Annotated in this window: 104 protein-coding genes, 6 pseudogenes, 2 riboswitches and 1 other annotated feature (2 of these 113 cut by a window edge); of the genes and pseudogenes, 67 read left to right on the top strand and 43 right to left on the bottom strand. The window is 42.4% G+C overall.

Annotated elements, in window-relative coordinates; genetic code table 11:
• From AC6CIB_RS06640 to AC6CIB_RS06630, 3 genes are all read left to right on the top strand, one after another.
• Positions 1–577, top strand: partial view of a PLL family lectin gene (locus AC6CIB_RS06640; RefSeq protein ID WP_498278984.1) — the 3' portion only. Its footprint begins 527 nt before the window's first position; 577 of the gene's 1,104 nt are visible here — the last part of the coding sequence; its start codon lies beyond the left edge, outside the window; its stop codon occupies positions 575–577.
• An 87-nt stretch (positions 578–664) separates the two neighbouring features.
• On the top strand, positions 665–892 hold the full coding sequence (locus AC6CIB_RS06635; protein ID WP_498278982.1) for a hypothetical protein: 228 nt from the start codon (positions 665–667) through the stop codon (positions 890–892).
• A 29-nt stretch (positions 893–921) separates the two neighbouring features.
• Positions 922–1,203, top strand: coding sequence for a GNAT family N-acetyltransferase (locus AC6CIB_RS06630; protein ID WP_498278980.1), 282 nt, complete (start codon positions 922–924; stop codon positions 1,201–1,203).
• Positions 1,204–1,231: 28 nt separating this feature from the next.
• Here the strand turns inward: AC6CIB_RS06630 and AC6CIB_RS06625 are convergent, their stop codons facing one another.
• The 3 genes from AC6CIB_RS06625 to AC6CIB_RS06615 form a co-directional block, all read right to left on the bottom strand.
• Entirely contained in the window at positions 1,232–2,650 is a 1,419-nt protein-coding gene (locus AC6CIB_RS06625) for an alanine/glycine:cation symporter family protein (protein WP_498278978.1), read from the bottom strand.
• A 267-nt stretch (positions 2,651–2,917) separates the two neighbouring features.
• Entirely contained in the window at positions 2,918–4,021 is a 1,104-nt protein-coding gene (locus AC6CIB_RS06620) for a DUF1648 domain-containing protein (RefSeq protein WP_498278976.1), read from the bottom strand.
• A gap of 3 nt (positions 4,022–4,024) precedes the next feature.
• Positions 4,025–4,408: a GntR family transcriptional regulator gene (locus AC6CIB_RS06615; protein WP_498278974.1), complete on the bottom strand. Its 384-nt coding sequence runs from the start codon at positions 4,406–4,408 to the stop codon at positions 4,025–4,027.
• A 327-nt stretch (positions 4,409–4,735) separates the two neighbouring features.
• Here AC6CIB_RS06615 and AC6CIB_RS06610 point away from each other — a divergent pair, with 327 nt between their 5' ends.
• From AC6CIB_RS06610 to AC6CIB_RS06580, 7 genes are all read left to right on the top strand, one after another.
• Positions 4,736–5,245, top strand: a complete 510-nt coding sequence (locus AC6CIB_RS06610) for a GNAT family N-acetyltransferase (protein WP_498278972.1) — start codon at positions 4,736–4,738, stop codon at positions 5,243–5,245.
• A 180-nt stretch (positions 5,246–5,425) separates the two neighbouring features.
• Positions 5,426–7,126: a transglutaminase domain-containing protein gene (locus tag AC6CIB_RS06605; protein ID WP_498278970.1), complete on the top strand. Its 1,701-nt coding sequence runs from the start codon at positions 5,426–5,428 to the stop codon at positions 7,124–7,126.
• Positions 7,127–7,284: 158 nt separating this feature from the next.
• Positions 7,285–9,516: a sensor domain-containing protein gene (locus tag AC6CIB_RS06600; RefSeq protein ID WP_498278968.1), complete on the top strand. Its 2,232-nt coding sequence runs from the start codon at positions 7,285–7,287 to the stop codon at positions 9,514–9,516.
• A 137-nt stretch (positions 9,517–9,653) separates the two neighbouring features.
• Entirely contained in the window at positions 9,654–9,995 is a 342-nt protein-coding gene (locus AC6CIB_RS06595; RefSeq protein WP_498278966.1) for a zinc ribbon domain-containing protein YjdM, read from the top strand.
• A 157-nt stretch (positions 9,996–10,152) separates the two neighbouring features.
• Positions 10,153–10,731 carry a DUF402 domain-containing protein gene (locus tag AC6CIB_RS06590; protein ID WP_498280485.1) on the top strand — a complete coding sequence of 193 codons (579 nt, stop codon included), beginning with the start codon at positions 10,153–10,155 and terminating at the stop codon, positions 10,729–10,731.
• Positions 10,721–11,758, top strand: a complete 1,038-nt coding sequence (locus AC6CIB_RS06585; RefSeq protein WP_498278964.1) for a TDT family transporter — start codon at positions 10,721–10,723, stop codon at positions 11,756–11,758. The genes AC6CIB_RS06590 and AC6CIB_RS06585 overlap by 11 nt, the downstream gene beginning before the upstream one ends.
• A complete protein-coding gene (locus AC6CIB_RS06580) occupies positions 11,755–12,471 on the top strand; it encodes a sulfite exporter TauE/SafE family protein (RefSeq protein ID WP_498278962.1) in 717 nt (238 codons plus the stop codon). The genes AC6CIB_RS06585 and AC6CIB_RS06580 overlap by 4 nt, the downstream gene beginning before the upstream one ends.
• Before the next feature lie 71 nt (positions 12,472–12,542).
• Here AC6CIB_RS06580 and AC6CIB_RS06575 read toward each other — a convergent pair whose 3' ends face one another.
• Positions 12,543–12,899 carry a DUF488 domain-containing protein gene (locus tag AC6CIB_RS06575; protein ID WP_498278960.1) on the bottom strand — a complete coding sequence of 119 codons (357 nt, stop codon included), beginning with the start codon at positions 12,897–12,899 and terminating at the stop codon, positions 12,543–12,545.
• Between the two features lie 255 nt (positions 12,900–13,154).
• On the opposite strand from AC6CIB_RS06575, the pseudogene AC6CIB_RS06570 reads away from it, so the two are divergent.
• The 4 genes and pseudogenes from AC6CIB_RS06570 to AC6CIB_RS06555 all read left to right on the top strand — a co-directional run.
• Positions 13,155–13,337: pseudogene (locus AC6CIB_RS06570) on the top strand (Lrp/AsnC ligand binding domain-containing protein); the annotation flags it as partial.
• Positions 13,338–13,347: 10 nt separating this feature from the next.
• A complete protein-coding gene (locus AC6CIB_RS06565; RefSeq protein WP_498278958.1) occupies positions 13,348–13,968 on the top strand; it encodes a LysE family translocator in 621 nt (206 codons plus the stop codon).
• A 111-nt stretch (positions 13,969–14,079) separates the two neighbouring features.
• A pseudogene (locus tag AC6CIB_RS06560) lies at positions 14,080–14,389 on the top strand (VOC family protein); the annotation flags it as partial.
• A gap of 143 nt (positions 14,390–14,532) precedes the next feature.
• A complete protein-coding gene (locus AC6CIB_RS06555) occupies positions 14,533–14,997 on the top strand; it encodes a GNAT family N-acetyltransferase (RefSeq protein WP_498278956.1) in 465 nt (154 codons plus the stop codon).
• An 82-nt stretch (positions 14,998–15,079) separates the two neighbouring features.
• Here AC6CIB_RS06555 and brnQ read toward each other — a convergent pair whose 3' ends face one another.
• The 6 genes from brnQ to AC6CIB_RS06525 all read right to left on the bottom strand — a co-directional run bounded on the left by brnQ (position 15,080) and on the right by AC6CIB_RS06525 (position 23,730).
• Positions 15,080–16,399 (bottom strand): branched-chain amino acid transport system II carrier protein, encoded by a 1,320-nt coding sequence (gene brnQ / locus AC6CIB_RS06550; RefSeq protein WP_498278954.1) that lies wholly within the window; start codon positions 16,397–16,399, stop codon positions 15,080–15,082.
• An 84-nt stretch (positions 16,400–16,483) separates the two neighbouring features.
• Positions 16,484–16,736, bottom strand: a binding site (T-box leader).
• A gap of 240 nt (positions 16,737–16,976) precedes the next feature.
• Positions 16,977–18,395: an NAD-dependent succinate-semialdehyde dehydrogenase gene (locus tag AC6CIB_RS06545; RefSeq protein WP_498278952.1), complete on the bottom strand. Its 1,419-nt coding sequence runs from the start codon at positions 18,393–18,395 to the stop codon at positions 16,977–16,979.
• A 21-nt stretch (positions 18,396–18,416) separates the two neighbouring features.
• Positions 18,417–19,805, bottom strand: coding sequence for a hypothetical protein (locus AC6CIB_RS06540; RefSeq protein ID WP_498278950.1), 1,389 nt, complete (start codon positions 19,803–19,805; stop codon positions 18,417–18,419).
• Between the two features lie 51 nt (positions 19,806–19,856).
• Positions 19,857–21,005 carry an iron-containing alcohol dehydrogenase gene (locus AC6CIB_RS06535; RefSeq protein WP_498278948.1) on the bottom strand — a complete coding sequence of 383 codons (1,149 nt, stop codon included), beginning with the start codon at positions 21,003–21,005 and terminating at the stop codon, positions 19,857–19,859.
• A gap of 162 nt (positions 21,006–21,167) precedes the next feature.
• Positions 21,168–22,760: a sigma 54-interacting transcriptional regulator gene (locus AC6CIB_RS06530; protein ID WP_498278946.1), complete on the bottom strand. Its 1,593-nt coding sequence runs from the start codon at positions 22,758–22,760 to the stop codon at positions 21,168–21,170.
• A 202-nt stretch (positions 22,761–22,962) separates the two neighbouring features.
• Positions 22,963–23,730 (bottom strand): DeoR/GlpR family DNA-binding transcription regulator, encoded by a 768-nt coding sequence (locus AC6CIB_RS06525; protein WP_498280483.1) that lies wholly within the window; start codon positions 23,728–23,730, stop codon positions 22,963–22,965.
• 374 nt (positions 23,731–24,104) lie between these two features.
• Here AC6CIB_RS06525 and AC6CIB_RS06520 point away from each other — a divergent pair, with 374 nt between their 5' ends.
• From AC6CIB_RS06520 to AC6CIB_RS06475, 10 genes and pseudogenes are all read left to right on the top strand, one after another.
• Positions 24,105–25,310: a metallophosphoesterase family protein gene (locus AC6CIB_RS06520; RefSeq protein WP_498278944.1), complete on the top strand. Its 1,206-nt coding sequence runs from the start codon at positions 24,105–24,107 to the stop codon at positions 25,308–25,310.
• Between the two features lie 31 nt (positions 25,311–25,341).
• Positions 25,342–25,518: a twin-arginine translocase TatA/TatE family subunit gene (locus tag AC6CIB_RS06515; RefSeq protein WP_149157532.1), complete on the top strand. Its 177-nt coding sequence runs from the start codon at positions 25,342–25,344 to the stop codon at positions 25,516–25,518.
• Positions 25,519–25,603: 85 nt separating this feature from the next.
• Positions 25,604–26,356 (top strand): twin-arginine translocase subunit TatC, encoded by a 753-nt coding sequence (gene tatC, locus AC6CIB_RS06510; RefSeq protein WP_498278942.1) that lies wholly within the window; start codon positions 25,604–25,606, stop codon positions 26,354–26,356.
• A 117-nt stretch (positions 26,357–26,473) separates the two neighbouring features.
• The gene (locus AC6CIB_RS06505; protein ID WP_498278940.1) at positions 26,474–27,481 is read left to right on the top strand and encodes a histidinol phosphate phosphatase domain-containing protein; all 1,008 of its coding nucleotides are present in this window, start codon (positions 26,474–26,476) and stop codon (positions 27,479–27,481) included.
• Positions 27,482–27,685: 204 nt separating this feature from the next.
• Positions 27,686–28,753 (top strand): putative 2-aminoethylphosphonate ABC transporter substrate-binding protein, encoded by a 1,068-nt coding sequence (locus AC6CIB_RS06500; protein WP_498278938.1) that lies wholly within the window; start codon positions 27,686–27,688, stop codon positions 28,751–28,753.
• 76 nt (positions 28,754–28,829) lie between these two features.
• Positions 28,830–29,840, top strand: a complete 1,011-nt coding sequence (locus AC6CIB_RS06495) for an ATP-binding cassette domain-containing protein (protein WP_498278936.1) — start codon at positions 28,830–28,832, stop codon at positions 29,838–29,840.
• On the top strand, positions 29,841–31,595 hold the full coding sequence (locus tag AC6CIB_RS06490) for a putative 2-aminoethylphosphonate ABC transporter permease subunit (RefSeq protein ID WP_498278934.1): 1,755 nt from the start codon (positions 29,841–29,843) through the stop codon (positions 31,593–31,595).
• Between the two features lie 20 nt (positions 31,596–31,615).
• Positions 31,616–31,717: pseudogene (locus tag AC6CIB_RS06485) on the top strand (phosphonoacetaldehyde hydrolase); the annotation flags it as partial.
• Between the two features lie 65 nt (positions 31,718–31,782).
• Entirely contained in the window at positions 31,783–32,964 is a 1,182-nt protein-coding gene (locus AC6CIB_RS06480; RefSeq protein WP_498278932.1) for a saccharopine dehydrogenase family protein, read from the top strand.
• A 20-nt stretch (positions 32,965–32,984) separates the two neighbouring features.
• Positions 32,985–33,761 carry a DeoR/GlpR family DNA-binding transcription regulator gene (locus tag AC6CIB_RS06475; RefSeq protein ID WP_498278930.1) on the top strand — a complete coding sequence of 259 codons (777 nt, stop codon included), beginning with the start codon at positions 32,985–32,987 and terminating at the stop codon, positions 33,759–33,761.
• A 68-nt stretch (positions 33,762–33,829) separates the two neighbouring features.
• Here AC6CIB_RS06475 and AC6CIB_RS06470 read toward each other — a convergent pair whose 3' ends face one another.
• The 5 genes and pseudogenes from AC6CIB_RS06470 to AC6CIB_RS06450 all read right to left on the bottom strand — a co-directional run bounded on the left by AC6CIB_RS06470 (position 33,830) and on the right by AC6CIB_RS06450 (position 35,661).
• Entirely contained in the window at positions 33,830–34,063 is a 234-nt protein-coding gene (locus tag AC6CIB_RS06470) for a sigma 54-interacting transcriptional regulator (RefSeq protein ID WP_498278928.1), read from the bottom strand.
• On the bottom strand, positions 34,060–34,230 hold the full coding sequence (locus tag AC6CIB_RS06465; RefSeq protein WP_498278926.1) for a hypothetical protein: 171 nt from the start codon (positions 34,228–34,230) through the stop codon (positions 34,060–34,062). Before AC6CIB_RS06465 ends, AC6CIB_RS06470 begins: the two co-directional genes overlap by 4 nt.
• A gap of 6 nt (positions 34,231–34,236) precedes the next feature.
• Positions 34,237–34,407, bottom strand: a complete 171-nt coding sequence (locus tag AC6CIB_RS06460) for a hypothetical protein (protein WP_498278924.1) — start codon at positions 34,405–34,407, stop codon at positions 34,237–34,239.
• A gap of 78 nt (positions 34,408–34,485) precedes the next feature.
• A pseudogene (locus AC6CIB_RS06455) lies at positions 34,486–34,668 on the bottom strand (DUF3951 domain-containing protein); the annotation flags it as partial.
• 15 nt (positions 34,669–34,683) lie between these two features.
• Positions 34,684–35,661, bottom strand: coding sequence for a DUF4003 family protein (locus tag AC6CIB_RS06450; RefSeq protein ID WP_498278922.1), 978 nt, complete (start codon positions 35,659–35,661; stop codon positions 34,684–34,686).
• A 139-nt stretch (positions 35,662–35,800) separates the two neighbouring features.
• Between AC6CIB_RS06450 and AC6CIB_RS06445 the strand changes: the two genes are divergently transcribed.
• Positions 35,801–36,010, top strand: a complete 210-nt coding sequence (locus AC6CIB_RS06445) for a helix-turn-helix transcriptional regulator (protein ID WP_498278920.1) — start codon at positions 35,801–35,803, stop codon at positions 36,008–36,010.
• Complete coding sequence (locus AC6CIB_RS06440; RefSeq protein WP_498278918.1) at positions 36,010–36,378, top strand: permease; 369 nt, start codon at positions 36,010–36,012, stop codon at positions 36,376–36,378. Before AC6CIB_RS06445 ends, AC6CIB_RS06440 begins: the two co-directional genes overlap by 1 nt.
• Positions 36,379–36,420: 42 nt before the next feature.
• Here the strand turns inward: AC6CIB_RS06440 and AC6CIB_RS06435 are convergent, their stop codons facing one another.
• On the bottom strand, positions 36,421–36,777 hold the full coding sequence (locus AC6CIB_RS06435) for an ArsR/SmtB family transcription factor (RefSeq protein WP_498278916.1): 357 nt from the start codon (positions 36,775–36,777) through the stop codon (positions 36,421–36,423).
• Positions 36,778–37,203 (bottom strand): SRPBCC family protein, encoded by a 426-nt coding sequence (locus tag AC6CIB_RS06430; protein WP_498278914.1) that lies wholly within the window; start codon positions 37,201–37,203, stop codon positions 36,778–36,780. It abuts the gene before it with no gap.
• A gap of 306 nt (positions 37,204–37,509) precedes the next feature.
• On the opposite strand from AC6CIB_RS06430, the gene AC6CIB_RS06425 reads away from it, so the two are divergent.
• From AC6CIB_RS06425 to AC6CIB_RS06385, 9 genes are all read left to right on the top strand, one after another.
• Positions 37,510–38,367 carry an AraC family transcriptional regulator gene (locus AC6CIB_RS06425; RefSeq protein ID WP_498278912.1) on the top strand — a complete coding sequence of 286 codons (858 nt, stop codon included), beginning with the start codon at positions 37,510–37,512 and terminating at the stop codon, positions 38,365–38,367.
• Between the two features lie 265 nt (positions 38,368–38,632).
• Positions 38,633–39,352 (top strand): FadR/GntR family transcriptional regulator, encoded by a 720-nt coding sequence (locus AC6CIB_RS06420; protein WP_498278910.1) that lies wholly within the window; start codon positions 38,633–38,635, stop codon positions 39,350–39,352.
• Between the two features lie 225 nt (positions 39,353–39,577).
• Positions 39,578–41,362, top strand: coding sequence for an L-lactate permease (locus AC6CIB_RS06415; RefSeq protein ID WP_498278908.1), 1,785 nt, complete (start codon positions 39,578–39,580; stop codon positions 41,360–41,362).
• 324 nt (positions 41,363–41,686) lie between these two features.
• Positions 41,687–42,400 carry a (Fe-S)-binding protein gene (locus AC6CIB_RS06410; protein ID WP_498278906.1) on the top strand — a complete coding sequence of 238 codons (714 nt, stop codon included), beginning with the start codon at positions 41,687–41,689 and terminating at the stop codon, positions 42,398–42,400.
• A gap of 19 nt (positions 42,401–42,419) precedes the next feature.
• On the top strand, positions 42,420–43,859 hold the full coding sequence (locus AC6CIB_RS06405; protein WP_498278904.1) for a LutB/LldF family L-lactate oxidation iron-sulfur protein: 1,440 nt from the start codon (positions 42,420–42,422) through the stop codon (positions 43,857–43,859).
• Positions 43,846–44,550 (top strand): LutC/YkgG family protein, encoded by a 705-nt coding sequence (locus AC6CIB_RS06400; RefSeq protein WP_498278902.1) that lies wholly within the window; start codon positions 43,846–43,848, stop codon positions 44,548–44,550. The genes AC6CIB_RS06405 and AC6CIB_RS06400 overlap by 14 nt, the downstream gene beginning before the upstream one ends.
• Positions 44,551–44,778: 228 nt before the next feature.
• A complete protein-coding gene (locus tag AC6CIB_RS06395) occupies positions 44,779–45,210 on the top strand; it encodes an ArsR/SmtB family transcription factor (RefSeq protein WP_498278900.1) in 432 nt (143 codons plus the stop codon).
• Position 45,211: 1 nt separating this feature from the next.
• A complete protein-coding gene (locus AC6CIB_RS06390) occupies positions 45,212–45,544 on the top strand; it encodes an SRPBCC family protein (protein WP_498278898.1) in 333 nt (110 codons plus the stop codon).
• Between the two features lie 39 nt (positions 45,545–45,583).
• Complete coding sequence (locus tag AC6CIB_RS06385) at positions 45,584–46,018, top strand: SRPBCC family protein (protein WP_498278896.1); 435 nt, start codon at positions 45,584–45,586, stop codon at positions 46,016–46,018.
• A gap of 122 nt (positions 46,019–46,140) precedes the next feature.
• On the opposite strand, the gene AC6CIB_RS06380 is transcribed toward AC6CIB_RS06385, so the two are convergent.
• Entirely contained in the window at positions 46,141–46,584 is a 444-nt protein-coding gene (locus AC6CIB_RS06380) for a CHRD domain-containing protein (protein ID WP_498278894.1), read from the bottom strand.
• Positions 46,585–46,944: 360 nt separating this feature from the next.
• Here AC6CIB_RS06380 and AC6CIB_RS06375 point away from each other — a divergent pair, with 360 nt between their 5' ends.
• A complete protein-coding gene (locus tag AC6CIB_RS06375; protein WP_498278892.1) occupies positions 46,945–47,811 on the top strand; it encodes a DMT family transporter in 867 nt (288 codons plus the stop codon).
• Positions 47,812–48,457: 646 nt separating this feature from the next.
• Here AC6CIB_RS06375 and AC6CIB_RS06370 read toward each other — a convergent pair.
• A pseudogene (locus AC6CIB_RS06370) lies at positions 48,458–48,735 on the bottom strand (hypothetical protein).
• A 45-nt stretch (positions 48,736–48,780) separates the two neighbouring features.
• A pseudogene (locus tag AC6CIB_RS06365) lies at positions 48,781–49,449 on the bottom strand (response regulator transcription factor).
• 184 nt (positions 49,450–49,633) lie between these two features.
• Between AC6CIB_RS06365 and AC6CIB_RS06360 the strand changes: the two are divergent.
• The 3 genes from AC6CIB_RS06360 to AC6CIB_RS06350 all read left to right on the top strand — a co-directional run bounded on the left by AC6CIB_RS06360 (position 49,634) and on the right by AC6CIB_RS06350 (position 52,320).
• Positions 49,634–50,323: a sigma factor-like helix-turn-helix DNA-binding protein gene (locus tag AC6CIB_RS06360; RefSeq protein WP_498278890.1), complete on the top strand. Its 690-nt coding sequence runs from the start codon at positions 49,634–49,636 to the stop codon at positions 50,321–50,323.
• Between the two features lie 21 nt (positions 50,324–50,344).
• Positions 50,345–50,929, top strand: coding sequence for an ATP-dependent Clp endopeptidase proteolytic subunit ClpP (clpP, locus tag AC6CIB_RS06355; protein WP_498278888.1), 585 nt, complete (start codon positions 50,345–50,347; stop codon positions 50,927–50,929).
• A gap of 332 nt (positions 50,930–51,261) precedes the next feature.
• Entirely contained in the window at positions 51,262–52,320 is a 1,059-nt protein-coding gene (locus tag AC6CIB_RS06350) for a C45 family autoproteolytic acyltransferase/hydrolase (protein ID WP_498278886.1), read from the top strand.
• Between the two features lie 48 nt (positions 52,321–52,368).
• Here AC6CIB_RS06350 and AC6CIB_RS06345 read toward each other — a convergent pair whose 3' ends face one another.
• Positions 52,369–53,043, bottom strand: a complete 675-nt coding sequence (locus AC6CIB_RS06345; RefSeq protein WP_498278884.1) for an NAD(P)H-dependent oxidoreductase — start codon at positions 53,041–53,043, stop codon at positions 52,369–52,371.
• A gap of 238 nt (positions 53,044–53,281) precedes the next feature.
• Between AC6CIB_RS06345 and AC6CIB_RS06340 the strand changes: the two genes are divergently transcribed.
• Positions 53,282–53,506 carry a hypothetical protein gene (locus AC6CIB_RS06340; RefSeq protein ID WP_498278882.1) on the top strand — a complete coding sequence of 75 codons (225 nt, stop codon included), beginning with the start codon at positions 53,282–53,284 and terminating at the stop codon, positions 53,504–53,506.
• Between the two features lie 33 nt (positions 53,507–53,539).
• On the opposite strand, the gene AC6CIB_RS06335 is transcribed toward AC6CIB_RS06340, so the two are convergent.
• Positions 53,540–54,499 carry a sodium:calcium antiporter gene (locus AC6CIB_RS06335; protein WP_498278880.1) on the bottom strand — a complete coding sequence of 320 codons (960 nt, stop codon included), beginning with the start codon at positions 54,497–54,499 and terminating at the stop codon, positions 53,540–53,542.
• A 309-nt stretch (positions 54,500–54,808) separates the two neighbouring features.
• On the opposite strand from AC6CIB_RS06335, the gene AC6CIB_RS06330 reads away from it, so the two are divergent.
• Both AC6CIB_RS06330 and AC6CIB_RS06325 read left to right on the top strand, forming a co-directional pair.
• Positions 54,809–55,417 (top strand): methyltransferase, encoded by a 609-nt coding sequence (locus AC6CIB_RS06330; RefSeq protein WP_498278878.1) that lies wholly within the window; start codon positions 54,809–54,811, stop codon positions 55,415–55,417.
• Between the two features lie 126 nt (positions 55,418–55,543).
• Complete coding sequence (locus AC6CIB_RS06325; RefSeq protein ID WP_498278876.1) at positions 55,544–56,461, top strand: ketopantoate reductase family protein; 918 nt, start codon at positions 55,544–55,546, stop codon at positions 56,459–56,461.
• Between the two features lie 170 nt (positions 56,462–56,631).
• Here AC6CIB_RS06325 and AC6CIB_RS06320 read toward each other — a convergent pair whose 3' ends face one another.
• The gene (locus tag AC6CIB_RS06320; RefSeq protein WP_498278874.1) at positions 56,632–57,204 is read right to left on the bottom strand and encodes a biotin transporter BioY; all 573 of its coding nucleotides are present in this window, start codon (positions 57,202–57,204) and stop codon (positions 56,632–56,634) included.
• Positions 57,205–57,299: 95 nt separating this feature from the next.
• Here AC6CIB_RS06320 and bioD point away from each other — a divergent pair, with 95 nt between their 5' ends.
• From bioD to AC6CIB_RS06305, 3 genes are all read left to right on the top strand, one after another.
• Positions 57,300–58,025, top strand: coding sequence for a dethiobiotin synthase (gene bioD / locus AC6CIB_RS06315; RefSeq protein WP_498278872.1), 726 nt, complete (start codon positions 57,300–57,302; stop codon positions 58,023–58,025).
• A gap of 16 nt (positions 58,026–58,041) precedes the next feature.
• On the top strand, positions 58,042–59,361 hold the full coding sequence (gene bioA, locus AC6CIB_RS06310) for an adenosylmethionine--8-amino-7-oxononanoate transaminase (RefSeq protein WP_498280481.1): 1,320 nt from the start codon (positions 58,042–58,044) through the stop codon (positions 59,359–59,361).
• 507 nt (positions 59,362–59,868) lie between these two features.
• Positions 59,869–60,027 (top strand): hypothetical protein, encoded by a 159-nt coding sequence (locus tag AC6CIB_RS06305; RefSeq protein ID WP_498278870.1) that lies wholly within the window; start codon positions 59,869–59,871, stop codon positions 60,025–60,027.
• Between the two features lie 89 nt (positions 60,028–60,116).
• Here AC6CIB_RS06305 and AC6CIB_RS06300 read toward each other — a convergent pair whose 3' ends face one another.
• From AC6CIB_RS06300 to AC6CIB_RS06270, 7 genes are all read right to left on the bottom strand, one after another.
• A complete protein-coding gene (locus AC6CIB_RS06300) occupies positions 60,117–61,436 on the bottom strand; it encodes a (Fe-S)-binding protein (protein ID WP_498278868.1) in 1,320 nt (439 codons plus the stop codon).
• Positions 61,433–62,845, bottom strand: a complete 1,413-nt coding sequence (glcD, locus tag AC6CIB_RS06295; RefSeq protein ID WP_498278866.1) for a glycolate oxidase subunit GlcD — start codon at positions 62,843–62,845, stop codon at positions 61,433–61,435. Before glcD ends, AC6CIB_RS06300 begins: the two co-directional genes overlap by 4 nt.
• 99 nt (positions 62,846–62,944) lie before the next feature.
• On the bottom strand, positions 62,945–63,844 hold the full coding sequence (gene murQ, locus AC6CIB_RS06290) for an N-acetylmuramic acid 6-phosphate etherase (protein ID WP_498278864.1): 900 nt from the start codon (positions 63,842–63,844) through the stop codon (positions 62,945–62,947).
• Between the two features lie 17 nt (positions 63,845–63,861).
• Positions 63,862–65,028, bottom strand: coding sequence for an anhydro-N-acetylmuramic acid kinase AnmK (gene anmK / locus AC6CIB_RS06285; RefSeq protein WP_498278862.1), 1,167 nt, complete (start codon positions 65,026–65,028; stop codon positions 63,862–63,864).
• On the bottom strand, positions 65,021–65,935 hold the full coding sequence (locus AC6CIB_RS06280; RefSeq protein WP_498278860.1) for a BadF/BadG/BcrA/BcrD ATPase family protein: 915 nt from the start codon (positions 65,933–65,935) through the stop codon (positions 65,021–65,023). Before AC6CIB_RS06280 ends, anmK begins: the two co-directional genes overlap by 8 nt.
• Before the next feature lie 17 nt (positions 65,936–65,952).
• On the bottom strand, positions 65,953–67,041 hold the full coding sequence (locus AC6CIB_RS06275) for a DUF871 domain-containing protein (RefSeq protein ID WP_498278858.1): 1,089 nt from the start codon (positions 67,039–67,041) through the stop codon (positions 65,953–65,955).
• Positions 67,042–67,059: 18 nt separating this feature from the next.
• Positions 67,060–67,392 carry a PTS lactose/cellobiose transporter subunit IIA gene (locus AC6CIB_RS06270; protein WP_498278856.1) on the bottom strand — a complete coding sequence of 111 codons (333 nt, stop codon included), beginning with the start codon at positions 67,390–67,392 and terminating at the stop codon, positions 67,060–67,062.
• Positions 67,393–67,552: 160 nt separating this feature from the next.
• Between AC6CIB_RS06270 and AC6CIB_RS06265 the strand changes: the two genes are divergently transcribed.
• The 7 genes from AC6CIB_RS06265 to AC6CIB_RS06235 all read left to right on the top strand — a co-directional run bounded on the left by AC6CIB_RS06265 (position 67,553) and on the right by AC6CIB_RS06235 (position 73,984).
• Complete coding sequence (locus AC6CIB_RS06265) at positions 67,553–68,419, top strand: MurR/RpiR family transcriptional regulator (RefSeq protein ID WP_498278854.1); 867 nt, start codon at positions 67,553–67,555, stop codon at positions 68,417–68,419.
• A 2-nt stretch (positions 68,420–68,421) separates the two neighbouring features.
• Positions 68,422–68,727 carry a PTS sugar transporter subunit IIB gene (locus tag AC6CIB_RS06260; RefSeq protein WP_044339788.1) on the top strand — a complete coding sequence of 102 codons (306 nt, stop codon included), beginning with the start codon at positions 68,422–68,424 and terminating at the stop codon, positions 68,725–68,727.
• A 28-nt stretch (positions 68,728–68,755) separates the two neighbouring features.
• Positions 68,756–70,036: a PTS sugar transporter subunit IIC gene (locus AC6CIB_RS06255; protein ID WP_498278852.1), complete on the top strand. Its 1,281-nt coding sequence runs from the start codon at positions 68,756–68,758 to the stop codon at positions 70,034–70,036.
• A gap of 359 nt (positions 70,037–70,395) precedes the next feature.
• Entirely contained in the window at positions 70,396–70,686 is a 291-nt protein-coding gene (locus AC6CIB_RS06250; RefSeq protein ID WP_498278850.1) for a hypothetical protein, read from the top strand.
• 22 nt (positions 70,687–70,708) lie between these two features.
• Positions 70,709–72,040, top strand: coding sequence for a 6-phospho-beta-glucosidase (locus AC6CIB_RS06245; RefSeq protein ID WP_498278848.1), 1,332 nt, complete (start codon positions 70,709–70,711; stop codon positions 72,038–72,040).
• Between the two features lie 451 nt (positions 72,041–72,491).
• Entirely contained in the window at positions 72,492–73,415 is a 924-nt protein-coding gene (locus tag AC6CIB_RS06240) for a DMT family transporter (protein WP_498278846.1), read from the top strand.
• Between the two features lie 17 nt (positions 73,416–73,432).
• Complete coding sequence (locus AC6CIB_RS06235) at positions 73,433–73,984, top strand: cysteine dioxygenase (protein WP_498278844.1); 552 nt, start codon at positions 73,433–73,435, stop codon at positions 73,982–73,984.
• Positions 73,985–74,025: 41 nt separating this feature from the next.
• Here the strand turns inward: AC6CIB_RS06235 and AC6CIB_RS06230 are convergent, their stop codons facing one another.
• Entirely contained in the window at positions 74,026–75,576 is a 1,551-nt protein-coding gene (locus tag AC6CIB_RS06230; RefSeq protein WP_498278842.1) for a glycoside hydrolase family 10-like protein, read from the bottom strand.
• 312 nt (positions 75,577–75,888) lie between these two features.
• Between AC6CIB_RS06230 and mnmH the strand changes: the two genes are divergently transcribed.
• From mnmH to AC6CIB_RS06190, 8 genes are all read left to right on the top strand, one after another.
• Entirely contained in the window at positions 75,889–76,653 is a 765-nt protein-coding gene (mnmH, locus tag AC6CIB_RS06225) for a tRNA 2-selenouridine(34) synthase MnmH (protein WP_498278840.1), read from the top strand.
• 552 nt (positions 76,654–77,205) lie between these two features.
• Positions 77,206–81,804: a glutamate synthase large subunit gene (gltB, locus tag AC6CIB_RS06220; protein ID WP_498278838.1), complete on the top strand. Its 4,599-nt coding sequence runs from the start codon at positions 77,206–77,208 to the stop codon at positions 81,802–81,804.
• A 17-nt stretch (positions 81,805–81,821) separates the two neighbouring features.
• A complete protein-coding gene (locus tag AC6CIB_RS06215) occupies positions 81,822–83,309 on the top strand; it encodes a glutamate synthase subunit beta (RefSeq protein WP_498278836.1) in 1,488 nt (495 codons plus the stop codon).
• 223 nt (positions 83,310–83,532) lie between these two features.
• Positions 83,533–84,981 (top strand): N-acetylglucosamine-specific PTS transporter subunit IIBC, encoded by a 1,449-nt coding sequence (nagE, locus tag AC6CIB_RS06210; RefSeq protein WP_498278834.1) that lies wholly within the window; start codon positions 83,533–83,535, stop codon positions 84,979–84,981.
• 272 nt (positions 84,982–85,253) lie between these two features.
• A complete protein-coding gene (locus AC6CIB_RS06205; RefSeq protein WP_498278832.1) occupies positions 85,254–85,967 on the top strand; it encodes a DUF2161 domain-containing phosphodiesterase in 714 nt (237 codons plus the stop codon).
• 111 nt (positions 85,968–86,078) lie between these two features.
• The gene (gene shc, locus AC6CIB_RS06200; protein WP_498278830.1) at positions 86,079–87,944 is read left to right on the top strand and encodes a squalene--hopene cyclase; all 1,866 of its coding nucleotides are present in this window, start codon (positions 86,079–86,081) and stop codon (positions 87,942–87,944) included.
• A 392-nt stretch (positions 87,945–88,336) separates the two neighbouring features.
• Positions 88,337–88,696, top strand: a complete 360-nt coding sequence (locus AC6CIB_RS06195; protein ID WP_498278828.1) for a ferredoxin reductase domain-containing protein — start codon at positions 88,337–88,339, stop codon at positions 88,694–88,696.
• 65 nt (positions 88,697–88,761) lie between these two features.
• On the top strand, positions 88,762–89,562 hold the full coding sequence (locus tag AC6CIB_RS06190) for an arylamine N-acetyltransferase family protein (protein ID WP_498280479.1): 801 nt from the start codon (positions 88,762–88,764) through the stop codon (positions 89,560–89,562).
• 16 nt (positions 89,563–89,578) lie between these two features.
• On the opposite strand, the gene AC6CIB_RS06185 is transcribed toward AC6CIB_RS06190, so the two are convergent.
• From AC6CIB_RS06185 to AC6CIB_RS06170, 4 genes are all read right to left on the bottom strand, one after another.
• Positions 89,579–89,764 carry a hypothetical protein gene (locus tag AC6CIB_RS06185; protein WP_148968056.1) on the bottom strand — a complete coding sequence of 62 codons (186 nt, stop codon included), beginning with the start codon at positions 89,762–89,764 and terminating at the stop codon, positions 89,579–89,581.
• Between the two features lie 133 nt (positions 89,765–89,897).
• Positions 89,898–93,968 (bottom strand): S8 family serine peptidase, encoded by a 4,071-nt coding sequence (locus AC6CIB_RS06180; protein WP_498278826.1) that lies wholly within the window; start codon positions 93,966–93,968, stop codon positions 89,898–89,900.
• A 358-nt stretch (positions 93,969–94,326) separates the two neighbouring features.
• Complete coding sequence (locus AC6CIB_RS06175; protein WP_498278824.1) at positions 94,327–95,577, bottom strand: helix-turn-helix domain-containing protein; 1,251 nt, start codon at positions 95,575–95,577, stop codon at positions 94,327–94,329.
• A gap of 315 nt (positions 95,578–95,892) precedes the next feature.
• On the bottom strand, positions 95,893–96,366 hold the full coding sequence (locus AC6CIB_RS06170) for an acyl-CoA thioesterase (protein WP_498278822.1): 474 nt from the start codon (positions 96,364–96,366) through the stop codon (positions 95,893–95,895).
• A 147-nt stretch (positions 96,367–96,513) separates the two neighbouring features.
• Positions 96,514–96,703, bottom strand: a riboswitch (cobalamin riboswitch).
• Positions 96,704–96,962: 259 nt separating this feature from the next.
• On the opposite strand from AC6CIB_RS06170, the gene AC6CIB_RS06165 reads away from it, so the two are divergent.
• Together AC6CIB_RS06165 and AC6CIB_RS06160 are read left to right on the top strand one after the other, a co-directional pair.
• Complete coding sequence (locus AC6CIB_RS06165; RefSeq protein ID WP_498278820.1) at positions 96,963–97,151, top strand: hypothetical protein; 189 nt, start codon at positions 96,963–96,965, stop codon at positions 97,149–97,151.
• 178 nt (positions 97,152–97,329) lie between these two features.
• Positions 97,330–98,835 carry a flotillin family protein gene (locus AC6CIB_RS06160; RefSeq protein ID WP_498278818.1) on the top strand — a complete coding sequence of 502 codons (1,506 nt, stop codon included), beginning with the start codon at positions 97,330–97,332 and terminating at the stop codon, positions 98,833–98,835.
• Between the two features lie 363 nt (positions 98,836–99,198).
• On the opposite strand, the gene ade is transcribed toward AC6CIB_RS06160, so the two are convergent.
• The gene (gene ade, locus AC6CIB_RS06155; RefSeq protein WP_498278816.1) at positions 99,199–100,944 is read right to left on the bottom strand and encodes an adenine deaminase; all 1,746 of its coding nucleotides are present in this window, start codon (positions 100,942–100,944) and stop codon (positions 99,199–99,201) included.
• A gap of 75 nt (positions 100,945–101,019) precedes the next feature.
• Positions 101,020–101,121, bottom strand: a riboswitch (purine riboswitch).
• Between the two features lie 273 nt (positions 101,122–101,394).
• Here ade and AC6CIB_RS06150 point away from each other — a divergent pair.
• The 4 genes from AC6CIB_RS06150 (at position 101,395) to AC6CIB_RS06135 (ending at position 106,804) form a co-directional block, all read left to right on the top strand.
• Complete coding sequence (locus AC6CIB_RS06150) at positions 101,395–102,783, top strand: bifunctional metallophosphatase/5'-nucleotidase (protein WP_498278814.1); 1,389 nt, start codon at positions 101,395–101,397, stop codon at positions 102,781–102,783.
• Positions 102,784–103,100: 317 nt separating this feature from the next.
• Positions 103,101–104,198 (top strand): threonine aldolase family protein, encoded by a 1,098-nt coding sequence (locus AC6CIB_RS06145; protein ID WP_498278812.1) that lies wholly within the window; start codon positions 103,101–103,103, stop codon positions 104,196–104,198.
• A 231-nt stretch (positions 104,199–104,429) separates the two neighbouring features.
• Positions 104,430–105,827, top strand: a complete 1,398-nt coding sequence (locus AC6CIB_RS06140; protein WP_498278810.1) for an FAD-binding oxidoreductase — start codon at positions 104,430–104,432, stop codon at positions 105,825–105,827.
• The gene (locus AC6CIB_RS06135; RefSeq protein WP_498278808.1) at positions 105,824–106,804 is read left to right on the top strand and encodes a bile acid:sodium symporter family protein; all 981 of its coding nucleotides are present in this window, start codon (positions 105,824–105,826) and stop codon (positions 106,802–106,804) included. The genes AC6CIB_RS06140 and AC6CIB_RS06135 overlap by 4 nt, the downstream gene beginning before the upstream one ends.
• Before the next feature lie 167 nt (positions 106,805–106,971).
• On the opposite strand, the gene AC6CIB_RS06130 is transcribed toward AC6CIB_RS06135, so the two are convergent.
• From AC6CIB_RS06130 to AC6CIB_RS06110, 5 genes are all read right to left on the bottom strand, one after another.
• Positions 106,972–108,285 carry a short-chain fatty acid transporter gene (locus AC6CIB_RS06130; RefSeq protein WP_498278806.1) on the bottom strand — a complete coding sequence of 438 codons (1,314 nt, stop codon included), beginning with the start codon at positions 108,283–108,285 and terminating at the stop codon, positions 106,972–106,974.
• 503 nt (positions 108,286–108,788) lie between these two features.
• Entirely contained in the window at positions 108,789–109,796 is a 1,008-nt protein-coding gene (locus AC6CIB_RS06125) for a FecCD family ABC transporter permease (RefSeq protein ID WP_498278804.1), read from the bottom strand.
• Positions 109,796–110,800: a FecCD family ABC transporter permease gene (locus AC6CIB_RS06120; protein WP_498278802.1), complete on the bottom strand. Its 1,005-nt coding sequence runs from the start codon at positions 110,798–110,800 to the stop codon at positions 109,796–109,798. The genes AC6CIB_RS06125 and AC6CIB_RS06120 overlap by 1 nt, the downstream gene beginning before the upstream one ends.
• Before the next feature lie 69 nt (positions 110,801–110,869).
• Entirely contained in the window at positions 110,870–111,799 is a 930-nt protein-coding gene (locus tag AC6CIB_RS06115; protein ID WP_498278800.1) for an iron-hydroxamate ABC transporter substrate-binding protein, read from the bottom strand.
• Entirely contained in the window at positions 111,750–112,595 is an 846-nt protein-coding gene (locus AC6CIB_RS06110) for an ABC transporter ATP-binding protein (RefSeq protein ID WP_498278798.1), read from the bottom strand. Before AC6CIB_RS06110 ends, AC6CIB_RS06115 begins: the two co-directional genes overlap by 50 nt.
• 184 nt (positions 112,596–112,779) lie before the next feature.
• Between AC6CIB_RS06110 and AC6CIB_RS06105 the strand changes: the two genes are divergently transcribed.
• Positions 112,780–113,829, top strand: a complete 1,050-nt coding sequence (locus tag AC6CIB_RS06105; protein ID WP_498278796.1) for an NAD(P)/FAD-dependent oxidoreductase — start codon at positions 112,780–112,782, stop codon at positions 113,827–113,829.
• Positions 113,830–113,861: 32 nt separating this feature from the next.
• On the opposite strand, the gene AC6CIB_RS06100 is transcribed toward AC6CIB_RS06105, so the two are convergent.
• Together AC6CIB_RS06100 and AC6CIB_RS06095 are read right to left on the bottom strand one after the other, a co-directional pair.
• Positions 113,862–114,566 (bottom strand): DUF421 domain-containing protein, encoded by a 705-nt coding sequence (locus tag AC6CIB_RS06100; protein WP_498278794.1) that lies wholly within the window; start codon positions 114,564–114,566, stop codon positions 113,862–113,864.
• Positions 114,567–114,676: 110 nt separating this feature from the next.
• A protein-coding gene (locus tag AC6CIB_RS06095) for a TerC family protein (RefSeq protein WP_498278792.1) crosses the window boundary here: on the bottom strand, positions 114,677–115,343 show its 3' portion. The gene runs 59 nt beyond the window's last position; the window shows 667 of its 726 coding nt (coding positions 60–726); the start codon falls outside the window, past its right edge — the gene reads right to left on this strand; the stop codon is at positions 114,677–114,679.

The raw sequence follows: 115,343 nt of genomic DNA, 5'->3' as shown, positions 1-115,343 counted from the left end.
TTCGAGATGGAATGAATGGGAAGACCTTGGGGGACCACCACGTGGGTTCAAGGGAGATCCTACGGTTGCATCATGGCAAGCAAATCGACTCGATGTTTTCGTCCAAGGAGATGACAACAATCTCTGGCATAAATGGTGGGACGGAAGAAGATGGAGCCAATGGGAAAACCTTGGAGCTCCAAGAGGCGGCTTGAGGGATTCTCCTGGTGCCGTCTCATGGGGTCCGAACCGCATCGATTGCTTTGTTAGAGGGAACAACGACCGTATGTGGCATAAATGGTGGGATGGTTCCCGCTGGAGCAATTGGGAAGACCTCGGTTCCCCACCTAGAGGATTTGAAGGGGCACCGGCTGCCTCCTCGTGGGCACCGAACCGGATTGATACCTTTGTCCGGGGAGACAACAATAACATGTGGCACAAATGGTGGAATGGTTCCCGCTGGAGTAACTGGGAAGACCTTGGAGCACCCAGAGGAGGCGTTCGTTCTTCACCGGGAGCCGTGTCTTGGGGCCGTAACCGGGTGGACACCTTTGCGAGAGGCAGAAACGATCATATGTGGCATAAGTGGTATGCTTGATAGATGGAACCATCCCTTTCTTGTATAAGAATAGGGATGGTTTTTTATTTGAAATATGCACTTATTTTCCAAAGGAGTACTAACGATATGCTTACAATTGATGGAGAGGTTTTTGAAATCAACGCGGCAGAAAGTGAAGATGTAGAAAAAGTTTTGGATTTATTGGTGAATGCAGTTGAATGGCTTCAAGATAAAGAAGTAAAGCAATGGGACTACTATCTGACAAATCTCGAGGGGAATAAAGAAGAAATATTGGAGTCAATAAAAAATCACTACACATATTTTCTGGAAAAAGGGAGGTCGTTGCCAGTTTAACCATCGACCATGAGCCTACTGAATGGGATGTGGAAATATGGGAAGAGGACGCTCTTAAAGAAGAATGTATTATATACCTACATAGATTCGTCATTCATAGAGACTACGCGGGTAGAGGCATTGGAGAAGCTTTCCTTGATTGGGCAGTGTTACTGGTCAAGTTAGCAGCAAATGTGAAATTTCGTTTTGATTGCCCTGCAAATAATGAGGGATTGAATCATTATTACCAAAAGAAATATCCTTTAAAAGAGATTACCCCTATTCATAGCGGACATTGTAAGTATGAAAAGATTCTTTGGGATTGGAAATAGGCGTGATCATAGATCACGCCTATTTCTATTAACTGGCTTTCTTTCTTGGTCGAGCTTCCATCATGGGCATGTACTCATTGAAGTAGTGATTCGTTTCACGAACGATGACCTTATAAAGTAAAATAAGAGCGATCAAGTTTGGAATCATCATCAACGCATTAGACATATCAGCAAATGCCCAAACGAGCTCTAAGTTCGCAACAGCACCAAGGCCGGTTGCTAAAATGTAAATGAGTCGGTAGGAGTTAGCAAAACGATAATTCGTTAAGTACTCGAAGCATTTCTCCCCGTACATATACCATCCGACGATTGTTGAGAAACCGAAGAATATAACCGAAAATGATACGATGTATTCCCCGGCTACCCCAAGGGCATGACCGAATGCGGCACTCGTTAACGCTCCCCCATCAAGGCTCGGCGCGTGCTCAACACCCGAAATCGCTCCGCCTGTAGGGTCCCAGAAACCAGTGATCAGAAGAACCAGTCCAGTCATTGTACAAACAATAATCGTCACAATGAACGTACCCGTCATGGCGACAAGTGCCTGTTTAACCGGATGGTCTGTTTTCGCATTACCTGCAATCAATGCAGCCGTACCAAGTCCGGCCTCATTGGAGAAAATCCCACGTGATACCCCGCTTCGGATCGCTTCACTGATAATGATTCCAGTGAACCCTCCAGCTGCAGCTACAGGATTGAACGCATAATAGAAAATCATTTCAAATGCCGGAATGATCATGTCATAATTCAGTACGATGATGATCAATGAACCACCAATGTACAGGAATGCCATGATCGGTACAAAGAAGGAAGCAACTGTACTGATCCGTTGAATGCCTCCAAATATGATCAAACCTGTCAGGACTGCTAAAACGATTCCTGTTACGAGATTGTTAATTTGAAAGCTTGATGTCATGACATCTGCAATCGTATTGGACTGTACGCTGTTTCCTATTCCAAGGGCAGCAAAAGCACCGAATAAGGCAAATGCAACAGCAAGCCATTTCCACTTGCTGCCGAGACCTTTTTCTACGTAATACATTGGCCCGCCGGAGTATTCACCGTTTTTATTTTTCACACGGTACTTCATCGCAAGCAGGGCTTCGGCGTATTTTGTGGCCATTCCGAGAAGGCCGACAATCCACATCCAGAAGATGGCTCCAGGTCCGCCAATCGTCAATGCCGTCGCAACTCCGGCAATGTTTCCGTTACCGATTGTCGCTGATAAAGCAGTCATCAACGTTTTGAAGTTACTAATATCCCCTTCCGACTTGTCAGCGGAAGAAGATGGTTCTTCTTTTGTAAAAGCAAGTTTAAATGCATACAATAGCTTTCGGAACTGTAGCCCTCTAAGCATAAACGTTAAGAAAAGGCCAGTCCCAAATAACAGTACTAAACTTGGTGTCCCCCATAAAAATGAATTAATCTTGTTCAGCACATCTAACATAGAATCCTCCTTGTCATCTCATGTTGTAAACGTTTTCTTTGTGGGTTTCCATCTACTATTTATATAGTATTCTAAACAATCTGTCCATAATAAAAGTCGAATTTCCAGAGATTGTGCCTTTTTTAGTAGTAGGAGGGACGGACCTCGGATTCAATCACAAGAGAAAGGTGCACTAGTGTTCCTTAAGGGTGGAAATCGCGTAACAAAAGGGTCGGACCCTCTTTAGCTGAACGTTGATGTAACTTTATCGCGGTCCGTTCCTCACCGTTATAAAAGTGTAATGATTACTATCACGAGCAGCGGTCCGACCAGAATGAGGTATCCCATGGGTCTGGCGAAGTTCAGGGTCCAGCCTACTCCGAAGCGTTTTTCTACAAAGATGGAGGGGTCTTCAGGGTTGAAATAGAAGAGCCCCCCTTTCCAGTATTGATCGTCATCTGCATTGATCACTTCGCCAGTGCCTTCATCAATGATTTCTAAGTCCAAGTCTGAATCCTTTTTCCCCACCTTGATGACCATAAGGACCGTCCCTATCAAGACGAGTGCAGAGAAGGCCAGTGGTATGGTGATGATCAGCAGGTCGCTGACGCTATTTTCATAAAGGGTGGTGAATTGCAGGAATGTAAATAGCATGGATATCAGAATGGAGATGAAGAATAGGAGCCAGCTTGTGTACTTGCGCAGACGGAGCTGTCGGACACGTGATGCCTTTATATTTCCTGCACTCAGCTTGATCCCGGAATTCCTCGTCAGCTCGTTTATACCGAGGAACATCGTATTCATCACCAGTAAGACGAGTGGAAGGGTCAAAGCGGAAAGGTACGATTTCGTTGTAAAAGCATCTGGCTTTCCATCAGGTCCCCAGTGGGTAGGAATCTGATCCGGCAGGCTATTGTAATTCACCAATGTAAACACCATTAATCCAACAGTGATCACCATGGGTACTACATACACTATCCAGGGTAGCATTTCATCTTTCGTTCTTAGGCTCAATTCTGAAACCTTTACCTGTTTACGATCCTTGAACCATTGCCTTTCGCGTTTCAGTGTTGTCACTTTCATATGAAAATAGAAATAAAGGGACATCGAAATAAATAGGATGACAAAAGGCAGTAATAAGCCTGCTAAAATGAGGTGATTTTCTATAGGTGTAATGATTGTCGACCAAAAAATATAGATAGCCAAAACGACAATTGAAAAGAAGGAGGTGAGGATTGCGTAGAGTTTTTTATATTGTCGCACCTTTTCGTTCCTTATTTCATCAACGGGTACAGTCACACCAAACACCACCGTCCGTTTGACAATGAAAGGTATGGCGATTTGAAGCGCCACCAGAAACCCGACCGTGACGAAAATGAGCGTCATTTCCATTTGTTACTCCCCCTTAACCTTTATCATAATAGCTGCAACTAATTCTTGAATTTCTTTTTCACTCATGCCGATTACCAATGATTCCACTACAATCGGCCGCAATTCTTCTGATATCTGATCCAATCGGGATAGCGGAATTTCTCCCTCAGATGGTGTACAAATAACAGCCCCAGACTTTGGAACAATGCGGATCACACCCTTGCTTTCCAATTCATGATAGCTTTTATTCACCGTGTGCATGTTTACGCCCAGGTCACCGGCAAGGCTCCGAACGGACGGGAGGATATCACCTGGCACTAATTCCCCGCGGACAATCCCCTCCATAATCCCATTCTTGACCTGAGAATAAATCGGTATATCTGATTGAGGTTCTATTTGGATAAACAAGGATTCACCTCCTAGTTTGTTATATGAATAGTATAACAAAATTGTTCTAGTGTATGTAGAACAAAAAGTAATTTTCCATAAAAAGTTAGATTATTGAAGATTCCCTCCTTATAATTTGATTATATAAAAAAAGAGGATGGGAAAAGATGAGAAGGAAAAAAACTCGCGGTTTAAAAAGAATAGTAGTTTAGATGGATGCATGAATAATAAGGTGAACTAAAGCAATCAACATCCATGCCTTGTCATCACATCTAACAAAAAGATTGCAAAAACTAAATTGGACCACTGTAATAAAGAGGGAAAGATATGCTAAGGAGTGAGATGGCCATGAAGAATCAAGGACTAAAAATCGTAGAACTGACAACGATAGATCAGCACATCGAGGAACTTTCTGATCTATTAATGAACGTAGTGGACGATGGGGCTTCCATTGGTTTTTTAGCCCCAATGGCACGTTCTGCAGCGATGGATTTCTGGCAGCATGTACTGAATCCACATGTAATCCTATATGCAGCCTGGATGGATAATGCAATAGCAGGTACTGTGCAGCTCCACTTATGCACGAAACCAAACGGGACCAACAGAGCCGAAATTGCAAAAATGATGACCCATCCTCAATTTCGTCAAAAAGGAATTGCCAGTAAACTCATGCAAACAGCGGAGGAAAGAGCAATAGAAGAGGGACGGACCTTACTGATACTGGATACGGTCGAAGGGGCGCCTTCTAATCATTTGTATAAGTCACTGGGATTCGTTCAGGGAGGGCGGATTCCCGACTATGCAGCTTCACCATTTGGGGTATTAGAGGCCACCATAATCTATTACAAACAAATTTAGAAGGCTGCTAGAATAAAATAATAAGAGGGACGGACCTCAAATCCTCAAATCACTCTATATTCAGGTGATTTTTAACGTTTAGAGGTCCGTCCCTCCAAAAAATAATAGTAAAATAGAATCAGGAACGAAAATCTGTATAGTTCGTATGAGTAGTAAGCACATTTATTTTAGGAGGAAAACATGCAGAAGAAAAGTCCTTTGTTGATTCTATTCTTGAGTTTGTTAACAAGTTTCTTGTTCCTGACGGCATGCAGTGACTCAAGTGCCAACGGAGAAGAAACGAAGGCGGATAAAAAAGAAGAAGATCAGTATGAAAAAGAAAAGAAGAAAATGAACGATGAAATAGGGGAAATGGAGCCACTTCAATTAACTTCCTATAGCGAGGAAATCGGTGTCAAAATGAATGAACCGTCATACAAGGAATTTGCGGTGAATGGGCAAGTGACAGTCGACGGGGAAATTGAACAGCATTCTGAACTGAAGTCGGACTACGTCTGGATCAAGGTTAGGGCAAGTGAAGAAGGCCCCGTCGGAAAGCAGCTCGAATATTACACTCCCATCAGAGACGGTAAGTTCAAACAGAACATCCACTTTTTCAATGGAAAAGGTGAGTATAGTGTGTCTGTGCAGCTGCCAAGCAAGGATCTGGAGAATTATTACTATGATACTGCTTCCTTCACGGTTCATAATGTGCATCCTGACCTAATGAGGGATGTGACGCTCACACCATTTGGCCAGGAGGCCGAATTGTCCTTGAGTTCTGAATCAAGTTATATCAAAGGGAACGAAATCTTTCCTTTAAAAGGAGAAGCTACAAACCTAACGGATGAAGAAACCATCATGCTCAGGTTAAAGAAGGATTCGCAAAACTGGACACATGTCATTCCCGTGAAAAACGGAGAATTCAACTATGAAGTTCCTTTGTTTTATGGGAAAGGAATACACGAGCTTGAAGTACTGGTACCAGATGAAGACCGTGAAAACTACTACCAGACGGCCACCAATCTTATCATTGATAATGAGTCTGTTCGAGTGATGAGTCCGATTGAGTATGCTGATAAATATCGCGAGCGTGGCGTAACACTGGAATCTCCTCAATTTGGTGGGGAGAAGTCTGATGGTGTTTACTCTATCAAAGGAAGCATCGATCCAAAAGCTCAATTCGGTCCGGAAACGACGCATATTTATATCACCACTAAAAAAGGGGAAGATGAAGCTCTGGATGTAATTCCCGTAAAGGATTTTACCCTTGATGATTCCTTTTATTTGCGGTTTGGACCCGGTACCTATGAGGTGACTCTCAGCGTACCTGAAATTAAGGATGAGAATAGCGACTATTTCAGATTTTTCGGTTTTGCGAAGTTTGAAGTGGAATCGACAGGAGAAGACAAGCGAGACCTTCTGCCATCCCGTGGCGTACAGTCAGACGCGCAGGAAATCAAAGAGCAGGCGAAAACCGTCACAGCTGGAAAAACAAGCGACAGAGACAAGGCGAAAGCAATCTATGATGATGTCGCAAAAAATGTGTCCTATGACGTTGAGAAATATGAAAATGACGACTTTAACTGGGATGACAGTGCATTAAAAACACTGGAAACCAAAACGGGTGTGTGCCAGGACTACGCTTACCTGGCGATTGCCATGCTTCGTGCCAGCGACATCGAGGCGAGATTCGTTGAAGGAAGAGCAGGCGGGATTTCCCCGGGAAGGCATGCTTGGGTGGAAGCGAACCTTGATGGGGAATGGGTCACCTTGGATCCGACATGGGGATCAGGCTATTTAAAGGAAGGTAAGTTTGTGCCTGCCTATAATGAGGATTATTTTGATCCGGATATGGATGAATTTAAGAAGACACATACACGGACGGGTGTCTCATATTAAAAACGAATAAATATGAATCATCAATAGGACCGGCTCCAGTCGATGGAGCTGGTCCTTTTTATATAGTGTTAGAGGCAATAATTAGCTATATTGTGAATGAAAGCCATAAATAGTACACTTGATTAAAGAAAGAATTCTTATATTCGGGAGAGTAATGAATGAATTTTACACAAAATAAGAAAACAATCTTCATGCTATTTATCATAATGTTCTTGTTAGAAATCACAGATTTGTCTTGGAAAACAAATAATCACTCTAATGGGGCAGTATCCCTATTCCTCCATATAGGTATAGTGTTTTGTCTGCTTACTTTACTATTCCTTCTATTCAAAGGAAATTGGAATGCTTCAAAGGAATTAACGAAGAGTAATAAGAATTTAAACAACATTTTTGAGACGCTGGATGTTGCGATTTGGTCTCATGATATGAAATCCGATGTTCTTTTGATTACACCTGGTATTGAAAATCTATATGGATTTCCTTTGAATGAATTTTATCAGGACACACTTTTATGGAGAAAAGTGATACACCCTGAGGATATGCCGGTATTAAATGATAGGGAGGAAACGCTTGGTTCCGGTCAGGCCTGTGTGAGTGTTTACCGTATCATCAAGCCGGATGGTCAGGTTCGATGGATCCAGGATAGAGGCATCCCCACCTTAGATGAAAACGGAGAAATGATTTCTTTTACCAGTGTGTTGTTTGATATCACCAATCGGAAAGAAAGTGAAGATCAATACCGTAGTTTAGTGGAAATGTCTCCAGATATCATTGCGGTTATCAGTAACCAATCATTTGATTATATCAATGAAGCAGGCAGCAGATTGATTGGTGCCAAAAGCCCCGAAGACATTATGAACAAAGATGTTTCCGAATTTACCAGTATTGAAACTATCAAGAAAATAAGGGAGCAGACAAAAGATTCGACCGCAGGGGAACGCTTTGAACTGACCGTTTATCGCCTTAACGGTGATGCAATAGAGTTGGAGATTTCCGCGATGCCCATTTTATATGGAGGAAGGATGGCCATACAGTTGGTTGGACGAGATATTACCAATCGTAAAGAGACTGAGAAAACCATTCGTACCATGGCCTATTATGATTCATTAACAGGGCTTCCAAATCGGAATAAATTTAAGCAATACTTAAATGAGTCAATTCGTGAAGCTCCTGATCAATCGATTGCCATCTTATTTCTGGATCTAGATCGATTTAAAGTCATCAACGATACGAAAGGGCATTCTACTGGAGATATCATACTGGAGAAGGTTGCCTTCCAATTGAAGAATGTGGTGAAAGACAAAGGGATTGTGTTTAGACAAGGGGGAGATGAATTTATTATCTTACTCTCCAATTTGAATGAGAAAGAGGTCGAAGAAACGACGGGTGAAGTATTACAAAGTTTCAACAGTCCAATCGTCATTCATGAACAGGAGTTCTTTGTGACACCCAGTATCGGTATCAGTATGTACCCAAAAGATGGCGAGGACCAGGAAAGTTTAATTAAACATGCCGATACAGCCATGTATTTAGCGAAGGATCGCGGAAAGAACAACTATCAATTCTATTTTCCTGAACTTGAAAAAGCTTCTTCAAGGAATATGGAGCTTGAAAATGGATTAAGAAAGGTATTGGAGCTTGAACAATTAACTCTCCATTATCAGCCAAAGGTGGATTTAGAAACGCTGGACATTATTGGTGTAGAAGCCTTGATCCGCTGGGAGCATCCGGAACTTGGAATGATCTCTCCATGTGAATTTATTCCTCTGGCTGAGGAGACGGGATTGATCATTCCGATTGGGGAGTGGGTTCTTCGAGAGGCTTGTCAACAAAGTAAGGAGTGGGAAAAGAACGGGTTAGGTATCATCCCTCTTGCTGTAAATATATCTGTCAGACAGATAAAAGAGGATGGATTTGTTGACATGGTAAAAGAAACTCTATCAGACCTCCAGTTTCAGCCGGATCGACTTGAGCTTGAAATTACGGAGAGTATTATGCAGGACTTCGAAAAATCAACAAACGTTCTCAATAAGCTGAAAAAGCTGGGCATCATCATTTCCATGGATGACTTTGGAACAGGTTACTCTTCATTGAATAATTTAAGGCACTTACCGATTGATAGTATTAAAATAGATAAATCGTTCGTAGATGATATTATGGAAGATTCACATCAAGTTTCAATCGTAAAAGCGATTATTGATATGAGTCAAAATATGAACTTTACCACTATTGCTGAGGGCATTGAAACAGAAGATCAAGTATTGTTCCTGAAACGGAATGCCTGTCAGGTAGGTCAAGGATACCACTTTAGCCGGCCATTGCCTGGACCTTTATTAGAAATGTTCTTGGTGAAATGGGAAAGGAAACATTCTGAACGTGTTTTAAAGTAGTAATTGGATGTGACGAATGCGCTCCGACTAAATGGATGTACGAAAATGATATATAACTCACAGTGGGTCAGGTATAATGGAATGCGATGTCTTTTAAATTTATCATGAATAAACAATCATTGGAGGAAATGAACACGATGTCAGAATGGCCAAATTGCCCAAAGTGTAAATCAGAATACACGTATGAAGATGGAAGTCTGTTCGTCTGCCCAGAGTGCGCTCATGAATGGACAACGGAAGCAGCAACTGAAACGGTAGAAGAAGAAAAGGTGGCTAGAGACTCAAACGGAAATCTCTTAACCGATGGTGACTCCGTTTCGGTCATTAAAGATCTGAAAGTAAAAGGAAGTTCATCCGTCCTCAAGATGGGAACCAAAGTCAAAAACATCCGACTCGTCGAAGGAGACCACGACATCGACTGCAAAATCGACGGCTTCGGAGCCATGAAACTAAAATCCGAATTTGTGAAAAAGATATAATTCGTGAGTAATCTGAGAGGGACGGACCTTTGATGAGCGATTAACCTGATGGTTCTTGCTCCTCAAAGGTCCGTCCCTCTTCCAAATTTGCTGAAATGATAAACTTATATAGCAAGTAATTAGAGTTTAGGAGGGATGATTGGTGAATGAGAATGCGATGGGGAGTCCCCTTCAGGTTGGTGACCCGATTATAGAGAGAAAGATAGGTTATGACGGAAGAGTGGTGGAACATCACTGCCGGCTTTTGAAGGCGGGAGTTGAAGATGTGGTCCTTTTTCATAAAATAGAAGATGCCTTTACCATGACAACAAACCAATCAAGCTTAACCATCCCTGAGGGAAGCTACACCCTGGCGTACTATTGGAAGGATCGTGCTTATAATGTGTATATTTGGAGAGGTCATAGGGGTGAGTATTTAGGGTCCTATTTTAATATTGTCAGAAATACTAACATAAACAATGAAGTAGTGTCTTTCGAAGATCTCATCATAGATGTCCTCGTATTTGCCGATGGAAAAGCTTCCGTTCTGGATGAGGAGGAGCTACCCGTTTCCAAGGAGGAGTTTGAGAACGGGTATGTGCTGGAGGAATTGCAAATATTAGTTGATAGCCTTGGTAGTTTTCTTCCAAAGCTTATCTCTGGTACAAGGATTCATTTTCCACATGATGATCTTATTATGTGGCTTCGCGATTCAAAAGATAGAAGGGAGGTCTCTGAGCATCAGGATGAAACGTAAAGAAAACGAAGAAATCATCAATCCGGCTTCAGGTGCCATCATTATGGCTCTAGGAATTTTTCTTTATGCTGCCATTGATGCTTTTACATGGGTTAACCACATCACTGGAAGAATACTGACTGTGTCCTTGATTGTGTTGGCTGCCATTATTTATAAATCTCTTTTTAAACAATTGTTAATTAAACCATTTTTATTTGCTTTTATACGGAATCCTGTTCATTCTTTCGTGATTGGATCGTGGGTTGCGGGCATTTCGGTATTGAGTAATGTGATCGTCAAATATTTTCCTGATATGAGCGTGGGTGTACAGGTCATTATGCTTATAAATACTCTTTTGTGGCTCTGCTTTTTGGCAAACTGCTTCTACCATTTTAAAGAGATGATGAAACGACCGACAGCGCATTCTGCTCATGGGGTTGTGCTACTGTCTACCGTTGCTACCCAATCATTGGTGATTTTTTGGGTGAAGATCTTTCCTGCTCTACCGGAGGGATTGCTGATTGGGGTGATGTCACTTGGTATCTTTTTTTATTTAATCGGAATAACATTGATTGTGCTTCGTTATGCGATAGGAAATCCTTGGACCATCATTGATGATTGGTCGAGCACAAACTGTATCATTCACGGTGCTTTATCCATTACTGGTCTGGCAATCGTTTCTTCACAGATGATGTCTGGGATGTTTATAATGGTTTTTTGGCTCCTTGTGTTTGTCCTCCTAATTAGTGTGGAATTGTTGGAAATGGTGAGAGCTGTCAAACGGATTCAGATGCTGGGATGGAAAAAAGGGGTTTTTACCTATCATATAAGTCAATGGTCGCGGAATTTCACCTTCGGAATGTTCTATGCTTTTACCATGACCATGCATGAGAACCCTTATTATTTGAATGCGTTTTATGATTTTCATAGAGGCTTCTTACATTTTTGGGCGTGGATTGTGTTCCTATTTCTAATAACCGAAATTGGTTTATGGGTGGGTTCGAATGGTTATCATTTCGAAAGAATCACCAGGGGGAATGTTTCTTGAGTACGTTTATCTTGTTTATGACTATCATTTTATGTGCATCAATATTGCAAACTAGTACCGGTTTCGGATTTTCCATAATGGCAACACCATTTTTATTGCTCTTGTTTCCAGCTAAAGAAGCGATACAGATTAATTTGATCTTATCCCTTGTGATCTCACTGGCACTACTAGTGAAAATTAGACGGGACATTGATTTTCCTCTTGTGAAAAGGTTTATAATTGGGAGCATTCCTGGTTTACCAATGGGTATATTGGTTTTCATTCTTATTGATATGAGTCTCTTAAAGATCTCAATTAGCTTGATCATCATACTGCTGACGGTTTTACTTATCATGAAATTCCGCATCATGCAGTCAAAAATGCGGGACTTTCTGGCAGGGGGATTGTCTGGAGTACTGACCACAAGTATTGGTATGCCTGGACCGCCCCTGCTTCTATATTTTTCAGGCACTGAGACAAGAAAAGAGAAGCTTCGAGGAACAACCCTTGCCTTTTATTTGTTCATCTATCTCGTCAGTTTAGTGATCCAAGTGAAAGTGGCGGGGACTACTCTTACGGTTTGGAAATCAAGCTTGCAGGCATTACCCGTAGTAGCCGTAGGTCTCGTGTTAGGACAAGCTTTATTCAGCAAAATCAATCAAAAAATCTTTCATATCTTTACCTATCTCCTCCTGCTATTTACGGGAATCTATCTGCTGATAGAAAGCATTTAATTTAAGAGGGACGGACCTCCAATAAGTGATTAACCTAATGGTTTTCTGCTGATTTTAGAGGTCCGTCCCTCTTACAAATCGTCTAATACTTCTTTTAACACAACGGCATGGTTGTGCTGCTCATCTTTTGCACCGTAGAGAAGGACTAAGCGTTCGTTAACAGACATTTCCTTCAGTTCCTGCAGCTTCTTTTGTTTTTTATCATCTTGATTAAGTTCTTCTTTGTAGGCTTTTTTAAATTCCTCGAACTTTTCCTGCTCATGATTAAACCATTTTCTTAAGGGTGGGCTTGGCGTAATTTCCTTCATCCACTCATCCAAGTTGGCATCCTCTTTTGAAATTCCACGTGGCCAAACCCGGTCAATCAAAATGCGATGACCGCCTAATTGGGGAGGTTCATTATAAATTCTCTTTAGAACGATAGACATCGATCTTCCTCCAATCCTTGTTCACTTACTTTAAGGATAAATTGAATCGAAGAATGAAGCAAAGATCTTTTATATGGTTTCTCGGAAAAAGTACATAAAGGATTAGAAACTCCGCATATATTAAATGAATTACTTTATAGCCTGACCAAGGTTTTAAAGGGGAAACCAATTGAAGGTCCGTCCCTCTTCTACAAAAAACAATTTATAATATTATAATTTAATGAAATGGGGTAATCACATGGATGTACACATTTCGCCGGGGAGGATGATTATCTTTTGAAAATACGGAGTAGAAATACAAAGGATCTGGGTCGTGTCATCAGTGATGAAGTTAAGAGCCTGCCGGCAATAACCAGGTCCAAAATGACGATGGTCATGGATTCGTTCATAGTGAGTTCGGCATTACCACTACCACCACACAAGTTTTCTTTAGATTAGCGGCAGGACCATGATCGATCCTATTTTATTTTTAAAGAGTTTCATCATAGGAGTCACCATTGCTGCTCCTGTAGGTCCAGTCGGTATCCTTTGTATTCAGCGGACATTGACATATGGGAGAAGGACAGGTTTTGTATCGGGGTTGGGTGCTGCCACTGCAGATGCACTATACGGAATGGTCGCTGTCATGGGGCTTACGATTGTTTCCGATTTCCTTCTTGATCACCAGTTCTGGATTCAATTATGGGGAGGGGTGTTTCTATTCTTATTAGGATGGAAGACATTCACTTCACAAACGGCACCATTTAAGACTGGTGAATCGCAAACCACTTATTCTTTGAAAGGGTTTCTCTCAGTCTTTCTTTTGACGCTTACGAATCCGTTGACCATCCTTGCATTTATAGCCATATTTGGTGTCTTTCGCGTAACCGGTTCTGATGGCAGCGTAGTATCCGCATTGCTCGTCGTTTGGGGTGTCTTTTGTGGATCCGCTTTATGGTGGGGGACGGTTGCCTTGGTAGGAGGATGGTTAAGCAGTCGGATTGAATCGGACTCGTTAACGATGATCAATCGGGTGGCGGGAATCATCATTACGACATTCAGTTCTTATATTCTCATTGACCTGATATAATTTTCGTTTTGTTAAGAAAGGATCCACATCGGAAGGATCCATGATGGTGTACCATCCGAACACCTCTGTGTAAAATGTATTGGCCTCTTCGGGTTTCGTGCAGATGTCGGTGATGTATTCGGGAATGATGGGGAGAAATTCAGAATTGCTCACCTGGCAACGGTGATAAAATCGGAGTGGTGCTGTTTGAGTTTCCTCACAACGAAAAGCCGGAGAATAACTTCGAGTATTGGAAAACAGGACTATTCCATTTCTGTATCCAGAACCCTGATGTAGAAGGCGTGGTTGAAAAAATCAAACAGCACGGCGGTAAACAGCGCATGCCGATCCGTGAGTATTATCCCGGGGAAAAGCCTTACCGTATGGTGTAAAAAATCCGTTCGGGAATATTTTTGAGATTTACTCACATAGCTACGAATGAACGTATTCAGATGGGGCTTACTGATCAATTAATAAGGGCACGTTCAATGCAGAGCGTGGCTTTTTTATTGAAATAGAGGTTTTCCTTCCTCAATGAAGAATCCTATAAAAATACGTTTATTCAGTAAAGAGAGGAAAGTAACAATGAAAATATTGGAGTTACAAGAGAATTCAAGTATTTTTGAGGAAGCAGTGAAAGCTTTCTGGGAACAGTGGGGAAGTGAAGAGAATTACAGGTTCTATCACGATTGTATGTTCCATTCCTGCCGTACCAAAGAGGACTTACCGCGATTTTGTATCGCTTTAGAGGAAGAACAAATCATAGGAACGTACGCGCTGCTCAGAAACGATCTGAATAGTAGGCAAGACCTGTTTCCATGGTTTGCTTGCCTCTACATTGACCCGGACCACAGAGGGAAAGGACTTGGTTCGAGCCTCCTCGAGCATGCATTACGGGAAGCCTATGAAAAAGGCTACAAACATCTATACCTAACAACAGATCTGGTAGGTTATTATGAAAAATACGGATGGACTCACACGGCAGAAGCCATTGGACTGAGCGGTGGTTCCATGAACGTCTACCAAAAAGCAACAGATCAAACTTCCTGAAAATCAAAAAAGCAGCAAGAAATGCGTGAGAAATTCACCCATTGCCTTGTTGCTTTTTTAGAGGTCCGTCCCTCTCTTGAAATTAAGAGTTAAACTTTGAAGGAAAGGTGATTTTCCTTTGGGCCAGGTCTATGGCATACCCAATCACGACTACCAAGAGGGTAGGAAGGGTCCAGGCCAGGCCGTTTTCACTGAGGGGAAGGAATGCCAAGATAGATTGAATTCCACCCATCTGAATTTTTAGCGTCAGCAGCATTTCGTAAAAGGCAAATAATGTTGCGACCCCTACTCCATACACATACATTCTCTTACTTTCCCCAAAGAAATGCTGGAAGAGAGAGAGGACTACGAGCACAATAGCTACAGGATAAATCAGAACGAGTAACGGTGTAGCCACCTTCAATATCAAATTCAGGCCAAGATTGGTCACGGCCAACCCGATGAGGATGAAAATCATTACATAAGTGTTATATGAATACCTGGGGAAATTTTCATTGAAAAAACGTCCGCAAGCATTGATGAGGCCGATACAGGTAGTTAAACAAGCAATCATCACTATGGCTCCAAATAACACATTCCCGCTGTATCCAAATAATTGATGAGAAGCAAGAACCAATATTTCTGCTCCATTTTGAAGTGGCTCTTCATGCGGAACAACCCGTCCGATCCATCCGAGTGAAAGATACACCATGATTAAGCCGACTACTGCAATCATACCTGAACTGATTGTCCCTCTTATCAGCTCCCTTTTATCCGTCGCTCCTTTATCTTTCAATCCATTGATGATAACAATCCCAAAGGCAAGGGCTGCCACGGCATCCATGGTGAAGTACCCTTCCAGAAACCCTTTGAGAAACGGATCGGACTGGAAATTTTCAGTTGCTTGAGCGTCCGTATAATCAAAGATCATAAAGGCCCGTACACAGAGTATCGCTAATACAATGAGCAAGGCAGGCGTTAAAAACTGCCCGACAAGATCAATCACTTTTTTGGGATTGATACTGAGCAAGTAGGTTAATCCGAAAAAGACAAGAGAGAATAAGAACAAGGGTAATTGTCCATCCACACTAATCACTTGCATAAATCCCAATTCATAGGCAACATTCGACGCCCTTGGAATACCGTATAGTGCTCCAATCGACATATAAATCACGATGGCGAACACAAGTCCAAAGACAGGATGGACCCGTTGGCCAATTGACAATAATCCGTTAGTAGATAACGATACCGAAATGATCGTTAAAAAAGGCAGGAACACTGCTGTTAAAATAAACCCGGCAATTGCTGCGGCAAAGTAAGCTCCTGATTCCATTCCAAGATATGGCGGAAATATTAAATTTCCAGCCCCGAAAAATAGAGAAAAAAGCATAAAACCTGAAACCAGCACATCTTTTTTTCTCATCCAAACCCCTCCTAATCTTCAGCCAAATCATGATTAGCTTCTATTGATTATTCTGATTATTTCACATAAAAAAACCCGCCCCTGATCAGGGACGAGTTAGGACTCGCGTTACCACCCATATTCCGGAAGTTGATCTATAAAGAAACATTCCGGCACCTTATCTATGTACAATCATACATGTCCCTTGATAACGGTGGAATTCCGTCAAAGCCTACTCCAATTCAGCTTTGCATCTCGGAGATGATTTTCGGTAAAGATCTGTCCACCGGCTCCCAGCATACACCGACTCTCTTTAGAACATGTTCCTTCTCGTACTTTTTCTCGTCGTGGAATTTAATTATTAAACACAATCTAGCATAGGAAGAAAGCGCAGTCAATAAGTTTTCCTAATATAATATCAATTTCTATTTTTCTAGATTTGTATGATTATTTCAATCAGTAAAAATTGGTAAGATACAGATTCGTTAGAAAAGGGGAGTTATGAAAATGGATATTCGTTTTTTCTGGTTAACAGCAGGGCTGGCGGCATTAAGATATTTTGAAAAAAGGCACACAACTGAATGCGTGCCTTTAACGTTTACAACCCTACTGAAATATATTTAACTTCTAAATACTCTTCAATGCCATGATGTCCGCCTTCACGGCCAAGACCACTTTGCTTGAATCCGCCAAATGGGGCCTGTGGGGTGGAAGGTGATCCATCGTTCAATCCTACAATTCCATATTCCAGTTGCTCGCTGATTCGTATGCCCTTTGTGATATTTTCGGTAAATACATAAGCAGCAAGACCGTAGATGGAATTATTTGCCCGTTCGATGGCTTCTTCTTCGGTTTTAAACGTAGTGATTGGAGCGACTGGACCGAATGTTTCGTCTTTCATGCAAAGCATGTCATCATGTACGTTGGTGATGACAGTCGGCTCAAAGTATAAACCGTTTTTACCTTTGCCTCCGTAGACAACGGATGCTCCTTTGCTCACAGCGTCCTCCACATGCTTCTGTACTTTTTCTACTGCATTCTCATCGATTAATGGACCAATGTCCACACCTTCTTCAAGTCCGTTACCGACTTTGAGATCCTTCACTTTTTCAACTAGTTTTTCGGTAAATGAATCAACAATGGATTCATGAACATAGATGCGGTTGGAGCAGACACAGGTTTGACCTGCATTTCTGAATTTGGAGGCAATGACTCCCTCGACTGCTTTTTCTAGATCGGAGTCAGCCATCACGATCACTGGTGCGTGACCGCCCAGTTCCAATGATATTTTCTTGACAGTATCAGCCGATCCTTTCATTAAGGTCTTCCCGATCTCCGTTGAACCCGTGAAGGTGAGTTTACGTACACGGGCATCCTCCAACCAGGCTTCTCCGATCGATTTTGAATCGCCTGTCACCACGTTGATTACGCCTTTAGGGATGCCTGCTTCCTCGGCTAGAGCAGCCATTTTTAAAGCGGTCAAGGGTGTTTGTCCCGCTGGTTTGATGACGACTGTACAGCCAGTCGCAAGAGCCGGTGCGACTTTACGGGTGATCATGGCAGCAGGGAAATTCCATGGGGTGATAACAGCTACAACCCCGACAGGCTGCTTATGAACAAATAGACGTTTGTTTCGTTGAGTAGCAGGAATTTGTTCACCGTATACACGCTTTCCTTCCTCAGCGTACCAGGAGATGAAGCCGTTGGCGTACTGGATTTCACCAAGCGCTTCCTTTAATGGTTTCCCTTGCTCCATAGTCATGGTACGGGCAAGATCCTCTTTGTTCTCATCAATTAAATCATACCATTTGCGAATAAGCTCACTTCGTTCGTATGAAGAGTATTGGGACCAGTCCTTGAATGCACTATAAGCCGCGTCAACAGCGCTGGCAGCTTCTTTTTTGCCTCCGTTCGCGATGGTGGCAATGACCTCTGAGGTGGCGGGGTTGGTCACCTCCACCTTCGAAAGATCCGCTCCGATTTTTTCTCCGTTTATAATCATATTGTAATGTTGCATAGTGATCCTCCTTGTAATGTTTTATGAGATTTTCTTGGCATCTTTATTTTCTAGATCTTTTGTAAAAATTTCATCGTTCTCACCGATGAAGAATTTTTTACCGTAAATCAATAAGCATAACAAAATTCCAACTGCGAAGGCCCAAGTAGCACCTTTGGTGGCGAGTACTGCCCCTATAACTCCGGCAATGCCAAGGTCACGGTGACTTCGGGATTCTAATATCCCTACGCGAACGCTTACATAGCCTTGGATCAGCAAAGTTAAGGCAAGGGCGATACCTAGAATCGGTTGTACTAAACTTACAATGGGGAGAAGTAAGAGTCCAGTATTTGTACCCCATCTGAAGGATCCGGAACCTCCAAATATAGAATGCATAGCTTTTTTACCTTCTTTAAACCGTTCAATTACGACAACTTGCATGGCTGCCCATAGTGGACCTGCCATTGTGACATCAGGACCAAGTATACTCATAATGGTGTTACGTCCACCGAAGACCATATGGGCACGATTCGGATTGTAATCGATCTTTTCATCACGGCGCACAAGGTCCGCTTCATCGATAAGCGCTTTACTTTGTAAAACGTCTCCGAATAGGACGATATAAGCGGCTAATACAGTAGGCAAGGCCGTTACAAATAGCATTGCCGGAGGGAAACCGAGCCCAAAGATGGTGTATTCACTCCAAAGTGTACCGAAGTCAGGATTAATGAGCCCCCACTCAATCGTTGGCCAAGGTGCTTCTCCAAAGAGAGGTGCGATGATAACAGCGAGAATAATAATCGGAAAGATTCCCAGTTTTCCAATAAGTCCCCATAGTGCACTTTTGGCTTTCAGTTGATTGAAATGTTGAGAGAATATAATATAAAAGGCAATCCCTACCGCTATGGAAATGGTCCATGGAAAGCTTTCGAAACGTCCACCAACCTGGAAGACAGAAATGATTGCTGCAAATCCTGCTCCTAAGATTACCCCGGATTTAATCGCCGGGGGAACGAATGTAACGACTTTTTTCGCTAATCCTGTCACCCCTAACAGGATGGAAAGTAAGCCGAGTGTAAGCTGGAAGGCGACTAGTGCATGCACACGTTCCGGTCCTTCTGGGAATGCTGATACATAAGCCATGATTAATGGAATCGCTGGTGTGATCCATCCGGGAACGACGGGATCGCCGAGTAAGTGATGAGTTAAATAGAGAATTCCATTCAACAGTACAACGGCTAATGCGACTTCAAAAGGCATGCCCAGAAGTTCAATCATTAATGGAATCGCAGCTAAATCTACTGCACACATTAGCAAACCTTGGACATAATCCGGCCATTCAAATTTGTAGTGAATAAACGGGAGTCTTAATTTAAAAGGTCCTATTGGAATATATGGTGATTCCTCACCATCTTTTCGATTTCTCCACATCCTATATACCCCTTTTCTTAATTTGATAACAATGAACTGAAATCCTTTATATTAATAAGCAGATTGATAGATTTGTTCAATTTCACTTTTGTTTAACTGACGTGGGTTATTGTTTAATAGTCTTTCAATCTTGCTTGCATCTTCAGCCATATCAGAAAGTGCCGTTTCCGGGATATCAAAGGAGCGTAATCCAGTCGGGATATTGACTGCGGTGCATAATCGCTTCATGGAATTCACGGCTTTATCTGCTGCTTCTGCGTCCGATAAGGAGCGAACGTTTTCGCCTAGTGCTGCCGCAATGTCCCTGAAGCGCTCCATACAGGCAATTTTATTCCATTCCATGACATATGGAAGCAAGAGAGCATTACTGACTCCATGAGGAATATGATAGCGGCCGCCTAAAGGATAGGCGAGAGCGTGAACGGCACCGACTCCAGCATTACCAAAAGCCATACCGGCCATTAAGCTTGCAGTCGCCATTTTTTCACGGGCATCCACATGGCTAGGATTGGCGTATGCTTTTGGCAGGTTCTCTGAAATCATTCGTATCGAATAAATGGCCAAGGCATCTGTTATGGGTGAAGCATGAACCGAGATATATGCTTCAATGGCATGTACCAATGCGTCCACACCGCTTGCTGCTGTGACTGAAGGCGGCATGGTCAGCGTCATTTCCGGTGCGACAATCGCCACATCAGGAAGCAGATAGTCACTCACGATTCCTTTTTTGAGCTGAGCTTCTTTGTCAGAAAGGATCGATATATTCGTTACTTCTGAACCTGTTCCTGCAGTTGTCGGGAGTGTAATGATAGGTGCGCCCTTTTGTGGAACAAGGTCTGTACCGATGAGTTCTGACAGGCTGCCATCAAAACCAGCGTATACAGACACACTTTTTGCGATATCAATTGCACTTCCACCGCCTATAGCAATCAAGCCATCATGATTCCCTTCGATGAATACTTTCGTGCAATCTTCCACAATAGAAAGCTCAGGATCAGGTTTAACACCTGTGAATATTCCGTAAGTAAGCCCTTTCAAAAAGGGTATGATTTGATCTACCACCCCGACTTTTTGGAGGATTTCATCTGTGACGATTAGTGGGTTTTGAATTTGAAGGCGCTTGATTTCGTCGGGTAAAACTTCTGTTGCCCCTTTTCCTGTCACCAATTTATTTGCAATTTTAAAAGTTGAGATTGTCATGAAAAGTATCTCCTTTCGATTCTTATATAAAAAAGGATGCAAGTTCTGTGCCAACTTTCTGAAAAGTGGGAATAGAAGGAGGGGCACGTGAGAGGGTGTCAAAAAATAGTCAAATCCGATTAGAAAAATAATCAAAAATGGGAGCTTTGATTCAAGAAGTAATCAAAGCTCCCATTTCTTCATTTTTTGGACAATCGTGGATTGGCTGACTTCGAGAATTTCTGCTGCTTTTCTCGTTGTTTTATATTTTCGTATTGCATTGGTGATCAATTGTTTCTCTACTCGATCCACGGCCTCTTTTAAAGGAAGAATTTCTCCTTCATAAAGTGAGCCTGGTTTCTTGGTGGCTTCACTTAATTCAGGTGGTAGATCTTCACGTCCGATTGTTTCTGAAGGAGTGATAACGACTAAGCGCTCTATCAAATTTTTTAATTCTCTAATATTCCCAGGCCAATCATATTCATGTAAACAATCCAATGCCTCAATGCTCAACACTTTGCTTGATCCATATTCATCATTGAAGCTTTGTAAAAAGTGTTGAGAAAGCGGAATGATTTCTTCGCGACGCTGACGGAGGGAAGGGATTTGAACTGGAACGACGTTTAAACGGTAATATAAGTCTTCGCGAAATTCCCCTATGTCCACTAAGTTCTTAATGTTTTTATGGGAAGCAGCGATAATGCGAACATTAATTTGTTTGAGTTTTGATGAACCAATGGGGATGAACGCTTGATCTTCAATGACCTTTAGTAGTTTTACTTGAAGCTCCAAAGGAAGATCCCCAATTTCATCAAGGAATAACGTGCCATTATCCGCCACTTCCAGCAATCCTTTTTTCCCTTTAGATAAAGCACCGGTGAAAGAACCTGATTCATAGCCGAATAATTCTGCCTCTATTAAACTTGGAGGGAAGGCTCCGCAGTTAAGCTCTAGAAAACTACCGGTCGAACGTTTCGAATGCTCGTGTATGTATTTTGCAATCATCGTTTTCCCAACACCGGTTTCCCCCTGTAAGAGAACTTTTACATCGGTTTTGGCTACTCGATCAATGGTGGTGAAAACCTTCTTCATCCTTTCACTGGAATAGATGGAGGACTTCTCTGCTTCATTAGAAAACGTGGCATTCGAACTTTGGCGGAGATTCTTTAGTTCTTGCAGCTCATCAATTTGTAGCTTTAATTTTAATAGTTCGGTGATATCACGAACACTGTTTACAACATATAAAATTTCATCTTCCTCATTAAAAATCGGTGTACCGGACACGATGATTTTTCTTCCGTTGTGAATGGACTGCATCAATGTTATCGGTCTTTTTTCTTTCAAGACCTGGATGGAGGCAGATTTGGATATATATCCAGCCTTAATGAGCTCTTCCATATGATAGCCGATTAGTTGCTCGGATTTCAGGTCCGCTATTCTTTCATAGGATTTGTTTACCTTGACTGTAATACCATATCCATCTGTAATGAAGACCCCATCATAAAGGGAATTGATTATATCGTTAAAAACATGACTCTCTAGTAAATCACTATATTGGTTTTTCTTCCGTTTTTGTTCTTGAAGAGGAGATGGATGTGACATGCTTTTTTGGAAAATTTCACCGACCATACCACCTAAATGGCCATCATGAAAAATCGTACCTAATTCTTCTAGTGTAAGAATTCCTACAATCTCTTCCTCATGATTCACTACCTCAAGAGCATCCACCTCTGATTGAGAGAATAACTCAATCGCACGTTCCACTTTATCTGTCATATAAAGCCGCATCCTAAACAACCTCCAAGCAAACAAAAATCAATTACTCTAAATTAATTCTATCATACACTAACGCGTTGAGGGACGGACCTATGGCTCTTGATAAGGTATACGAATAATAAAAGATACCAATATTTCACATGATAATGGTTGTTCTAAAAGGGGTTCTTCAACAGGAGTTGGGTATGGAAGTCCTGTAGGTTCAAACTTTTATCCATTCAACCTTATTAATCATTGAATCTTTCATCCATTCTTTAGGTATAGAAACATCCGATATCACACAATCAATCGATGAGAATGATCCGATGTGAAACAGAGCATTTTGATTCAACTTGGATGAATCCGAAACAACAAACACTTTCCTTGTTTTCTTGATCATTATGGAAGATGCAGCAGCTTCATCAATATTAAAATCACATATTCCCTCTTTATTAATTCCACCACAAGATATGAAGGCTTTGTCGAAATAAAAATTCTCTAATAATATATTCGTTAACGAGCCGCTTACTGAACGTTGCAATGGATTCGTTGCTCCACCCAGTACAATGACATTTCCATCAAATAGATGGTTTTCCAATCGTGTGTTCAGAATGTCTGCCGCAGCTAAAGAGTTAGTCACAATCGTTACATTTTGAACATCCTTTATCGAGCTGGCGATATGCAAGGTGGTTGAACCAACATCCAGAGCGATCGTTTCTCCATCAGTAATAAATGTAGAAGCAACTTCCCCGATTCGCTTTTTTTGATCATGAGAGATTCCAATTTTTTTATTGAAATGAGGTTCTTTTATTAAACCATAGTACGGAATCGCTCCCCCGTGAATTCTCCGTAATTTCTTCTTTTGTTCCAGGAGGATTAAATCCTTTCGAATCGTTTCTGGGGTTACCTTTAACTTTTTTGATAAATTTGCCACGCTAACCTTATTTTTTATCTCTAACTCTCGTACGATTGATTTTTGTCTTTCTGTCATCACGGGATATTTCTCCCCTTTCCCCCAATTTCTTCATTGCTTACATTTTAGCCAATTATAAAAAGTGATTATGAAATGTATGCTACGAAATTATTAACTTTTGTAAATTAATCAAAAGTAACAAGGAAAACAAATCAATTTCTTATGCGTTTTTGTCTATTTCTTTTACTAGAGTACGAAGGGGAGTCGAGTAAATAGGGGTTTTTGTCGTTTAAACGGGAATTTTGTTTTCATTTGTTTTCTGTGTTTTGTTTACTTTTTCTCCTAACGTCTTTAATAGTCTTTCAATAATTATGTCTTAGGATGAAGAAGTAGAGCAGGAGGAATGAAAGACTCCCGACTAAAACAAACAATGATCATGGAGGTAGGGTGTTATGAGGCATAAGGATCAGAACGAAGAGTTAGACAGAAGAAGCTTCTTGAAAATCGGTGGAATGAGCACAATTGCTTTATCGCTTGCTACAGCAGGTTTACCGGGGGATTTGCTAACCAACACTGCGGAGGCGAAAAAACATAAGCCAACAAAACTCCAATTTAACTCCGATGGAAAGTTTAAGGTTGTCCAATTTAATGATACTCAGGACGACGAGCGTATCGATCGCAGAACGATTGAGCTCATGGAAAAAGTGCTGGATTCAGAGAAACCAGATTTCGTTGTGATTAATGGTGATTGTATTACTGGAGGCTGTGATACGGAATTAGAAATGAAACAAGCCTTGAATAATGTAGCATCCCCGATGGAAGAAAGAAAAATTAAGTGGGCTGTCACATTCGGAAACCACGATGAAGATTCTTCAGGGAAAAGCGGGATGTATGAAGAGGATATGCTCAAGTTCTATATGAACTATCCATGCAATATGAATGAACCGGGAGAAAAAGGTCTGACGGGAACCGGAAATATGAATCTCCTTATTAAACGTTCCAAGGGAAATAAAGCAGCATTCAACCTTTGGTTACTGGATAGCGGCAGATATGCTCCTTCACAAATCGCCGGACAGAATTTTGATGGATACCCCCATTGGGACTGGCTTCGTTTTAATCAAGTCAATTGGTATTATGAAGAATCAAAAAGTATTGAAAAGAAATACGGGTATAAAGTACCGTCCCTTGTTTTCATTCATATCCCTTTATGGGAACACCGTTTCATGTGGCATGGAAGTGTTGATAGCAGAACATCCTCAAGCCACGAACTTGCAGTGAAAAGACATGGAATTGTAGGGGAAAGAAATGAAGCAGAATGTCCGGGACCAATCAATAGTGGCTTATTTACTGCGATGCTGGATAGAGGAGATGTAAAAGGTGTCTTCTGTGGCCATGATCATATCAACACCTATTGCGGAAACTACTATGGCATCATGCTTGGGTATGCCGGGAATACAGGGTTTGGCACTTATGGATTACCAGGGGCAGATCGAAACAGATTGCGTGGAGCAAGAGTATTTCATTTAGATGAAAACAAAGAGGGAGTTCTTGTTGATACTCATATGGTATTCGCGAAAGATTACGGAATTGATTTGACTGCCAATGATCAGAGCATTGATCCACTTCCACTAAATGAAAAAGAAAAAGTAAAAGCATAATAGACAAATACGTAAAAATGGAGGAAAACATATGTTGCAAAATATAGGGGTTCCCGGTCTGATCCTGATTCTGGTCATCGCTTTGATCATTTTTGGGCCATCCAAGTTACCTGAAATCGGCAGAGCATTTGGTCATACATTAAGAGAGTTTAAAAACTCAGCTAAGGACCTTATGACAGATGAAAAGGAAGAGGAACGTACCAAGTAAGTGATTAGAGGCTGACTCAAGTTAGAAAGCTTTACCTTTCTTGAGTTGGCTTTCTTATTTTTATAAGAAAGAAGGTTGTATCTGTATGAGTACTGGAGGGCAAACACTTGTAAACCATCTGGGAGAGCTGAGAAAGCGTATCATCTTCACATTACTCTCTTTTCTTACTTTTCTTGTTGGTTCCTTTATCTTCATTCAGGACATGTACAAGTGGCTTATTCGAGATCTAGATAAGGAATTGGCTGTATTGGGGCCAAGTGAGATTCTTTGGGTGTATTTCATGATTTCAGGCGTTTGTGCCATGGCGCTGACGATTCCGATTGCGGCCCATCAAACGTGGCTGTTTGTGAAACCGGGACTGACGGATAAAGAAAGAAAAACCACGTTAGCGTATATACCGGGATTGTTTTCATTATTTATCACTGGACTTAGCTTCGGATACTTTGTGGTGTATCCAACCGTCCTCACTTTTTTATTGACCTTATCTAATGGACAATTTGAAACGATGTTCACGGCAGAAAAATATTTTAAATTCATGATCAATCTGACATTGCCATTTGGGTTTTTATTTGAGATCCCACTCATTGTCATGTTTCTGACGTCAATAGGGATCATCAATCCCATGCTGTTGTCCAAAGCGAGAAAGATGTCTTACTTTGTCTTGACGGTTATCGCCATATTCATCACTCCACCGGATCTTATATCCGATATCTTGGTGATCGTGCCGCTTTTGGTCCTATATGAATGCAGCGTGACTTTATCAAAGATCGTGTATAAAAAGAGAAATAAAAGACAATCAGAAGATGACAATGTAATTCGTATGAAGAAAACGTCTTAATAGGTCGTTCATCAGCCGATTATGAAAGGGCTGCGTGTTAATGAATATAGATCCCTACAAGAAAAAGAAGTTAATTGAATAAAAAGTATTACCTAAAACGTACTGGAGGTTTAACCATTGTATTGCGATTACCATGTGCATTTAGAAGAAGGTCCTTATTCATTCAACTGGATGAAAAGGACCTATCTATCCTATGAAATGCTGAAACAAGTCCATGATCAAACTCATTCCAAAGAATGGCTCGAACATACATTGAGGCTTATGCTCAATCGGGTTCAAAAGGGATCGTATGATGAACAATGGCTGGATCTATATTTACAAGCGGCCATTGAGAAAGGTCTTAAAGAAGTGGGAATTGTGGAGCACTTATATCGATTTAAAGAAATGCGAGGATATTTTGAACACCATATCGATCTTGGTTCCTCAGAACTTGGGAAGCTTCAAACAAAGTGGTTAGATCAAGTCATGACAGAGGGAGTAGATGAGTTTCTTTACGCAACTGAAAGAGCGAAGAAGAGATGGGAAGAAAAAGGGGTCAGGCTAAGAGTCGGGATAGAAGCTGACTATTTTGATGGTGGGGAGCAGGAGTTGGCTAGTTTCATTCAGCCAATTGACTGTGATTTTATCAGCGGCTCTGTGCACTTCCTTAATGGCTGGGGTTTTGATAACCCGTCTGCAAATGGGTTATTCCTTCAATATGATCTTAAGACATTGTATTCACAATTCTATCAGACGATTGAGAAAGGGATTAAAACGGGATTGTTTCAATACATGTCACATCTTGATAATTTGAAGGTCTTTGGCCATCGACCGGATGAAGCGGATCTTATTCCTCATTACCAATCAGTAGCGAGAGCCTTAAGGGATCATGATGTAGCGACTGAAATGAATTCCGGATTATACTACCGCTTTCCGGTCAAAGAAAAGTGTCCTAGTCAACCATTCACATCTATTTTAGTAGAGCATGGCGTTCCTTTTACTCTATCATCAGATGCTCACTTTCCAGAGAACATAGGAGCTTATGTTCATGAGAGCATGTCTGATTTGAAGAGTATGGGAGTTAGAAAGATTGCCACGTTTGAGAAAAAGAAGCGAATTATGGCAGATCTACCAAAAGCAATATAAAACAACAACAAATTTACAATAAATTAATATGGTATTTATTTGAGATTAAAAAATAACAAGTAAATTTTAAGTGTGAAGCAAACAAAAACAAATTAAAACAACAAAAACAAAAGCAAGGATCAAACTTTTATCATGAAAGAACGATACCGTAATTTACAGGAATCTACTGAACTATTACAAAGAATCTAAAGGAGAGTGTTCAATATGAAGGTGTATACGAAGAAATTAATTTTTCTAGTGATGGCTGTCTGTTTACTAGCAGCTTGTGGAAAAGAAATGTCAAAAGAAGCGGCAGGGGCCAATGAAGAACTTTCTGGAGAATTAACGGTCTATACAGCAATTGAAGAGGAATTAATCCCTGAATACACAAAATCATTTGAAGAAATGTATCCTAATGTCAAATTAAACATGGTTCGAGATTCAACCGGTATCATCACGGCAAAGCTTCTTTCTGAAGGAAAAAATACAAGTGCAGATGTGGTATGGGGCCTTGCAGCTTCCAGCTTACTCGCCCTGGATCAGAAGGATATGCTGGCAAAATATACGCCAGAGGGCAGTGAGAAGATCCTTGATCCTTACAAAGATTCAAATGAACCAATGAAATGGGTAGGAAATACGGCGTTCATGACAGGCATTGTCATCAACACAGCTGAGCTTGAAAAGCTTGGAATCGAAGCACCTAAGACATATAAAGATCTATTAAAACCTGAATATAAGGAGTTAATCGTTATGCCTCATCCAGCTTCATCCGGTACAGGATTCCTGACATCATCTGCTTGGGTGCAAATGATGGGTGAAGAAAAAGGCTGGAATTATATGAGCAAACTTCATGAAAATGTCGCAACGTACACACATTCCGGTTCCAAGCCTGCAAAGCTTGCAGCAACAGGTGAGTTCCCGATTGGCATCTCCCTAGTTTACAGCGGAGTAACTCAAAAGCAGCAAGGAGCACCTGTTGAAGTGATTCTTCCTGAAGAGGGTCTGGGCTGGGAAGTAGAAGCGAATGCCCTTATTAAGAAAGAAGGCAACAATGAAGAATTAGCAAAAGCATTTTTAGACTGGGCGATTACGGACGAGGTGATGAAGAAATATTATGATGCCAACGGGTTCTCTACAATGGAAAATGATTTTCCAACCCCGGATGGCTTCCCTTCCGGGGTTGAAGAAAAGATGTATAAAGAAAATGACCTGAACTGGGCCGCGGAGAATCGCGACAGCATCTTAGAAAAATGGGATTCCAGCTTTGGAAGTAAGGCTGAACCGAAGGAATAATTGACCCCTATGTCCTCCTGCAGAAGACACCCCTCTTCTACAGGGGGATAGGTTCAAGAAATGGAGAGGAAAAAGTATGGTACAGCCGTTCTTAGAAATCAGGAACATTTCGAAAACATTTGGAGATTTCCAAGCTTTGCGGAATATTTCTTTCGATATTCAAAAAAATGAATTTGTTTGTTTATTAGGTCCCAGTGGGTGCGGCAAAACAACACTTTTACGGATCATTGCAGGACTTGAGGAAGCGGACAAGGGGTCGATCAAAAAACAAGGCGGAGAATTATTACATCTCCCCCCGGCGCGAAGAGAGTTTGGCATCGTGTTTCAATCATACGCCTTATTTCCTAATCTCACAGCCATCCAAAATGTTGAATATGGATTGAAAAATAAAAAGGTTTCTAAAGCCGAACGAAAACAGAAAGCGATTGAAGCACTTCAAATGGTAGATCTTGAACATATAAAAGATAAATATCCTGCTCATTTATCAGGTGGTCAGCAGCAGAGGGTGGCATTAGCAAGAGCGATTGCCTTATCCCCCTCTTTCTTATTATTGGACGAACCTTTATCTGCTTTGGATGCAAAGGTAAGGCAAAAGCTTCGTCATGAAATCAGAGAGATTCAAGATAATCTGGGGATAACCACGATCATGGTGACTCATGACCAGGAGGAAGCGTTAACGATGGCAGACAAAGTGGTCGTGATGAACAATGCAGAAGTCATGCAGGTGGGAACGCCTGAAGAGATCTATTATCGTCCAAAGAATCCTTTTGTAGCGGACTTCATCGGGTCGATCAATATGTGGAATCACTTAGAAGGCGGTTTGACGCAGGCGATTCGCCCTGAACATATTCAGCTTTCCCATATTAAAGGAATCGAAGCAGTCGTTCAAACGATGGAATTCAGGGGCTCGACCTATCGACTCCAGCTGAAGATTACAGATCTTTCTTCCCAACTACACAACCAAATAGTGGAGGCAGATTTATTTGCCTCGTTCATTAAAGAGTTGGACTTACAAATCGGGTCTACCATTTACGTGCAATTTCCTGAGGCCCAAGTTCTATCTTATAAAGAACAGGTGGTTTATTAAATGGAATTGGTGAAAAGATTGGATTTTGTCAGACGTTTGAATAAAAAGAGGACTCGTCAGGGGAAAAATGAGCAGATTCAAACGATTCTCATTGTGTTCGTGATTCTATCATTTGTTGTGACACTTGTTCTACCTTTATCCGCCCTGTTCAGTCAAACCCTATTTGATCGGGAAGGGAATTTTGCTGGATTGAGCAACTTCATCCAGTATTTTAAGACCCCTACTCTTGTTGCATCCCTGCAGAACACAGTCTATGTATCCAGCGTTACGATGGTTCTTTCGGTGGGCTTGGCTTTCGGATATGCCTATGCCTTGACGAGAACGAGAATGATAGGGAAGACGTTTTATCGATACTCAGCATTGCTACCGTTGTTTGCTCCTACGATGATGCATGGAATCGGACTAATGTATCTGTTTGGGAATCAGGGGTTGGTCACGAATGGTTTTTTGGGGGCGATACCTGGATTTCAATTTGAACTGTATGGACCGATTGGAATTATCTTAGCGGAAACAGTTTATACGTTTCCACAAGCGTTCCTTATTTTGTATATTACTTTGCAACACACAGATTATCGATTGTATGAAGCAGCAAATACGTTAGGGAGCAGTAAGCTTAAACAATTTACAACGATAACCCTCCCAAGCGCAAAGTATGGTTTGATCAGTTCGATGTTTGTCGTATTTACATTAAGTTTTACAGACTATGGCGCACCTAAAGTAGTGGGTGGACAGTTCAATGTCCTGGCCACAGACATTTATAAACAAGTGGTCGGTCAACAAAATCTTTCCATGGGAGCAACGGTTGGTGTCATTTTAATGCTTCCCGCCCTGCTTGCTTTCTTTGTGGATCAATTTGTTCAAAAGAAACAATCAACATACGTTACTTCGAAATCAATGGCTTACAAAATAAATCGAAATAAAGGTAGAGATTTCCTTGCATTCGCTTATTGCTTTCTTTTTACAGGATTTATTTTTCTATTATTCTTCGCTGTATTGGTAGCGGCAAGTGTGAAAATCTGGCCATATAATATGGGGGTTACCCTCGATCACTTCAAGTTTACCAGTCTTTCAGGGGATGGATTGGCAGCGTATAAGAATAGTTTACTAGCTGCCGGGTTAACCGCATTCTTTGGGACGATTTTCACTTTTATATTCGCCTATACCATTGAAAAGATACGGAAATTGACTCAGCTTCGTAGACTGGGCTACTTGTTTTCAATCATTCCACTTTCCGTACCCGGACTTGTGGTAGGGATCAGCTACATCTTCTTTTTCAGCAAACCTGAAATCAACCTATTAGGAATCAATTTTTCAAATCCGTTTCACTTTATATATGGAACGATAGCCATCATCGTTCTTGCCAATATTGTGCACTTTTATTCGGTGGCTTTCGTTACGGCTACCACTTCATTGAAGAAATTAGATAAGGAATTCGAGCTTGTATCAGAATCAATGGGAGTCCCGTTTTATAAAACGGTGTTCAGGGTTACGATCCCTATGTGTCTGCCCGCGATTCTTGAGATTGCCATGTTCTATTTTGTTAACAGTATGGTCACCATTTCTGCCGTTGTTTTTCTCTACTCTGCAGACTTTAAACTGGCAGCCATCTCCATTGTGAATATGGACGATGCAGGAAATCTGGCATCAGCAGCAGCCATGAGCGTACTCATCGTTCTGACAAATATAGTGGTAAGAGTGTTATATGAATGGGCTTTAAATGGAATCAGAAAAAGGAATGCCTTATGGCAAAGATAAGAGAAAAGGAGAATGAAAGAATGAGAAAAGTAGACGGAGTTATGTTTGACTGGGCTGGAACAACCATTGATTATGGGTGCTTTGCTCCCCTGCATGTATTTATTAAAATCTTTGAAGAGAGGTAAGAGATTTCAAATTGATAAGTGCCATTCAAGAATATCAACTATAGAGAAGGAGCCATGATCTCATGAAGGTATTTTGTTTAGGAGGAGCCGGGAAGATAGCCCGGGAGGCGATTTTGGATTTAGTGACCCACTTTGATTTTGACCTTATTACAGTCGCCGATTATAACGAGGATGAAGGAAAAAAAGTAGTTGAATGGTTAAATGATCCCCGGGTGAATTTTGTGAAAGTGAATGTTCATGACCATGAGGATACGGTTTCAAAGATGAGAGGCTATGACATTGTCATGGATGGCACCACCATTGCATTAAATGGGAAAACGACGGCTTGTATAGCCGAAGCGGGATGCCACGGAATCAACCTGAATGGCTTCGGAGAAGAGGATGCCTATCACGATCTGTTCAAGGAAAAAGGAAGGACTTGTCTCCCTGGATTTGGAATGACTCCCGGACTGACACAACTTATGGCTATTCATGCTACCAATCAACTAGATAAGGTTGAGAGTGTGCGGGTCAGTCATGGTTCCTATCGCCCGATTGCCTTTTCTAAATCGATTACAGAGACGACAACCTATGAGTACGATCCTAAACTTCCGGGTAGAGTGGTATATGAGAATGGTAAATTCATTCAGGTTCCTCCATTTGCCCGTCCAAGAAAAATTGAGTTACCCGAACCTTATGGAGAAGGAATTCAATATATCATTCCTCATGCTGAGACGAAAACCCTGGCTAAAGCATTAAGATCCAAAGGAGTTCAACTCATTGAAGTCCGTGGAACATGGCCAGAGAAAAACATGAACTTGATTAAGTCCTTATATGAATATGGTATTTTGAGAAACGACAAGGTTGAAATCAACGGAAAGGAGGTCGGGGTCATGGACGTTTTAGCGACATATTTGCATCAATCCAAGGAAGGGAACGAAACGGATCTATACGGGTATGCCTTACACATTGAGGTAGTGGGTGAGAAAAACGATGAAAAAGTAAAGCATACACTCTACCATACGCATCCATTATCAGATGGCTCAGTAATGGGCTGGGAAGGACTTAGAGCGTATACTCGAAATGTAGCCATTCCTTTTGCCATTGCCACTGGGATGATAGCGGAAGGAAAAGTAAAAGACACAGGAATCATCATTCCTGAGGATGCCTTTCAGGATCCGAAAGAATTTTTTGAAGAATTAGAAAAACGGGATATTTTTATACATAAAAAAAGAGAAATAATAGGTAAACCTTATAAAGCTTAAGAGATTTAAGGAGAATTTCAATGTCACTTTTAGCAGAAGAACGTAAAAAGATCATCCAGTCAGACCTGGAAGAATATGGTCAGGTCCGTGTGGCTGAACTAGCAGAAAAATTTGATGTTTCAACAGAAACCATCAGAAGATATTTAGAGGAGTTGGAAAGTGAGCAAAAGCTGAAAAAAGTCTACGGTGGAGCCGTGAAAATAGAGGAAGATACTGGAGAGCCTGCGTTATATGAAAGAGAAATCGTACGGATCAATGAAAAGAAGAAGATAGCTGACAGGGCACTTCAGTTTATTGAAGACAATGACGTCATTATCATAGATGAAGGAAGTACACCGTTACAAATGATAAAAGGGTTATGTGCTAAGCACAATATCACCGTGATTACGAATTCATTTCCAGTAGCATCCGCACTGATTTCTTACTCGAACCATAACCAATTTGATGGGGAAATCGTTTTTATCGGCGGAAGTGTACAGCCCCTTCACTATCGTTCGGGAGGATCCCTGACAGAAAAAATCGCCAAAGAATTTTGGGCAGACAAGGCATTTATTTCTACAGATGGATTATTCCATCCTAAAGGAGTCATGAGCTACGACCTGGAAAAATCCCAATTAGCACAAGTATACCTACGCAATGCCACTCACACATACTTGCTGGCTGACAGCGTGAAAATCGGGGTCAAAGCCACTTATCGAATAGCAGAATTTAACCAATTTGACTTCATCATCAGCGACGTAGATGCTCCCGAAGAATGGGAAGATGCAATACTGAAAAAGAAATGGGTTATCGGGTGAAATAAGAGGAGGGACGGACCTTGAAAAGGTCCGTCCCTCCGTTATTCAGCTGATCGATAGACTTCATATTAAGAATCTCCGCCTTTAGATAAAGCACCTGATTCATACCCGAATAATTCTGCCTCTATTAAACTTGGAGGGAAGGCTCCGCAGTTAAGCTCTAGAAAACTGGCGGTCGAACGATTCGAATGCTCGTGTATGTATTTTGCAATCATCGTTTTCCCGACACCGGTTTCCCCCTGCAAGAGAACTTTTGCATCGGTTTTCGCTACTCGATCAATGATGGTAAATACCTTCTTCATCCTTCACTGGAATAGATGGATGACTTCTCTGCTTCATTAGAAAACGTGGCATTCGAACTTTGGAGGAGGTTCTTTAGTTCTTGCAGCTCATCGATTTGAAGCTTTAATGTTAAGAGTTCGGTGATATCACGAACACTGTTTACAACGTATAAAATTCCGTCCCTCATTTTTTCTCATTTCATTTGAGAATCTTTTACATTCTTCATGCAATAGTTAAAGTCGATTCCATCATAAATAAGTAAAAATAGTATTGCTCCTAAAAGGGCACAAATGGCGACTTCAGGACCAATGAAAGCGAAGACTCCTCCTAAAATAAACCCAAGTAAAATAAATAAAAACCTCAATATATCCACTCCCAATTAAATTGCTATTAAATGGTAACAGGAATTTAGGCTTATTTGGAGGGGGAATAAGAGGTTTCCCTACTTTTTCCTTTCATCTTGATCCTCATCATCCACAATCACTTCTTGCTCCTCATGAAATTCCACTTCCGTCTGTCCAGTCACTTGATCAAACGGTGTGTAAAAGAGGGAGACGCTTTTCTTTTTAACAAACACCTTATAAACACCGATCAGCACCAATATGGTTACGGCTGTTGGGAAACCTAGATCGGATCCATATCACGAATCTCCACCGGCGGTTGTCACGGATACAGCCGAAATGGTTGCAATCATCGTTGCTTGCTGCGCTTGTATGAGTGTCTCAATGGCAGTCGATAAACTCGCTTGCATCATAGTAGAGTTCTCAATCTTATCACTGATCAAAAGGTTCACGGCCATCATCAAATTGATATCTTTGCGCCACTTGAAGTGCTTTTCAGAGTTAAGTTCTTCCCAAACATCCTTTACTTGATTCACTAAGTTCGAGTCGGCATTCACAAAAGATAATAGAGCGATTTGAGGATAGAACATCGCCTTCGTCTTGATGCCTGCTTGCTTCATGGTGTCAAACAAATAGATGCAGCGGCTGACAAGCTTATCTTGAGACGCTTCATCGTGCAGGGAAAGGATGTGACTCATGCTTTGGAGATCATTCCCTTTCCTGAATCCGGCATCGTTCAATTTCGTATAGAAGCCTTCAATCGTATAGATCAACTCACTCTGGTCCTCTTCTCTTTGAGCCAGCAGAGTGGCAAAGGGATAATCACTATGCCCTGTTAAAAAGAAATGCTGCTCTCTCATTTTTTTATACACCTTCATTGCATGATAGGACAGGTCTGTACTGTAATCATCATTCGAAAGCAGGGTCATGGCTGCTATATAGGTGAACGTTCCTCTTGAAAATCCAGCTTCTACTAAAGAATCATATAAGGCAAGGAATTCATGGAACTTTGATTCTGGCGTTTCAAAACGTGTATCAAGCATCGCCGCAAAGGTAAATCGGATTTCATGCTTTAACGTCGAAAATGCACCGACTTCATTTTTAATATAATCACTGACCTCTACAAAACGGTCGAGGTCAAAAGCTCGTTCATTCGTTACGTACAACGAAGCGACCATCATTAAAGAACGGGAATCCGATACCTTCCAGCGCAATCGCTTCTTTAATTGTGAATAAATATCCTTATATTTCTTCACTTTGCTCATCACATCTTCCATCCAGTTCACATCCCTTATTTTGTTAGTTAGTAAGGTATACGATTGAATGGTAAAAAAGTTTCGTTCAAAATATGTAAAGGAACCTTGACGTTAAGTTTCCTTTACATTATGATATGGAAATATAAGGAGGTATCCTTCTTTGAAAAATAAACTAGTAGAATACCGGAAGACGTTGGGATACTCCCAGGAAGGATTGGCAGCTAAATTAGGAGTTTCAAGACAAACTATCATTTCAATTGAAAAAGGGAAGTATGACCCTTCTTTGAAACTTGCATTTCAACTTGCTCAAGTGTTCGAAATGTCAATAGAAGAAATTTTTGTATACGAAGAGAGAATGGAGGAGAAATAGTGCAAACAAAAATTTACCTTATTGCGGGGTGGTTTCTGGCACTTCAGACTGTTTTTATGTTCATAGCAGGCATCATGACAAAAGAGTTTCCTTATTATGCCCTTACACCTATGTCCTTGACTGTTTTAAGCTTTTGCATGCATTATCTTCATCCACAGTTTAAGCAAAAGGATGAGCGGATGAAGATGATACGGGAAAAAGGAATGTTTTACTCCTTCTTTGCCATCATGACAGTTCATGTCGTTCTTATGACAGTCCTGCAGTTCGACCTAATCGGGCTAACGGCAATGAATCTATTAAACATCCTTACTTCCATTTCCATCATGACCGTATTCCTCTCCATGGTGATTGTGGCGAAAGTGTATTAAAGGAGAGGGACGGACCTTGTAAAGGTCCGTCCCTCTTCATGATCAATCTTCGTCAGTCGCAACCACTTTGATTTGAGGTTCACTATCATTATCCTCTACGATATGTCTCAGCTTGGACAACTTATTGGTCCAGAACCGCTCATAATACGATAGCCAGTCCTGTAATTTTGCCAATGGCTCCGGCTGCAGATGATAGATTTTTTCCCTTCCGACCTTTTCTCCCTTTACCAATTCAGCTTCAGAAAGAATGGTTAGATGCTTCGCAATGGCGGTCCGGCTCATAGGGAAGTGAGAGGTCAGGGCGGAGATGGGCATCTCTTTTTCGGAAAGTAGTCGAAGCACTTCCCGGCGGGTCGGGTCTGCAATAGCTTGAAACACATCATGTTTAACAGCAGACATTTAACCTTCTACAACCTTTCTCAGCTTCTCATCCACGATGCCAACCCAACCATTGGCCATTCTGTCGCGAATGACAGAGCTTTTTTCATGAGCTTTGGAAACAATCGCATCATCATGCTTCCAGCCGCCATGGATAAGCGTAAATTCTGTTTGATCTCCTACCTCTTTTAAAAGAAAAGAAACCACCCAGCCATCTGTATCCCATGAAAAAGATAACTTATGAGGAGGATCTAGCTCCAATACCTTGCAAGGAGAAGGGCCAAAAGGGGATTGAATATGAAATTCATGACCGACCTCCGGTTCAAAATCATTGGGCATGAACCAAGAGGAAATCCCGTCTGACGTGGAAACCGCGTCCCATACCTTTTGGATGGGAGCGTTGAATAAAACGGTTTGTTTAATATCTTCTAATTGATTTGATTTCATGAATGTCGCCTGCTTTCTTTGGGAATAAGTGACACCAATTGGTTTCGTTTTTTTATAATATAACACCATATGGTTTCGAGTCAATAGGTTGAAATGAAAAAAGAAGGATATAGATGGACGTTGTAGAAGTAGAGTCTCGTCGTATAAAATTAGACGTAGTTTGTAGTATATGTTTGGCAGGTGAAATTTAATCGGTGAACACGGTTGGCATAACCTTATAAAACCACCGGTCACACAAAAGCACAGAATGACAGGATGACTCAAATTCAGAATGATACATTTAGATAGCGGGAAGGAGAAAACGTAATGGAAATGCTGCACAGGATGAATGATTGCATTCAGTATATAGAGGACAATCTGGATGGGGAAGTCGGGATGGAAGAACTTGCCCGGTTGTCACTCTGTTCAAAGTTTCACTTTCAAAGGCTGTTTTCTCTTGTAACAGGCTATACAGTGGCTGATTATGTCCGGAAGAGAAGACTCACACTAGCCGCCAAGGAACTGGTCAACACGAATGCAAAGGTCATTGACGTTGCTTTCAAGTACGGATATGAAACACCGGAATCCTTCTCGAAAGCCTTTCGGAAGGCCCATGGAGTTTCGCCATCCCAAGTTAGGGAAGCCGGAACCACCTTGAAGGCATTTCCGCGAATATCCTTCCAAATACAACTTAAAGGAGAAGTCGAAATGGATTATAAAATTGTGGATAAAGAAGCATTTCAAGTGATTGGAAAAGGAAAAAGAGTTTCTACCTGTAACAGTGAGAATTTGAAAGTCATTCCTGCATTTTGGGATGAAGTGAACACGACTGATTTAGACAGGAAGATTTGTGAAGCAGCAGGAAATAACGAGATGCTCGGGATTTGTATGGAGTTTGACCATCCTAATGAAGAGTTCACATATTTTATCGGGGCGGAGAAAAAGAGTGAAGAAGATCGTTCATTGGAGGTAAAAGAGATTCCGGCTGCGACCTGGGCTGTCTTTGAATCTGTCGGTCCAATGCCACATGCAATCCAAGGCGTATGGAAGCGAATCTACTCTGAATGGTTTCCTTCGACTGGGTATGAACATGGCGGAGGTCCCGAGTTTGAATTGTACCCGCCAGGAAACCCGAATGGTGAGAATTATCGTTGTGAGATTTGGATTCCGATAATGAAGAAATAAGGATGGTTGGCCTCCAGTTCATTTCATGAATGGGGGCTTTTTTTTCTGCCATATAACATCGAGTTCGATTCTTTTTAAATAAACATTATCTTTTCCCACTCCTGAAAAAATCTCATCATCCTTCCCACATTTGGTTCCTACTATAATTATCAACCCAGCAGAGCTAACCAGCCTTACTCTCAATCAATAACAGCTACCTTCATTATTGTCCCCCTACGCATAATACTATAGAATCATATATACATACATATTGGGGTGAGAACGATTGAATTATAAACGAATTAAACCACGAAAAATATACGAAGAAGTGGCTGAGGTTTTAATCGATATGATTAAATCGGGTCAGTTAAAGTCAGGGGACAAGCTGGATTCCGTTCAGCAGCTGGCTGAGAATTTTCAAGTGGGCCGCTCGGCTGTCCGTGAAGCATTGAGTGCGTTACGAGCGATGGGATTAGTTGAAATGCATCAGGGAGAAGGTACCTATGTAAGGGAGTTCGATTCAAGTATGCTTTCTCTGCCTATTTATATTGCAGCCTTAATGAAAAAGGATGACGTGAAACAATTGCTGGAAGTGCGGAGAATACTGGAGGTAGGAGCCGTTGAAGCAGCAGCGTCGAGAAGAACCGACGAGCAGCTTAAAGAAATAAAAACTGCTTTAGATCAGATGCAATCAGCCAGTGATGAAGAGCTGGGAGAAGAAGCAGATTTCCGTTTCCACATGGCGATTGCCAAAGCTTCACAAAATGAGCTGCTGACGGGCCTCATGAACAATGTGTCGGAAATGATGGTCACCACCATGAGAGAAACACGCCGTCTCTGGCTGTATTCAAAAAAGTCGAGCTTGGATCGCTTATACCAAGAACACCAAAACATCTATGAAGCAATCGAAGCAAAAGACGGTCAAAAAGCACAGCAACTCATGCTCAACCATCTACATAACGTCGAAGAAGTCCTCATGAAATACTTCGAGGACATCCAAGAATAAGAGGGACGGACCTCCCAAAAAGACCAAACCTTGATTTAACAGGGATTGCGTTCTGATGGAGGTCCGTCCCTCTTGATTTTTTATAAAATTACAAAAATAAGGTTGTGGTATGTAAGCGTTTTAATTATACTGTTAAATATATTAGTCATCTGATGACCTGTTAACATGATTAGTTGGGGAGTTTGTGGGAGGAAATTAAATTTACTTTTAGAGGGGGTAGTTAGGATGAGTGTTGGTGTGTTAGCTTTATTGGCGGCCATGCCTATTTTTTCGGTTTTCTTGTTTTTAGTTGTATTGAGATGGCCGGCAAAGAGAGCGATGCCTGTTTCGCTGATTGTGACCGTGTTGATGGCCATGCTTGTGTGGGAAGTACCGGGGAATCAGGTTGCAGCCGCAAGTGTGAAAGGGGTTGTAACCGCACTGGAGGTAGCCGTCATCGTATTCGGTGCGATTTTGTTATTAAATACGTTAAAGGAAAGTGGAGCTGTTTTCACGATCCGCAAAGGATTTACGAGTATTTCACCTGACCGGCGCGTGCAGACGATCATCGTTTGTTGGTTGTTCGGAGCTTTCCTAGAAGGAGCGGCAGGATGGGGAGCACCAGCAACAATTGTTGCTCCACTCCTCGTTGCAATCGGTTTTCCGGCCATGGGAGCCGTCATGGTCGCTCTTATCCTGCAATCGACTCCCGTTTCCTTTGGGGCGGTCGGGACTCCCATTCTCATCGGAGTGAATACAGGGTTAAAGGATTCACCATTAGTTCAGCGATACGTGACAGAACAAGGCACGACAATGGATGCCTACATAAATGGAATTGGTGGTCAGGTTGCCATCATTCATGGGATCATCGGTATCTTCATTCCGCTCTTTATGGTCACCATGCTTACGTACTTTTTCGGAAAAAATAGATCCATCAAAGAAGGATTGGCCGTTTGGAAGTTTGCTATTTTTGCGGGATTGGCGTTTACGATTCCTTATGCTCTTGTCGCAAATTTTCTAGGACCGGAATTTCCTTCCTTGATCGGAGGTTTAGTCGGCCTGGCCATCGTGGTGCCGGCGGCTAAAAAAGGATTATTCGTTCCTAAGCGAACATGGGACTTTGACAAAGCATCTAATTGGGAACCGGCGTGGAATGGTTCACTTACTATTGACGAAACAGAAAAACCAAAGAAAAACATTTCTTTTCTTGCAGCTTGGATGCCCTATATTTTAGTAGCAATCCTATTAGTTCTTACGAGGTTAAAATCGTTGCCATTCACAGATTGGATCCAAGCCTGGGTTTTATCTGCAGACAATGTATTTGGTACGGCAATCTCGGTGGCATCAAAACCATTGAACATACCGGGAACGATTTTTATCTTCGTTTCACTGATCAGCATTTTCATCTATAAAATGAATATGAAGGATTACGGACGCGCCGTAAAAGATTCATTTAAGACCATCGTCAGCGCAATGGCGGCTTTAATCTTCGCCGTTCCAATGGTTCAAGTATTCATCAATTCAGGTGTCAATGCTGCAGAGTATGCAAGTATGCCACTGGTGTTAGCCGAAGGGATTTCACATGTGTTCGGAAGCTATTGGCCACTGGCAGCTCCTACGATCGGGGCCATAGGTGCCTTTGCTGCGGGAAGTAACACTGTGAGTAATATGATGTTTTCCCTTTTCCAATTTGGAGTAGCGGATAATATCCTGGCAACACCTGTCGTGATTGTTGCTCTGCAAGCTGTGGGAGGGGCCGCAGGAAACATGATTTGCGTTCATAATGTCGTTGCTGCTTCATCTGCTGCAGGATTAATTGGAAAGGAAGGAAATCTGATTAGAAAGACGCTCATTCCAATGGGCTTTTACGTAGTATTTGCCGGGGGGATTGGATACGTCTTAATTAACGGAATCGGCTTTAACATTGGCACGTTCATCTTGGCTGGAATTGTAGTGGTGATTGTCAACCTTATTATAAAAGGACAAAAACAAAGCAAGAAAGATATGAAACAAATCGGGAGAACAGCATAAGGAATGCCATGTAGCAGGCTCCCATCCTTGGTGAGCTTGCTTTGTTCAGCTGCTGAAAAAACAGGATTAACCAGCAGGTGAATTCAGTACAATAATCAGCAGTCAAAATTAATTCGAAATTCAACAGTTGGATTCAAATACCAATATTCATTTAAAAGAGGAATTACAAACTAATGCATCGAATTTCCATACTAAAAGATAATTTACACCAAGTCATCTGATGACCTGTTGACTTAAGGCGATCTACATTTTACACTAGTACTATTAGTCAACTAGCAGAGGATTCCAATGAAAGAATTCTCCGGAAAGTAAAGGTGAGACTCTATGAAAGTATCATTATTTGTGACTTGTTTAATAGACATGTTTCAGACCGATGTAGGAATGGATACGGTTGAACTACTTGAAAGACTCGGTTGTGAGGTTGATTTTCCAGAGAAGCAGACGTGCTGCGGACAGCCTGCTTATAACAGTGGATATGTAGAGAAGGCAAAAGAATCAATGAAGCATATGATATCCGTTTTTGAAAACTCGGATTATGTGATTACTCCGTCCGGATCGTGCGGAACCATGTTCAAGGAGTATCCTCATCTTTTTAAAGGGGATCCGGAATGGGGGCAGCGTGCTGAAAGATTAGCGGATAAAACGTATGAGCTTACTCAATTTATTGTTGATGTGCTGGGAGTTGAGGATGTAGGTGCGAAGCTCAATGGGAAGGCCACCTATCATACTTCCTGTCATATGACGCGACTGTTGGGGGTGAAGGAAGCTCCTATGAAACTCTTAAGTCATGTGGAAGGCTTAGAAATGAAACCGCTGCCACACAGTCATGATTGCTGTGGATTTGGAGGGACATTTTCGGTGAAAATGACCCCGATCTCAGAGCAAATGGTAGATGAAAAGGTGCAGCATGTAGAAGAAACGGAAGCTGATATTTTAATAGGTGCCGATTGCGGATGCCTGATGAATATTGGTGGACGCATTGAGAGACAAGGTAAGCCAGTAAAGGTGATGCATATCGCTTCGGTATTAAATAGCTGATAAGGAAGGAGGAGTAAAGATGGCGATGAAAATAGGGAATCAATCCTTTAACGACCGAGTATCAAGCGGGATTGCCGACACGTTTATGAGGGGAGCTGTTTCCTCTGCTCAAGGGCGTTTCCGGAATGGCCGGTTAAACGCGGCGGAAGAATTAGGGAATTGGGAAGATTGGCGTAAGCTTGGGGAAGAGATTCGTTCCCATACCATTGAAAACCTTGATTACTACCTTGAGCAATTGAGTGAAAATGTAGCCAAACGTGGCGGACATGTATTTTTTGCCGAAACCGCAGAAGAAGCCAACGAATACATTACAAATGTTGTGAAAAAGAAGGACGGTAAGAAAGTCGTTAAATCGAAGTCCATGGTGACAGAAGAAATCAATATGAATGAAGCCTTAGAGAAAGCGGGCTGCGAGGTTGTGGAAAGTGACCTGGGGGAATGGATTCTTCAAGTCGATGATCACGATCCACCTTCGCATATCGTGACTCCTGCCCTTCATAAAAATAAGGAACAAATCCGGGAAGTGTTTCGAAATAAACTCGGGTATGACAAGACAGAAAAACCGGAAGAACTGGCTTTATTCGCACGAGAAAAGTTAAGGGAAGAATTCCTTCAGGCTGATATCGGAATTACGGGGTGTAATTTTGCCATTGCTGAGTCAGGAACCATTTCTCTAGTGACTAATGAGGGAAATGCCCGTATGGTGACGGCCGTGCCGAAAACACAGATCACCGTGATGGGAATGGAGCGAATTGTTCCGACTTGGGAAGAGATGGAAGTCCTCGTCAGCCTTTTGACTCGTGCTGCTGTTGGACAAAAGCTGACCAGTTATATCACCGCTTTGACGGGTCCTAAACAAGAAGGGGAAGTGGATGGTCCAGAAGAATTTCACCTTGTCATCGTTGACAATGGCCGTTCGAAAATCTTGGGAACCGCCTTCCAATCGATTCTACATTGTATTCGTTGTGCAGCGTGCATCAATGTGTGTCCTGTATATCGACATGTTGGCGGCCACTCGTACGGATCGATTTACCCTGGGCCTGTGGGAGCCGTGTTGTCTCCGCTTCTTGGTGGATATGAAGACTACAAAGAGCTGCCATATGCATCCACATTATGCGGAGCTTGTACGGAAGCGTGCCCGGTGAAAATTCCACTTCACGAACATTTACTCCGTCATCGTCAGGAAATCGTTGAGAAGGAAGGAAAGGCTCCTATTTTTGAAAATTTATCGATGAAGGCCTTCAGTCTTGGAACAGCTTCACCAGCCATGTACAATATCGGGTCCAGACTCGCACCAACAACACTTGCTGCTTTTACAAAAGACGGGAAGATCTCAAACGGCCCGGGACCATTGAAAAACTGGACTGATATCCGGGAATTTCCAGCGCCGAAGAAAGATCGATTCAGAGATTGGTATAAAAAGAGACAGAAGGAGGGAAAAGCGGATGAGCATCGGTAACATCAAGAATCGTGATTCGTTTTTGAATAACCTGGCTGGTCATCTGGGAAGAGAGCGTAAATATCATGTAGATAAGCCTCAATGGAATCACAACCCCCAATGGGAAGTGTACAAAGATTACTCTCAGGATCAACTCGTTGACATATTAAAGAAGCAGTGTCAGTTTATTCATACCGACGTACATGAAACCGTTGCTTCTGAGCTATCCACTCTGATCCCCCATCTTATAAGGGGTTACGGTGGGAAAACAGTTGTGACCTGGGATGACCCACGATTTGCCGAGTTTGGTCTATCTGATTTTGGAGATGACGAGATAGATGTCCGCGTATGGGATCGGAATGGCGGAGAAGAGAATCTAGCTTATTCAGCGACTGCTGATATCGGTATAACCTTTAGCGATGCCACACTTGCCGAGTCGGGGACGGTTGTTTTATATAGTGGTGAGGGCAAGGGACGGGCAGTCAGCTTGCTTCCTGCTGTCTACATTGCCATCATCCCTAAGAGTACAATCGTCCCAAGGATGACCCAAGTGGCCAGAGACATTCACAATAAAATTGAAAGCGGTGAACGTGTCGTATCCTGCGTGAACTTCATATCAGGTCCAAGCAACAGCGCGGATATTGAAATGAATTTGATTGTAGGTGTGCATGGTCCTGTTAAGGCTACGTATATTATTGTGGATGATCATTAAATAGATTTGGGCCTGATTGCTGGTTTAATGCTTTGCGGTCAGGTTTTTTTTCATTACTGAAAAGCTTCAACGTTTTTCACTTTTCAATTATGGCAATCATGTAAATATCATCATGTTCCACTCCCTTCGGACGCTCTTGACTCACCTTTATCAATCATGTTGCTATTAAGTCACATATTACATGTGACCAATCATTCACATGTTAATCACAATGAAAGGATCGTTAATATGAAAGACGAACTTTCCACTTTATTTAAGGCACTGGGGCACCCGATACGAAGGGAAATCCTGGACCTATTGAAACAGTCAGCAAGAACAACCGGTGAACTGAATGAGCATTTTCCCGAAGTGACAAGATACGCGATTATGAAGCATCTGACGATTTTGGAGGAGGGAAATTTAGTAGTGGTGAAGCGGGAAGGGAAGTACCGACGAAATTACCTTAACGCGGTTCCACTGCTGGAAATGCACAATCGGTGGGTAGGGAAATACATGGAATCTACCGCCAATTCGCTATTAAAGTTACGAGCATTAGCAGAAAACAAAGGAGGAGAAGAAGTAATAGAACAAAGTAAAGTGTTTCATATTGAACAAGAAGTGATGATAGATGCACCAAGGGAGCAGGTATTTAAAGCGTTAACCGAACAAGCGGGGGATTAAATTGGCTCCTGAGGGAGTAAGTTCACAATTTACATTCGATCCTGTACCTGGCGGGCAATTTATTGAGAAATGGCGTGAAAGTGAAGGGGCTCTGTGGGGGACGGTGTATTACGTTAACGCTCCGGAAGAAATCCGTCTTCACGGGCACCTTGGCATGCAGGGGGCAGTAAATAGTGCTTATACGTATCTACTAATCGAAAAAGGTGATTCAACGTTACTTCAATTATCCCATGCAGCAACCGGAGTAATTGAATACGATTGGGAAGAGAAACATTCTGAAGGGTGGACCTATCTACTTGGGACGCTGTTAAAAAATTATGTTGAACAGAAATAATCAAACAAGTATTTATCGTTTCGTTCAAGGAGAAATATGATGGTAGATGTATATACAACAATCACTATAAAATGTCCAATTAAAAAGGTTTCAGAGTATACTGCCAATCCCGATCACGCACCCGATTGGTATGTTAATATCGATTCGGCGGAGTGGTTTACGGAAAAATCCTTCTCCAACCACTCTCGGATCGCTTTCAAAGCTAGATTTTTAGGACGTGATCTCTCTTATACATATGAGATTGTAGAATATGTTCCCAATAGAAGACTAGTGATGAAAACGGCCAAAGGTCCGTTCCCAATGGAGACTACGTATTTATGGGAGGCTTTGGACGGAAAGACCACAGGGATGACCCTCCGAAACAAAGGGAATCCCAAAGGCCTATCTAAATGGTTGACCCCTTTGATATCAATTATGATGAAAAAAGCGAATAGAAAGGATTTAATAAGAGTCAAGGAAATATTAGAAAACTAGGCTAGGATGAAAAACGTTTTTCTTAGCCTGACCCTTTAATTGGTCAGTCATCTTTTCGGAAACCAATCGCCTTAGATCAAGTTGAGAATAGAAAGAGCTACCTGATCAGGTAGCTCTATAAACTAGTAGCATCTTCCATGAAGAGGTTGAATTTGCCCCCGGATTTCTCCGCCAGGATTCTGTTCAGTGTGGACATTTACATACGTAAGCCCCTTTTCCATTAGCCTGACCAATTCTTTTACGTTTTTGACCCCTACATTATTCCTTACAATATCCTCATCTGTTATGACTCCCTGAACAATGCCTTTTCTTGTTGAGATTCCATTCTGCTCTGATAACGTATCCAGATCGGCTCCGAAAAGGAAAACAAGTACAGGTCCATTTTCGTTTCGACGGCCAAAATGGATATGGGCTTGGACGAAGTTACGGATGTTTTCGACTTTTAAAATGAACTTTATCTTCGTACATTGCTTATTCACAACAAATTTTGCAATACCGAATGCTTCTGAATTGACAGGTGGTACCTCGTTTCTTCCTTTCAATCTGGCAATAAAGTATTCTTCCATTTAATCACCCCCTTTAATTTGTATAATGTATCTTATTCATCAAATGAAGGTCTGTATAGTCAGTGGACCAGCTTTTCCCAAAAACCCTGTAACCATAAGCAAACGACCTATGGGTAGAATGGAGAAGTTCCAATTCAAGGTTCCCCACATCCCCTGACGTGAAGTCTCGAGATGGCCTCACGAAAAGGGATAAATTAACTTTTTACTAGGGAATCTAAAAATGGGGCTCCTTGACCTGAGTCAGGCTGAATTCTCCATTTTCTGACGGGAATTTGTTAAACTGGTTAGGTTGCCCATTGCATTCACTCTTCAGCTGAGGAGTGTTGATGCACTCTATCTTTGATATAAGCGGAGGAAGATATGTCAAATCGAAATAAAGGAATACTCCTATTACTTCTATCAGCGTTTGGTTTTTCCCTGATGGCGGCATTTGTGAAGCTGTCAGGAGATGTGCCGACGATACAAAAAACATTTTTCAGGAACATTGTTTCTGCATTCATCGCATTCGGTTTTGTCCGGTATCATAAGGAACGGTTATTCGGGAAGAAAGAAAATCAGAAGCTGTTGTTGCTGCGCTCCAGTTTAGGTGCTGTTGGGATCGTCTTGTTCTTCTATGCGATTGATCATCTGGTGTTATCCGATGCCGATATGTTGAACAAGCTCAGTCCTTTTCTGACCATCATCTTCTCGGCTATTTTCTTGAGGGAGAGGACCCGGGTGTTCCAGGTGGTGGCCATCATCATTGCGTTTATCGGCACACTGTTCATCATCAAGCCTGCATTTTCCTTCGATACCATCCCTTATCTCGCAGGGGTTTTCTCGGCTATTTTCGCAGCAGGGGCATACACGGTCCTTCGTGTGTTAGGGAGCAGGGAGAAATTTTATACGGTCGTCTTTTACTTTTCTTTCTTTACGACCGTTGTGCTTCTCCCGTTCGTAATTGGTTTTTATGAACCGATGAGCGTGAAACAGTGGATCTATCTGTTATCCGCAGGCGTATTTGCGACGGTTGGTCAGTTCGGAATTACGATTGCCTACAAGTTTGCACCGGCAAGAGAAATATCAATCTTTTTTTATTCAACCGTCGTGTATTCCGCCATGATCAGCATCTTCTTATTCGGGCAGATACCGGATGTGTTGAGTGTCATCGGGTACATCATCATCTTTGCTGCTTCGTTTTATATGTTTTTGAAAAATAATCAAGCAGGTAAAAAACTAGAAGCATGATTCCATACCTCATCCCTTTACTGGATGGGGATTTTTTTTGTTAAGGAAAAAGAGAATGGTAGCTTATTGAAAATCAATATTTCCAAAAAAGCTGGAAGAGTTATAATGTAAGTATATGGAATTGATGTTGGGAGAGGGGAGTTTTCATGTACTGCGTGAAACAAAATTAGCCAAGTGGGCGATCGCCCTGTTAGGGGTCGTTCTCTTTAGTAATCTTTTATTGTATCAACCCGTAGTTCAACGATTTCTTTCGATTGAATTGGAAAGTGGGGTAGTCATAGGATCTCTACTGGATTTGATGATTATTTCCCCGGCCCTTGCCTATGCCGCGCTTAAACTGTCGAAGAAACAAGCCGTTGGATTGATGGTATTCGGGCTTGTGTTAGCCAGATTTATCATTCCTGAAGAATTATTTGCACCGTTTACCATCCTGCTATATTCCGGGATAGGAGTAGAAGTATTATTCTTGGCAGCAGAGTTGGGACTTATCTTCCTCCCCGTTCAACAAATTCCCGAAATTCGATCTGCCATGAGATCATCTGAAGTAGGACCGATCTTTTCTTTCCTACCTGCAGTAGAGAAGAAAGTGGCCAGACACATTCTGATTCGGATTCTTTCCTCAGAAGTGTTAATGGTTTACTATGCTCTATTCAGCTGGCGCCGCAAACCACTTGTCCATGATGGTGCTTCGATCACGAAAGTCCTCTCCGTAGAATGTTCCGGAAACTTCACCATCGGTTACATAAAATTGATATCTGAGCTTTGCCGTTTGATGAAAAAAAGCAGGTGCATCCATTGAAGAAGCACTATATAAGTCAACGATGTCTTTCGCGATTTCAGTATTCTTTTCGTCGTTGGCAGGCTTTAAAATGGCTGATAGTAAAGATTCGAACCGATGAAAGCAATGACACTGCTCGTAAACATGATAAGAAGGGTGACGAAGACAATCCGGACATAAAGCGAACGCATTCAGGTTACCTCCAATTTATAGCCTACTCCACGAACAGTAGCAATCAAGAAATCATCGGAATGGCGGAACCGTTCACGGAGCCTCTTAATATGGACATCAATCGTTCGGTCATCCCCTTCAAAATCCATTCCCCATACTTGTTGAATGATCTCTTCCCGTGAAAAGGTTCTGTTTGGGAAGTTTGCTAAATAATATAATAATTCAAATTCCTTAAGAGGAGAAATGATTGTTTTGGATCAATCCTTCACTTCGTACGACCGTTTATCTAGGATCATATCATTGAGACGGATTTTCTGGGAAGCGGCACGATGAAAACTCCTCAGGATCGCTTGTACACGAAAGAGAAGCTCTTCTTTTTCAAAGGGTTTGACCATATAATCATCGGTCCCGGCTTCATAGCCTTTTGCTTTATCCATAAGACTATCCTTGGCGGTCAAAATAATAATCGGGATATCGTAGTACTCCCTGATTTCCTTCGCTAATTGAAATCCATCTTTATTAGGTATCATTAAATCGACAATCGCCAAATCGATCGACTGTGCTTCGAGAATGACAGAAGCTGCGTCTCCATCTTGTGCTTCGGTAACCAAGTAGCCATTCTGCTCTAAATGAACACGTATAAGCCTACGTAAATGGGGATCGTCATCCACGACAAGTATTGAAATCATTGCTAATCCTCTTTTCCGTCACCTGTTTTTATGACTCAACTTTAGCACAATTCACGCTGCATAAACCAATTTTTTCCCCAATCCAGTACGGTTGGATATAATATAGATAAAAATACTTTTCACCCATATCTTTTTCACCTATTCATCCGTTATAAGCATGAGAGGATTCAAAGGAGTGAGGACGATGCAAACGAGGTCTAGCTTAAATAAGAATGAACGAAAGCAAAATGATGAAGTCATGGAAGAGCTTGTGCCCAAGCTCTATCGATACTGCTATTTTCTGACGAAGAGCAAATGGGACGGTGAAGATTTGGCCCAAGAGTCCATCTGTAAGGCACTGAGTCATTACCCTACTCAACAGAATTGGAGTTCATCTTTACTCAATAAAATCGCTTATCATCTATGGGTGGATAAAGTTCGCAAACAGAGTAAGGAATCGATTGGCGGAGTCCCGGAAGTGAAGAGTGAAGACATTCCTAAAGAGGGGATCAGTCTTGAAACCATTGAAAAGCTTTCAAGAAAGATGACCCCCAAACAGTTAGTCACCTTTGTTTTAAAAGAAGCGTTTCAATACAAGATTTCTGAAGTGGCAGATGTTCTGGGGATGACGGAAACCGCTGTGAAAGCCTTGCTGAATCGATCGAGGGCAAGGCTGAAGAAAATCTCCGATGATGAAGGCGGGAGCGGCGTTCAAACTTACTGGAATGAAGTTCTTCAGGAAGAGTTGAACGCGATTTTATACCGCTGCCTGATTGCCCAGGATCCAAGCCTTCTTTTGACATACATTCCAATCTTGCTTGCACAAGCTCCTGCCCAAGGCCGAATTGCACGAACGTCTGACTCTCCTTCAAGCGTCCTCTCATTAGTTGCATAACGAATGAAGGAGGAAGTATAGATGAACACCATACCTTATGTCATTGAACAGTCCAGTAAAGGGGAACGATCCTACGATATTTACTCACGATTGTTAAAGGACCGGATCATCATGGTGAGTGATGAGGTGAATGACCATATGGCCAACAGTATCGTCGCTCAGTTATTATTCCTTGCCGCAGACGATCCAGAGAAAGACATATCCTTATATATCAATAGCCCGGGTGGCTCAACTTCGGCGGGATTTGCCATCTTTGATACCATGCAATACATCCATCCGGATGTACGAACGATTTGTACAGGGATGGCGGCTTCCTTTGGGGCGATGCTCCTCCTTGCAGGAACAAAAGGGAAGCGATTTGCCCTTCCAAACAGTGAAATCATGATTCATCAGCCGTTAGGTGGTGCCCGGGGGCAGGCGACAGACCTGGAGATTTCTGCGAAACGGATTCTGAAGCTAAGACAGCACATCAACGAAATCATAGCTGAAAAAACGGGCCAGCCCGTTGAAAAAGTTGCGCTTGATACCGATCGTGATTATTTCATGAGTGCCTACGAGGCCAAGGAATATGGGATTATCGATGAGATTATCGAGAAGAAGAAATGATGGAAGAGGGAACGGGTGTTGTGACCGTTCCTTTTTGTATTTATTAGTGGGTTCGGTTCCTGGCACGAAACGTTTGATTTGTGGCCGGAACCGAATGGCAAAATGGTGACAAGTACAACTTTATATCCACGTGATGATTCTCCCTCAATGCGGTTGAATTTCAGCAACTGAACGCGTAATTGCGTGTACCAGGTACAAATTCCCTCAAGTGTACCTGGTACAATGAGAATCACTCAGCTAACACTACTGGAATCTCAATTCTCAATCTTTATTTTTCCCAATGGTTCTATTATCCTTAAAAAAGAAACTTCAAACAGAAAATGAGGGCGAACATGAAAAAAATACATAGCGATGTGATTCAGTTCCGTGGATCTCATTATGATTTTGGCTATAAGCAGGGGGAAAAGATAAAGGATTCGATCACAGTGAGAAATCGTGAGAATCAGTGGAAGGTAAGAAAGCCCCGTTTCTCCATTAACATTGAGGAAGCGAAGCAGGCGATCATTAAATTTGCTCCGGGGGTATGGAATGAGCTTATCGGATTACAGGAAGCGCTCGGGTGGCCGATGGAGAAGGTACTGAAGGAGTTTGGCGGATACCGTGTTGAATATACGAAGTCGGGCTGCTCGATTGTGACGGGTGAAAATTATTTGATTCGAAATTATGATTATCATCCGAAGACGTATGAGGGAAGGTATACGTTTTACCAGCCGACGGACGGCGGGTATAGTATTATCGGACCGAGTCAGCGGGTAACGGGACGGATGGATGGTATGAATGAGAAAGGATTGGCGATCGGATATAACTTCATGCATCGGAAAAATCCAGGGGATGGTTTCATTTGCTGTATGATCGGAAGATTGATCCTGGAATCATGTGCAAATGTAACGGAAGCAGTTGAAATGTTGAAAGAAATTCCACATCGTCATTCGTTTAGTTATGTAGTGTACGATAAAAGTGGAGAAACATTTATTGTAGAAACATCACCACGTGGGGTAGAAGTTCGGCAGTCCAATGCGTGTACAAATCATTTTGAAGTGATGACTCATGAAAATCGAAATCATCTGGTCGATTCGAAACGCCGATTGAGTATTATTCGAGAAAAGCAGACTACAGATGCCCATTTAGCATTCCGCTTAATGAATGATACGGATAAAGGCGTTTTCTCCGATTTATACGGAAGCTGGGCCGGCACCATCCATACATCGGCATATTTTCCGAAAGAAATGAAAGCATGGTTTGCCCTGGGGGGAGATCGGGAACCGGTTGTCTTTGATTTTGCCAAGTGGCTTGAAGGGGAAGATGTTGTCCTTGAAAAGATCTTGGGTGAGGTGAATACGGATATTCCCTTTGTGCACATGGATGAAGGAGCCGATTGGTTTAAACAGTAGAATTTTATGAAAAATGCCCCCGGTTCTGTAACCGGGGGCATTTTAAGATTAAACGAACTTCACGATATCTTCATAAGGTCGACGCGTTTTCGGTGCTGGATCCTTCACCCGGTAACCGAATGCCACCATGACGGAAATGCTGAAACGGCCATCTTCCAACAATCCTTCCTCATCTAAAAGCGTATTCATCTTTCCGATGTCAAAGCCTTCGATCGGACACGAGTCTACACCGATTTGAGCGGCTGCTGTCATCATATTTCCAAGGGCTAAATAGGTTTGCTTTCCGGCCCAGTCGTATAGGGGACGATCACCTTCCAATAAATCGAAATCAACCTTTTGGAACTGCTCGATTTTTTCTAAGTATTTTGCCATATGATCTTCTGGCAGGTTTTTCACGTTTTTAAAATGATCCTGTAAGTATTGTGAATCGTATTTCGTATCTTTTTTCGTTCTAGCGAGGATTACGACGAAATGACTGGCTTCTGGCAATTTTCCGTATGCTCCCCAAGCCGTGTTCTTGATCTTTTCTCTCAGTTCAGGGTTTTGAATCACGACAAATCTCCAAGGCTCGAATCCAAAGGAACTTGGTGACAGACGGCCAGTTTCCATGATGAATCGTAAATCGTCATCGGATACTTTCTTGTTTGGATCGAATTCCTTTGTTGCATGCCTGAAATGGTAGGCATCTAAAATGTCTTGCTTTACTAGTTCTTTATCAGCCATCGAACATTCACTCCTTATCCATTGATTCAATCATGTTAAATTTACCATAAGTGAAGAGGTGAATCATGTGATGTGCCTGAACAACTTTATTTTGATTGGAATTTTGGGAAAATTGAAACATAAGGCCTATCTGCTTCGTATATAAGGTAAGAGAACGATAGAGAGGGGATGAGAATGGATGGGATTTATATGAATTGTACTAGCAGTCATCGCTCTGCTCTTCTTGTTCAATTGGCTGATGGGCTACCGAAAAGGATACATCCAAATCGACTTTGAAGAACGATTTTTCAAGGAAGAAGAGTACATTGAGGCAATCAGAAAAGAGCTTGAGCAACAAGGGAATGATGTGAAATACAAGGGAAATCGAACGTTTATTGTGGATGGTCGTACCTATTTGTTTATTGAACGGAATGTATCAATGGGCGGGGTTCCGTTGCAGCGGACAATTTTGAAGCCTATTTAAAAGTAAAGGCGTGCCTGGCACGCCTTTTGGTGTTTAAAATAATACATACGATACGACAATATACAAAACGGTAATAATAAAGGAAGGAGCCATGTATCGCCACTTATTCATGACATTGGCTGGTCGTAGAAGCAAGTATACGATGACGAGTGTCATGAATAGGCCCAGGACTGCGATAAAGGTATGAGACGTATCGACTGCTTCAAGGATGGCACCTTTTCGGTAAAGGACATCGGTCAGGACGAGCAGTTGAATGTTAAACAGATTGCTTCCGAGAATAGAGCCGATCGCCATATTATAGTTTGCCAGTTTAAAAGCAGCAAGAACCGTCACGAGTTCGGGCAGGGAAGTCGAAGCAGCGATGAGAAAGCTCCCGACAAAGCTTGAGTTCATGCCGGTTGCCTTTGCCAATTGGTCCCCTGCAATCGATAACACACTACCTGATGCAAACACAACCAGTGCAGCAATGATAAAACCGATAACTGCCGTTTTGAGGGAATAATCCTTTGTAGGTACGGATTCTCCTTCAGCATCATCGCTGGAAACGAATTTCATCGCAACGAAGTATAGAAACACGATGATAAACATTTCGATCCCCACGCCAAACACTTCAATGGAACCCGGCATGAAAAGGGCGAAAATGATGATCATGAGAAACAGGAATCCAAATAGCGCAGAAGGGATATTTGCCTTCCTGTTCACCTTTTGGAACAATCTTTTTTTACGATAAATAAGATCGACCACTGCCAGGATGAAAAGATTGAACACATTACTACCGAGCATGTTTCCTACGGCAATATCAGGGTTATCGATATAAACCGCCGTTAAGCTCGTTGTTAATTCAGGGAGTGACGTTGCCCCTGCAATGAGGAATGTCCCTACGACAGCCCCACTTAATGAAGACTTCTTACTGATGACATCTCCGAACTGATTCAGGTAAATAGCGGCCGCAACCACGATGGCTGCAGCGAGTAAAAAAACAATGTAAACCATATAATCTCCTCCAAGCCAGCGCATACAAAAAAGACCCCGGCACAAATTTTTGTACCAAGGTCTTGCGTGCTGAAGAATGAGCCCAGCCTGATGAACCAGGTATTTTCATACCGGGATGACGATTCATCAGCCGTTTACCGGTCGCTACTCCCCTTGTTATTATTAATGTATTAGGATTTTGAGGGTTTGTCAATGAAAGTGCTTATATATGGAGGGAGTTTAAGGAAGGAAATGAGCTAAAGTAGACAGGGGATTTCAAGTGAAACAAGCTTTTGAATACGATATGAATAAAGAAATGAAGGAGTATGTATGAAGGAAGAGAATTATGATGAATTATTAGGTGTTCGGACGAGTGAGTTGCAGATGGGGTTTCACCGGTCTTTTCATTATCATCGGTATGAACCGACTCCGTATCAAGCACTGGATGAATTATTCAGACATTATAGATTGAATGGCAGCGATCGCGTGGTTGATTTTGGATGTGGAAAAGGGAGATTGAATTTCTTTATACACCATCTATTTCAATCTACCGTTGTTGGCATTGAAATGAATGAAGGGTTTTATGAAGAAGCCGTGGCGAACCGGGAAAGCTATTTAAAAAAGGCAAAAACCAAACATGATAATCTTTACTTTTATCACTGCCTTGCAGAAGAGTATACTATCCATCCAAAGGATAACCGATTTTATTTTTTTAATCCGTTTTCCGTTCAAATTTTCATGAGGATCATCAATAACATCCTCTTTTCAGTGGAACAATCACCACGTGATATCGAGATCGTGTTGTACTATAGCTCGGATGATTATGTGCATTATTTAGAAGATCACCCCCTTTTCGTCTTGCGGAAAGAGGTGAATTTGTCAGGGGATTATGAAAAGAATGAGTATGAGCGATTTTTGGTGTACGGGTTGATGTTTTGAATGTGGTGTCTCCTGACTATTTTGGGAGGGCACCTTATTTTTCTGCAAAGTCAATATTTTTGATTTATCCGCTTTCATATCGGAGAATAGTGACATGGCATTGAAAAGTAAAAGGAGGCGGATGGAATGAGAATACTAGTGGTTGGTGCAGGTGCCGTTGGGGGCTACTTCGGTGGTAGATTGGTAGAGAAAGGCGAGGATGTTACGTTTCTCGTCCGTGAGCGAAGAGAGCAGCAGCTGAAAGAACGTGGACTGCAAATTGAAAGTGTACATGGTGATTTTCACTGCAAGCCGAAAACGATGAGATCAGAAGAAAAAGCAGAGCCCTTTGACGCCATCATCCTTTCAACCAAGGCCTATCATCTCAAGGGAGCAATCGAGAGCCTTCACTCCTTCGTGGGTGAAAATACGATGATTCTACCACTTTTAAACGGAATGTCTCACGTAGACAATCTTATAAAAGCATTCGGGAAAGAAAGAGTGATAGGCGGTTTATGCTTTGTGGAGTCAACGCTTGATGAAACAGGGAAGGTCATTCAATCAAGTCCCATACATGACCTTGTTTTTGGGGAGAGAAGCGGTGAAAGAACCGAAAGAATTGCACATCTTGAAGAGGCATTATCAGGGACGAAAGCAAACTTTCGATTAACCGACACCATCGAGCAGGAAATGTGGCATAAGTATTTATTTATTTCCACTCTTTCAGGTGTCACATCCTTATACCGGGCACCGATTGGCCCGATTCGGGAAATAGCAGAGGGAGCTGGTAGGATCAAAGGGGTCCTTTATGAAGCCGCGGCGATTATGAGAAGCTTAAAAGCGCCACTTGCTGAAAAGATAGAAGAAGCTCAATACGATAAGATCAATCAAATGGGTTATAGCATGAAGTCATCCTTACAGCGGGATATGGAAAAAAATCTCTCCGTGGAAGCGGAGCATTTATACGGATATTTATTGAAGGCTGCAGAAGCCCAGGGGATTGAAGCGCGTGAGTTGCGTTTGATTTATGGGAATTTGAAGATTTATGAAACAGCAAGTAAATAAAGATGAGAGACATCCGATACCTGTTATAAGGTGTTGGGTGTCTTTTTGTGGAATGGAGTTGGTTTTATGGGTGATTCAGTTGTTAAATAAATGCTGAAAATCAGGCGGAAATCAGCAGCTGAATCCAATCCCTCAGCTGCCAATCCATAAAAATTCTCTGTACCGTCCCCTTATTTATGAAAAGAAGGACTCATATTCCTCGACGGAACCACCTTATACAATCGCTGAAGAACTACCATGGAAACAGCCGTGACTGCTACGTCCAGTGGCAGATACGCAACCATCCATCCCCAGGCAACCGTGTAACTGAATCCGCCCGGTGCTTCCGCCCAAAATGTTAGGGCCAGGTACATGAAATTCGTTCCAATGATGTAATTTAACAATAAACCCAGAATTCCTGCAGTGAGGTATCCTCCAAATGTACGCTTCCTTTCCAAAACGATTCCCACGGCGAACGCAACCGAGATAAAGGATAGAATAAATCCAAAGGTAGGACTGAGTAAACTTGAAGGTCCTCCTTTAAATTGTGCAAAGACCGGTGCCCCTACTAATCCCAGAGCTAAATAAACCGTCATCGCCTTCGCTCCCACCCGGCTCCCAAGCATTCCTCCTGCGATGATGGCAAACATCAACTGAAGGGTGACCGGGACGCCTCCAATCATTAAAAAAGGAGACACATTGGCTCCTACCGCCATTAATGCAGCAAAAAGACCACATAAGACCAATTCTCTCGTTTTTCCCATTTTCATTTTCTCCTCACCAAAACTGTGGTATGATTGATATTATCTTAAATGTTAACCAATTTGTAAATAAGGTTAACATAAAAAGGAGGGAAAATATGAAAGGATTTTTCATCACCGGCACAGATACGGATATAGGCAAAACCTTAACTACTGGATTGTTAACTAAGTACTTCTTGGAAAAGGGCATTGATGTATTCCCGTATAAGCCCGTGCAAAGTGGAGCTTTTTTGAAGAAAGATAGACTAGTAGCTCCCGATACTGAATTTTATGAAGAGGTCACTAATCGTTCTTTTGGAAAAGATGGGAATACATATTTATTAAAAACGCCAAGCTCTCCTCATCTTGCAGCTTCAATTGACGGGGTGAAGATTGAACTTAAGCCAATTTTAGAACAAGTGGAGAAGTTACAAAGCAATCACGAACTTTTATTGGTTGAAGGAGCGGGAGGGCTGATTGTCCCGTTAAACGAAGAAGAGACCATTCTTGACTTAATAGAACGAATGTCACTGCCTGTCATTCTTGTCGCGCGAGCGGGACTTGGCACAATTAATCATACGGTCTTGTCTGTGATGGCATTGAAACAACGAAGTATTGAAATTGCAGGCATCATCCTGAATCAGACATCCATAGATGAGATGCCTGAGATTGAGCGGGACAACAAACGAATGATCGAAACATTAACCGGTGTAAAGGTAATCGGTGTACTGCCATACATAACACAGGATTCTTTTGAAAAAGTCGATGTACATGAGTTATTTAAAAATTGGAAACTTGAAGAGTTAGAGGAGGATGTACAGAGTGAACCAACAGCAGCTAATTGAAAAAAGCAGTCAGTATATGTGGCTTCCGTTTACACAGATGAAGGATTATGATGAGCATCCGTTAGTGATTGAAAGCGGGGAAGGCGTTTATCTTCGAGACATCTACGGCAACCTATATCTTGATGGATATTCTTCTCTTTGGCTAAATGTTCATGGCCATCGTAATGAGGAAATCAATCAAGCGATTAAGGATCAGCTCGATAAAATCGCACATTCTACTTTGCTCGGTGCCACCAATGTTCCATCTATTTTGTTAGCCGAGAAGCTGGTTGAATTTTCTCCGGCGATATTAGCGAGAGTCTTTTATTCAGACAGCGGTGCAACCTCTGTTGAAATTGCCATTAAAATGGCCTATCAATATTGGCAAAATAAAGGAAAGCCGGAAAAGCATAAGTTTATCACTCTTCAAAATGCCTATCACGGTGATACGGTCGGTGCGATCAGTGTAGGGAAAGTGGACATTTTTCATAGAGTCTACAAATCTCTTATGTTCGAATCACTCGTTGCCCCGTTCCCTGATGTAGTACATCACCCAGATTTAGAGGATGAAGAAGAGATTCGAGATCGTGCACTTGAGGAACTGGAATGGATTTTGAAAGAGCATCATCATGAGATTGCCGGGATGACAGTGGAGTCGTTGATACAGGGTGCTGGCGGCATGAATATTATGCCAAAGGGCTACTTTAAAGGGGTCGAAAAGCTTTGCCGAAAATATGAGGTGCTTCTGATTGTCGATGAAGTGGCAACAGGCTTCGGCCGTACAGGCAAAATGTTCGCAGTCGAGCACGAACAAGTCCAGCCTGACATCATGACAGTGGCAAAAGGGATCACCGGAGGATACCTCCCTATTGCAGCAACCTTAACCTCCGAAGAAGTCTATGAAGCTTTCTATGATGATTACACATCACTGAAAACCTTCTTCCACGGCCACTCCTATACAGGAAACCAGCTTGGGTGTGCTGCGGCATTGGCGAATCTGGAGATCTATGAAAGAGAAAATCTGATTGGGAAAGTTCAAGAGAAAGCGAGAATCATTGAATCCTTGTTAGCTCCATTAAAGGATCATCCACATGTAAGCAGCATTAGACAGCTTGGAATGATTTGCGGCATTGAGTTGGTGCAGGATAAAGCCAGTAATAAGCCGTTCCTATGGGAAGACAGAGTCGGCTACTGGACCACCATCAAGATGCGTGAACTGGGTATGCTAACCCGTCCGATAGGAGACACCATCGTCTTCATGCCGCCACTCGCCACAACCGAAGAAGAGCTTGAGAAAATGGTAGGGATTATGGTGGAAGCTATAGAAATCACAACGAAGGGAGCGGTTGGGGTTTAGGGAGAGGGACGGACCTCCAACCCCCCCACGCCCCTAATCAAAACGTTAGAGTGAGGGACGGACCTTGGGTGGGGTTCGTCTCTTTTTGTGTAGTGATTGTTGGTTTGAATTTGTGGTAGTTTAACAGGTGAAAAAACGCTGGGAATCAGGTGGCAAAATTAGATGAGTTTCAACAGGAGAATAATAGCGTTTATTCTCCTGTTGAAATATCAAAGAAATTCACCTGTTGAATATTCCAGGAAAATCAGCAGCTGAATAAGTGACGATTTTAAGCTGCTGATTTATCTATTATCCCGATGGAAGTCCCCAATATGTTGATTTGCAAGGATGCGAATAAGCGAGAATGAACCAGTTACAAACCCTTAGAATGTACCAGGCTCCAAACACCTGAATTGTACCAGGTACACACCGAAATCAACCACCTCTCAACAATAAAAAAGGAAACCATTCCACAGCCCAAACGTATATATCAATATCAATTACTTAGTACCAAAAGGAGGTCCAAAAATGAACAAAACAATCTGGATAAGCGCACCAATAGTCCTCATCGCAGCCATGTCCATCTGGCTTACATCAAACGCCACTAATTCTCTTACTCTACTAGCAGCCTATGGAATCATCCTTTCCTTTCTCGTCTACTTTTCATTTTTAAAAATCAAAAAGTAAAAAAAAGGAGGGACGGACCTCCAATCACCCCATCCGAAACCAAAACGTTGATTTAACGGGACTTGAGTAAATGAAGAGGTCCGTCCCTCTCACTGAATTGCTTCCAATAAAAAGTCTACGATGTGGATTGCACGCATTTTGTTAGATAGGCCTTCCCGTTCGATGCCGAGTTTCATTTGGAGGAGGCAGCCTGGGTTTGATGTGATGATGGTGGTTGCTTGGGTTTGTTCGACGTTGTCCATTTTGTGATCGAGGATCTTCATGGACATTTCTGATTCGACGATGTTGTAGATCCCGGCTGATCCGCAACAGTGATCGGCTTGTTTCATCTCGACGTAATCAGCACCTTCCACTGATCGAAGGAGGAGCCTTGGTTCCGCAAATGTACGCTGCACGTTTCGCAAGTGACACGAATCCTGATACGTGATCCGTTGAGAGGAAATGTTCAATTTCTTTTTATGAAACTCTAATTCTACAAGAATGGAAGAGATGTCTTTGATTTTATTTATAAATTGAACCGCACGTTCTTTCCAATCTGGATCATCTTTCAGTAAGTGATCATAGTCGACGAGAAAGGCTCCGCATCCCCCGGCATTGGTGATGATGTAATCGACTCCTGATTCTTCAAAAGCAGCGATGTTTCGCTTTGCCAAATCCTTCGCTGCATTTTTTTCACCGCTATGACCATGTAAGGCTCCGCAGCAGGTTTGCATCTTTGGGATCACAATGTCACAGCCTGCCAACTGCAATAGTTTCGTAGTGGCATTATTTGTTTCCAGAAACATCGTATCCATTAAACAGCCAGAGAAGAAAGCGACTTTTTTACGGACGTCACCAATCGAGGAAAGAGACGTTGGGCGTTCCTTCATGTCTTTCAACTTTGGAACTTGAGGAAGTACGCGTTCCATTGTCGCCATGCTTTCCGGTAATAGTTTTATCACACCCGTCCTGTGGACCGCCTTCTGCAATCCTGAGCGTTGGTAGATTCCAAGAAGGTTCGTGACCATTCTCATTCTGTCCTGGTGTGGGAATAATCCTTCAAAAACGGTTTTTCGAAGGACCCGTACAGGAAGGGAATGTTTTTTATTTTGATTGATGATATCGCGTGCGTCTTCTAATAGGTGACCGTAGTTCACACCGGAAGGACAAACGGGTTCACAGGCTCTGCAGCCTAAGCACAAATCCAATGTTCGTTCGACTTCTTCATCGGGTTCTATGACACCATCCACCACTGCCTTCATTAAGGCAATTCGACCGCGAGGGGAGTGGGATTCTTTAAATCCTGACTCAATATACGTAGGGCAGGAAGGGAGACAGAAACCGCATCTCATACAATTCAATAATTCATCTTCATCCATGCGGTCTTTAAATTCCTGTTGTATCTTTTGTTTTTCTAGAAGGGTTGTCATCTTGAAATCACCACACGTTTTCTTGATTCTTTAGCGAATACTTTATTCGGATTCATAATGTTGTTCGAATCGAATGATTGCTTGATTATTTTCATGGCTGCAATGCCTTCGGGTCCCAGTTTCCATTCGAGGTAAGGGGCTTTCATCATGCCGACACCGTGTTCTCCAGTGATGGTTCCGCCCAATTCAATGGCATGAGCAAAGATTTCTTCGAATGCCGCTTCGACACGTTCTATTTCATCATGGTCCCTGGCATCTGTCGCAACCGTCGGGTGAAGGTTTCCGTCCCCGGCATGACCAAAGGTACAAATCTTCAACTCATAGCGATCGGAAATATCATTGATCGCTTTCACCATCTTGGCGATTTCCGAGCGTGGAACCGTCGCGTCCTCTAAAATCGTCGTCGGTTTGAGACGGGCCAGTGCCGATAGGGCAGAGCGGCGGGCGGTACGAAGGGCATCTGCTTCTATCTCCGTTTTGGCTAATTGAACGGATACGGCGTTGTTCTGTAAACACACTTCTTCCATTCGTTTCATATCACGTGCAACCACTTCCGGAGGACCGTCCTGTTCGATCAAGAGTACTGCTTTTACATCGGTTGGTAACCCGATTTTGGCAAAATCCTCAACCACCTCAAGTGTAGGCTGATCTAAAAATTCAAGGGTAGTCGGAATAATACGATTGGCGATGATACTTGAAACGCTTTGGGCAGCTGCTTCAATATCCTGATAGAGGGCCAGCATCGTTTGCTTCGTTTCAGGCATGGGAACGAGCTTTAATGTCGCTTCGGTGATGACGCATAGGGTTCCTTCAGATCCAACGAAAAGGCGGGTTAAATCATAGCCAGCAACGTCTTTTGCGAGTTTTCCCCCGGTACGGATGATGTCTCCGTTAGGGAGCACAGCTTCTAAAGCCAGTACATAATCCCGTGTAACTCCATATTTCAATCCTCTCAATCCACCGGAGTTCTCATTGATATTTCCACCGATCGTTGAGATTTTCATGGAGCTTGGGTCAGGAGGATAGAAGAGACCTTTTGCTTCAACTGTATGAATGAGATCCAGGGTCACCACACCAGGCTGGGCGGTAACCGTCAGATTCTCTTCGTCCACTTCCAGAATCTTGTTCATATGGGTGAATAAGAGAACAAGTCCGCCTTCTGTAGGGCAGGTGCCTGCGCAGAGATTCGTTCCGGATCCTCTTGGGACGATTGGAATGCCATGCTCGTTGCAGATTTTCACGATTTCTGATACTTCCTCTGTCGAGCGGGGAACGATGACCGCGTCAGGCATGGATTGGTAATTAGGAGTTGCGTCATAGGAATAGACAAGCTTTTTCGCGGGAGTATCCCTGTAATTTTCTTTGCCAACGATTTCGATGAACTGTTTTTTGATGTTAGGAGTGATCATACTAATTTCCACCTTTTTTAACATGTTTTTCAAATCGGATATAAAAAGAGTAAAGAGACGATACCTGACGTTTAGTCAAGGTCCGTCCCTCATAAAAGGTTATTTCATTGCGGCTTTCAGGGCTGAGCGCAGGTGGCCTTTGTGAAGGGTGAGAAGGTCGTAGACTTCTTTTTCTTCGAGGCCTGTCAGAAGCGATAGGATGGCAGGTTTGACGCTGCCGTATGTTTCAAGGGCTTCGGTTGCTTCTTGTTCAGAGACGTCCGCTGCTTCCATGATGATGTTGCGCGCTCTGACTTTCAGTTTTTCGTTTGAAGGCATCACGTCGACCATGAGATTGCTGTATACTTTGCCAAGTTTGATCATGGATGCGGTTGTGAGCATATTAAGGATCAGTTTTTGGGCTGTTCCGGCTTTCATGCGTGTCGAGCCTGTGACGACTTCCGGACCGACTTCTGCGACGATCGAATGATCGGCCACATCACACATTAGGGATTGAGGTGAGCACACAACAGACGCGGTTACAGCACCTCTTGATTTTGCTTCCTTTAAGGCCCCTATCGTATAAGGCGTTCGTCCGCTTGCAGCAATACCAACCACGACATCATTTGCGCCAACTTCACGAATCGCGATATCGTTGCGGCCGCCTTCTTCATCATCCTCTGCGCCTTCCAGGGGAAACTGGATGGCTCTTTCACCACCCGCGATGATTCCGATCACCTTGCCGGGATCTGTGCTAAAGGTAGGCGGGCACTCTGATGCGTCAAGGATGCCTAGGCGTCCGCTTGTGCCTGCACCTACATAAAGAAGACGGCCGCCTTTTTCTAAACCTGCGACGATGGAATCGACCACACCTGCCACGACAGGGATGGTTTTTTCCACGGCGTATGCAACAGTTTGATCTTCTCCATTGATTTTTTCCAAAATATTCTCCGTGCTTAATGTATCTATGTTTAATGTATGAGGATTTCTCGTTTCAGTCAGGATCTTATGAAGGTCCACTCTACAGTACCTGCCTTTCAATTTGTAAATACGGGACGGGGAGTGATGGACCCCAGTATGACGGGTTTACCTGCTCCTGTTGCTCCTGGGACGTTGCCCGGATTTCCGTGAAGCGTTTCGTTTGCCAGGAGGGCAAAGGCGATCGCTTCTTTGGCATCGGAAGAATAGCCGAAATCTTCCTGAATGTGAATGGCTAACTGAGGAAGAAGCTCCCTCATCATACGGAGAAGTGTCCCATTGTAGCTTCCGCCGCCGCCAATGATGACTTCGTTAATAGGGTGCTCTGGAAGAATGAATTTCTCATAAGAAACCGAAATCGTCAGAGCAGTGAAGTAGGTTGCCGTCGCAATCAGGTCTTCTTTCGAAAGATCACCAAACTCTTCGAGGATCCGATTCACGAATACTTCTCCAAACAGCTCGCGACCCGTTGATTTTGGAGGTTCTTTAAGGAAGAAATCCTTCTCCCATTCCATCCATTTCTGTGCGACGTCTTTGCGGACCGTTCCTTTCGCAGCAATCGCTCCATCCTCATCAAAAGATAGACCGAATAGTCGCTCGCATAATCCATCTATAACCATATTTCCGGGACCAGTATCAAACGCGAATACTTCTTGAAGAGCGCAATCTTTAGGAAGTACGGTCACATTTCCAATGCCGCCAATATTCTGAAGAAGTCTTCCCTGATCTTTTTTTCGATAGAGAAGGAATTCAGTATAAGGTACAAGTGGTGCCCCTTCACCGCCGGCAACCATATCCATGGAGCGGAAATTGGAGACGACTTGAGTGTTTGTTCGATACGCAATCACGCTCGGCTCACCAATTTGTAGAGTAGAAGGAACCGAATCTTCCGTATGAAAGGGCTGGTGATAGACCGTTTGCCCGTGAGATCCGATAAAGTCTAACGCCTCTACTGAAACGTCAGCCTCTGTACACACCTTCAAAACAGCCTCGGCATAAACGTCTCCAAGCTCAAAATGCAAGCTGGAAAGGAGGGGAGTGGACGATTCTGTGACACTCATAACGTCGAAGATCTTCTTTTTTACGTGTGGAGGGAAGGGAGTCGTCGAATAATGAACGAGCTCCACTTTTGTATCCGTGCCGCTGCCTTCAATTGAAACAAGGGCAGCATCCACCCCATCCACAGACGTACCGGACATTAACCCAACAGCTAAACGCTTACTCATATGACAACCTTCCTTCCCTGATGGCTTCTGTCACATCGACTGCCCCGGTGGCAGGGGAGGTTGAGTCGACGATATAGGCAGCGTCTGGAAAACGCTCTGAAATCATTTCTTTAAAATTGGATTGCACCACCACATTATGTTCAAGGACACTTCCTTTTAAGGCGATAACCGGATTCACATCGATCTGTAGTTTCTCCAATAAGGCAATCGTCTGACGGGCAAGCTGCTCCCCGGCTATTTTAAATAATAGAAAGGCCGCTTCATTACCAGCCTCAGCTTGCTTGTGAATCACTTTCGCAAGCTTTGCCATTTCACCTTTGGTAGAAGAATAGATAAACCCTTTTAACCCTTTCCCATCACTCGCTCCGATTTCGTTTAAAATGTTATGGGAAAGAGGGGAAAGTGGTTTACCTGAATCCATCTCCATCGAAATCTGTTTACATGCTTCAATTGCAATATGATAAGCACTGCCTTCGTCACCAAGAAGATGTCCCCAGCCGCCGGTAGTTCCTTCCTGTTTCCCGTTTCGTCCATAACAAATCGAACCCGTTCCCGCAATGGTCATCACACCGTTCTGATTCCCGATTAAACTGAAATAGGCGAGGGTGGCATCATTCAAAAGGATAATAGGCAGGGAAGTTATCCTTTGTAACTCCATCTTGATTCGATGAGCCAGATTACCGGACTCGGCACCTGCCATCCCGATCACAATATGGGAAACCTCTTCAGAAGAAGTGTAATCCAAGCATTGTTGAATCACGGAAGAGAGATTGGTTAATGCCTCTTCAAAGGAAACCGTTGGATTGCCGTGTCCGGATAAGCTTTGAAACAGGATGTTCTTCTCTAAATCAAGAACGAGTCCTTGAATTTTCGTCCCGCCTGCATCGATTCCTATTACTCTAGTCATCTAAAGAAACCTCCACATTACTTAGTTAGAAAGGCAAATTTACCCCAAGGCTTCAGGTAATCCACTAAGAAGATTTCTTCTTCACGGATACGTCCCACCACATTGGTTTTGCCTGAGTTCTCCATATCTTGAAGCGCAATTTGAAGTTCTCCTGCATACTGGGCATATAGGTCGTTTTCAATTACGATGTCTCCGCGCTTTATGTCAACCGTATTGTGGGGAGCAAATTCTCTTCCACGATATTTCACGCGGCTTTGAGTCGAGCGGATCAGATAATCAGATACATCACCACGATAGAAGTGCGGTTCTTCAAATATAATCGTCTTTTCTAAGTCTGTTGTCGTTTCGTGGGTTTCGACTGTAAAGGTCAGCTTCGATGTGTTCAGTTCGCTAAGCAGTTGCATTTCACTTTCTGATGCATAAGCGTTACTAATAATGACATCATCAATTAACCCTGTGGCAAAAAGATGCTTAGCCTGGACATCAATAGGAAGAGTACGGTGCATTTCTAATGTAGGCAATCCTTCCGTGACCGGCCAGGGACCGAGTGTTGCATCGGAAGAAGAAACAAACGCTGCCGTTCTCATCCCGAAGTCTTTAAACTTTTTACTGCATTCAATAAAGAATGGATAGGATAAACCGGAGTAGCGGTGCGGATAGAAGTTATGACATCCAAGCAATTGATCCTTATTCGGTTGATACGTTATGATGTTATCGATGTATTTCGTTGCATTACTCATATTGAGTTCAATTTTCAAATCATATGGGTTGTACGACATCATCGATTCTTCATGCCCTGTATACCCGAGATCAAGGCGGATACCGTGAGCACCCAGATCGGCAAAAAAGGATAAATCATCATACGAGATGTTCAGTTCTTTGAAAATACGGGGACTGATATCAGCGATGACTTCCATATTTTTTTCACGGGCAAATTTAATCGTTTCTTTAAAGTTCGAGATGATTCCATCCTTATCCCCCTCCACTGATAGTAAGCAGGTGAACACTCGCTTAAATCCGTAAGATGAGGCCAGAGCAAGATATTCTTTATCCTTTTCAGTCGTGGAATGGTTTGGGTAAATTGAAACTCCCAGTCTTTTACTCATTGGTATGCCTCCTTAAAATTATTTGTTTTCCAGTGCATCTATTCTTTTTAACAGGGGAATCATTTGTTCAATTAAAGAAATTTCACTGATGGAGGTCATCAAGTGGTCTTGAGCATGAATCATCAGAAGTGATTTTTCAAAATCTTCTCCATTGATTTCAGCCTGAATGAGACTCGTTTGCGTTTTGTGAGCTTTGTTCAGTTCTGCATGGGCTGTTTTCAGCATCTCTTCAGCTTCTTCAAACTTACCTTCATGTGCCTTTGTCAGGGCCACATATGCGATGCTTTTTGCATTCCCGCCGTTTGATATAATTTCAAAAATCTCCATTTCTACGTTGCGTACCTCTGCCATTGTGTATTCCTCCTCATTCCTGTTTAGAATCATTTTCTACTAGAATAGTAAAATAAAAGTTTAAATATTTTAAAATAATATTGAAATTTAATTTCATTATCGCATATAATCATATTAAACTGAAAGCCTTTTCAAGACAATCATTTTTTTGGAGGTGACTATGACGGAATTTCAAGTATTAAAACACATCAAAAGTCAGATGGAGAACTACACCCCGTCTGAAATTGCGGTTGCTCAATATGTGTTGGAGTTTCCTGAGAAAGTAATGGAAATGACGACAAAGCAACTCTCACAATCATGTGGCAGCAGTGAAGCAGCCATCATCCGGTTCTGCAAACGAATCGGAATCAATAGTTTCAGCGGTTTGAAGATCGAATTGGCCAAAAGCTCGAATATTGAAGAAACAAAGAGTCATGACATCAATACACTTCTGCACTTTGAAGACAATCTTGAAACCGTATTCAACAAAGTACTGGTGAACACCTATCAAGCGATCAAGAACACGGAAAAGCTTTTTTCCATAAATGAACTGGATCGGGCTGTGAACGCGTTCCATAAAGCTGGACGGGTATACCTGTATGGAGTAGGCGGTTCAGCTGTAGTAGCGGAAGACTTTACGCAAAAGCTATTACGACTGAACTATCTGGCATTTCAAGCGAGTGATATCCATGTGCAAATGATGATGGCCGCAAACTTAACCGAAAGAGACGTTCTCTTCGTCGTCTCCACATCAGGTCAGACAAAGGAAATACTGAAGCTCATGAACGTCGCTCAAGAAAAAGGGGCCACAATCGTTCTATTGACACAGCATGGGAAATCCCCCGCAAGGAAGCTCGCTGATATCGTCTTAACGATTTCCGAGGAAGAACACAATATCAGAATCGGAACCATGACAGCAAGAATTGCTCAACTCGTCGTGATTGACGCTTTATTCGTCGCTTTATGCATGAAAAAAGGACATGGCGTTTACGAGCAAATTATTCATACACATGAAGTAGTTCAAAGAATGAAAGAGGAGGAAGAGTAAAGATGAGAGTATTATTCGTATGTTCCGGTGGAATGTCTAGCGCAATTGTCGTGAATGCACTGAAAAAAGAAGGGGACAAAGCCGGGATTGAGATGGAAGTACATGCAATTGGAACCGGTGAAGTATCGGAGGAGATCTCCAAGGGATGGGATGTTTGTATGGTAGCACCGCAGATCAGACACCGCTTTGATCAAGTGAAGAAAGCCGCTGATGAAGCGAATGTTCCTTGTGGTCCGATTCCTCCACAAGCGTACACTCCACTTGGCGGTCCTACTTTACTGAAAACAGTAAAAGAATTAACCAACTAATTTAAATAGGAAACAAGGGGGTACAAACATGCAAAAGTTTGTGAATTTTCTAGAGAACAACTTGTCAGGTCCAATGGCCCGGCTCTCTGAACAAAGGCACTTGCAAGCAATCCGGGATGGGGTTATTTCAGCACTGCCATTTATTATCGTTGGTTCATTTTTCCTGATCTTAGCTTTTCCACCGCTTCCTGATGGCGGAATATTCGGAGACATCAAACAGTGGGCCGCTGACAACATCGTTGAAATCCTGATTCCTTACCGACTGACCATGTTTATCATGTCACTCTATATAGCCTTCGGGATAGGATACAACCTCTCGAAAAGCTATAACCTGGATCCATTATCCGGTGCACAAATTTCAGTAGCTGCACTTCTATTAACGATTACACCAAAAGTAATGGATGGAGAAGGATGGGTCCTGCCAATGACCAACCTCGGTGGTCATGGATTATTCGTCGCCATGATCGTCTCGATTCTGGCAGTTGAAATTTTGAGGTTTTGTAAAACGAAAAACATTACGATCAAAATGCCGGAGCAAGTACCGGCATCTGTATCACGAAGCTTTGAAGCACTTATTCCTGTAGCGATTGTTATTCTATTGGTTTCTGCTGTAACCGTAGTAGCCGGAGTAGATTTACATCATCTAATTGGCGTAGCGGTTGCTCCATTAGTTACCGCTGGTGACAGTATTTTCGGCGTATTGATTCCGGTATTCTTAATTACGTTCTTCTGGTCATTCGGTATCCATGGGGTGTCTGTAGTAGGAACGGTTGCCCGTCCACTATGGGAAGTGTTCCTTGTAAACAATGCAGATGCGGTTGCAAATGGAGAAGCAATTCCACACATCGCACCCGAAACATTCTACCAATGGTTCATCTGGATAGGTGGATCAGGAGCAACTCTTGGATTAGTTCTGGCAATGGTCTTCTTCTCCCGCTCAAAATACTTAAAAGCGTTAGGAAGAACAAGTATTGTACCGGGTATTTTCAATATCAATGAGCCTATCATCTTCGGTGCTCCTATTGTATTGAATCCGATTTTGATCATTCCATTTGTAACAATCCCGCTGATCACTGGTACTCTGGCATATGTAGCAACAACTATAGGGCTGGTATCACCAACTTATATCATGCCCCCTTGGACACTGCCCGCACCAATCGGAGCGTACCTGGCAACGGGTGGTGACTGGAGAGCCATTGTCATGGTTCTTATCAATATCGCAATCTCTTTCGCTATCTATTTCCCATTCTTCAAGATGTACGACAAGAAGATGATGAAGATGGAAGAAAGCGATCAACAAGCGGCATAATAGAAAGGCGGAGGCGGCTCGATCAGCCCCGACAAGCATAAGGCAAGTCCACCGGAAAGGTGTTCTTTGCCTTTTTGGTGGGCTGGACTTATGACCTCGAGGGGCTAGCCGCCGGAGCTGGACAAATAGAAAAGCGGAAGGGCTTTGCCCAGAGGCGACAAGCATAAGCTAAGCCGGCATGAAGGTTGCTCTTTAACCTTCTTAGCGGATTAGCTTATGACCTCTAGCCTCTAAGCCCCGTAGCTGGACAAAAAGAAAGGTGGAGGGGCTTATCCCTCTCCACATAAGCATTCATATCAAAAAGCTGAAGTGGGGGTCCTAGGATTCCCACTTCTTCATTAGCATTAGGAGTGATTCAAATGACAGAAACGGTTGTCCCAAAGCGGATCGGTTTTAGGAGTGTGTTTGTTCTTCTAATCTCCGTATCTATTGGACTTTTACTTCTTTCCAATCCTTTGATGAGTGCGGGACTCGCAAAGGATTGGAGTGTATTTTTAGCAACGGGGATATCGGCTTCGGCCGGACTCTCATTTGTTCTTTTAAAAATGGAAGGGCCCGTTGAAGATGCTTCTGTTAAAAAGAAGCGAGTTTTATTAGCAGTGGTTGTCAGTTTCTTAATAAGTTTTATATTGGCCTTTGTTGCCAAGTAATCATAGGAGGGAGGCTTACACAATGAAAAACGGAATCAAGGTCGTTACGATTGGCGGAGGATCAAGCTATACTCCTGAGTTTGTTGAAGGATTGATCAAGCGTTATGATGAGCTTCCGGTGAGTGAACTATGGCTGGTGGATGTTGAAGCAGGGAAAGAAAAACTCACTATAGTAGGAAATTTAGCGAAGAGAATGGTAGAAAAAGCAAAGGTTCCGATGGAAATTCACCTTACCCTGGATCGGAAAGAGGCGCTCGCAGATGCTGATTTTGTTACGACTCAAATGAGAGTCGGACAACTAAAAGCGAGAATTCAAGATGAGAGGCTTCCGATAAAGTATGGGATGATCGGTCAGGAAACGAATGGGGCCGGTGGATTGTTCAAGGGAATGAGGACGATCCCGGTTCTACTTGAAATCGCTGATGAAATGCAGGAGCTTTGCCCAGACGCCTGGTTGATCAATTTTACCAATCCGGCAGGCATGGTGACAGAAGCTTTGCTGCGCTACGGGTCACATCCTAAGGTCGTTGGCGTATGTAATCTTCCCATTAATACGAGAATGACATTGGCCAAGCTTCTTGATGTGGAGGTAGAACGACTGCATATCGACTTCGCCGGATTGAATCATATGGTGTACGGATTGGACGTTTTGGTGGACGGTGAGTCAGTTTTAGGGGACGTTCTGGAAATCATGAGTAACCCTGACAAGCAGGTCAGCATGAGGAATATTGCGCCGCTTCCATGGGAACCGGAGTTCATCAAGAGTCTAGGAATCATTCCATGTCCTTATCATCGCTATTTTTATAAAACGAGTGATATTTTAGAGAAGCAGCTGGAGGAATTCAAGACGGGGACCACCAGGGCCGAAGTAGTCCAGCAATTAGAAAATGAACTTTTCGAACTTTACAAAGATGAAAACCTTGATATTAAGCCTCCACAGCTTGAACAAAGGGGAGGAGCTTATTACAGCGATGCGGCTTGTAATCTCATCTCATCCATTTATAATGATCGCGGAGACATTCAAACGCTGAATGTCCGCAATGATGGAGCGATCAGTGATCTACCAAGGGGATCTGCTGTGGAAGTGAACTGCGTCGTTACGAAGTCTGGTCCTAAGCCGATTGCAGTTGGTGAGCTGCCGGTGGCTGTGAGTGGACTTGTTCATCAAATTAAATCTTTTGAACGGGTTGCTGCGGAAGCATCGGTTACAGGGTCCTATGAGAAAGCATTGCTTGCCATGACGATCAATCTGTTGGTGACGAGTGATGTAAAGGCGAAGCAGCTGCTGGATGAAATGTTTGAGGTGCATAAAGAGTATTTACCGCAGTTTCGTGAGCGAATTACACATAGTTAAGGAAGGAGAGTGTCTCAAATGGCTATTTGGGGCACTTTTTTGCGTGAAGTTGGCGAGGAGAGGGGGTATCGGAATAGGTTTTTGTGGGTATATGATCGAGTTTGGTGTGTTTATAATCGACTTTCCTGATATATGATCGAGTTTGGCATGATTATTATCGACTTTTCAAATATATTATCGACTTTGACCAGTTTATTATCGACCTTAGATGGATAAGCGATGCCTGAGCAGGACCTGATTCTAGTTTATTTTCAAAATTAAGCAACTTATTTTCAAATTCTCAGAATTATTTTCAAATCCACCCAACTTATTTTCAAATTTCCAGATTTATTTTCAAATCCGCCTAACCCTTATCCCATCCCCACATCAAATTCCACCTCAATCCCCACATCTTTCCGCCGGACGAGCATAGCATGATACAAAGACCTTTTTCCGAAAGGATACATCGCCCATGATTCCAGTTAAAACAAAGGTTGCCGCCTCTTTATATGCCACGATGTCAATCAGCTTCTGGGGCCTATCATTTGTATCAACGAAAGCAGTGTTAGACACCCTTGACCCGTATACGCTGCTCGTTCTTCGGTTTGTGATCGGAGCTCTGTTTCTGCTCATGCTCTTACTTTTAAAAAGATATCGACTCACCATTCCACTCAAATATATCCCTCATCTGATTGTGCTTGGGGTCCTTGGGGTCTTCATTCACCAAGTGATCCAGGCGACGGCCCTCCTTACAATTGATGCATCATCAGCAGGTTGGATGATTTCATTTTCTCCCGTATTCACCATCATCCTTTCCATGATTTTTTTACATGAAAAAATGACGGTTCCAAAAGCGCTTGGCATGATTATAGCTATTACAGGTGTGCTGATGGTAACGACAGCGAGGAGCGGGCAGTCTATCGGTTTTGCTGTCAACATCGGTTATATCCTGATGATTCTCAGTACATTAAATTGGGCCATCTACTCAGTGTTGCTGAAAAAACTCCGTATTGAGCTGCCATCTCTCGTCATCACCTTTTATATGAGTCTACTGGGTTTTAGCTTAACCATCCCTTTTCTAATCCGAAACCGCGGCTGGGAAGGCATTTCTCTTTTAACAAATGTTGGATGGGCCCACTTGGTGTTCCTCGGTGTATTTGTATCAGGTGTTGCGTACTGGTATTGGGGAAAGGCACTTGAGGTATTGGATGCGTCAAAGGTGTCGATGTTTCTGTATTTAGAGCCTGTTACTACACTCATTGCGGCGATCTTTCTCCTGCACGAGAAAATTTTCTTCATAAGCATCCTGGGTGGAGTCATAATTATAATAGGAGTTGTGATTGTAAATGGCCAGATGATTTCTGTTTTCCATCGGTTTCTATGGAGGAAACGATAACACAGGGAGGAATCGCGGTGACCTTAAGGGAACGGATAAAGGATAGATTGGATGAATTGACCAACCCTTCAACGAAAGAACTTAAAGAAGTCTTGCAGTCTCTACAACTGAGTCTCGATGATTTACAGCCATACTTACAGTCTCCGGAAGGAAAGCCATATTATCGAACGCTCCTTTATCAAAATGAAGTAGCAGAGCTCCTCGTGATGAATTGGTCCGACATGGAATGTGCTCCACATGATCATGGGAACTCAAAGGGATGGATCCAAGTCATGAACGGGACTTCAGTCAATACAATCTTTGAAGTAATAGAAAAACAGGTTCCACAGGAGATAGTTGATCGCGAATATAGGGAAGGTTCTTTCTTTTTTGCACCGAAAAAGGGTGTTCACAAAATGAAGAAGGGGAGTGGGGAGGACCTGGTGACCCTCCATCTCTATTCTCCGCCCATTCAGGGTATGATGGTGTACGACTTGGAAAAATGTGCTGCCTGTGTTGTTTCTGAAGAATGCGGGGCATGGTGGCCGGATCATATCAGGCAAAAGGTAAAGGAAATGCAATTAAAATAGAAAGAGCGTTTCTCCATTGCGGAGAAACGCTCTTTCTATCATTATCGTACTCTTACTGTATTTGCATCCTTACTTTCTACCCCTGTCGGAGAAACAGACGTAACACCATAAGTGTACATTCCACCTTCTAGAGCTGAAGCATCTTCATACGTTGTAAGCCCTTCTTGAGAATACACGACATCCACAATATTAGCCGGATTCTCGTAATCTCCTTCTTTCACGCCATCAAAGCGATAGATGACATATTTTCTGGCATCGGTATGCTTTTTATTATCTATCTTTATCGTGATACCTTCTTTATGTTTATCTGCTTTCACCGTGTTCGGTTTCTTTGGAAGCTCAGCATTGTTCCAAGGAGTGGCAGGGGTTAAAGAAGGCTCGGTGTAAACCTCGTTCCGTATAATATCGGCGTAACCAAGTGGGTTTTCAAATATTTGTTTGAGTGAGAAATGCATTTGCCCAAGTGCCGTTCCATTTTCACGGTTGTCCATTATTTGTTCAGGCAGTTCGTAAGGATTGAACCATTCCTGGTCAAAATTGTCTCCCACTTTATAGTCAGCCATCCCTATATAAAGATTAACGGGGTGATTGTACGCATACTCATTCACTTCCTGACTCCACCAATCTAATAGAACGGAGTAGTTAGCAACAGCCAGATTTCTAGACCAATAGATTTGAGGGGTAATATAGTCAATGCTTCCATCCTTGATCCATTGACGTGTGTCTGCATACAGATCGTCATAATTCGTTTGTCCCGCTTGTGTATCGCTTCCTGTCGGATCATCAGCGATGTTTCTCCATACACCAAATGGGGAGATACCAAACTGGACCCATTCTTTCATTTCTTTGATGGCTGAATTGATGTCAGCTACAAGAACATCGACGTTATTTCGTCTCCAATCTTCAATATCGTCAAAAGAGTTGCCATATTTCTTGTATGTATCTTGATCTGGGAAGGTTTCTCCTGAAATTCGGTAAGGATAGAAGTAATCGTCCATGTGAACGGCTTCGATATTATAATTATTCACCAATTCTTCGACGGTATCAATCAAGTATTCTTGTACTTCAGGTATACCCGGGTCCAAATAATATTGCTTGCCATATTTCACGACCCATTCAGGGTGAAGCTTGGCTACATTATCATCTGCAAGCGAGTCAATCGTTTGATTTGGCATCGTTATTCGATACGGGTTCACCCATGCATGAACCTCGATTCCGCGCTTATGAGATTCATCAATCATGATCGCAAGTGGATCATATCCCGGATCGGTCCCTTGTTTGTCACCTGTAATGTACTGGGACCAGGGAGCCAGTTCAGAAGGATAGAAGGCATCTACAGTAGGTTTCACCTGATAAATGATGGTATTAAACTTCAACTCTTTTAGCTCATCAAGGGTCTCTTCCACCCAATCAGTATACTCCTGCTTGTCCATTCCAGCTTTCACATCAATGTTTTGAACCGTGGCAATCCATGCTGCACGCATTTCATGTTTAGGCGTGTGAGTTTCCGCCGCTTTTGCTTTTCCTGTAGAAAAAGGTAGGGCAAGCGAGAACAACAAGACGGCCATGATCATGTACTTTACTGCTTTCATCAACAAATCCCCCGCTTCATTAACTGATTTCCTCTAAAGAAACCGTTTTCATTTTATTGAAATAATACTTCACGAAATAAAATAAAAACATGAAATATTATTTCTATTTTCATTATAAGGTGTTACGTTTCTATGGTATATAGTACCAACGAGGTAAAAAAACTGAATATTCTATCGATAGGAGGGATGATTTGACTAGATAAATAGTTCTAAAAAGAAAAGAAAGGGAAAGAATGAATACAGAATGTTGCGAACAATCGGGTCGAGGTGGTGGTAAAATAGAAGTTAGAGTTGAAGAGGAGAGTTGATGAAATGTTCAAGGATATAACGATAAATCAATGTGATGTAAATAACTATACATTCGTAGATGTCAGATCTCCTTCTGAATACAGGGAAATGACGATTCCGGGCAGTATGAATATACCCGTCTTCAATGATGAAGAGAGAGCAGAAGTCGGGACTCTATATAAGCAAGTGAGCAAAGAGAGGGCAACGGAACGGGGGCTGGAAATCTTCTCAGGAAAGCTCCCAAATTTTATAAAAGAGTTTAAGAAACTGGATGGTGAGATTGTGGTTTTCTGCTGGCGGGGTGGGATGCGAAGCAAAGCGGCTGCCACCTTCCTGGATTTAATGGGTGTGAAAACTTCCCGTGTTCAAGGAGGAGTCAGGGCATATCGTCATTGGGTATTGAGTGAAATGGAGACATTCGAAGTAAAGCCTCAAGCCTTTGTGTTAAACGGTGGAACTGGTATTGGCAAAACAGCCATCCTGAAACAGCTTCAAAAGGAAGGGTATCCGATCCTGGATATCGAAGGGGTAGCCAATCATCGAGGCTCCATTTTTGGACAAATCGGGTTGACACCCAGCAACCAGAAAACCTTTGATTCTCTTCTGCTTCAAGAGCTGATGGAGCTGCAGGAAACTCCCTTTATTTTATTTGAAGCAGAAAGCAAACGGATCGGAAAGCTGCTTCCCCCTGACTTTTTAGTAGAGAAAAAGGAGAGCGGTTTTCATATCATTATTGAGATGCCAATGAAAGAGAGAGTCAAACACTGCATAAAGCAATCCTGTCAATAGATGACCAAGAATGGCACAGAGAAATAACCATCGGCAAAAGCAAAATAACAATCCATGACTATTTTAATAACTTAGCCAAACATGATGAACACCATATGAATCAAATAAATGAGTGTTAATGAAGAGGGACGGACCTCCGAAATCTCGGAGGTCCGTCCCTCTTCATTTGGTTTGAATTTGGTATCGGAGGGAAAAGAAGAAGAGTTTCAGCAGCTTAATTTCAGGGTGTAAAAAAATTTTTTTAATTGAAATTTTGCATGAAAATTCATGTTGGATTTTGATGAAAAATGTTCCGGGGAGCGATTTTTTGAAAGCGATTTCTTTATGATTGCATCAAGCTTTTAAAGATTCTGAATATTAAGTGAAAATAAACATTTATATATCAACGTTCATTCGTTATATTACATATATATTTGGAAAAACAACTTTTTTTCCATCAACTTAATTTTTCGTTTTTTCTAAATTTCATGATATACTAACGAAAATTAAGAAAATTTAATTAACCGGTTAATTATTCAAAAAATATACAAGTTTAGTAGAGGAGGACATTGGATGAAAACGAATCTTCCTGTAGCGCAAGGCATGTATGATCCTGCGCAAGAACATGAAGCATGTGGAATTGGAATGATTGCAAATATTGATGGGACGAAGAGTCATAACATCGTTCAAAATGCCATTAATATTCTATGTAACTTAGAGCACCGCGGAGGACAATCTGCAGATACAAGTACTGGGGACGGTGCAGGTATTCTTACCCAAATCCCTCATCATTTCTTCAAAAAGCAATGTGAGAAAGAAGACATCATCCTTCCGAGAAAAGGTGAATATGGGATCGGAATGGTATTCCTTCCTGAAAATTATGAGCAGCGCATGAAGAGTAAAGAAATTTTCGAGCGCATCATTGAGGAAGAAGGTCAGAAGACTCTCGGATGGAGACCTGTTCCCCTAAACGATTCATTTGTCGGAAAAGTGGCATCCAAGTCGAAACCGTTCATCCGCCAGGTATTCATCGGCGTATCGAATGACATACAGTCCCGGATGGATTTCGAGCGCAAGTTATATGTGATCCGTAAACGAATTGAAAAAGAAGTGGCAACTGTTGAGGGACAAGAAGATGTCTATCTATGTAGCTTGTCGTCCACGACCATCGTTTACAAAGGGATGCTCATCCCGGAACAGCTCGATTCCTTTTATATTGACCTCAACCACCCTGAGTTCCGATCAGCTTTAGCCCTTGTACATTCCCGCTTTAGTACAAACACTTTCCCAAGCTGGCAGCGATCTCATCCAAACCGATATACGATTCATAATGGAGAATTCAATACATTACGAGGTAATGTGAACTGGATGCGCGCACGTGAGAAGCTGTGCCATTCAAGTGCTTTTAAAGAAGAAGATCTGGAAAAAATCCTTCCTGTTATTGATGAGACAGGCAGTGATTCCTCTATGTTCGATAACTGCTTTGAATTCCTTCATCTATCAGGAAGATCCCTTGCCCACACAGCCATGATGATGGTTCCGGAGCCTTGGGAAAATGATGACACGATTCATCCGAAGAAAAAGGACTTCTATGAATACCATAGCTGTTTGATGGAGCCATGGGATGGACCGGCAGCCCTTGTGTTTACTGATGGAAAACAGATTGGTGCTTGCCTGGACCGAAATGGACTCCGCCCGGCTCGTTACTATGTGACAAAGGGAGGCATGATCGTTCTTGGTTCTGAAGTAGGGGCCCTGGATATTTTTGCCGATGACATTGTGTACAAAGACCGATTACAGCCAGGGAAAATGCTGCTTGTTGATCTCGAAAAAGGAAGAATTGTCCCGGATGAAGAAATCAAGCTGCGCGTTGCTTCTGAGTATCCGTACAGACATTGGCTGGATAATAATAAATTTGAACTTGAGGAATTACCTGAAACGACACATGAACCAGTTCAACTGGCTTCAGAAGAAGTGCTCTTGCAGCAGCAGGCTTTTGGCTACACAAATGAGGAGTTGAACAAAATCATTAAGCCGATGGTGACGGACGGGAAAGATCCGGTTGGTTCCATGGGATATGATTCACCTCTTGCGGTTTTATCCAAAAAGCCACAGCTTCTTTATAACTACTTCAAACAGCTATTTGCTCAAGTGACAAACCCACCTATCGATGCGATTCGAGAGCAGATCATTACATCTGTAGGAACAACGATTGGAGCAGAAGGAAATCTTGTTGATCCGGGTCCTGAAAGCTGCAGGCATATCCATTTAAAGTCACCGATTTTAACGGGTGAAGAGCTTGAGAAGCTTCGTCATCAAAACGAAAAGGGCTTCAAAGCCGTTACTTTATCGATTTTATTTGATGTAAAGGATGATGAAAATCAGCTTGAAAGCACGCTGGAGGCTCTTTATGAAAAAGCTGACCTGGCCGTTGAAGACGGTGCGACACTCCTTATTTTATCTGACCGTGGAGTTGTGAAGGAGAAAGCGGCCATTCCAGCACTCCTTGCCGTTTCGGGACTGCATCATCACTTAATTCGCCAAGGAACGCGCACGACTGTCAGCATCCTTTTAGAATCAGGGGAGCCAAGGGAAGTGCACCATTTCGCAACCTTGCTTGGATATGGTGCAGAAGCAATCAATCCGTACTTAGCCTATGAAACACTGCGGGATCTGATCGATAAGGGCGAGCTGCAGGACACCACTTACGAACAAGCGGTGCAAAGCTTTGTGAAATCAGGGACAGACGGTGTCATCAAGGTTTTATCTAAAATGGGAATTTCGACGATTCAAAGTTACCGTGGAGCACAAATATTCGAAGCAGTAGGCATTCATAAAGATGTGATTGATAAATATTTCACCCGTACAGCGTCGAGACTCGGCGGAATCGGGATGGATATCATTGAAAAAGAAGTGCTCTTAAGGCACCGAAAAGCGTTTAATGACCGAAAAGACAATCAACGCACATTGGATTCCGGAGATGAATTCCAATATCGAAAAAATGGAGAGGATCATGCGTACAATCCAAGTACGATTCACACTCTTCAACATGCATGCCGTACGAATAATTATGAGTTATTCAAAAAATATTCCAACATGCTCACAGACGAAAAGCAGAATCTGCAATCTCTGCGCGGACTTCTTTCGTTTAAAGAAACGAAGCCTATCCCGATTGAAGAGGTAGAGTCAGTGGAAGAAATCTGTCGCCGATTCAAGACTGGTGCCATGTCATTCGGATCCATCAGTCAGGAAGCCCATGAAGCATTAGCGATTGCCATGAATAAAATTGGCGGACGGAGCAACTCAGGTGAAGGTGGGGAACATCCCAGCCGCTTCACCCCCGATGAAAATGGGGATTCAAGGCGCAGCTCGATCAAACAAGTAGCGTCAGGACGCTTCGGTGTAACAAGCCATTACTTGGTAAATGCGGACGAAATTCAAATCAAAGTTGCACAAGGAGCGAAACCTGGGGAAGGTGGACATCTCCCTGGCAAAAAAGTATATCCTTGGGTTGCTGAAGTACGGGGATCTACTCCTGGAGTGGAATTGATTTCACCCCCGCCTCATCATGATATCTATTCGATTGAAGACCTTGCCGAGCTGATTTATAACCTGAAGAATGCAAACCCGCAAGCCCGCATCAGCGTAAAGCTGGTATCAGCTGTAGGGGTTGGAACGATCGCTGCAGGTGTGGCAAAAGGCCGAGCGGATGTTGTGTTAATCAGTGGATATGACGGAGGAACGGGTGCCGCACCGAGAACAAGTCTGAAACATACAGGATTGCCATGGGAGATCGGTCTTGCCGAAGCTCATCAGACCCTGTTACTGAATCGTCTTCGTGACCGGATTGTCGTCGAGACTGATGGGAAAATGATGACTGGCCGCGATGTTGTTGTTGCATCGCTTCTAGGAGCGGAAGAGTATGGCTTCTCCACTGCACCACTTGTTGTTCTTGGATGTGTCATGATGCGTGTATGTCATCTGAATACATGTCCGGTCGGAATTGCGACACAAGACCCTGAGTTACGTAAAAAATACACGGGTGACCCTGAACATGTAGCGAACTTCATGCGCTTTGTTGCCCAGGAAACAAGAGAGCTTATGGCTCAACTCGGTTTCAGAACAATCAATGAAATGATCGGCAGAACCGATATCCTTGAAGCAAACGTAGCAATTGATCACTGGAAAGGGAAAGGAATCGACCTCTCTGCTCTTCTGCATCAGCCGGATGTGCCTGAAAAGGTGGGCCGCTATGCGACAAGAAAACAGGATCACGAACTTGAGAAAACACTCGATTATCAAGAGCTGATTCCCCGCTGCCGCCAAGCGATTGAAACGGGAGAGCCGGTGGAATGGACAACAGCGATTCGAAACATTCACCGCGTAACCGGCACGATGCTTGGAAGCGAAATTACAAATCGTTACGGGGCAGAAGGCTTACCGGAAGATACAATCCGATTGACGTTTAAAGGATCTGCAGGACAAAGCTTTGGTGCCTTTATTCCAAAAGGACTGACGCTGAGACTTGTCGGGGATTCAAATGACTTCGTAGGAAAAGGTTTATCAGGCGGGAAAATCATTGTTCATCCTGATCCAACCGCTACGTTCATTCCTGAACGAAACACGATCATCGGTAACGTTTCTTTCTACGGGGCGTCTGGTGGAGAAGCATATATTTACGGAGTGGCCGGCGAGCGCTTCTGTGTCCGCAACAGTGGAGCGCAGGTAGTCGTTGAAAGGGTCGGGGATCACGGATGTGAATATATGACAGGTGGAAAAGTGGTTGTACTCGGACTTACAGGACGAAACTTTGCAGCAGGTATGTCAGGTGGAGTCGCCTATGTACTGGATGAGGATGAAAACTTCCGATCAAGATGTAATCAGGAGCTTGTTCTTGTTCAACCATTATTTGATCCGGACGAAATGAAAGATGTATACGACATGATAGAGAAATACGTTCATTATACAAACAGCAACAATGGGAAGAAAATATTAGCGAACTGGGATTCCTACGTGTCAAAATTTGTACGCGTGATTCCGAAATCGTACCTCAAGATGAGAGAACGAATCAGTGAGCTTGAGAATAGCGGATTAGAGAAATTCGATGCTGAAATGGCAGCATTTGAAGAAGGTACAAAAGAAGAGAAAAAAGTGTTAGAACCAATGAAGTAAAGAGGGAGGGGGATATTATGGGAAAACCAACAGGATTCATGGAATATAACAGACAAACATTAGATGAACGGCATCCAGCTGAACGTACGAAGGATTGGAAAGACTACACCTCTCCTCTTTCGGAAGAAGAAATCAAGAAACAGGGGGCGCGCTGTATGGATTGCGGCGTTCCTACCTGCCAGTCTGGAATGGAAATCAACGGTTCGACAACAGGTTGTCCCGTTTATCACTTAATACCGGAATGGAACGACTTGGTGTATCAAGACCAATGGAAAGAAGCTCTTAAGCGCGAGCATCAGATGAACAACTTCCCAGAATTCACCGGTTTTGCTTGTCCGGCACCATGTGAAGGAGCATGCGTACTCGGAATCAATGAGCCGCCTGTTGCGATTAGAACCGTGGAACGCTCGATCATCGAAAAAGGGTTTGAAGAAGGCTGGGTCATTCCGGAACCACCCGAACACCGCACCGGCAAACGAGTGGCGGTCGTAGGATCTGGTCCGGCAGGATTAGCCTCTGCTGCTCAATTGAATAAAGCAGGTCATCTTGTGACTGTTTTTGAAAAAAATGATCGTGTAGGCGGATTATTAACGTATGGCATTCCGGAAATGAAATTGCCTTATTCAGTCGTTAAGCGCCGCGTCGATATTTTAGAGAAAGAGGGCATTGAATTTGTAACGAATACGGAAGTAGGAAAAGACTACACAGTCGAAAACCTGCGTGAAAACTTTGATGCTGTCATCCTGTGCGGAGGAGCGGCCGTTCATCGTGACATCCAAGTAGATGGACGAGGTTTGAAAGGCGTTCACTACGCAATGGATTTTCTTCAATCCAATACAAAAAGCTTATTGGATTCCAACCTGGAAGACGGAAATTATATTTCTGCTGAAGGAAAAAACGTCATCGTCATCGGTGGGGGAGATACAGGTACAGACTGTTTAGCCACTTCGGTAAGACATAACTGTAAAAGCCTCACTCAGTTTGATATCTATGATAAAAAGGGCGCCATGCGGGATGAAGTAGGCAATCCATGGCCGCAATACCCAGTCATTCACCGGGTAGAGTACGGTCAAAAAGAAGCAGCTGAAGTACTTGGAGAAGATCCACGTGCGTACGCTGTCATGACGAAGAAGTTTGTCGGTGACGAGCATGGTCATATCAAAGAAGTTCATACGGTTAATGTAAAGCTTCGTTATGACGAAGATGGAAACAAGATCCGCGATGAAATTCCTGGATCGGAAAAAGTATGGCCAGCGGATCTTGTCCTTCTGGCAATCGGATTCAGTGGTCCGGAACAAGACCTGATCAAAGAGCTTGAAGTCGAAACAAACAGCAATTCCACCGTTAAAGCAGAGTACGGTAAATACCTGACTAACGTCGATGGAGTCTTCGCCGCAGGAGACATGCGCCGAGGCCAAAGCCTCATCGTCTGGGCAATCAACGAAGGCCGTGAAGCAGCACGCGAATGCGACCGCTACCTCATGGGTGGAACTGAATTACCTTAATAGAGGGACGGACCTCCGTAGGGCATGATGCCTGACGGGGGTTTTTCTTTGTTTTTTTGATTGTATGTGTGAATTAAGATAGGGGATGGTTGTTGGCTGAATATTCATCCCTATTCACTTCTAAACAGGTTGGAACCAGAATATTTTTTATGGGAGAGGTTTTGTCCTATTTACTAGACAAAGCATTTTGAAGTGAAAAATAGGCTGATAGGGGGAAAACAAAATGATGAAATATCTTCAGCGCATTGGTCGTTCGTTGATGCTTCCAGTTGCCGTTTTGCCGGCTGCTGCGATTCTGATGGGGATTGGGTATTGGATCGATCCGACTGGCTGGGGCGCGGATAGTCCGATTGCCGCTTTCTTAATTAAGGCAGGCGCTTCGATCATTGATAATATGTCGATTCTGTTTGCGGTCGGTGTAGCACTGGGTATGGCCAAAACGAAGGATGGTTCTGCAGCACTGAGCGGGTTGGTCGCTTATCTCGTGATTACGACACTCCTTTCAACGGACTCAGTTGCACTGCTTCAAGGTGTGGATGCCGCAGCGGTCAATCCGGCATTTGAGAAAATCGGTAATCAGTTTGTCGGAATTCTGTCAGGGATCGTTGCGGCAGCTATGTACAATCGCTTCAGTCATGTGAAGCTTCCGGATGCACTTGCCTTTTTTAGCGGAAAACGATTGGTTCCGATCATGTCGGCGGTTGCCATGCTGGTTGTATCAGGTGTGATGCTGTTCGTTTGGCCGGTCATCTACACTGCTCTAGTTTCATTCGGGAAGGAAATCAGTGGATTAAGCTTCACGGGTGCGGGTTTATATGGATTCTTTAATCGATTATTAATTCCTACTGGACTGCATCATGCCTTGAATTCCGTGTTCTGGTTCGACGTTGCCGGTATTAATGATATCGGGAACTTCTGGTCAGGTAAAGGTGAAAAAGGTGTGACGGGTATGTATCAGGCTGGGTTCTTCCCGGTTATGATGTTTGGTCTTCCTGCAGCGGGGCTTGCCATCTATCATGCTGCAAAGCCAAGTAAGAAGAAGCAGGTGGCGTCACTTATGCTGGCAGCTGGTTTTGCTTCCTTTTTTACAGGAGTAACGGAACCTCTGGAGTTTGCCTTCATGTTCGTGGCACCTGCCCTTTATGTAGCACATGCTGTGTTGACAGGATTATCCCTGGCCATTGCCTCTTTCTTTCAATGGACGGCTGGGTTCGGATTCAGTGCAGGGTTCGTCGATTTTGTCCTAAGCTCAAGACTTCCGTTAGCGAATCTTCCGTACATGCTGCTCATACAAGGTGTCGTATTTGCCCTACTATACTATTTCTTGTTCCGTTTCATGATCGCGAAATTCAATCTAATGACTCCGGGCCGTGAAGAGGATAATGAAGAATCAGTAGTGGAAAGCGCAACAGTGCATACTCAAAGCGAAAAGTTTGCTGTGATGGCAGCGGAGATCTATGCAGGACTCGGCGGAGATGAAAATGTAACATCCGTTGATAACTGTATAACAAGATTGAGAGTGGAAGTGAAGGACATGGATGCGGTGGATCAGGAGCGGATCAAAGCGACAGGGGTTCCGGGCATTCATGTGGTTGGGGAAAATAGCATTCAAGTGATTGTCGGGACGTCGGTGCAGTTTGTGGCTGATGAGATTGAGAGGATTCGAAGGTAGGGGGTGTAGATAGTTCAAGAGAAAGGATGGCAAAATGTGTTGGATTTTGCAGAATGGCAGATATATCGTAAATATGGCAGCAAAAATGAAAAAGTGGCAGATAAAAGATGATTTCGGCAGATATATTTCTCAAATGGCAAATAAATGAATGCCACCACCTTTCCCCAACTCCCACGCCATGAGTTGGGGTCTCTTTTTCTCCCAAACTGCAAAAACTTCTCGAATAGTCTATACTTTACCCTATAGAATTCTTTCCCAGAAAGGTTTTTACCATGAAGAAACTAAAAGAAATGGATCTCTATCAACCGATCCAAAAACATTTTCATAAACAGGGTTACCAGGTGAACGGTGAAGTGAACGATTGTGATGTGACTGCCTTTAAAGAAGATGAACTTGTGATTGTAGAATTGAAGCTTTCATTGAATGTCGAGCTTCTTATTCAAGCGACAAAGCGGCAGAGACTCACAGACCTTGTGTACATTGCGATCCCGAAACCAAAGCGTCCCCGGTCAAAGCGGTGGAATGATGTCTGCCACTTGGTTCGCAGATTAGAACTCGGTCTGATTACCATTTCGTTTACAACGAAAACACCAAAGCTTGATTTTGTCATACATCCGGAAACCTTTGACCGGAAAAAGAGTATGAAGAACAGTAAGCGAAAAAGGGCGGCTCTTGTAAAAGAAATCGAAGGGCGCAGTGCAGATTACAATGTAGGCGGCAGCAATAAAACGAAAATCATGACGGCCTACAAGGAAAACTGCATTCAGATTGCTTGTTACCTGGAAAAACATGGTCCCATGTCACCTAGGAATTTAGCCAAGTTGGGCACTGGTGCGAAAACTCCATCGATTCTTCAGAAAAATTATTACTGCTGGTTTGAGCGGGTAAAAAGGGGAGTTTACCAGATAACGGAGCAAGGAAAAAAAGAGCTTGGGAAGTATCCCGAACTTGTAAGCTATTACTCAAAGAAAATAGAAGAACAATAGAAAGAGCCTGCCCCCGCAACCGGAGAGCAGGCTCTTCTTTGCATCTGACTACTAGTACCCGCATTCTTCACATATACATTAAATCAGAGCAGATATCGGGAGGATAAATGTATGAAAAAGAAGATTGAGAGCACGATTCATAAAATGGTGAGTGATCTTCAGCATAAACAGAATGCGGACGGAAGCTGGTCCTTCTGCTTTGAAAATAGCGTGATGACTGATGCGTATATGATCATTCTCCTACGTTCCCTTGAGACGGGGGATGAAGAGCTAGTGGGACGGCTGGTGAACCGCCTTTGGAATTTGCAAACAAGGGAAGGGACATGGAAGCTTTTTGAGGATGAGAAGGAAGGAAATCTGTCTTCAACGATTGAAGCCTACTTTGCCCTGATGTATAGCGGCATGGTGAAGGACGATGATAAGAGACTTGAGAAAGCGAAACATTTTATAGAGAAAAATGGCTTTCACGAGGCGCACTCGATTACTAAATTTATGCTTGCCATTCATGGACAATATGATTGGAAGCATTTGCTTCCGATTCCCATTGAGTTTTTAATGATTCCAAAGCATTTCCCCCTGAATTTTTGGGATTTCAGCAGCTATGCACGAGCTCATTTGGCACCACTGTTGCTACTGAAAGATCAGCGATTCTCGTTAAAAACAAATAGCATTCCTCAAATCAAACATATGTCCCGTACCCCCCATGAAGTACGATACAACGATCGGGAACTGAAATTATTTTCGAAAATCAACCAAGGCCTACAGTCCTTAATAAGTATTCCATCCCATCTTCACCAACATGCCCGGCAGTTTGTCCAGCAGTACATGCTGCAACGGATCGAATCAGATGGAACGTATCTTAGTTACTTCAGCACGACGTTTTATATGATTTATGCCCTGTTGAGCTTGGGCTATAAAAAGAATGATCCTACCATTGTTAAGGCAATGGATGGATTAAAAGAGATGGCATGTGAAACAAAGAAAGGTATACATGTTCAAAACTCTCCCTCTACCGTTTGGGATACTGCTCTGATCAGCTATGCCCTTCAGGAAGCGGGGGTGGATGCACATGACCATTCCATAGGGAAAGCGATGGAGTACCTTGGTAGAAAACAACATTTTCGGTATGGAGATTGGGCGATGGAGAGCGGAGTGAAGCCCGGGGGATGGGGCTTTTCAGGAAGCAACAGCATTCACCCTGATGTGGATGATACGACAGCGGCTCTTAGGGCCATTACGTATTCAGCTGCAGAGAATCCACTTGTCCGGCAATCATGGGATCGTGGGATTGATTGGGTTATCGGTATGCAAAACCGTGATGGAGGCTGGCCGGCATTTGAAAAAAACAAGACGAAAGGCATCCTTACTTCTTTTCCAATGGACGGGGCTGAGGCAGCGGCGATCGATCCATCAACTCCTGATCTAACAGGAAGAACACTGGAATTTCTAGGAAGACGGGCAGGTCTGACCAAAGACCATCCCCAGGTGAATAGGGGGGTTCAATGGTTGAAGCTAATGCAAAAGGACGATGGATCCTGGTACGGACGATGGGGAGTCTGCTATATCTATGGAACGTGGGCGGCCATCACGGGAATGAAAGCAACGGGAGTGCCTTCTTCTAATAAGAATATCCAAAGAGCTAAAGCATGGTTAGAGAGCATTCAACACAAGGACGGGGGCTGGGGAGAATCCTGTTATAGCGATCAGGAGAAGACATACGTGCCTCTTTCCTTCAGTACCCCATCACAAACAGCATGGGCACTGGAATCTCTCATCTGTATCGAAGACAAACCAACCCCTGCAATTGACCTGGGCATCATGGCGCTTCTCGAATTAATGAACGGAGAAGCAGATGACTCATCCAAAACGTACCCAACAGGAGTCGGTCTTCCAGGAAACTTCTATATACACTACCATAGCTACCGGTGGATATGGCCCCTGATCACACTCAGCAGGTACAAAGAGAAATACGGGTGAGGGACAGACCTCTTGAAGTCCGTCCCTCCATGCGATAAAATAAAAAAAAGAATTTTCGGATAAAAGTGTGGTTGTATGGTGAAAGTGGATTCGTTTCCTTATCCCTTTAAGGGGGAAGTGTATCGGTATTCCACTAATTCGGTTCCTTTGGATGAGCCGAGTAGTGTGGAGGTTTTTCTGAAGAGGAAGCGCAATTTATGGTCAAGGTATCAGAGTGATCGATGTGTTCTGTTGCGAAAGTCATCAGAAAACAAAGATTGATAGCGGAAATTTGGGTAAACTCCAGACGACCTGTTCCCATTTCACTTAAAGCTGTCCGTTTCCGATCATTACTCTCCATTACGAGGATCATACCTCGGTTACGCTACCTTAGAAACGGGGAGTGATCATAGGTGAATCTACATAAAACCATCCCCGTCCAAGTCAGGTCCATTCATCAGGAAACGCCTCACGTTAAGAGGTTTCCGCTTGTTCATAAACATAACGAGCCCCTTCCTTATTGTAGCGGGGGATCCCATATCACTACATATGTGGAGTTGGATGGACAAACCATTGCCAGATCGTATTCCTTAACGAATCCACCTGGTCAAACAGCCGCCTATCAAATCGCCATCCGTCTAATTGAAACGTCCCAGGGAGGATCTCTGTATTGGCATGAACGGATGAAGGAGGGGGACATGTGTATCGCGTGCTCAGTCTGGGAAGTTGCAAATTCAGTTGTGACAGTGGCATACAAGGTGTTTTTCCTATAGAGTAAATAAATAACAAAGAGATACACCATAATGTAGTATGACACTAAAGAAATGGAGGGGTCAACATCACCGATCTAAATACATTATTTCGCAAAAGAATACATTATCCAACCACCGCGAAAATAACCTTTCAACAACTAGATACCATTTTAGAAGAAACAGCTAAAAGCATCCCATTCGAAAATCTATGCGTTATTGGAAATACTTTCACCAATCTTACCAAAGAAAATCTAATGAATAAAATGCTCGTGAAGAATGAAGGTGGTCTATGTTATGAATTGAATTCATTGTTTTATTTATTTTTGATCGAAAATAAATTTGATGCGGTTCTTGTTCGTGGAGTCGTTTACGATCATGATAAAGAGCAGTACCAGACGTTAGGAAGAACTCATGTGGTCATTTTAGTCACTCATCAAGATGCCAAATATGTGATTGATACGGGTTTTGGAGGGAATCTCCCGTTAAAACCAGTACCATTATCGGGAGAAACGGTCGTCTCTTCAAATGGCGAGTTTAGAGTTAAAGAGGTCGACAGTCTCCATGGAGATTATATCTTTGAAATGAAATTAAAGCATAAGCATTCGGAATGGAGAACCGGATATGCTTTTGATTCGGGTGATCCCATAAAGGATGTCACTCAGTTGAATGACATTCAAACAATTATTGCCAACCATTCAGATTCCCCTTTTAACAAGCATCCATTGCTGACAAAACGGACGAATGACGGGAATGTGACCTTAACAGACACGTCCTTTACCCACTGGAAGGCCGGAGGATTAACGAAAAAGGAGATAGACCTTGAAAGTTATAAAGAACTGCTGAATTCCTGGTTTGGTTTCCAGCATACTAAAAAAAACCCGGAATAAATCCGGGTCTGATTATTCACTTCCCTAGTATGGACATGATGCCTTTATAGATAAGGAATAGTGAGAATATGAGAATAGCTAAAACGCCTATGATGTCCGTTACTGGGGATACACTTGCTAAGAACGTACCTGCTAAAGGAACCTTCAACAATGCGAAACCGGATAGAATACCCGCTACTAACAAAAGAATAAAACGATCCATTCTGTTCCCCCTCCTTTCGAGGTATTATATGTTCAAGGTGATAGGAAGTTGAACCCATTCTTATGTCAAAATTCATAAAGAAAAAAGGAATGAGCCTATTCGATAGGTTCATTCCTTTTGTTTCATCAATGAATTATAATCCCAGTTCTTCCAAAATAGAATCAAGTGTTTTTCCATCTGCTGACTCTACTGGAGTAGGTGCGTCCTCAACTTGTTCATTCTGTAATAAATAGTTTTTCTGAACAAACTTGATATCATTCGCATCCACCACCTCATCGAAATTGATGTCGGCAGCACGATTATTTGTATTCCAGGCATCCTGAATGGCGATGGCATCATGGATGTCGATGACGTTATCCTGGTTGACATCTCCCCCGACAGGCTTCAGGTTCGTAGCTCTATGATACTTTCCATAAAGCTCCCCATTGTACTCATAACCGATTCTTTCTGTGTTTTTGGTCAAGAAGTGGCCAGGCACTTGAACTTTTACTTCATATGGATCTTTGCTTAATGGAAGTTTCCCGATGGAGTACTCCCCATTTTCCGTGATGGAAGATGGATTATAGACGTCTCCGGATGAATTCTTGAATTCGATGGTGGCACCAGCTTTGTTCCAATCTTTCTTGACATTGAAGCCAGATCCACTATCAAATCCTTCCGGGCTCACAAACCCTGTTATTGAGTTAAAGTCCGGATTGACAGCGAGTTCAGCACCAGCATGTAATAGATCCATTGCTTCATTGTTAGAATTCGTTACGGTAACAGTTGGATCCAAGGCGTCTAATTTAGTGAACAGTTCATCTTGAACCTTCACTTGCACATCAACAATTGCGCTATGATCAAATGATTGAATAGGTTCATTGAACGTAACCTTGATCTGGTTTCCATCAAGGGTCAGCGAAGCTTTATCGGAAAATTCCCCGGATAACTTGGCATCGACCACTTCTGGTTGAAATCCGTAATAATCTTCAAATGTCCAAGTGGCTTCCTTTGCATCTTGAACATTATCCAGTGCTAAAGTTGCGTGTACGGTTTCACCAGTTGTAACGGTTTTCGCATCGGTTTTCAGATACGAATTTGGTGTACCTTCTTTAATGAAGAAATAGTTCTTCATCCCACTATTGTTTCCAGCCATATCATAGCCCTTCATTCTAAAGTTAAGAGCTTCCACGTTCTCATTCATCGCAATTTCTTCGACAAACTTACCGTTTTCATCCATATAAAGCGGGGATGATGGGAACGGTGAATTCCAATAATAAATCATAAAGTTTTTGGATTGATCTGTGTCAATTCCTGCTTCTTGCATGTCTTCAATAAGTGGATCTGTAATTTCAATCTCAAATGGATAGGTTTCCTGACCTGGTTGATATTCAAGGAACGGGGATTCACCATCCAATGAACTTTTGAAGGTTGGTCCTTCTATATCGATGAAGAAAGGTTCTGTTTTCGTTTTCACTTTCCCTTTGGGGTCGGTTGTCACATATTTTAAATTGTAATGTCCAGGCTTGGCGATGGTCACATCATCAGCAACAGGATGTTTTTTATCCCCTGTAAATGCATGGTAGCCACCCTGGAATGCACGTAATAAGTAATTGTTATCAAGTAAAGCACCCTGCAAGTTAAGTGTACCGATCAATCCTAAATCTTCACCTGATTCTCCATCCTGAAGGATCAAATCCATGCTTTCCATCGTTGAACTCAGATTGAATTCAAGAAGTGCAGATGGATAGCGATATGGATCAAAACCATGTGTGTACTGAGGAGGTGCAAAAGCAGGGGACAATAATTGAAGTGTATTAAAGCCCTCTTCTGATCTTTTTACACTAAATGGAACACGGTAACTTTCTGAACGGTCGTTTTGGTTCGTTACGACCAGATACCCTTCATATATCCCCTTCGCAGCGGTTTTCGGCATCGTCATGAATAGGTTTGAGGTCTTTTTCTTACCTCCATTTACCTTGATGGACTTATCAGTCGTTACTTGAACTCCATTTTCTTTAAGGCTAAGGGTGCCTTCCTGTATATTTTCTTCAACACGAATGTCGAATGTTTTCTTTTCACCACTATTATTGGTAATTTCAAAACTTTTTTGTACGCGGAGGTGAGTTCCTTCAGCCACTACTTGATTCCCAAAGCTCAGTCCTCCTGTCGGATTGTCGATCGGGATCAGTTCTTCACCGCTAGGAAGCAACGTCTCATCTTTGATTTGGATCTTCGTCTGACTGTGAAGGGCTTGGTACGGATCCACTCTTCCAGCACCAACCTCAAATACGCTGTAATCTCCATTCAATGGATCAGCAGAGTTCATGAGTAGGGTTTTAATATCAGCAGGCTCAAGATCGGGATTTTCTCCTAAAAGTAAAGCTGCAACCCCCGCAGTGAAAGGGGAAGCCATAGAGGTACCTGATAATCTAGAGTAAGCATACTGATAGTCATCCGTTTTTTCTGGATCGATCATATATGAAGGGAAGGTCGACAGAACGCTGACTCCCGGTGCTACGACTTCCGGTTTCATATCATAGCTTTTGTTAACAGGACCCCGTGAACTGAAATCCGCTAATTGATCACCTTTCGTAAAACTTTCTTCTAAATGAGTGAAGGTGAAACTGGTCGACCCACTGGTGATCGCTGCTTTCAATTCTTCTCCTGCAGCTTTCGTCATGGAGAAGGCAGGAACATAGTTTACAGATTCCCCAAGATTATAACCTATATGACCCTCTACATTGTTATACATAATGACAGCATTGGCACCATGTTCTTTTGCGAATTTCACTTTGTCATTCAGAGCAAAATCACCACGCTGAACGAAAGCGATCTTTCCTTCCACGTTTTTATTCTCATAATCTTCCGGATATCCTAACCCGACATCCACCAGCTCCAGTGTTTGCTCTTCTAAACTTGTAAACTTGTGGGCGAAGCCTCTGGCCATACTCACAATATCGGTGGTCCAACCATTGGAACCTTGTCCTGTAAATGTAGTTTGTGAGACAGGGACATCACTTGCCCCTACGGTTAAAGCCAAAGCTGCTGTACCAGGTGAGCCGAGCGTAAAGTCATTTGGACCTGAATTCCCTGCAGAAACAACGGCAGTGACTCCATTTAAAACCGCATAATTAAGGGCTGTACTGGTTGGATAGTAAGGGTCGTTAATAGCGGCACCCAATGAGAGGTTGATGACATCCATTCCATCTTGAATCGACTTCTCTATACCGGCGAGGACGTCTTCGGTGTAGCCGCTTCCGTATGGACCGAGAACCCGATACACATATAGGTCAGCATCAGGGGCAACCCCTTCAACAGATACTTCACTATCATTCTCATTTTGTCCTACAATCGTTCCCGATACATGGGTACCGTGAGAGGTGTAATACGAACTTCCTGTATAACTGAACTCAGGCTCACTCGTATTCTTCCAATCTTCATAGGTGGCTTCCATGGGATCAGAATCATCGTCAACAAAATCATAACCGCCTTTGTAGGCATCCTTCAGATCAGGGTGGTTATAGTCGACTCCCGTGTCGATTACCCCGACTTTAATCCCATCTCCCGTTATTCCTTCCTTATGTAACTGATCTACCTTTAAAAATGGAATGCTTTCCACAGACGTTGTGATTTCCCTCTCAACATCTTTTGGGAGATCTTGTTGAACGGGATCTACCGTAAATGCCTGATTTTTATACACCGCTTTGACAGCTTTGGAGTTAAGCAGTAGCTCTACTTGATTGGCTGGAAGTGTCATCGCCACCCCGTTATACGCGTCTTTATAGATTTGGGTAATTTTCGGCGCTACCTTTTTTCCTTTTACATTACTAGTAAATAGATGCTTTGTTACATCTTCCTTAAAAATCTTATGTTCTTTCTCTACCTTTGCCTCAGCATCCGCTTTCTTGAGTTTTTTTCCTTTTACGGCCGCTTCTAAAACAGCTACATTGCTCGGTTTAGATTGAAATTGGACGATAACCGAAATCTCTTCACCGGATGCTAAATCACTCTGTTGAAATCCTTGAAGGCCCATTGTATTAGTTAATTCCAATTGATGTAAGGCTTGTCTCTGCTCATCAGTCAAAGAAGATAAAATTGTTTCTGCTTCCCAATCAGCAGCTGTGGCTGTTGGAATGGAATAGGTCGATATTGGAGATAACATTAATCCTGTGGATAATGCAATCACAGCTGATTTCTTTGCAATGGAAGATCCATTCATCATTTCTACCTCTTTTCTGTAATATTAGATGGTGATTTATCGAAATATTGGTTCAATTCATATTTTAAAGGAGTTTGAACTTGTTTGTATGGGGGTTTACTTCGAGACTAATGAACTACATAATTGGTGGGATTTTTAACCTATAACTGATTTTCCGTGGTTTCTGCAGGATAAAAGTTGTGAAATAATGAATTGGTATTGGGGTTGCAAAGGGCTTGTTTGGATGAATATTATGCAAAGAGGACGATTAACTTATAATATAGTGGTAAAATGAATTGATTTTCTAGTGTTCCATCTACTATCTTTCAAAAAAAGAATGATAAAAAGAGACAAGTCATCCTTTTATCATTCGGAAGGAGCATTATTCTAATTCATAATAACTTATTTCGCTGGACATCTTATCGGATGCAAGCCGGAAACCCTTTTCTGTTTGCCCGGTTTTAACATAATATAAAAATAGTTGTCTTTCATAATGCTGATACATCAATTGACTTCCCGTTTTTTTGAAATGGGGGAGAGCTGTATTTTCAATATACTCATAAAGTTCTTTTTCATTTCCCTTTAGGGTGAGTAAGTAAATCTCAAAGAATACGTAAGTGGGATCCTGATGCTGAGTTGCCATTTTTAGTCCTTTTGTCGCTAAATGATTGAGCTCTTCGGAAGTAAGTAAATTTCCTTTCATACAAGCAAGTATATAGCCGCTAAGTGTTACCAAATAATGTGACGCAGGGGTTTCCTCATTAATAAGTTTTAATGCTTTTTCATAGGATTCTTTTGATTCAGAATATCGTTTTCTCCTAAAATATTCGAATCCAAGATTGTTATGGATCTTATGTTCCCTTTCCTTGGAATTAACGGATTCACAGACTCTGAGGAGCTTATCATACTGTTGTTTGGTTTCTTCCATATCAAAGGGTTCTTTGGCATTCAATTGGATTAAAATTAAGGTTTCAGAATCGATAACCCTCAGGATATTTAATGTTTTTTGGAAAAAATGCAAAGCTCTTTGCCCATAATAATAGGCAAAGGTGTTTGAATGAATGGAATGATACGCTAATGCCAAATGAAAATAATATTCGGAGTTCGGATATTCATCGTCAATCTGTTTTAATACTTTAATGCAAGAGTTAAACTGCCTTGTTGAATGATGATAGATTCCCTTGACATGCAACAATAAATTTTGTTCAAAAGGAGAAAGAGAGTAGTTTTTATGTTCGAACATGTCCATTATTTCTTTTGCTTTTCCATGTTTATTCAAAAATAGATAATACCTTGCCAGGAAAAGATTGTATTGAACAATGAAGTCTGATAGAAACCGTAAAGGTTCTTTTTCAATTTCCCCTTTTAATTGATGGATTTCATTGGTTCGAATCATAATAATCGCATCGTTCCATTCTGATAACTTAACCTGTAAGGAATGATAGCGAGAACGTTCAACATCCATATTGATTCCAAGCTTTCTTGCAAGTAAATCAGTAATTTCACTGGAATACTCTGTGATTCCTCTTTCAATTTTACTTAGATGCGTGGGGGAGCATATCCCCTGTGCAAGCTGCTCTTGAGTCAAACCCGAATCTTCGCGATGAAACTTAATTAATTTACCTTCAATCATACTACACCCCAAATGAACTATTTTATTATTCATTATAGGGAAAATTTTCTCGGTATTCTATAGGTTTAGAACAAGACGGAGGTCTGAAGGCAATAACATCCAAATAGCATCTCTATAGTGTTTTTCTCTTTTCTTCCTGAAGTTCATCCTGTACTTCTTTCACCAGAGGAGGGGAATCCTGAATGACTTCCCGCTATATAACCAACCCCGTTTTCATTCCAATTAGGATCCAATAGACTAGCCCTTTTAAACACTCAAAGCCTAGATAAGCTCTGAGTGTTTTTGTTTTTAGGATAGTCAGCAATCAGCGACTGTTTACAAAATAAGCGCACGATTTTTTCTATGCTCTTTTCTTAAAGGAGCCGTTTTGAAAAGCCTCGATTCTTCTTCTGTCTTTGGAATGACCTTTGGCACCGGCTTTGGTTTTCCATTTTCATCAACGGCGACCATCGTCAGGAATGATTCAGTCGTCAGGGTTTTGACACTCGTTACGAGATTCGTAGAAAACACCTTTACATAAACCTCCATTGATGTTCTGCCTGTAGAAGTGACGTATGCCTCGAGGCTTAACGCATCACCGACTGTTGCAGACGACAAAAAGTCGACGGAGTCAATCGATGCCGTAACGACGACTGAGCTGGAGTGCTTCATTGCTGATAGTGCCGCAATTTCATCAATATAGGAAAGGACTTTTCCTCCGAAGATCGTTTGCATATGATTGGTGTCCGGTGGCAGCACCAATTTTGTTTGTATGGTTCGTGAACGTTCTACCGAATAAGCTTGTTCCATTTTCTCATCTCCCAGTTTAATTTCCGAAATAAAAAAAGCATCTCCTTTTAAAAAGAAGATGCGGCTATTTCAAGCGAACGTCCAGAATCATGTGATTCCTCATGTGGCTCAATTAGCGCAACACCCTCCTATCTCCCGTAGGAACTTCTGTGTTCTTCCCATTTGGCAGGTCTCCTGGCTCAGCGTCAACGATTTCGCATTCCTTCCCATTTCAATTCGAAACAGTGGATCCATACGAATTCTCAGCCTTACAGTGGCGGGACCGCGTTGGACTTTCACCAACTTCCCTTTTAAGAAAATGAACTTAAATCATCTTCACCAATGAGCAATGATTAAATTGTGAACGCATTTATTTTATCATAACCCTTAGTGAGTGAGGAGAATGATTAGGGTAAAATTTATAAACAAGTGCTTTTCAAAAAGGTAGTGAGATCTGAAAAATGCCACAAGACAAATTGGTAAAGTAGTAGAGTATATCGATCAACATCTAAGCGAAGATTTATTCTTAGAACAATTAGCCAAAGTATCAACCTATTCCCCCTTATCACTTTCAGCGGATGTTTAAAGGGCTGATTGGTGAAACACCAGCAGGTTATGTGAAAAGAACGCGCTTGGAAAATGCAGCGCATATGCTCATTTACGACCCGCAGCTTCCAATCACACAAATTACGTTCATATCATATTTAATCGGTTCCGTACTGTCCTGTTCTTTCTTCCTTATCGCGATTGGAGATCATCTCATCATATTTACCCTGTTAGGGGCGATACACGGCTGGTTTTTATAGTATGAAAGCTCGAACTTTTTAAAGGTTCGAGCTTTTTTATATAAAATTAGGAGATTCACCTAAATTATTGAAACTTTTCTATCACTCTTCCGTAGATAGTATTGCAGCTAGCAATTTTATTAAATATTAAATCAGTTGCTCGACTGATTTATAGAAAATGTTGAGAGGGGTTGTCAGAATGCTAGAATCATTAAGTATTATCGGATTTTTTATGTTCTTGATTCCTGTTCTGGTTATTGCTGCTATTGCAGGAATTGCCTATTATTTCTGGATGAGGTTTCGTTATCGTACAGCCAGATCCAACCAGGCACTGATCATTACAGGACCTAAACTGGGGGATCCTGAGAAGGAAACAAATATTTTCACCGACCAGGAAGGACGTTCCATGAAAATCATCAGGGGTGGAGGGTACAGATTAAGACGTTTCCAAACTTCCACACCTGTTAATCTTACATCCTTCCAGTTAAAGCTATCGACACCGAGAGTATACACAAATGGCGGAGTACCAATCGTTGCGGACGCAGTGGCGATGGTGAAGGTGGCAGACACATTAAATGGGATTGCGAACTATGCTGAGCAGTTCCTTGGTAAGGATCAAAAAGAAATTGAAGATGAAATCATCGAGGTACTGGGAAGTAATCTTCGTGCGATTCTTTCCAAAATGACTGTTGAAGACATTAACAGCAACCGTGAAAAATTTAACGCTGACGTATCAGAAATTGCCCAGAAGCAGCTGGATCTTATGGGCTTCAAAATTACGTCACTCGGGTTAACTGACATAAGAGATGCAGACGAAGAAAATGGATACTTAAAAAACCTTGGTCGTCCACGTATCGCCGAGGTCCGCAAGCAAGCTGAAATTGCAGAAGCAAACACCGAGCGTGAAACCCGTATTCACCGTGCCCAAACCGATCAGGAAGCGAAAGAGGAAGAATACAAGCGTCAAATTACCATTGCCCAATCGAAAAAAGAGAAGGACATCAAAGACGCAGCTTTCAAAGAAGAAACAGAGCGGGCAAGAGCAAAATCGGAACAGTCCTATGAGTTGGAAAAAGCCAAACTTACCAAAGAAGTGAAAGAAGAAGAGTTAACGCTTCAATTCCTTGAACGTGAACGTGCCGTGAAGCTTGAAGCAGAAGAATCAAAAGTTCGTAAAACAAAAGCCGATGCCGAATACTACGAAACGACTCGTAAAGCAGAAGCGGAAGCGCGCAAGGCTGAAATTGACGGGGAAGCGAAAGCTAAGATCCGCAGAGAAGAAGGTTCTGCAGAAGCCGATGTTATCAGAGAACGAGGTAAAGCGGAAGCCGAATCCCGTAAACTGCTTGCAGAAGCGATGGAGAAGCATGGCGATGTCATCATTACAGAGAAACTAATCGAAATGCTGCCAGTTTTCGCAGAGAAAATTGCCCAGCCTCTTAACAATATTGATTCTGTTAAAATCATTGATTCCGGTAATGGCCAGGGAGTTCCTTCATTTGGGAAAAGCATCACCAGAACGATGCTTGACATGCAGGAACCGTTACGCGAAATGACAGGCATCGATGTAGGTGAATTACTGAAGTCGTATGCAAACAGAACCCATGAAAGACCTTATCAGCCAGCAATTTCAGAGTTAGCTGACAAGGAAGTTGCTGTGACGACCGAAGAAAAAGAGTCAAAAGAAGAAGGTCAAAGTAAATAACGAGAATGGAGATGTCTCAACAAAGGAGACATTTTTTTTCTTATGGAAAATCGCTTTCTTTGAAGTGCCTAATCTATTCCAATAAAAAGAGCCAGGCACGAAATCATTTGTGCTTGGCACCTATTATGATGAAATAACTGTACCTGGTACAACTCGGATGAATTGTACCAGGTACAGTTATTTATTTAGGTTCAACTGCTGATAAATCATGAAAAATCAGCAGCTGAATATAGAAAGATATTTAACAGGTGAAACCAACGGAAAATTTGCCTGTTAAAAATATTCGAAGAAATTCAACAGTTGAATGAACAGCAATATTCAACTGTCAAAAAAACATTAAAATTCAACAGTCCAACAAACCTATCAACCTTGTATCCCAACCTCAATATGCCGGGAACTTTTAACATCAATCAATCCTAAATCTGTCAGCTTCAACTCAGGGATCACAGGCAAAGTGAGAAAAGAGAGAGTCAGAAATGGATTAAAGTCTCCGGAGAATCCTAATTCTACAAACGCATTTTTCAAATCGCTGAGCCCTGATACCACTTCTTCAAATCCCTGGTCGGACATCAACCCTGCAATCGGTAATGGGAGAGAGGCTATGACATTTCCGTCTCTTACCATCACCAGGCCGCCATTCATTTCGTTAAGCGCCTCGATAGCTTGCAGGATATCACGATCATTTGTACCAGTTGTGACAATATTTTGGGAATCATGAGCAATGGTGGTAGCGATGGCTCCTTTTTTCAATCCGAATCCTTTTACAATGCCCAAGCCAATGTTTCCTGTCCCTTTATGTCTTTCAACGACAGCCATCTTAAGTTGATCCTGTTGAATAGAAGGGATAAAGAATCCATTTTCTACTTGAACCTTTTCAATCTGTTTATTGGTTCTAAGGTGGTTAGGGATGATTTCAATAATATGTGCTTCTTTTGTAACGCCCATTTCAATTTGGAGATGTTTTTCAGTTAGTTCAGGAATATGAACAGTTGAAGTCAGAGATGGTTTTGGCTCCGGTTTTACAATTGATTCTCCGACAAACTGTCCATGTGCAGCTACTTGTTTCCCTTTTTTGTACACCTCTGATATAGAGATCGTTTTAAGATCTTCCAGTAATACAAGATCCGCATCGTATCCAGGTGCAATTGCGCCTTTAGTGTGTAATCCATAACATTCAGCAGCATTCAAAGAGGCGATGCCAATCGCCAAGAGAGGATCGAGACCTTCCTGAATTGCTAATCGAATATTGTGATCGATACTGCCTTCCTCGATTAAATCATCCAAGTGCTTATCATCTGTACAGAATAGACAGCGACGGGCATTTCTTTCGTTAACAACTCCAATAAGCGATTTCAAATCTTTAGCCACGGATCCTTCGCGAATGAGAAGGTACATCCCTCGTCGTATTCGTTCCAATGCTTCAGAGACGGTGGTGCATTCATGATCGGTTCGAATACCTGCGGATTTATAAACATTGATCGCATTTGTATCAAGCCCCGCTAAATGTCCGTCCATATTTTGACTATACTCCGAGGTGATAGTGATTTTATCAACAATGGAATCATCGCCTTTTTGGAGGGAAGGGTAGTCCATTACCTCTGCCAGTCCAAGGACCCGCTCATGTGTATAGAAAGGTTTCAGCTCTTTGGCTGTCAGCGTTGCTCCTGTATTTTCAAATGGGGTTGCCGGTACGCAGGAAGGAAGCATGGTTAACACATCTAATGGAATGTTCTCAGAATCGTCGAGCATGAATCCAATGCCTTTTTCTCCAGATACATTCCCGATTTCATGGGGATCTGTAATCACGGTCGTGACCCCATGAGGAAGAACGACTTTTGCAAATTCAGATGGTGTGACCATGGAAGATTCAATATGAACATGTGCATCGATAAAAGAGGGGCTTATATATCTGCCCTTAGCATCGATGACCTGTTTTCCTTGGAAATTTCCAATCCCAATGATCATCCCATCCATAATCGCTACATCTTCTTCAATGATTTCAAGATTAAACACATCTATTATTTTCCCATTTTTTATAACCATGTCTGCGAGGCTTTCTTTATTCGCAGCTGCAATTCTTTTTTTCAGTATAGCTTTATTTGTACCCATGAAATCCTCTCCTATTCTAAATAAAAAACCCCGGGATGCACCCGGGGTTTGACATAGAGAGAGAAGAGAAGGGACTCCTGCCCCTGCTCCTCTCGTAGTCAAACCATTTACGGTAGTTTGGTAGAAACTTTTGGACCATATTTCCAATATTATACGAGTATGTGGATGATATTATTTGTTGAAAATGATTATTTCACATTTTATAGGCACCAAATGGAATGTGTCAATAATTGATATCTTTTTCTACTCATTCTACATTTATGTACAGGTAAAATAGGTAGACCGATTAGTTGTCTTTACAGATCTGGTCGAAGAAAATAATACTTGAAGAGCTTATCTTCTGTTACATGGAAGATAAGCTCTCTTTTTTCCATAAAGATCCTTTACATCATCCTAATTTCCTATACTATTAATAGAGAGAGTTTTCTGAAATCAATTCCGGAGGTTATGATGAAATTAAAAATTATCCACACAAATGATCTACATAGCCATTTTGAGTCATTCAAAAGAGCAGCTTCCTTAATAAAAGAGCTTAAAGATGAGGACACACTCATTCTCGATGGAGGGGATTTTGCCGATTTCAAAAGCATCGAGCTTCAAGGAACGAGGGGAATGGCTGCTGTTGAACTGCTGCAATCTGTTGGGTATGATGCGTTAACAATTGGAAACAATGAAATGTTCAATGGATTCGATACTTTGGAACATATGGCCAGCAATAGTCCCGTACCGTTCATTAGTAATAATCTTCTTAGGAAAGACAAAGTGGCCGTAAACGGGGTGAAACCAAGCGTCATATTAGAAAAGAATGGTTTGCGGATCTTCATTACAGGTGCGTCCCCTGACTTACAGGACTTCAACGAAGGGCTGGGTGTACATATTACCGATTATAAGAAAGCGATTACAGAGGAGGTAGCACGAAATCGAGGAAAGTATGACTTGTGTATTCTTCTCAATCATGTAGGGACACTGGCAGATGATGAACTTGTGAATGAAATCGAAGGGGTTGATCTCATTCTATCGGCTCACGACCATAAGCTTTATCCACAAGCCAAAGTTGTAAACGGGACCATTATGAACAGTGCAGGCTGCTACGGGGAATACATTGGGGTGGTTGAAGTAAATGTTACAAGGAACGGCATAGAATTACTCCGTGGAGAAACGATTTCTACAAAGTTTTCTTCTAATGATGAAGAGGTCGTCAGCATCTTAAAAGAAAACAAAGAGAAAGCGGTTGATGTGTTAAGTCGGCCACTATATAAACTCAACCAGCCTCTATGGCATGATGTGATAGAAGAGAATCCATTAACAAATTTAATTGCCGATGGTCTGCGGGACATGATGAAATGTGATCTGGGACTAATGAATGGTGGAATTGTGAACGCTGGGGCTTTTGATTTTATTAGTAATAAAAAGCTCATTGAGATCTGCCCGTCACCTTTGAACCCAACCTCTTTCGATATACAAGGAAAGTACATTCGGACAGCTATAGAACAATCTCTGGATGTACAGGTATGTTTAGCTGATGGAAGAGGTCCAGGATTCCGGGGGAAATTCGTTGGAAGGCTTCACGTTTCAGGAGCTGAAATTATATATGATGGTAAACGAGTGTCGGAAATCCTGATTGGGAATCTTCCGTTAGAAGAGGAGAAGTGGTATTCCGTTGCTTCCTCTGATTATTTGCAAAGAGGCTCCGGCTATGAATCCCTCGCCCATAACCGAAATGAAAAGTATCTTGCCGAGGAAATCCGCGATGTGATCCGGATGTATGGATCTCGGAAGGATTTTATCGAGAAAGCCCACGTGAACAGGTGGAAGGAAAGTAGTGACATCATGGTTTAGAATTCAACACACGAGACGCAAAGAGTGTCTCGGCGCTTTTGAATGTGGAAAAGCTACAGCGAAATAGCGCATTTGAAATTGCCTTTTTCTATGAAACTCACACCGGCTTCAAGTATAAAATAGACTTAACTACTTGTACGACTTGTTCCAACTGAAATGGCCAATCGCCTGTACGAAGCAACGTATAGCATGAAAGAATTATGAATTGTACAAGACGCCGGTCACACAGAAGGTATTACGGTAGAAGAAGAGGAGTACAAGAAACGAGTGAAGGGGTTCATTGAAGAAGTGATGAACTCATAAAAAGGAGCAAAACAATGGGAGAAAAGACTTTATTTGAAGTGTATAAACAAACTGCTTATCAACTTCAGGGACATGGGAGACGAAATCTGGATGTTCTTAAAGATGCTTTAGTAGATGTAGATGATGACTTGGAAAGTGATATTTACGGATCGGGTAGAATAATAGAGGACTTCCAAAAGAAGATGGCAAACTTTCTGGGAAAAGAAAGTGCTGTTTTTTTTCCGAGCGGAACGATGGCTCAGCAGATTGCCCTGCGTATTTGGTGTGATCAAAAAGATTTGCACAGAGTGGCGTATCATCCTTTATGTCATTTAGAGATTCATGAAGAAGATGGGCTGAAGAAATTACATGGTATTGAACCGATTCTATTAGCTGACAAGAATCGTGTGATTGGACTGGAAGACGTGATTGGTCTTAAAGCGGACATTGCATGCTTACTGTTAGAGCTGCCTCAAAGGGAAATCGGCGGTCAATTACCAGACTACGAGACTCTTGAAGCCATCTCTGAATACTGCCGGGGAAAAGGAATCAAGCTTCATTTAGACGGTGCCAGGCTTTATGAAATTCTGCCCCATTATGCGAAATCAGCAGAAGAAATCTGTGCCCTTTTCGATAGTGTCTATATTTCATTCTATAAAGGAATCGGAGGAATTGCAGGTGCGATCCTGGCAGGAAGCGAGGAGTTCACCAAAGAATCAAAGGTATGGAAAAGACGTCATGGCGGTGATCTCATCAGCCTCTATCCCTACATCCTGAGTGCAGATTACTATTTTGACCAACGAATCAATAAAATGGATCAGTATTATGAAGGAGCAAAAGAACTTGCTGGTCTTTTTAACGGCTGCCAGGGTGTATCTACTCTTCCTGAAAAGCCTGTTTCCAATATGTTTCATGTCTTCTTTCACTACCCACAAAAAGAAATGGAATCTATTTTGGTGGATGTTTATGACGAGACAGGTATCGGTTTAACTGGTTACGTAAAAGAAGTGACTGAAAATGAGTGTGCGTATGAAGTAAGTGTAGGGGATCAATACGAGAACGTTTCGAAACAAAAATTGAGTAAGTTATTTGTGGTGTTGGATGAGAAATTGAAGAGATTGAAAGAGAAATAAATAATCATAAAGTGGTACCGGATGATTCCGGTGCCACTTTTTTAATGGAGAAGGAGGGACGGACCTCCACCAATAGACAATCCGTGCCATTACAGCATTCTTCTCATAAATCACTATTTTGGAGGTCCGTCCCTCAATTTAACTCAAAATAATCCGCGATTTCTATTGAAATATTCTGATTATTAGGTATAATTCGATACATTATACATTTTTTAGAAGGGGAGAAGGCATATGAGTGTAAAGAATAGTGGTTTGTTCGATGAGTTAAGTGAAATCTTAAGCAGTCACCAAGTGACAGTGAATGAAACGGTTTTGGAGCAGCATGGAAGGGATGAATCCTATCATATTCCCAACTCTCCAGATATGGTTGTGTTCCCTGAGAGTGCTGAGGAAGTGAGTGCGATTGTGAAGGTGGCTGCTGCTTACCACACACCCATTATCCCGTTTGGCCTCGGCACCAGTCTTGAAGGGCATGTGATTCCATATGATAAGGGAATCACCATTGATTTTTCTGGGATGATTAAAGTACTTGAGGTGAGGGAGAAGGATTTTCTGGTGAAGGTTCAACCTGGTGTTACACGTTCTCAGTTGAATAAAGAATTGAAGAAATATGGTCTCTTCTTTTCAGTTGATCCTGGTGCTGATGCGACCCTTGGAGGTATGGCTGCCACAAACGCAAGTGGGACAACTTCTGTAAAATATGGAGTCATGCGAGATCAAGTCCGGGATTTAGAAGTGGTGCTTCCCGATGGAGAAGTGATTCACACAGGAAATCTGGCACAGAAATCGTCGTCCGGTTATAACTTGAACAGTCTATTCGTTGGTTCAGAAGGGACGTTAGGCTGTATTACAGAGTTAACCCTACGCGTATATGGTATTCCTGAACATATCGTAGCAGCACGGGCTTCCTTCCCACATATCAATGATGCTGTAGAAGCGGTTGTATCGATTTTACAGGCGGGGATTCCAATCGCGAGAGTAGAGCTTGTTGATGAACCGTCGATGGTACAAGTGAATCTTTTCAGTGATACGGACTACAAAGAAAAACCTACTCTTTTTCTAGAATTTCACGGCAATGAAGCAGGTCTGAATCATGATGTTGAGTTTACAAAAGAAATTGTCAAAGACCACCATTGTGAAGAGATTATTTTTGAAGAAGACAATGCAGCCAGGAACAGATTATGGGAAGCGCGGCATAATCTTGCGTATGCTTATGTTCATGGAAACCCAGGAAAGAAGCTGATGGTGACAGACGTATGTGTGCCTATTTCGGAATTATCAGGTGCGATCCAGTATGCACGTAAAAAGCTTGGGGAATTAGAACTGACCGGAGGCATCCTCGGTCATGTTGGGGATGGAAATTACCACGCATTGCTAATGATTGATTTGAATAATCCGAAAGAAGTCGAGAAGGCAGAAGCCTTTAATGAACAAATCGTGGAGTATGCTTTAGAACGAAACGGGACATGCACGGGTGAGCACGGTGTAGGTGTAGGAAAGATGAAGTATCAGGAAAGAGAACACGGTGGTGCCCTTCAGGTAATGGAAAAAATCAAGCTGGCACTTGATCCAAATGAACTTTTTAATCCTCATAAACTAGTACATAAAAAGAAGGAGGAACAGAAATGAAACTACTCGAAACGATCAGCAATCTAGCAGGTAAGTATTTTGCTATTTGGGTCATCCTCGTAGCGGCGGTAGCCTATTTTGCTCCTGCTCCATTCCTGCCTTTGGGCGGCTATATAACGATTCTATTAGGTGTCGTGATGTTCGGTATGGGACTTACTTTAAAGCCCGTTGACTTTCAGCTGGTTCTTAAGAAGCCGTTGCCTGTCATCACTGGAGTATTAGCCCAATTTATCATCATGCCTTTAGGTGCCCTATTGATAGCGTATATACTGAATCTACCGAATGAATTAGCGGCTGGATTAGTATTACTGGGGTCGGTTCCTGGTGGGACAGCATCCAATGTCATGGTGTATCTGGCAAAAGGGAATCTGGCATTATCCGTTGCCATGACATCACTGTCAACATTATTGGCACCTATTGCGACTCCACTGATTTTATTGGCTTTGGCAGGTCAGTGGCTGCCTGTCGATCCGATTGCCATGTTTCTTTCCATCGTTCAAGTGATCATTGTACCCATCACTTTGGGGTTAGTCATTCGAAAACTATTCCCAAGCACAGTGGAAAAAAGTTTAAATGTCATTCCATTGATTTCAGTATTGGCTATCATTATTATCGTATCGGCAGTCGTTTCAGCAAATGTTGAAAATATTGCAACCTCAGGAGCGATCATTTTTACCGCTGTGATTCTGCATAATCTATTTGGACTTGGACTGGGGTATGGAACAGGAGTCCTTATGAAATTAGATGAAAGTAAGCGAAGAGCGATTTCGATTGAAGTCGGGATGCAAAACTCCGGACTTGGAGTGGCGTTGGCAACTGCTCACTTTGGACCACTGGCTGCTTTACCAAGTGTTATTGCGGCCGTTTGGCATAATATTTCAGGACCGATTCTTGCGACGTTCTGGAGTAAGAAACCTGTGAAGGAAGAGAATGAGGAGGAATTTGTGCCTCGGGCAGCTAGTCCGAACGCAAGGTAATGAAACGGAGAGGACTTGATATGGTTGAAATGAAAAAACAATGGGAATCACATTTTTTATAAGATTGAGGCAGTAAGGGAAAAGGACTGATCCACTTTGAGTGGACCAGTCCTTTTTAATGAAAATATTCCCAACTGTTTTATGAGCATCAAGTATTAAAAAGCTCCTTAATACAAGAATAGCAACAGGATGGTTGTAATAACTCCAACCCAGATAGCTAGTAAGAAGCAGTAACCCATGATGTGTCTAATATGAAGTCCAACAATACTCAAAATTGGAAGCGCCCAGAATGGTTGAATCAGATTCGTCCATGCATCTCCCCAGCCAACGGCCATTGCAATCGTTGAAGGGTCAACCCCTAACTTCATGCCTGCTGGAACCTGTAAAGGACCTTGTAATGCCCATTGCCCTCCACCAGAAGGAGCTAATATATTTACAACCCCTGCCGACCAGTAAGTAAAGACATCAAAGGTTTCTTTATTTGCAATGGAAGTCATACCATCAATAATGGTTTGACCAAGCCCGGAACTTGAAAGAACGGCTATGATCCCGGCGTAAAATGGAAATTGCAAGATAATTGGAGAAGTTGAACCAACAGCTTCTTTAAAAGCATTCCCAAACTGTCCAAGTGAACGATGAAGAATGAGGCCCAGTGAAAAAAATAAGATATTAATGATATTCAAGTCCAAATCTCTTCCAATCACGAATTCATTTATCACATAAATCAATCCAACTACACCTGTTACAATCCCTAATACGGGCGTTTGTTCCAATTTAAGGGCAGGTGTATTCGCTTCTTGTGATACGGTTTCTCTTTTCAAAGAAACTTCTTTTTCCAGATAAGGTTTAATATTTGTTTTAGGAGCCATGAGGCAAATGACGATAGGCATAGTAACAAATAAGACAGCAAAAATAATGAGAGTGGAAGGATTGAATATGGTCTCTGAAGTAGGGATGACACCCATCACATCTGCTAAGAAATGATCTTTTGAAGCGACAGTTAAACCGATTGAACTTGATAAACCAGCGGTGTAAAGGACAGTTGGTGAATAGGCTGCTGCAACAAGGAGAGGAAAGTGGGCATTCTGATTTCGTTTCCCAACCTCACGTACAAAAATAGCTCCAACGACAACCGCAAGTCCCCAGTTAATATAATAGGCGAAAGCAGATACCACAAACGTAAGAACATAAGCTTTAGTAGGAGTATTTGCGAGTCCGGCTACTGATTCCAGTCCTTTTTTTACAACGGGTACAGCTGCTAATACCATCCCGGTTAGTAAAAGGAGAACCATCTGCATGGTAAACGTAAGGTAAACCCAAAATCCATCTCCAAATGATTTAACGAGGGTAATGGGTTCTTCAGGGTTCGTAATAAATCCAACTATGAAAACAAATAAAGTAAGGAGAACTGCAATGACAAATGCATCTGGCAAGTAACGCTGGACAACTTTAGAGACTCGATCTGCAATAGAAGATAACATCATAACAACTCCTTTCGGTGGTTGTTACATTATATTAAATGTAAAATAAATACATGTCCTTAATTCAAAATAATAGAAACGTACAGGTTCGCACATAATAATGGTTAACTTCGTTTGAGGGGAATGAAATAGGATAAATGACAATAATATATGAAGCTTGGTGGATATAAGGCGAGTGTTGAAAAGGAATAAATGATTACGTTTTTCACCTTTATTTAGGGTATTCTCATTAAAATATGACAAATTAAGTATATGAGACATCGGGCTCTATTCAAATGGAACAGGAATAGGAGTAAGTAGCCTTTCATAATAGGGCATTGAAAGGCTTTATTATCGATTTTGCCTCATTTTTTATCGACTTTGCCCTATTTATTATCGAATTTGAAAATGGCAGAGAGGGACGGACCTCTACGCATCCCCTCCAACACACAAAGCCTGTTCCTATCACATTCTTCTATAAAATAACATGCGCCAAGGTCCGTCCCTCAACTCCTAAACCCAACCTATTTCTTCAACAATAAATACATAAAGTACGGAGCTCCGATCAGAGCGATCATGATCCCTGCTGGAATGCCATCGGGTTCCAGGATATTCCGGCCGACTGTGTCTGCGAGCAATAAGAGCCAGCCTCCCAGCAGAATGGCAATCGGGATAAACATTTGATTGCGTGGTCCAACCAATGCTTTGGCGATATGGGGGGCCATTAATCCGATAAAGGCGATTCCACCTGTGACGGAAACAGCTGATGCGGCTAAGGCAACAGCTACCATTAGCATGATGAAACGTTCACGATTGATGGAAACTCCTACGCCAACAGAGACAGGTTCACTTAATCCCAGAAGATTCAACATCTGGGATTTATAGATTGCAAACGGAATCAGAATCACCAACCAGGGGAGAAGCGCCCAGATAAACGGCCAATCTGACCCCCAGATATTCCCTGCCAGCCACATGGCAATGAAATCCACTTTTGCCCGTTCAGCACTTGAGATGAGAATGATCATGAGCCCGGACAATGCCATGGAGAATCCGACCCCTACTAAGACTAATCTCACAGGCTGAATCCCATTCCGCTTACTATACGAAAACATATAGATGAGGCAGGCTGTAAGAAGAGCACCTGCGAAAGCCACAACCGGCAGCAGATAGGCAAATGAACCCGCATCGATTGGGAAAAATAAAAAGAAGATGGCAATAGAAACCCCTGCCCCGGAATTAATTCCGATAATACCTGGATCAGCTAAGTCATTCCGTGTGATACTTTGTAAAATGGAACCGGAAAGTGCCAAGGCCATCCCTGCCAAAATCGTAATGATGATTCTTGGTAAACGAATAGAAAATAGTATGAATTCTTCTTTAAATGACCCTTCACCTAAAATAGTAGGGAGTAGACGCTCATAAGAAACAGAAGAATAACCTAGTCCAATACTAATAAATGTTGTTGCTGCGATAAGGATTAGTAGTCCAATAAAAAGTAATCGTTGTTTTTTGATCAAATCTGGATGTATCATCAGAAGCCTTTCCCTCCTTTATGTACGATAAATAGGAAGAAAGGTAAGCCCATCATCGCGACAATCGCTGCCACTGGTGTTTCGTAAGGGGCGTTGATTGTTCGGCCAAGCGTATCTGCGAGCAGCATAAAGGATGCTCCAAACAGTGTGGAGATGGGGATGATGAAGCGGTAATCTGTCCCAACCACAGCCCGGACAATATGGGGGATCATCAAGCCGATAAATACCATATTACCAACAAGGGCAACGGCAGCGCCTGCAAGTAGAACAATCACGATAAACAGGATGGTTTTTACAAAAGCCGTACGTTGACCCAATCCGACGGCAACTTCCTCATTCAAACTTAATATGGTTAGTTGTCTGGATAAAAAGATTGAAACCACAATACCGATTAAAATAAATGGAACAATCACTTGAAGCTGGTTCCACGTTGTCCCGATCATTCCACCGGCCGTCCACATCGACACATCTTTGGAAAGCTTAAAGTAAAGGCCGATACCTTCAGAAATGGCAAATAAAAAGGCGGAAACGGCAGCACCGGCTAATACAATTCTAAAGGGAGAGAAGCCGCCACGTTTCATGGAGCTGATGCCGAATACCAACGATGCCCCTACAGCAGAGCCGATGAAGCAAGCAATCATAATGCCATAGTAGCTGATGGAAGGAGAAAAGGCGAGAGCAACGGCTAATGCAGCGTTTGCTCCTGCTGTCAATCCAAGTAAGCCCGGGTCTGCAAGGGGATTTCTCGTCATCCCCTGCATGATGGCTCCTGAGACGGCTAAAGAAGCTCCAACAACAATGGCGGCAACTTCTCTAGGGAAGCGGATCTCCCGCAGGATGGTCACCTTATCTCCGTCACCGACAGGGGTCAATGCGAGCCAAACGTCCTTCACCGTTGTCTCCGCAGCCCCATACACCACAGATACAAGAAAAGCAGCAGCAAATAGGAAGGTTGCCCCCATTAATTTATAAATAAATGGAATTCGCTGATTTTGAGTTTTCATATTCAATCATCTTTTCTTTAGTAGAGTGGAAAGAAAGGGAATTCTTGTGATAAGAATCCCCTTTACGAATTAGTTGCCTAGAAATTTCTCTTTGAAGAAACCCAACTGGTAATCCAGTGTTAATGGATCATTAAAGTAGAATTCCATCATGTTCACTTCAAATACTTGGTTGTTCTTAACAGCAGGAATGTTTTTATATGTTTCTGTTTCCATAAATGAGTTATCTGCTTTTGGATCTTTACTTATAATCAGATAATCCCCGGCATACTCAGGCATAACCTCTGTTGAAAGAGCGAAATATCCAGGTTCCAACGCTTGTTCTTTTACTTTTTCAGGCATCTTCAGGTCCATTTCCTGATAAAGGATCTCTGTACCGCGACCCCAGTTGTTTCCATATACGTATAATTGCTTATTGAAGCTTTCAATAACGGAGACGGTTGTATCTTGCCCAATCTTTGCTTTGATGTCATCTCCGGCAGTCTGGGCACGCTTCTTGAAGTCATCCACCCATTCTTTCGCTTCTTTTTCTTTATTTAGTAGTTTACCAATTTCGATGTGTTGTGTTAAATAGTCTACTTTTCCATACGTGTAGGTAACAGTAGGGGCAATTTCATTTAACTTATCGACATTTTTAATATTGGATAGACCGATGATCAAATCAGGGTCAAGCTCAATGATTTTTTCCAAGCTTTCGTCGGTTACTTCTTCCACATCTTTTAATTCCTTATCCCAACGAGGATTCATTTTAGACCATGAGTCCACACCTACAACATTAACATCCAACGCCATGACGTTACCGGCAAATGAAGATAGGACGACTACACGCTGTGGATCTGCCGGTACTTCAACCGGTCCATTTTCTGATTGATAGGTGATGGTATCAGAAGATTTGCTTTCCTTTTCTTTTGAATCCGAACCTTCTTCTTTCGTAGAACTGTTACCGCAGGCACTAACGAGCAACACTAACAGCAGAGTAAACGGGATGAGCCATTTTTTCATGTTGATTTTCTCCTTTAAGTAAATTGTATGTGTAACACATTGGCTTGTTTGTTCGAGGATCTCTACCGATCTCAGCATCGATTTGAAATACCTTTTTCAGGACCTCATGTGTGATGACTTCCTCACAATTTCCAGCTTTCACGATTTCTCCTTCTTTTAGAGCAACGATATAGTCGGCAAATCGTGCGGCTTGATTTAAATCGTGTAGGACCATGACTATGGTACGTTCCTGTTCTCTATTCAGCTTTTGTAAAAGCTCTAAAACTTCCAGCTGGTGGGCCATATCTAAGTATGTAGTCGGTTCATCGAGGAAGATGATATCTGTTTCCTGGGCGAGAGCCATGGCAATCCAGACGCGTTGTCGTTGACCTCCTGATAAGGCATCGACTTCCCTGTACTTAAATTCCAGGGTCCCTGTCACTTCAAGAGCCCAGTTGATAACGTCATAATCTTTCTTCGATAGACGGCCCATTCCTTTTTGATGAGGGAAACGACCATAGGAAACCAATTCCCCAACCGTCAGTCCACTGGCACTCTCGGGGGTTTGCGGAAGAATCGCCATCTTCTTCGCTAATTCCTTTGTGTTTCCTTTAGAAATGTTTTCACCATCTAACAGGACGTTACCAGAGTGATGGGGAATGATACGGGTAATCGCTTTCAGTAAAGTCGATTTTCCACAACCATTCGAACCTATGATGGTTGTGATTTTTTTATCAGGGATGTCTACGCTTAAGTTTTTCACGATGAGGCGTTCACCGTAGCCAATGTTTAATTCGTTTGTATAGAGGCGAACCATTTTAAGACCTCCGTTTATAGATTAGTAAAATGATAATGATTCTCAATCTCGAACAATTTAAATACTATAATCCTTTTTTACTAATGTCAATAGAAATTTCTATTGTCAAAGGATAAAAAAAGAGGTAGGATGTAATTGAGAATGATAATCAATTATATTTTGGTTACTCAAGGAGTGGACGGAAATGAATAATCACGAACTATTTGATGTGACAGTCATTGGGGGAGGTCCAGCGGGACTTTACTCAGCCTTCTATAGTGGACTTAGAGAAATGAAAACAAAAATCATCGAGTTTCAACCATCATTAGGTGGAAAGATACATGTGTATCCTGAGAAAATGATTTGGGATGTAGGGGGACTCACTCCAATTCCCGGGGCGAAATTAATAGAGCAGCTTGTTCAACAAGGATTGACTTTCGATCCGTCTGTCGTCTTAAACGAAAAAGTTGACGCCATTACTCGTAATGAAGAAGGTATCTTTGTATTAGAGGGTTCATCCGGAGAAAAGCACTACTCAAAAACGGTCATCATTGCAGTCGGAAGCGGAATCATCAACCCTCAAAAGCTTGATATTGAAGGGGCGGAACGATTTGAAGTCTCTAATTTAAACTACACAGTCAAGTCATTAAAAAGGTTTAAAGATAAGACTGTCATCATATCAGGTGGGGGAAACTCAGCCATTGATTGGGCAAATGAATTAGAATCCGTAGCGAAGAAAGTATATGTTGCCTATCGAAAGGAAGCATTGAACGGACACGAAGCTCAATGTGCCCAGCTCATGAATAGCTCGGCCTCCTGCCTGCTTAACACATCGATTACTAAGTTAATTGCGGCCGCCAATCACGAATCCATTGAAAAGGTGCAACTGACCAATCATCAGACAGGAGAGGTATCCTATTTACCTATTGATGAAGTAATTATTAATCATGGGTATGAAATAGATACTTCCCTACTTAAAAATAGTTCATTGAATATCGACATGATCGATCAGTATTACATAGCCGGTACGACAACCAGCGAATCATCGATCGAAGGTCTTTACGCAGCGGGTGATATATTGAAACACGACGGAAAAGTAAACTTGATTGCAGGAGCATTCCAGGACGCTGCCAATGCAGTCAATAAAGCGAAGCAATTCATTCAACCTGAAGCAAATAAAGTCGCCATGGTCTCTTCCCATAACGAAGTATTCAAGAAGAGAAATAAAGAACTGGTCAGGCAGATGATGAAATAATATTAAAGCTCTCTCCACATGCGGAGAGAGCTTTATTTATACAAATAGATCTTAATGTGCTCTTGTTTATCGATTGTAGCGAGCAATACATCATGCACGGTTACATTGTATGCGGTTTTTAGTTGGTCATGTAGCCAGTGTTCTTCCTTTTCTAGTTTCATTAATAAAGATTGATTGATTTTCCGATCTTCAATAATAGGCATGGGGAGATCGAACCCCTTTGGAGACAGGGATAGGTCCTTTTGAGTCACAGGCTGGTATTGTGGTTTGAGAAATATGGAGATTTCTCCGCCAGTTTCCCACAGGGCCAACGCCACATTCTCAACTTCTTCGGTCTGCTGCTTTCTTAATTCAGACAAAAGGCTGTCTAAGGGTACTCGTGCTTTCTTGAGATTTTGATATAGGATTTCCCCATTATCGATCAATGGGATAGGGGAGGGGTCGAGTATTTTTCGAATGAAGGTTGAATGCAGACTGAGGTATACCCCGATCAGGTAAAGAGCCACCAATGTACCCATGGTGAGCATGGAGCCTTTCAATCCCAGTCCTTCGTCAGATAATGGGTGAGCCATGATGTTCCCTATTAAGAGGGCCATAACAAAATCAAGGAATCTTAACTGTGAAATCGATCGTTGCCCCATTAATTTAGCAATGACAATTAGAAAGATAAAGCCAAAAATAGCGCGTAAAATCCATTCCAGGGAAGTCAACGATTCCTGATTCATAAAGAAATCCAAACGAACACGTCCTCACTTCTATCAACTGCCATTTAGTATCTCCAAAAGATTCCTCCAAGATTCCTCCACAAAACAAAAAAGATGCCTACAAATGTAAGCATCTTTTGGAATTAAGCATTATATTGTTCAACGTTTTTATTGTGGGGTGAAACAGATTTTTTATTTACTAAGTATCCAATGAGTAAAACCCCAACCGTAAGACCGATTGTGATCAAATACGTAATAGGACCATGATGGATATTAAGGAAGTTTAAGAATTTCTCGTCTCTAACAATCATTTCACCTGCTGTAAATGCTAAAATTCCTGCACCTAGATAGGCAATCCATCGATATTTTTCAAGTACTCTAACAATCGCCTTTGATCCAAATATCATAATCGGAATCGAGATGAATACGCCCAGGGCGATCATACCGATATGTCCATGTGCTGCACCCGCAACGGCCACCACATTATCAAGGCTCATGACGGCATCTGCAATAATGATGGTCGTAATCGCTTGTCTAAGGCCGGTGTGAGATTTAATATTGGCTTCTTCTTCACCCTCGACCAGTACTTTGTAGGCGATCCATAAAAGAAGGACCCCGCCGATCAGATGAACATAAGGAATTTTTAGTAAGTAAACAATAATGGCAGCAAAGAAAATGCGCAGGATGACAGCTCCTGCTGTTCCCCAGAAAATCGCTCTATTTTGATGTTCTTTCGGTAACCCTCTCGTTGCCATAGCGATGACAATCGCGTTATCCCCGGATAGTATGATATCAATAGCAATGATTTTT

Source organism: Rossellomorea sp. GQ25 (genome assembly GCF_059758515.1).
This window is presented reverse-complemented; position numbering and strand designations above follow the sequence as displayed.

Coding starts and splice junctions, on each gene's coding strand:
- AC6CIB_RS06635 (WP_498278982.1), top strand. CDS start 665: ATGCTTACAATTGATGGAGAGGTTTTTGAAATCAACGCGGCAGAAAGT.
- AC6CIB_RS06625 (WP_498278978.1), bottom strand. CDS start 2,650: ATGTTAGATGTGCTGAACAAGATTAATTCATTTTTATGGGGGACACCA.
- AC6CIB_RS06620 (WP_498278976.1), bottom strand. CDS start 4,021: ATGGAAATGACGCTCATTTTCGTCACGGTCGGGTTTCTGGTGGCGCTT.
- AC6CIB_RS06610 (WP_498278972.1), top strand. CDS start 4,736: ATGAAGAATCAAGGACTAAAAATCGTAGAACTGACAACGATAGATCAG.
- AC6CIB_RS06605 (WP_498278970.1), top strand. CDS start 5,426: ATGCAGAAGAAAAGTCCTTTGTTGATTCTATTCTTGAGTTTGTTAACA.
- AC6CIB_RS06600 (WP_498278968.1), top strand. CDS start 7,285: ATGAATTTTACACAAAATAAGAAAACAATCTTCATGCTATTTATCATA.
- AC6CIB_RS06595 (WP_498278966.1), top strand. CDS start 9,654: ATGTCAGAATGGCCAAATTGCCCAAAGTGTAAATCAGAATACACGTAT.
- AC6CIB_RS06590 (WP_498280485.1), top strand. CDS start 10,153: ATGGGGAGTCCCCTTCAGGTTGGTGACCCGATTATAGAGAGAAAGATA.
- AC6CIB_RS06585 (WP_498278964.1), top strand. CDS start 10,721: ATGAAACGTAAAGAAAACGAAGAAATCATCAATCCGGCTTCAGGTGCC.
- AC6CIB_RS06575 (WP_498278960.1), bottom strand. CDS start 12,899: ATGTCTATCGTTCTAAAGAGAATTTATAATGAACCTCCCCAATTAGGC.
- AC6CIB_RS06565 (WP_498278958.1), top strand. CDS start 13,348: ATGATCGATCCTATTTTATTTTTAAAGAGTTTCATCATAGGAGTCACC.
- AC6CIB_RS06555 (WP_498278956.1), top strand. CDS start 14,533: ATGAAAATATTGGAGTTACAAGAGAATTCAAGTATTTTTGAGGAAGCA.
- brnQ (WP_498278954.1), bottom strand. CDS start 16,399: ATGAGAAAAAAAGATGTGCTGGTTTCAGGTTTTATGCTTTTTTCTCTA.
- AC6CIB_RS06545 (WP_498278952.1), bottom strand. CDS start 18,395: ATGCAACATTACAATATGATTATAAACGGAGAAAAAATCGGAGCGGAT.
- AC6CIB_RS06540 (WP_498278950.1), bottom strand. CDS start 19,805: ATGTGGAGAAATCGAAAAGATGGTGAGGAATCACCATATATTCCAATA.
- AC6CIB_RS06535 (WP_498278948.1), bottom strand. CDS start 21,005: ATGACAATCTCAACTTTTAAAATTGCAAATAAATTGGTGACAGGAAAA.
- AC6CIB_RS06530 (WP_498278946.1), bottom strand. CDS start 22,760: ATGACAGATAAAGTGGAACGTGCGATTGAGTTATTCTCTCAATCAGAG.
- AC6CIB_RS06525 (WP_498280483.1), bottom strand. CDS start 23,730: ATGACAGAAAGACAAAAATCAATCGTACGAGAGTTAGAGATAAAAAAT.
- AC6CIB_RS06520 (WP_498278944.1), top strand. CDS start 24,105: ATGAGGCATAAGGATCAGAACGAAGAGTTAGACAGAAGAAGCTTCTTG.
- AC6CIB_RS06515 (WP_149157532.1), top strand. CDS start 25,342: ATGTTGCAAAATATAGGGGTTCCCGGTCTGATCCTGATTCTGGTCATC.
- tatC (WP_498278942.1), top strand. CDS start 25,604: ATGAGTACTGGAGGGCAAACACTTGTAAACCATCTGGGAGAGCTGAGA.
- AC6CIB_RS06500 (WP_498278938.1), top strand. CDS start 27,686: ATGAAGGTGTATACGAAGAAATTAATTTTTCTAGTGATGGCTGTCTGT.
- AC6CIB_RS06495 (WP_498278936.1), top strand. CDS start 28,830: ATGGTACAGCCGTTCTTAGAAATCAGGAACATTTCGAAAACATTTGGA.
- AC6CIB_RS06490 (WP_498278934.1), top strand. CDS start 29,841: ATGGAATTGGTGAAAAGATTGGATTTTGTCAGACGTTTGAATAAAAAG.
- AC6CIB_RS06480 (WP_498278932.1), top strand. CDS start 31,783: ATGAAGGTATTTTGTTTAGGAGGAGCCGGGAAGATAGCCCGGGAGGCG.
- AC6CIB_RS06475 (WP_498278930.1), top strand. CDS start 32,985: ATGTCACTTTTAGCAGAAGAACGTAAAAAGATCATCCAGTCAGACCTG.
- AC6CIB_RS06470 (WP_498278928.1), bottom strand. CDS start 34,063: ATGAAGAAGGTATTTACCATCATTGATCGAGTAGCGAAAACCGATGCA.
- AC6CIB_RS06465 (WP_498278926.1), bottom strand. CDS start 34,230: ATGAGGGACGGAATTTTATACGTTGTAAACAGTGTTCGTGATATCACC.
- AC6CIB_RS06450 (WP_498278922.1), bottom strand. CDS start 35,661: ATGGAAGATGTGATGAGCAAAGTGAAGAAATATAAGGATATTTATTCA.
- AC6CIB_RS06435 (WP_498278916.1), bottom strand. CDS start 36,777: ATGTCTGCTGTTAAACATGATGTGTTTCAAGCTATTGCAGACCCGACC.
- AC6CIB_RS06430 (WP_498278914.1), bottom strand. CDS start 37,203: ATGAAATCAAATCAATTAGAAGATATTAAACAAACCGTTTTATTCAAC.
- AC6CIB_RS06425 (WP_498278912.1), top strand. CDS start 37,510: ATGGAAATGCTGCACAGGATGAATGATTGCATTCAGTATATAGAGGAC.
- AC6CIB_RS06415 (WP_498278908.1), top strand. CDS start 39,578: ATGAGTGTTGGTGTGTTAGCTTTATTGGCGGCCATGCCTATTTTTTCG.
- AC6CIB_RS06410 (WP_498278906.1), top strand. CDS start 41,687: ATGAAAGTATCATTATTTGTGACTTGTTTAATAGACATGTTTCAGACC.
- AC6CIB_RS06405 (WP_498278904.1), top strand. CDS start 42,420: ATGGCGATGAAAATAGGGAATCAATCCTTTAACGACCGAGTATCAAGC.
- AC6CIB_RS06400 (WP_498278902.1), top strand. CDS start 43,846: ATGAGCATCGGTAACATCAAGAATCGTGATTCGTTTTTGAATAACCTG.
- AC6CIB_RS06395 (WP_498278900.1), top strand. CDS start 44,779: ATGAAAGACGAACTTTCCACTTTATTTAAGGCACTGGGGCACCCGATA.
- AC6CIB_RS06385 (WP_498278896.1), top strand. CDS start 45,584: ATGGTAGATGTATATACAACAATCACTATAAAATGTCCAATTAAAAAG.
- AC6CIB_RS06380 (WP_498278894.1), bottom strand. CDS start 46,584: ATGGAAGAATACTTTATTGCCAGATTGAAAGGAAGAAACGAGGTACCA.
- AC6CIB_RS06375 (WP_498278892.1), top strand. CDS start 46,945: ATGTCAAATCGAAATAAAGGAATACTCCTATTACTTCTATCAGCGTTT.
- AC6CIB_RS06360 (WP_498278890.1), top strand. CDS start 49,634: ATGCAAACGAGGTCTAGCTTAAATAAGAATGAACGAAAGCAAAATGAT.
- clpP (WP_498278888.1), top strand. CDS start 50,345: ATGAACACCATACCTTATGTCATTGAACAGTCCAGTAAAGGGGAACGA.
- AC6CIB_RS06350 (WP_498278886.1), top strand. CDS start 51,262: ATGAAAAAAATACATAGCGATGTGATTCAGTTCCGTGGATCTCATTAT.
- AC6CIB_RS06345 (WP_498278884.1), bottom strand. CDS start 53,043: ATGGCTGATAAAGAACTAGTAAAGCAAGACATTTTAGATGCCTACCAT.
- AC6CIB_RS06340 (WP_498278882.1), top strand. CDS start 53,282: ATGGGCTACCGAAAAGGATACATCCAAATCGACTTTGAAGAACGATTT.
- AC6CIB_RS06335 (WP_498278880.1), bottom strand. CDS start 54,499: ATGGTTTACATTGTTTTTTTACTCGCTGCAGCCATCGTGGTTGCGGCC.
- AC6CIB_RS06330 (WP_498278878.1), top strand. CDS start 54,809: ATGAAGGAAGAGAATTATGATGAATTATTAGGTGTTCGGACGAGTGAG.
- AC6CIB_RS06325 (WP_498278876.1), top strand. CDS start 55,544: ATGAGAATACTAGTGGTTGGTGCAGGTGCCGTTGGGGGCTACTTCGGT.
- AC6CIB_RS06320 (WP_498278874.1), bottom strand. CDS start 57,204: ATGGGAAAAACGAGAGAATTGGTCTTATGTGGTCTTTTTGCTGCATTA.
- bioD (WP_498278872.1), top strand. CDS start 57,300: ATGAAAGGATTTTTCATCACCGGCACAGATACGGATATAGGCAAAACC.
- bioA (WP_498280481.1), top strand. CDS start 58,042: ATGTGGCTTCCGTTTACACAGATGAAGGATTATGATGAGCATCCGTTA.
- AC6CIB_RS06305 (WP_498278870.1), top strand. CDS start 59,869: ATGAACAAAACAATCTGGATAAGCGCACCAATAGTCCTCATCGCAGCC.
- AC6CIB_RS06300 (WP_498278868.1), bottom strand. CDS start 61,436: ATGACAACCCTTCTAGAAAAACAAAAGATACAACAGGAATTTAAAGAC.
- glcD (WP_498278866.1), bottom strand. CDS start 62,845: ATGATCACTCCTAACATCAAAAAACAGTTCATCGAAATCGTTGGCAAA.
- anmK (WP_498278862.1), bottom strand. CDS start 65,028: ATGAGTAAGCGTTTAGCTGTTGGGTTAATGTCCGGTACGTCTGTGGAT.
- AC6CIB_RS06280 (WP_498278860.1), bottom strand. CDS start 65,935: ATGACTAGAGTAATAGGAATCGATGCAGGCGGGACGAAAATTCAAGGA.
- AC6CIB_RS06275 (WP_498278858.1), bottom strand. CDS start 67,041: ATGAGTAAAAGACTGGGAGTTTCAATTTACCCAAACCATTCCACGACT.
- AC6CIB_RS06270 (WP_498278856.1), bottom strand. CDS start 67,392: ATGGCAGAGGTACGCAACGTAGAAATGGAGATTTTTGAAATTATATCA.
- AC6CIB_RS06265 (WP_498278854.1), top strand. CDS start 67,553: ATGACGGAATTTCAAGTATTAAAACACATCAAAAGTCAGATGGAGAAC.
- AC6CIB_RS06260 (WP_044339788.1), top strand. CDS start 68,422: ATGAGAGTATTATTCGTATGTTCCGGTGGAATGTCTAGCGCAATTGTC.
- AC6CIB_RS06255 (WP_498278852.1), top strand. CDS start 68,756: ATGCAAAAGTTTGTGAATTTTCTAGAGAACAACTTGTCAGGTCCAATG.
- AC6CIB_RS06250 (WP_498278850.1), top strand. CDS start 70,396: ATGACAGAAACGGTTGTCCCAAAGCGGATCGGTTTTAGGAGTGTGTTT.
- AC6CIB_RS06245 (WP_498278848.1), top strand. CDS start 70,709: ATGAAAAACGGAATCAAGGTCGTTACGATTGGCGGAGGATCAAGCTAT.
- AC6CIB_RS06240 (WP_498278846.1), top strand. CDS start 72,492: ATGATTCCAGTTAAAACAAAGGTTGCCGCCTCTTTATATGCCACGATG.
- AC6CIB_RS06230 (WP_498278842.1), bottom strand. CDS start 75,576: ATGAAAGCAGTAAAGTACATGATCATGGCCGTCTTGTTGTTCTCGCTT.
- mnmH (WP_498278840.1), top strand. CDS start 75,889: ATGTTCAAGGATATAACGATAAATCAATGTGATGTAAATAACTATACA.
- gltB (WP_498278838.1), top strand. CDS start 77,206: ATGAAAACGAATCTTCCTGTAGCGCAAGGCATGTATGATCCTGCGCAA.
- AC6CIB_RS06215 (WP_498278836.1), top strand. CDS start 81,822: ATGGGAAAACCAACAGGATTCATGGAATATAACAGACAAACATTAGAT.
- nagE (WP_498278834.1), top strand. CDS start 83,533: ATGATGAAATATCTTCAGCGCATTGGTCGTTCGTTGATGCTTCCAGTT.
- AC6CIB_RS06205 (WP_498278832.1), top strand. CDS start 85,254: ATGAAGAAACTAAAAGAAATGGATCTCTATCAACCGATCCAAAAACAT.
- shc (WP_498278830.1), top strand. CDS start 86,079: ATGAAAAAGAAGATTGAGAGCACGATTCATAAAATGGTGAGTGATCTT.
- AC6CIB_RS06185 (WP_148968056.1), bottom strand. CDS start 89,764: ATGGATCGTTTTATTCTTTTGTTAGTAGCGGGTATTCTATCCGGTTTC.
- AC6CIB_RS06180 (WP_498278826.1), bottom strand. CDS start 93,968: ATGATGAATGGATCTTCCATTGCAAAGAAATCAGCTGTGATTGCATTA.
- AC6CIB_RS06175 (WP_498278824.1), bottom strand. CDS start 95,577: ATGATTGAAGGTAAATTAATTAAGTTTCATCGCGAAGATTCGGGTTTG.
- AC6CIB_RS06170 (WP_498278822.1), bottom strand. CDS start 96,366: ATGGAACAAGCTTATTCGGTAGAACGTTCACGAACCATACAAACAAAA.
- AC6CIB_RS06160 (WP_498278818.1), top strand. CDS start 97,330: ATGCTAGAATCATTAAGTATTATCGGATTTTTTATGTTCTTGATTCCT.
- ade (WP_498278816.1), bottom strand. CDS start 100,944: ATGGGTACAAATAAAGCTATACTGAAAAAAAGAATTGCAGCTGCGAAT.
- AC6CIB_RS06150 (WP_498278814.1), top strand. CDS start 101,395: ATGAAATTAAAAATTATCCACACAAATGATCTACATAGCCATTTTGAG.
- AC6CIB_RS06145 (WP_498278812.1), top strand. CDS start 103,101: ATGGGAGAAAAGACTTTATTTGAAGTGTATAAACAAACTGCTTATCAA.
- AC6CIB_RS06140 (WP_498278810.1), top strand. CDS start 104,430: ATGAGTGTAAAGAATAGTGGTTTGTTCGATGAGTTAAGTGAAATCTTA.
- AC6CIB_RS06135 (WP_498278808.1), top strand. CDS start 105,824: ATGAAACTACTCGAAACGATCAGCAATCTAGCAGGTAAGTATTTTGCT.
- AC6CIB_RS06130 (WP_498278806.1), bottom strand. CDS start 108,285: ATGTTATCTTCTATTGCAGATCGAGTCTCTAAAGTTGTCCAGCGTTAC.
- AC6CIB_RS06125 (WP_498278804.1), bottom strand. CDS start 109,796: ATGATACATCCAGATTTGATCAAAAAACAACGATTACTTTTTATTGGA.
- AC6CIB_RS06120 (WP_498278802.1), bottom strand. CDS start 110,800: ATGAAAACTCAAAATCAGCGAATTCCATTTATTTATAAATTAATGGGG.
- AC6CIB_RS06115 (WP_498278800.1), bottom strand. CDS start 111,799: ATGAAAAAATGGCTCATCCCGTTTACTCTGCTGTTAGTGTTGCTCGTT.
- AC6CIB_RS06110 (WP_498278798.1), bottom strand. CDS start 112,595: ATGGTTCGCCTCTATACAAACGAATTAAACATTGGCTACGGTGAACGC.
- AC6CIB_RS06105 (WP_498278796.1), top strand. CDS start 112,780: ATGAATAATCACGAACTATTTGATGTGACAGTCATTGGGGGAGGTCCA.